Origin of the sequence: Bernardetia sp. Wsw4-3y2, from assembly GCF_037126295.1 — a bacterium.
Lineage (GTDB): Bacteria > Bacteroidota > Bacteroidia > Cytophagales > Bernardetiaceae > Bernardetia.
In genome coordinates, this window is the sequence record NZ_CP147018.1 from 1 (window position 1) to 115343 (window position 115343).

At 31.1% G+C, this 115343-nt stretch carries 100 protein-coding genes and 1 tRNA gene; 57 read left to right on the forward strand and 44 right to left on the reverse strand.

What is annotated here, in order from left to right:
- Window positions 1–54 precede the first annotated feature (54 nt).
- Both V9L05_RS21460 and V9L05_RS21465 read right to left on the reverse strand, forming a co-directional pair.
- Entirely contained in the window at window positions 55–3450 is a 3396-nt protein-coding gene (locus tag V9L05_RS21460; RefSeq protein ID WP_338815619.1) for a SpoIIE family protein phosphatase, read from the reverse strand.
- Between the two features lie 204 nt (window positions 3451–3654).
- Window positions 3655–7032, reverse strand: a complete 3378-nt coding sequence (locus V9L05_RS21465) for a SpoIIE family protein phosphatase (protein WP_338815620.1) — start codon at window positions 7030–7032, stop codon at window positions 3655–3657.
- 397 nt (window positions 7033–7429) lie between these two features.
- Between V9L05_RS21465 and V9L05_RS21470 the strand changes: the two genes are divergently transcribed.
- From V9L05_RS21470 to V9L05_RS21500, 7 genes are all read left to right on the forward strand, one after another.
- Window positions 7430–9901 (forward strand): TonB-dependent receptor, encoded by a 2472-nt coding sequence (locus V9L05_RS21470; RefSeq protein ID WP_338815621.1) that lies wholly within the window; start codon window positions 7430–7432, stop codon window positions 9899–9901.
- A 22-nt stretch (window positions 9902–9923) separates the two neighbouring features.
- Window positions 9924–10799 (forward strand): DUF4249 domain-containing protein, encoded by an 876-nt coding sequence (locus tag V9L05_RS21475; RefSeq protein ID WP_338815622.1) that lies wholly within the window; start codon window positions 9924–9926, stop codon window positions 10797–10799.
- Window positions 10800–10999: 200 nt separating this feature from the next.
- Window positions 11000–11443: a hypothetical protein gene (locus V9L05_RS21480; protein ID WP_338815623.1), complete on the forward strand. Its 444-nt coding sequence runs from the start codon at window positions 11000–11002 to the stop codon at window positions 11441–11443.
- A 50-nt stretch (window positions 11444–11493) separates the two neighbouring features.
- Window positions 11494–11694: a helix-turn-helix transcriptional regulator gene (locus tag V9L05_RS21485; RefSeq protein WP_338794208.1), complete on the forward strand. Its 201-nt coding sequence runs from the start codon at window positions 11494–11496 to the stop codon at window positions 11692–11694.
- Window positions 11695–11815: 121 nt separating this feature from the next.
- Window positions 11816–12205 carry a hypothetical protein gene (locus V9L05_RS21490; protein WP_338815624.1) on the forward strand — a complete coding sequence of 130 codons (390 nt, stop codon included), beginning with the start codon at window positions 11816–11818 and terminating at the stop codon, window positions 12203–12205.
- A gap of 17 nt (window positions 12206–12222) precedes the next feature.
- Window positions 12223–13119, forward strand: coding sequence for a TIGR01777 family oxidoreductase (locus tag V9L05_RS21495; RefSeq protein WP_338815625.1), 897 nt, complete (start codon window positions 12223–12225; stop codon window positions 13117–13119).
- A 99-nt stretch (window positions 13120–13218) separates the two neighbouring features.
- Window positions 13219–13671, forward strand: coding sequence for a pyridoxamine 5'-phosphate oxidase family protein (locus V9L05_RS21500; RefSeq protein WP_338790713.1), 453 nt, complete (start codon window positions 13219–13221; stop codon window positions 13669–13671).
- A 169-nt stretch (window positions 13672–13840) separates the two neighbouring features.
- On the opposite strand, the gene V9L05_RS21505 is transcribed toward V9L05_RS21500, so the two are convergent.
- Window positions 13841–14674: an IS5 family transposase gene (locus tag V9L05_RS21505; protein WP_338812035.1), complete on the reverse strand. Its 834-nt coding sequence runs from the start codon at window positions 14672–14674 to the stop codon at window positions 13841–13843.
- 165 nt (window positions 14675–14839) lie between these two features.
- Between V9L05_RS21505 and V9L05_RS21510 the strand changes: the two genes are divergently transcribed.
- The 6 genes from V9L05_RS21510 (at window position 14840) to V9L05_RS21535 (ending at window position 20431) form a co-directional block, all read left to right on the forward strand.
- Entirely contained in the window at window positions 14840–15463 is a 624-nt protein-coding gene (locus tag V9L05_RS21510) for an alpha/beta fold hydrolase (RefSeq protein WP_338815626.1), read from the forward strand.
- Between the two features lie 309 nt (window positions 15464–15772).
- Complete coding sequence (gene cutA, locus V9L05_RS21515; protein ID WP_338815627.1) at window positions 15773–16081, forward strand: divalent-cation tolerance protein CutA; 309 nt, start codon at window positions 15773–15775, stop codon at window positions 16079–16081.
- Between the two features lie 212 nt (window positions 16082–16293).
- Entirely contained in the window at window positions 16294–17382 is a 1089-nt protein-coding gene (gene porQ / locus V9L05_RS21520) for a type IX secretion system protein PorQ (RefSeq protein WP_338790716.1), read from the forward strand.
- Between the two features lie 144 nt (window positions 17383–17526).
- Entirely contained in the window at window positions 17527–18402 is an 876-nt protein-coding gene (locus V9L05_RS21525) for a DUF58 domain-containing protein (RefSeq protein ID WP_338790717.1), read from the forward strand.
- 323 nt (window positions 18403–18725) lie between these two features.
- A tRNA-Thr gene (locus V9L05_RS21530) sits at window positions 18726–18798 on the forward strand.
- Between the two features lie 220 nt (window positions 18799–19018).
- Window positions 19019–20431 carry a choice-of-anchor Q domain-containing protein gene (locus tag V9L05_RS21535; protein ID WP_338815628.1) on the forward strand — a complete coding sequence of 471 codons (1413 nt, stop codon included), beginning with the start codon at window positions 19019–19021 and terminating at the stop codon, window positions 20429–20431.
- 92 nt (window positions 20432–20523) lie between these two features.
- Here V9L05_RS21535 and def read toward each other — a convergent pair whose 3' ends face one another.
- The 3 genes from def to V9L05_RS21550 form a co-directional block, all read right to left on the reverse strand.
- Window positions 20524–21075, reverse strand: coding sequence for a peptide deformylase (def, locus tag V9L05_RS21540; RefSeq protein ID WP_338815629.1), 552 nt, complete (start codon window positions 21073–21075; stop codon window positions 20524–20526).
- Window positions 21076–21163: 88 nt separating this feature from the next.
- Complete coding sequence (locus V9L05_RS21545) at window positions 21164–22027, reverse strand: hypothetical protein (protein ID WP_338815630.1); 864 nt, start codon at window positions 22025–22027, stop codon at window positions 21164–21166.
- Between the two features lie 34 nt (window positions 22028–22061).
- A complete protein-coding gene (locus tag V9L05_RS21550; RefSeq protein ID WP_338815631.1) occupies window positions 22062–22187 on the reverse strand; it encodes a hypothetical protein in 126 nt (41 codons plus the stop codon).
- A gap of 73 nt (window positions 22188–22260) precedes the next feature.
- On the opposite strand from V9L05_RS21550, the gene V9L05_RS21555 reads away from it, so the two are divergent.
- The 8 genes from V9L05_RS21555 (at window position 22261) to V9L05_RS21590 (ending at window position 32362) form a co-directional block, all read left to right on the forward strand.
- Window positions 22261–22830 carry a Uma2 family endonuclease gene (locus tag V9L05_RS21555; RefSeq protein ID WP_338815632.1) on the forward strand — a complete coding sequence of 190 codons (570 nt, stop codon included), beginning with the start codon at window positions 22261–22263 and terminating at the stop codon, window positions 22828–22830.
- A 70-nt stretch (window positions 22831–22900) separates the two neighbouring features.
- Window positions 22901–24166 (forward strand): WG repeat-containing protein, encoded by a 1266-nt coding sequence (locus tag V9L05_RS21560; protein ID WP_338815633.1) that lies wholly within the window; start codon window positions 22901–22903, stop codon window positions 24164–24166.
- Window positions 24167–24275: 109 nt separating this feature from the next.
- The gene (gene uvrA, locus V9L05_RS21565) at window positions 24276–27215 is read left to right on the forward strand and encodes an excinuclease ABC subunit UvrA (protein ID WP_338815634.1); all 2940 of its coding nucleotides are present in this window, start codon (window positions 24276–24278) and stop codon (window positions 27213–27215) included.
- Between the two features lie 39 nt (window positions 27216–27254).
- A complete protein-coding gene (locus V9L05_RS21570; RefSeq protein WP_338815635.1) occupies window positions 27255–27821 on the forward strand; it encodes a hypothetical protein in 567 nt (188 codons plus the stop codon).
- A 187-nt stretch (window positions 27822–28008) separates the two neighbouring features.
- On the forward strand, window positions 28009–29016 hold the full coding sequence (locus V9L05_RS21575; RefSeq protein WP_338815636.1) for a Smr/MutS family protein: 1008 nt from the start codon (window positions 28009–28011) through the stop codon (window positions 29014–29016).
- A gap of 271 nt (window positions 29017–29287) precedes the next feature.
- Window positions 29288–29710 carry a 30S ribosome-binding factor RbfA gene (gene rbfA, locus V9L05_RS21580; protein ID WP_338790731.1) on the forward strand — a complete coding sequence of 141 codons (423 nt, stop codon included), beginning with the start codon at window positions 29288–29290 and terminating at the stop codon, window positions 29708–29710.
- Between the two features lie 292 nt (window positions 29711–30002).
- Window positions 30003–31832, forward strand: a complete 1830-nt coding sequence (locus V9L05_RS21585) for a GNAT family N-acyltransferase (protein WP_338790732.1) — start codon at window positions 30003–30005, stop codon at window positions 31830–31832.
- Between the two features lie 71 nt (window positions 31833–31903).
- Window positions 31904–32362 carry a hypothetical protein gene (locus V9L05_RS21590; RefSeq protein WP_338815637.1) on the forward strand — a complete coding sequence of 153 codons (459 nt, stop codon included), beginning with the start codon at window positions 31904–31906 and terminating at the stop codon, window positions 32360–32362.
- A 45-nt stretch (window positions 32363–32407) separates the two neighbouring features.
- On the opposite strand, the gene V9L05_RS21595 is transcribed toward V9L05_RS21590, so the two are convergent.
- The 5 genes from V9L05_RS21595 to V9L05_RS21615 all read right to left on the reverse strand — a co-directional run bounded on the left by V9L05_RS21595 (window position 32408) and on the right by V9L05_RS21615 (window position 37002).
- Window positions 32408–33403, reverse strand: a complete 996-nt coding sequence (locus tag V9L05_RS21595; RefSeq protein WP_338815638.1) for a DUF302 domain-containing protein — start codon at window positions 33401–33403, stop codon at window positions 32408–32410.
- A gap of 110 nt (window positions 33404–33513) precedes the next feature.
- On the reverse strand, window positions 33514–34239 hold the full coding sequence (gene fabG / locus V9L05_RS21600) for a 3-oxoacyl-[acyl-carrier-protein] reductase (protein WP_338815640.1): 726 nt from the start codon (window positions 34237–34239) through the stop codon (window positions 33514–33516).
- Window positions 34240–34677: 438 nt separating this feature from the next.
- On the reverse strand, window positions 34678–35817 hold the full coding sequence (gene bshA / locus V9L05_RS21605; RefSeq protein ID WP_338790739.1) for an N-acetyl-alpha-D-glucosaminyl L-malate synthase BshA: 1140 nt from the start codon (window positions 35815–35817) through the stop codon (window positions 34678–34680).
- Between the two features lie 91 nt (window positions 35818–35908).
- A complete protein-coding gene (gene ytxJ, locus V9L05_RS21610; RefSeq protein ID WP_338815641.1) occupies window positions 35909–36298 on the reverse strand; it encodes a bacillithiol system redox-active protein YtxJ in 390 nt (129 codons plus the stop codon).
- Between the two features lie 203 nt (window positions 36299–36501).
- Complete coding sequence (locus V9L05_RS21615) at window positions 36502–37002, reverse strand: hypothetical protein (RefSeq protein ID WP_338815642.1); 501 nt, start codon at window positions 37000–37002, stop codon at window positions 36502–36504.
- Between the two features lie 213 nt (window positions 37003–37215).
- Between V9L05_RS21615 and V9L05_RS21620 the strand changes: the two genes are divergently transcribed.
- Window positions 37216–38655, forward strand: coding sequence for a hypothetical protein (locus V9L05_RS21620; RefSeq protein WP_338815643.1), 1440 nt, complete (start codon window positions 37216–37218; stop codon window positions 38653–38655).
- Window positions 38656–38723: 68 nt separating this feature from the next.
- Here V9L05_RS21620 and V9L05_RS21625 read toward each other — a convergent pair whose 3' ends face one another.
- Window positions 38724–39686 carry an MBL fold metallo-hydrolase gene (locus tag V9L05_RS21625; protein ID WP_338815644.1) on the reverse strand — a complete coding sequence of 321 codons (963 nt, stop codon included), beginning with the start codon at window positions 39684–39686 and terminating at the stop codon, window positions 38724–38726.
- Between the two features lie 122 nt (window positions 39687–39808).
- Between V9L05_RS21625 and V9L05_RS21630 the strand changes: the two genes are divergently transcribed.
- The gene (locus V9L05_RS21630; RefSeq protein ID WP_338790744.1) at window positions 39809–40135 is read left to right on the forward strand and encodes a hypothetical protein; all 327 of its coding nucleotides are present in this window, start codon (window positions 39809–39811) and stop codon (window positions 40133–40135) included.
- Window positions 40136–40226: 91 nt separating this feature from the next.
- Window positions 40227–41006 carry a hypothetical protein gene (locus V9L05_RS21635; protein ID WP_338815645.1) on the forward strand — a complete coding sequence of 260 codons (780 nt, stop codon included), beginning with the start codon at window positions 40227–40229 and terminating at the stop codon, window positions 41004–41006.
- 184 nt (window positions 41007–41190) lie between these two features.
- Here the strand turns inward: V9L05_RS21635 and V9L05_RS21640 are convergent, their stop codons facing one another.
- The 3 genes from V9L05_RS21640 to V9L05_RS21650 all read right to left on the reverse strand — a co-directional run bounded on the left by V9L05_RS21640 (window position 41191) and on the right by V9L05_RS21650 (window position 45768).
- Window positions 41191–43287: an OmpA family protein gene (locus V9L05_RS21640; RefSeq protein ID WP_338815646.1), complete on the reverse strand. Its 2097-nt coding sequence runs from the start codon at window positions 43285–43287 to the stop codon at window positions 41191–41193.
- 119 nt (window positions 43288–43406) lie between these two features.
- A complete protein-coding gene (dapF, locus tag V9L05_RS21645; RefSeq protein WP_338815647.1) occupies window positions 43407–44291 on the reverse strand; it encodes a diaminopimelate epimerase in 885 nt (294 codons plus the stop codon).
- Window positions 44292–44502: 211 nt separating this feature from the next.
- Window positions 44503–45768 (reverse strand): pitrilysin family protein, encoded by a 1266-nt coding sequence (locus tag V9L05_RS21650; RefSeq protein ID WP_338815648.1) that lies wholly within the window; start codon window positions 45766–45768, stop codon window positions 44503–44505.
- Window positions 45769–46135: 367 nt separating this feature from the next.
- On the opposite strand from V9L05_RS21650, the gene V9L05_RS21655 reads away from it, so the two are divergent.
- Entirely contained in the window at window positions 46136–47650 is a 1515-nt protein-coding gene (locus V9L05_RS21655; protein WP_338815649.1) for a toxin-antitoxin system YwqK family antitoxin, read from the forward strand.
- A gap of 76 nt (window positions 47651–47726) precedes the next feature.
- Here the strand turns inward: V9L05_RS21655 and msrB are convergent, their stop codons facing one another.
- The gene (msrB, locus tag V9L05_RS21660) at window positions 47727–48122 is read right to left on the reverse strand and encodes a peptide-methionine (R)-S-oxide reductase MsrB (RefSeq protein ID WP_338815815.1); all 396 of its coding nucleotides are present in this window, start codon (window positions 48120–48122) and stop codon (window positions 47727–47729) included.
- 333 nt (window positions 48123–48455) lie between these two features.
- On the opposite strand from msrB, the gene V9L05_RS21665 reads away from it, so the two are divergent.
- Window positions 48456–49172 carry a DUF4349 domain-containing protein gene (locus tag V9L05_RS21665; RefSeq protein WP_338815650.1) on the forward strand — a complete coding sequence of 239 codons (717 nt, stop codon included), beginning with the start codon at window positions 48456–48458 and terminating at the stop codon, window positions 49170–49172.
- Window positions 49173–49324: 152 nt separating this feature from the next.
- Here V9L05_RS21665 and V9L05_RS21670 read toward each other — a convergent pair whose 3' ends face one another.
- Both V9L05_RS21670 and V9L05_RS21675 read right to left on the reverse strand, forming a co-directional pair.
- Complete coding sequence (locus V9L05_RS21670) at window positions 49325–50101, reverse strand: MBL fold metallo-hydrolase (RefSeq protein WP_338815651.1); 777 nt, start codon at window positions 50099–50101, stop codon at window positions 49325–49327.
- Between the two features lie 55 nt (window positions 50102–50156).
- On the reverse strand, window positions 50157–52700 hold the full coding sequence (locus V9L05_RS21675) for a prolyl oligopeptidase family serine peptidase (protein ID WP_338815652.1): 2544 nt from the start codon (window positions 52698–52700) through the stop codon (window positions 50157–50159).
- Between the two features lie 116 nt (window positions 52701–52816).
- Between V9L05_RS21675 and V9L05_RS21680 the strand changes: the two genes are divergently transcribed.
- The 3 genes from V9L05_RS21680 to V9L05_RS21690 all read left to right on the forward strand — a co-directional run bounded on the left by V9L05_RS21680 (window position 52817) and on the right by V9L05_RS21690 (window position 55947).
- Window positions 52817–53659: a hypothetical protein gene (locus tag V9L05_RS21680; protein WP_338790754.1), complete on the forward strand. Its 843-nt coding sequence runs from the start codon at window positions 52817–52819 to the stop codon at window positions 53657–53659.
- Window positions 53660–53959: 300 nt separating this feature from the next.
- Window positions 53960–54430: an IS200/IS605 family transposase gene (tnpA, locus tag V9L05_RS21685; RefSeq protein WP_338815653.1), complete on the forward strand. Its 471-nt coding sequence runs from the start codon at window positions 53960–53962 to the stop codon at window positions 54428–54430.
- A gap of 92 nt (window positions 54431–54522) precedes the next feature.
- Entirely contained in the window at window positions 54523–55947 is a 1425-nt protein-coding gene (locus V9L05_RS21690; RefSeq protein ID WP_338815654.1) for a serine hydrolase, read from the forward strand.
- A 184-nt stretch (window positions 55948–56131) separates the two neighbouring features.
- Here the strand turns inward: V9L05_RS21690 and V9L05_RS21695 are convergent, their stop codons facing one another.
- On the reverse strand, window positions 56132–56638 hold the full coding sequence (locus V9L05_RS21695; protein WP_338815655.1) for a hypothetical protein: 507 nt from the start codon (window positions 56636–56638) through the stop codon (window positions 56132–56134).
- Window positions 56639–56713: 75 nt separating this feature from the next.
- Window positions 56714–58036, reverse strand: coding sequence for a DEAD/DEAH box helicase (locus V9L05_RS21700; protein ID WP_338815656.1), 1323 nt, complete (start codon window positions 58034–58036; stop codon window positions 56714–56716).
- A 93-nt stretch (window positions 58037–58129) separates the two neighbouring features.
- Between V9L05_RS21700 and V9L05_RS21705 the strand changes: the two genes are divergently transcribed.
- On the forward strand, window positions 58130–58711 hold the full coding sequence (locus tag V9L05_RS21705) for a pyridoxal 5'-phosphate synthase (protein WP_338815657.1): 582 nt from the start codon (window positions 58130–58132) through the stop codon (window positions 58709–58711).
- A gap of 11 nt (window positions 58712–58722) precedes the next feature.
- The gene (locus V9L05_RS21710; RefSeq protein WP_338815658.1) at window positions 58723–60114 is read left to right on the forward strand and encodes a tetratricopeptide repeat protein; all 1392 of its coding nucleotides are present in this window, start codon (window positions 58723–58725) and stop codon (window positions 60112–60114) included.
- 36 nt (window positions 60115–60150) lie between these two features.
- On the opposite strand, the gene V9L05_RS21715 is transcribed toward V9L05_RS21710, so the two are convergent.
- The 8 genes from V9L05_RS21715 to V9L05_RS21750 form a co-directional block, all read right to left on the reverse strand.
- On the reverse strand, window positions 60151–61110 hold the full coding sequence (locus tag V9L05_RS21715) for a hypothetical protein (protein ID WP_338815659.1): 960 nt from the start codon (window positions 61108–61110) through the stop codon (window positions 60151–60153).
- A gap of 95 nt (window positions 61111–61205) precedes the next feature.
- Window positions 61206–64490, reverse strand: a complete 3285-nt coding sequence (locus tag V9L05_RS21720; protein ID WP_338815660.1) for a DEAD/DEAH box helicase family protein — start codon at window positions 64488–64490, stop codon at window positions 61206–61208.
- Between the two features lie 67 nt (window positions 64491–64557).
- Complete coding sequence (radA, locus tag V9L05_RS21725) at window positions 64558–65943, reverse strand: DNA repair protein RadA (RefSeq protein ID WP_338790764.1); 1386 nt, start codon at window positions 65941–65943, stop codon at window positions 64558–64560.
- A 238-nt stretch (window positions 65944–66181) separates the two neighbouring features.
- Window positions 66182–67075 carry a geranylgeranylglycerol-phosphate geranylgeranyltransferase gene (locus tag V9L05_RS21730; RefSeq protein ID WP_338815661.1) on the reverse strand — a complete coding sequence of 298 codons (894 nt, stop codon included), beginning with the start codon at window positions 67073–67075 and terminating at the stop codon, window positions 66182–66184.
- Between the two features lie 297 nt (window positions 67076–67372).
- Window positions 67373–67648 (reverse strand): NifU family protein, encoded by a 276-nt coding sequence (locus V9L05_RS21735; RefSeq protein WP_338815662.1) that lies wholly within the window; start codon window positions 67646–67648, stop codon window positions 67373–67375.
- 127 nt (window positions 67649–67775) lie between these two features.
- The gene (locus V9L05_RS21740; protein WP_338815816.1) at window positions 67776–68894 is read right to left on the reverse strand and encodes an Mrp/NBP35 family ATP-binding protein; all 1119 of its coding nucleotides are present in this window, start codon (window positions 68892–68894) and stop codon (window positions 67776–67778) included.
- 114 nt (window positions 68895–69008) lie between these two features.
- Window positions 69009–69689 (reverse strand): hypothetical protein, encoded by a 681-nt coding sequence (locus V9L05_RS21745; protein WP_338790767.1) that lies wholly within the window; start codon window positions 69687–69689, stop codon window positions 69009–69011.
- Window positions 69690–69764: 75 nt separating this feature from the next.
- A complete protein-coding gene (locus tag V9L05_RS21750) occupies window positions 69765–70325 on the reverse strand; it encodes a sigma-70 family RNA polymerase sigma factor (RefSeq protein ID WP_338815663.1) in 561 nt (186 codons plus the stop codon).
- Between the two features lie 295 nt (window positions 70326–70620).
- Between V9L05_RS21750 and V9L05_RS21755 the strand changes: the two genes are divergently transcribed.
- Window positions 70621–73035, forward strand: a complete 2415-nt coding sequence (locus V9L05_RS21755) for a TonB-dependent receptor (RefSeq protein ID WP_338815664.1) — start codon at window positions 70621–70623, stop codon at window positions 73033–73035.
- A gap of 41 nt (window positions 73036–73076) precedes the next feature.
- Window positions 73077–73526, forward strand: a complete 450-nt coding sequence (locus V9L05_RS21760; RefSeq protein WP_338790770.1) for a hypothetical protein — start codon at window positions 73077–73079, stop codon at window positions 73524–73526.
- Here V9L05_RS21760 and V9L05_RS21765 read toward each other — a convergent pair whose 3' ends face one another.
- Window positions 73527–74471, reverse strand: a complete 945-nt coding sequence (locus V9L05_RS21765) for a hydrogen peroxide-inducible genes activator (protein WP_338815666.1) — start codon at window positions 74469–74471, stop codon at window positions 73527–73529. It abuts the gene before it with no gap.
- Between the two features lie 38 nt (window positions 74472–74509).
- Complete coding sequence (gene pbpC, locus V9L05_RS21770) at window positions 74510–76978, reverse strand: penicillin-binding protein 1C (RefSeq protein WP_338815667.1); 2469 nt, start codon at window positions 76976–76978, stop codon at window positions 74510–74512.
- A gap of 131 nt (window positions 76979–77109) precedes the next feature.
- Here pbpC and V9L05_RS21775 point away from each other — a divergent pair, with 131 nt between their 5' ends.
- The 5 genes from V9L05_RS21775 to V9L05_RS21795 all read left to right on the forward strand — a co-directional run bounded on the left by V9L05_RS21775 (window position 77110) and on the right by V9L05_RS21795 (window position 82731).
- Window positions 77110–78246, forward strand: coding sequence for a methylated-DNA--[protein]-cysteine S-methyltransferase (locus V9L05_RS21775; protein ID WP_338815668.1), 1137 nt, complete (start codon window positions 77110–77112; stop codon window positions 78244–78246).
- A gap of 105 nt (window positions 78247–78351) precedes the next feature.
- On the forward strand, window positions 78352–79500 hold the full coding sequence (locus tag V9L05_RS21780) for a serine hydrolase domain-containing protein (protein WP_338815669.1): 1149 nt from the start codon (window positions 78352–78354) through the stop codon (window positions 79498–79500).
- 102 nt (window positions 79501–79602) lie between these two features.
- Window positions 79603–80217, forward strand: a complete 615-nt coding sequence (locus tag V9L05_RS21785; protein WP_338815670.1) for a 3'-5' exonuclease — start codon at window positions 79603–79605, stop codon at window positions 80215–80217.
- 238 nt (window positions 80218–80455) lie between these two features.
- Window positions 80456–81319, forward strand: coding sequence for a hydroxymethylglutaryl-CoA lyase (locus tag V9L05_RS21790; RefSeq protein ID WP_338815671.1), 864 nt, complete (start codon window positions 80456–80458; stop codon window positions 81317–81319).
- A 155-nt stretch (window positions 81320–81474) separates the two neighbouring features.
- Window positions 81475–82731 (forward strand): NAD(P)/FAD-dependent oxidoreductase, encoded by a 1257-nt coding sequence (locus V9L05_RS21795; RefSeq protein ID WP_338815672.1) that lies wholly within the window; start codon window positions 81475–81477, stop codon window positions 82729–82731.
- Window positions 82732–82782: 51 nt separating this feature from the next.
- Here V9L05_RS21795 and V9L05_RS21800 read toward each other — a convergent pair whose 3' ends face one another.
- Together V9L05_RS21800 and V9L05_RS21805 are read right to left on the reverse strand one after the other, a co-directional pair.
- On the reverse strand, window positions 82783–84654 hold the full coding sequence (locus V9L05_RS21800) for a D-alanine--D-alanine ligase (protein WP_338815673.1): 1872 nt from the start codon (window positions 84652–84654) through the stop codon (window positions 82783–82785).
- Between the two features lie 293 nt (window positions 84655–84947).
- Window positions 84948–86651, reverse strand: coding sequence for a GAF domain-containing protein (locus V9L05_RS21805; protein WP_338815674.1), 1704 nt, complete (start codon window positions 86649–86651; stop codon window positions 84948–84950).
- A gap of 162 nt (window positions 86652–86813) precedes the next feature.
- Between V9L05_RS21805 and V9L05_RS21810 the strand changes: the two genes are divergently transcribed.
- The 4 genes from V9L05_RS21810 (at window position 86814) to V9L05_RS21825 (ending at window position 89186) form a co-directional block, all read left to right on the forward strand.
- Entirely contained in the window at window positions 86814–87734 is a 921-nt protein-coding gene (locus tag V9L05_RS21810) for a PAS domain S-box protein (RefSeq protein WP_338815675.1), read from the forward strand.
- On the forward strand, window positions 87719–88324 hold the full coding sequence (locus V9L05_RS21815) for an ATP-binding protein (RefSeq protein ID WP_338815676.1): 606 nt from the start codon (window positions 87719–87721) through the stop codon (window positions 88322–88324). The genes V9L05_RS21810 and V9L05_RS21815 overlap by 16 nt, the downstream gene beginning before the upstream one ends.
- Window positions 88311–88706 carry a response regulator gene (locus tag V9L05_RS21820; RefSeq protein WP_338815677.1) on the forward strand — a complete coding sequence of 132 codons (396 nt, stop codon included), beginning with the start codon at window positions 88311–88313 and terminating at the stop codon, window positions 88704–88706. The genes V9L05_RS21815 and V9L05_RS21820 overlap by 14 nt, the downstream gene beginning before the upstream one ends.
- Window positions 88707–88796: 90 nt before the next feature.
- The gene (locus V9L05_RS21825; RefSeq protein WP_338815678.1) at window positions 88797–89186 is read left to right on the forward strand and encodes a response regulator; all 390 of its coding nucleotides are present in this window, start codon (window positions 88797–88799) and stop codon (window positions 89184–89186) included.
- A gap of 17 nt (window positions 89187–89203) precedes the next feature.
- Here V9L05_RS21825 and V9L05_RS21830 read toward each other — a convergent pair whose 3' ends face one another.
- The 4 genes from V9L05_RS21830 to V9L05_RS21845 form a co-directional block, all read right to left on the reverse strand.
- Entirely contained in the window at window positions 89204–90181 is a 978-nt protein-coding gene (locus V9L05_RS21830; RefSeq protein ID WP_338815679.1) for a radical SAM protein, read from the reverse strand.
- A gap of 282 nt (window positions 90182–90463) precedes the next feature.
- A complete protein-coding gene (locus V9L05_RS21835; RefSeq protein WP_338815680.1) occupies window positions 90464–90811 on the reverse strand; it encodes a hypothetical protein in 348 nt (115 codons plus the stop codon).
- Window positions 90812–90915: 104 nt separating this feature from the next.
- Window positions 90916–92127, reverse strand: a complete 1212-nt coding sequence (recF, locus tag V9L05_RS21840) for a DNA replication and repair protein RecF (RefSeq protein ID WP_338815681.1) — start codon at window positions 92125–92127, stop codon at window positions 90916–90918.
- A 48-nt stretch (window positions 92128–92175) separates the two neighbouring features.
- Window positions 92176–92532 carry a four helix bundle protein gene (locus V9L05_RS21845; protein ID WP_338790786.1) on the reverse strand — a complete coding sequence of 119 codons (357 nt, stop codon included), beginning with the start codon at window positions 92530–92532 and terminating at the stop codon, window positions 92176–92178.
- A gap of 165 nt (window positions 92533–92697) precedes the next feature.
- Between V9L05_RS21845 and V9L05_RS21850 the strand changes: the two genes are divergently transcribed.
- The 3 genes from V9L05_RS21850 to V9L05_RS21860 all read left to right on the forward strand — a co-directional run bounded on the left by V9L05_RS21850 (window position 92698) and on the right by V9L05_RS21860 (window position 96725).
- Window positions 92698–93369 (forward strand): O-methyltransferase, encoded by a 672-nt coding sequence (locus V9L05_RS21850; protein ID WP_338815682.1) that lies wholly within the window; start codon window positions 92698–92700, stop codon window positions 93367–93369.
- 126 nt (window positions 93370–93495) lie between these two features.
- Window positions 93496–95406, forward strand: coding sequence for a hypothetical protein (locus V9L05_RS21855; RefSeq protein WP_338815683.1), 1911 nt, complete (start codon window positions 93496–93498; stop codon window positions 95404–95406).
- Between the two features lie 308 nt (window positions 95407–95714).
- Window positions 95715–96725, forward strand: a complete 1011-nt coding sequence (locus V9L05_RS21860; protein WP_338789949.1) for an IS110 family transposase — start codon at window positions 95715–95717, stop codon at window positions 96723–96725.
- Between the two features lie 69 nt (window positions 96726–96794).
- On the opposite strand, the gene V9L05_RS21865 is transcribed toward V9L05_RS21860, so the two are convergent.
- The 5 genes from V9L05_RS21865 to V9L05_RS21885 form a co-directional block, all read right to left on the reverse strand.
- On the reverse strand, window positions 96795–97319 hold the full coding sequence (locus tag V9L05_RS21865; RefSeq protein ID WP_338815684.1) for a hypothetical protein: 525 nt from the start codon (window positions 97317–97319) through the stop codon (window positions 96795–96797).
- Between the two features lie 19 nt (window positions 97320–97338).
- The gene (locus V9L05_RS21870; RefSeq protein ID WP_338815685.1) at window positions 97339–98484 is read right to left on the reverse strand and encodes a methionine aminotransferase; all 1146 of its coding nucleotides are present in this window, start codon (window positions 98482–98484) and stop codon (window positions 97339–97341) included.
- A gap of 188 nt (window positions 98485–98672) precedes the next feature.
- Complete coding sequence (locus V9L05_RS21875) at window positions 98673–99020, reverse strand: hypothetical protein (protein WP_338815686.1); 348 nt, start codon at window positions 99018–99020, stop codon at window positions 98673–98675.
- A gap of 133 nt (window positions 99021–99153) precedes the next feature.
- The gene (locus tag V9L05_RS21880) at window positions 99154–99405 is read right to left on the reverse strand and encodes a hypothetical protein (protein WP_338815687.1); all 252 of its coding nucleotides are present in this window, start codon (window positions 99403–99405) and stop codon (window positions 99154–99156) included.
- 53 nt (window positions 99406–99458) lie between these two features.
- A complete protein-coding gene (locus V9L05_RS21885; protein ID WP_338815688.1) occupies window positions 99459–100007 on the reverse strand; it encodes a M28 family peptidase in 549 nt (182 codons plus the stop codon).
- A 94-nt stretch (window positions 100008–100101) separates the two neighbouring features.
- Between V9L05_RS21885 and V9L05_RS21890 the strand changes: the two genes are divergently transcribed.
- The 11 genes from V9L05_RS21890 to V9L05_RS21940 all read left to right on the forward strand — a co-directional run bounded on the left by V9L05_RS21890 (window position 100102) and on the right by V9L05_RS21940 (window position 110253).
- Entirely contained in the window at window positions 100102–100779 is a 678-nt protein-coding gene (locus V9L05_RS21890; RefSeq protein ID WP_338815689.1) for a hypothetical protein, read from the forward strand.
- A gap of 169 nt (window positions 100780–100948) precedes the next feature.
- Complete coding sequence (locus V9L05_RS21895; protein WP_338815690.1) at window positions 100949–101218, forward strand: hypothetical protein; 270 nt, start codon at window positions 100949–100951, stop codon at window positions 101216–101218.
- 319 nt (window positions 101219–101537) lie between these two features.
- On the forward strand, window positions 101538–101717 hold the full coding sequence (gene ccoS / locus V9L05_RS21900; RefSeq protein WP_338815691.1) for a cbb3-type cytochrome oxidase assembly protein CcoS: 180 nt from the start codon (window positions 101538–101540) through the stop codon (window positions 101715–101717).
- Window positions 101718–101834: 117 nt separating this feature from the next.
- Window positions 101835–104030, forward strand: coding sequence for a cytochrome-c oxidase, cbb3-type subunit I (gene ccoN, locus V9L05_RS21905; protein ID WP_338815692.1), 2196 nt, complete (start codon window positions 101835–101837; stop codon window positions 104028–104030).
- Between the two features lie 110 nt (window positions 104031–104140).
- Window positions 104141–104365, forward strand: a complete 225-nt coding sequence (locus tag V9L05_RS21910; RefSeq protein ID WP_338790798.1) for a cbb3-type cytochrome c oxidase subunit 3 — start codon at window positions 104141–104143, stop codon at window positions 104363–104365.
- Window positions 104346–105248, forward strand: coding sequence for a cbb3-type cytochrome c oxidase N-terminal domain-containing protein (locus V9L05_RS21915; protein WP_338815693.1), 903 nt, complete (start codon window positions 104346–104348; stop codon window positions 105246–105248). The genes V9L05_RS21910 and V9L05_RS21915 overlap by 20 nt, the downstream gene beginning before the upstream one ends.
- Window positions 105249–105448: 200 nt before the next feature.
- On the forward strand, window positions 105449–106906 hold the full coding sequence (gene ccoG, locus V9L05_RS21920) for a cytochrome c oxidase accessory protein CcoG (RefSeq protein WP_338815694.1): 1458 nt from the start codon (window positions 105449–105451) through the stop codon (window positions 106904–106906).
- 13 nt (window positions 106907–106919) lie between these two features.
- Complete coding sequence (locus V9L05_RS21925; protein WP_338815695.1) at window positions 106920–107408, forward strand: FixH family protein; 489 nt, start codon at window positions 106920–106922, stop codon at window positions 107406–107408.
- A gap of 41 nt (window positions 107409–107449) precedes the next feature.
- Window positions 107450–108715: a glutamyl-tRNA reductase gene (gene hemA, locus V9L05_RS21930; RefSeq protein WP_338815696.1), complete on the forward strand. Its 1266-nt coding sequence runs from the start codon at window positions 107450–107452 to the stop codon at window positions 108713–108715.
- A 74-nt stretch (window positions 108716–108789) separates the two neighbouring features.
- Entirely contained in the window at window positions 108790–109461 is a 672-nt protein-coding gene (locus tag V9L05_RS21935) for a sulfite exporter TauE/SafE family protein (RefSeq protein ID WP_338790803.1), read from the forward strand.
- Window positions 109462–109536: 75 nt separating this feature from the next.
- Entirely contained in the window at window positions 109537–110253 is a 717-nt protein-coding gene (locus V9L05_RS21940) for a Crp/Fnr family transcriptional regulator (RefSeq protein ID WP_338790804.1), read from the forward strand.
- Between the two features lie 18 nt (window positions 110254–110271).
- Here V9L05_RS21940 and V9L05_RS21945 read toward each other — a convergent pair whose 3' ends face one another.
- Window positions 110272–111762 (reverse strand): redoxin domain-containing protein, encoded by a 1491-nt coding sequence (locus tag V9L05_RS21945; protein WP_338815697.1) that lies wholly within the window; start codon window positions 111760–111762, stop codon window positions 110272–110274.
- A gap of 166 nt (window positions 111763–111928) precedes the next feature.
- On the opposite strand from V9L05_RS21945, the gene V9L05_RS21950 reads away from it, so the two are divergent.
- Window positions 111929–112888 (forward strand): cation diffusion facilitator family transporter, encoded by a 960-nt coding sequence (locus V9L05_RS21950; protein WP_338815698.1) that lies wholly within the window; start codon window positions 111929–111931, stop codon window positions 112886–112888.
- Window positions 112889–113245: 357 nt separating this feature from the next.
- Here the strand turns inward: V9L05_RS21950 and V9L05_RS21955 are convergent, their stop codons facing one another.
- Together V9L05_RS21955 and V9L05_RS21960 are read right to left on the reverse strand one after the other, a co-directional pair.
- Complete coding sequence (locus V9L05_RS21955; RefSeq protein ID WP_338790807.1) at window positions 113246–113440, reverse strand: histone H1; 195 nt, start codon at window positions 113438–113440, stop codon at window positions 113246–113248.
- A gap of 327 nt (window positions 113441–113767) precedes the next feature.
- Window positions 113768–115012 (reverse strand): pyridoxal phosphate-dependent aminotransferase family protein, encoded by a 1245-nt coding sequence (locus V9L05_RS21960; RefSeq protein ID WP_338790808.1) that lies wholly within the window; start codon window positions 115010–115012, stop codon window positions 113768–113770.
- Window positions 115013–115343: the final 331 nt, after the last annotated feature.

Consider the following 115343-nt stretch of genomic DNA (forward strand, 5'->3'; position numbering starts at 1 on the left):
TTAGACAAACGTTTTTGATAGGAATAAGTTTGATTTTATTATGTCTTAAAGATATTATAACTTAAAACCAATCACAAGTATATCATCTATTTGTTTTTCGTGTCCGTCAAATTGCCATTCTCTAAGTTCTTTTTTCAATTCTCTTTTTTGTTGTTTTGCAGGCAAGGTAGAAATATCTTTGAGGAAGTTTTGAAATCGTTTAGACATATATTTTGTTCCTTGTGGACCTCCAAATTGGTCTTGGAAACCATCAGAATACATATAAAAAATACTATCTTCTTTTATTTCAATAATGTGTTCTTTGAAAGGCTCTTGTTTTATATTGAATCCTCCAATGGGGTAACGATCACCTCTGATTCGAACTATTTGATTATCGTAGATATGTAAAAGTGGATTTTTTGCTCCTGCAAAAGTTAATGTTTTAGTGTTTTTGTCTATCGAACAAATAGACATATCCATTCCATCTCTATTTCTATTTCTGTTTTGATTGAGATAGCGACGTACACTTTCATTGAGAGTATCTAATATTTTGGCAGGCGATGTAATGCCTTGAATTTTGACAGTTTCATAGAGTAAATTATTTCCAATCACTGACATAAATGCTCCTGGAACTCCGTGTCCTGTACAATCTACAGCAGCAATTATTATCTTATTTTCTCTTTCTGTTACCCAATAAAAATCTCCAGAAACAATATCACGAGGTTTGTAGAAGACAAAACAATCTGAAAAATACTTACAAACATCTTCTTCAGAAGGCATCATTGCATCTTGAATACGCTTTGCATACGTAATACTTGCTGTAATATTATTATTTTTTTCTTGAATGTTAGTATAAGCTTCTTCTAATTTTTGTTGTTGTGTTTCTAGTTCATTATTTTTTTCTAAAATCTCATCTTTTTGTTTCACTACTTCAATAGTTCTTTTATTTACTATATTTTCCAATTCTGTTTTACTTCTTTTTAAGGAAGCTGTATAAAAACGAACTGTCCAAAAACTCAGTCCAAAAATAAGGAAAACAACGCCTATTTTTACTCCCAATGTTTGCCACCAATGAGGATGAATCTGAAAAGCAAAACTAGAAATTTCTCCCCATTGTTCATCTTTTCCTACTCTTGAACGTACTTCAAAAATATATTTACCAGCAGATAGATTTGAATAATTAGCCTCTGTTTTTTGTGTTGGAGCAAGCCATTCTTTATCACTACCTACTAATTGCCATTGATATTCAATATCTTGAGGACTAGACAAATTTGCTGTATAAAAACTAAAATTGACTTTGTTTTGCTCTGCCTCTAATTCTAAATTTTGAGGTAAGTGATTCCACGCAGAAAGTGATTTATACTGTTTTATGTAGGTAGAGTCTTTCCAATTAGTTTGTTCTAAAAACAAATTGAGTTCAGTTATAAAAGTATGAGGAGCAATATATTTTTTTTCATCGCTAAAGTTACAACGACTAATTCCCTTTATATGTCCAAGCCAAATATTTCCTTTTAGGTCTTCATGAATAGCCTTTCCATTAGTTTCTTCAGCAAAAAGTCCATCTTCTTTTGTATATTTTTCTATGTTTATAATTTCTCCGTTTGGCTTCAAATAAAGTTTATTTAGTCCTCGCTGTGTTCCAATCCAAAACTCATTGAGTTTGTCTTTTACAGGCAAAATAGAATAAACTAAATTGGAAGAAAGCCCTTGAGCAGTCTGATAGATTTGAAATTTTTCGCCATCAAAACGATTTAAGCCACCTGTATAAGCCACTATCCAAACTACGTCTCTAGCATCTATATGAAGCTGTAAAAGAAGATTATCTCCTAGTCCTTCCTTTTTTGAATAACGTTTGAAATGTGTTTCTGAAGTTCCCTTTCCGTCCCATTTTATGAGTCCGTTGAAAGTGGCAAGCCAATAATTTCCTTTTGAATCTTTGGCAATATCCATAACTGAATTGGCATCTGTTATTTCTTTTGTAAAGCGATATTTCACTTTTTTAGTAACTAAATCATAACCTACCAAACCAGTTGTCTGCATACAAATCCAAAGAATATTATCAATCTTGACAAGATTTCTGATATAAGTCTCTTCATCTAAGCCAAAACGTCTATTTACATTTTGAACTGCAAATGTTTTTGTATATTTATTTTCTGTAATTTTTAAAATTCCTACTGCACTAGCAGCATACATAGTATCTTGGTAATTCCAAAATGCAGATATTCTACCGTATTTACTATTTGCTTCCAAGACTGTCGAAACTTTATCTATTTTGTCTTCTTCTATAAGTGTAATCCCAGAGCGATAACTTCCTACCCAAACTCTATTTTGTTTGTCACTCAGAACAGAAAAAATAACATTTCCTTCTAATCCTTCTTGAGGTGTGAAATTAGTAAATCTATCTTTGGGAAGCCGAATAAGTCCTTCTCCATGTGCAGCTACCCAAACTGTTCCGTAAAAGTCTTCAAATAAAACACCACTTTCTGCCAAAATTCCTTCTAAGCCATTGTCTTTACTATATGATTTGAGAAATTTTATTTTATTGAGATTATTTTTTTCAAAAACAAATACTTTATTTATTAAATGAGCAGAAATATATAGTTTATTATCAGTTGCTAGTAAAACTTGCCATTCAGAAACAGGTGAAAAACCATCAGGAATTAGATGTTTAGGAAACCTTACTTCTTGAGCATTTTTTGTTTTATTATTGTAGAAAAATAATTTGCTTTCTTCATTAGATTTGTCAGAAGACCAAATCCAATGATTATCCTGATAATCTTGATGAGCTATAATAAGTATTCTTGTATTTAAACTATCAGAAATAGATTTTGGGTATTCTTTTTTTTCAAATTCTTGCCCATTAAAAACAAAAATATCTTTTCCATAAGTAATATAAGTCTGAAATTTCTTACTATTTTTTAGAGAAATGAGGGATAAATCTGTTCGTTGAAACCCTATTTGATTATACTTTCTAAATGTTTTTTGGTTGTTGGGTTTCCAATAAAGTATATTTTTAATGTCTTCTCCTCCTCCAAAAGCTAATACCCAAACATTATTCCATTCATCTATCGCAACCCTTCCACCTACAGAGAGTTTGTCTTCTAATTCAGGATAGGAAGTAAAGGCTTTTCCATCATAATTTGAAATGCTTCTATTTTGAGAAAGAATCCATATACTAGAATCAGGAGCAGCAGCAATGGCACTAATCAAATTACTATTTAATCCATCTTTTTCATCAAAAACTCTGTATTTATCTTGTTCTAAAAGCCCAATTCCTCCTCCGTTTGTTCCTACCCAAATTCTACCTTTCAAATCTTCTACAACTGCCTGAGAAGTAGGTATTTCAGATTGAGGTAAACCATGTTTTATCCCATAATTTCTGAAAAAATACTGTTGTGCATATACAGAAGAGCAGCATAGCAATACACTATGTACTAGCACAACAAAAAGTAGAGAATGAAAATATTTCATAAAAGTTAAGGGGAGCTATAAATAATAAATTATAGCAAAACTAGATTTTATATAAATTGGATGTAAGAAAATAAATTTCCAATAAATGAGTTTCTCAAGATGTTTATAATAGAATGATTTATCTAGCATATTGTTTGAGATATAGTTAAACAAAATTAACCATTTTTAATCGCTTGCGAAATTTCATTCCATTATTTATATTTTCTATATTTTAAATCCAATAACTAGAACGTCATCTATCTGATGCTCATTTCCAGAGTCTTTCCATTCCTTAAACTCTGTGGCAATTGCTATGTTTTGTTTTTTGATAGGTAATGAGGAAATACTTTTGAGATACTCTTGAAAACGCCTAGACATGTATTTTCGCTTTTCCAAGCCTCCAAACTGGTCTTGAAAGCCATCTGAATAGATATAAAAAACACTATCTTCTCGTGGAATAATTGTATGTTCTTTAAAAGGTTTTTGTCCGTGCTTATCAAAACCACCAACTGGAAAACGGTCTCCTTTTATGATTTCAGCCTGATTATCATGAACATGAAGAAGGGGATTTTTTGCGCCTGCAAAAGTCAGGATATTCGTTTCTTTATCTATGACACAAATTGACATATCCATTCCATCACGATTGTTGGTTTTAGCTTGATTGAGATGGCGACGAACATTTTCATTGAGTGCATCCAAAATTTTGGCAGGAGAAAGAATACGTTTACTTTCAACAATTTCATACAAAAGATTACTTCCAATGACCGACATAAATGCCCCAGGAACGCCATGTCCTGTGCAATCTACAGCAGCAATAACAATCTTATTTTCTACTTCTGCGAGCCAATAAAAATCTCCAGAAACAATATCACGAGGTTGATAAAAGACAAAAGAGTCTTCTAAAATTGTTTTTACTCGCTCATCGGATGGTAGCATAGCATCTTGAATTCGCTTTGCATAATTGATACTTGCTGTAATATTTTTGTTTTTTTCTTGAATATTGTCATACGCATCAGCTAGTTTGAGCTGTTGTGCTTCTAACTCTTGATTTTTATCTAAAATCTCATTGTTTCTGTTGACTACTTCTACCGTTCTTTCTTCTACTAAACGAGAAAGACGTTTTCTGCTTGCTTCCAAACTGCTTGTACGCCAATTTATTAAGCCAAATACAATTCCTACTACCAGCAATAAGCCTAAAATTCGTGCTGTCCAAGTTTGATACCAGTAGGGTTCTATTTTAAATTCAAAAGTAGCTTCTTCTCCCCATTCTCCGTCCTCTCCAAGTCTAGAACGAACATGAAAAATATATTTTTTGGCAGGAAGATTCGAATAAGTAGCTTCTGTTTTATCAGTTGGAATGAGCCAATCTTTATTCAGTCCTTCTAACCACCATTGATATTGAATAGCTTTAGGATTAGAAAAATCAGTAGAATAAAAATCAAAATTGAGTGTGTTTTGTTCTGCGCTCAATGTTAAGTTTTGAGGTAGATTATTCCATGCTGAGATTGAATCAAAATAGTCTATGTAAGCAGAGTCACTCCAAGAAGTTTGATTTAAAGATAAATTGACTTCACTAATAAATGTTTTTGGAAGAACTACTTTTTTGTCTTGTGAAAAATCACATTTTGTAACTCCGTTGAGATGTCCAACCCAAATATTTCCTTTACTGTCTTCAAAAATGGCTTTCGAATTGGATTCATCTCCAAAAAAGCCTTCTTCTTTTCCATACTTTTCTACTCGCATTAGCTTTCCATCACTTCTGAAATAGGCTTTATTTAGTCCTAATTGTGTTCCTATCCAAAACTGATCTAATTTGTTTTTTATAGGAAGAATGGAATAAATAATATCTGATGAAAGTCCTTGAGGAGTTTGATAGATTTGAAATGTTTTTCCATCAAAGCGATTTAGTCCACCTGAATAAGCAATAATCCAAATAATATCTTTTTTATCGATGTAGAGTTGTAGAAGTAAATTATCTCCTAATCCATCTTGTGTTGTAAAACGTTGAAAGTTTGATTTTTGTGTCCCTTTTCCATCCCATTTTACTAATCCTGCAAAGGTAGCAAACCAATAATTTCCTTTTGAATCTTGCTTAGTATCCATTACACTAGTTCCTCCTAGCTCATTTTGACCAAATGTATATTTTAGACTGTCGTCTTTCAAATCATATCCGACCACTCCAGAACCTTGCGTTCCGACCCAAATAATACTGTCTATTTCCACAATACTTCTAGCAAAAGTACCTGCTGGAAAGCCAAATTTCTGATTAATAAGATTAGCTATAAACGTATTTTTTTTAGTATCTTCTTTAATTTCCAAAACACCTGCACCAGTAGCAGCATAAGTAGTAGAATCCATTTGTAAAAAACCAGACATTCTAGCAAAACCACTCAAAACAGGAATAATGGTTTTTAAATTGTTATTTTCATATAGTGTAACTCCTCCTGCCGAACTTCCCAACCAAATTCTATTTTTAGTATCTTCATGCACTGAAAAAATAATTTCTCCTTGTAATCCATCTTTTGCTGTATAGTTGGTAAATTTTTCTCTAGGCAATTGTACAATTCCTTTTCCACGAGTACCAACCCAAACAACTCCATATTTGTCTTCGAAAATAGTACCACTACCACCCATAATTCCTGTAAAACCATTGACTGCCCCATAGCTATTGAGAAAATTATGATTTTTATCAAAAACAAAAATTGTATTAATAGGGTGTGCCACTACATAAACCTTATCATCAGAAGCCACAAAAACTTGCCACGCTATATTGGGAGCTAGACCTGCTTGGATTCTGTTTTGAGGAAATTTTATTTTATCATATTCTCTTTTTTTTGTATCAAAAAATAATAAATCATTTAGTCCAGTTGTAATATCAGTTGTCCAAATCCAATGATTTTTATTATGGTCTTTGTGTGTTAAAAATAAATTTTTATTTCGAAAAAGTGAATCACTAGCTACTGTTTTGGGATATATTACTTCTTCAAATTTTTTTCCATTAAAGACATAACATTTTCCTTGATGTGTCAAGTAGGTTTCAAAATCAAATGTATGAGTTAGAAATAAAGTAGGTGCTGGGAGGTTTCCCAAATTAGGTTGTCTGTATTCTCTAAATGTTTTTTCATCTTTTGGTTTCCAATAAAGAGTATTATTTATTCCTACACCTCCTCCATTAGCCATTACCCATACATTTTGCCATTTATCTATAGATAAAGTTCCACCTAAAGACATTGTCCCATTTAGTTCTGGAAAGGATGTAAAATTTATGCCATCATATTTTGAGATATTTTTATTTTGAGACAGAATCCAGATATTTCCTTTAGTATCTTCTACTATACTACTAATTAAGTTGCTATTTAAACCATCTTTTATTCCAAAAACTCTATACTTGTTTTGTTCTAAGAGTGCAAGCCCTCCTCCATTTGTGCCTATCCAAATTCTATCTCTTGAATCTGTTATTCCTGCTTGAGGAGTTGGAAGTTCGGATTGTGGAAGACCGTGTTCTAAGCCATAAGTCCTAAATAAATATTGTTGAGCGAACAAATTAGAAGAGAGCCAAAAGCAACAACTAATTAGAAGAAGAAATATATACAAATTTTTCATAGAATCATTTTTTAGCATCAAGACTGTTTTCCTATATTTTATGATGTTGCTTTTCTTTAGGATTATTTTTAAGAATATAAATGAAGTCATAAGCAAATTACTATTTTCAAGGCAGATATACAATATAAATGATTAGGATTTGCTTTTTTTTAAGATTGACAGATTTTTCTTGATATATCTCCAAATTTATCTTAAAAAAACAATCAGTAATTTTACATTTGTTGCTGCAATAAAACAATTTCTTACGTCTCGCAAAAGTAAGTTTATAAATAGGAGATAAATTATACCAAAATGTCTCAATTTTTCTCTTTTACAGTATGATTAACCTTAATACATAAGCTAAAAGCTCATTTGGTTGCTTCTAATCCATTTTAGAAATTATTTTCAATTCAATTTTATGTCATCAAAATCAATCTTGAAAGAATTTTTTCTTTCATTGTGCCTTTCTTTTCAAACAGTAAAAAAAACGTCTTTTCTAATTCTTTTACTAGTAGCTTGCTTTTTTAGTATTCCTGTTTTTTCTCAAACTCCAACTACCAATTCTACCACAAAAAAGCATACAATTAGTGGTTTTGTTAGAGAAGTTGAAAGCTCTGAAACACTTATCGGAGTAAGTATTTATAACCCAAAAACAAAACAAGGAACAGTTACAAATAGCTATGGTTTTTATTCACTTACATTACAAGAAGATACTGTTTCTTTGATTTATTCCTACATTGGTTATGAAGCACAAGCGCATCAAATTATTTTAGATAAAGATATTAATCTTGATATTTCTTTAGATTTTGACGAAGCTCTTGAAGCTGTTGTTATTGTTGCTGATAAAGATTCTGAACCAATTAGCGAGCAAGTACAGATGAGCCAAGTTAGTATTCCTGTCGAACAAATCAAAGATATTCCTGCACTTTTAGGAGAAAAAGATGTCATCAAAGCTCTCCAACTTTTACCTGGAGTTCAAGGTGGTACAGAAGGAAGTTCAGGACTTTATGTGCGAGGAGGAAATAATGACCAAAATTTAATTCTTTTAGATGAAGCTCCTGTTTATAACGCTTCACATTTATTTGGATTCTTTTCTGTTTTTAATGGGGACGCAATTAAGCAAGTCGAACTTACAAAAGGTGGTTTTCCTGCTCGTTATGGTGGACGTTTGTCGTCTGTTTTGGATATGCGTTTGAAGGAAGGAAACAAAAATAAAGTTTCTGGAGAAGGTGGAATTGGTCTTATTTCTTCAAGGTTACTTTTGGAAGTTCCTGTGGTAAAAGACAAATCTTCTTTTATTATTTCTGGAAGAAGAACTTATATTGATATTTTGACACGCCCACTTATGCCCAAAGACTTTACAGTAGGTTATTACTTTTATGATTTGAATGCTAAATTTAATTACGATTTTAGTAGAAAAGACAAGCTATTTGTTTCAGGCTATTTTGGTAGAGATAAATTCTATGCAAGAGATAATTATAGTTCCAATAATCAAAATGAGAGCTTTGAGTCAGGTATAAATTGGGGAAATGCAACGACAACAGTTCGTTGGAATCACTTATACAACAACAAATTATTTAGTAATATTTCTTTGATTTTCAGTGATTATAAGTTTCAAATATTTAGTGAAGACAATTACGACAATGAGAATTATTATTTAAAATATACTTCAAATATTCGTGATTATAGCCTAAAATACGATTGGACATATTATCCTTCTCCAAGTCATACAGTTCGTTTTGGAATGCAGAGTACACTTCATCGTTTTACACCTAGTGCATTTGTGATTAAAGAAGCTGATTTCGAATATGATCCTTCTAGAAATACGAAATATGATGTTATCGAATCGGCTATTTATGTAGAAGATGATTGGCAAATAACTGATAAGTTTAGAGTAAATGCTGGTTTAAGATTGAGTAATTTGTTAGATGTCAGTACCAAAAATAAAGACGAAGAAAACAAAAGTTATTATGGAATTGAACCACGAATAGCAGCAGCTTATCGACTTACATCTACACTTGCCTTAAAAGGTTCTTATGCACTAATGAATCAGTATATTCATCAACTTTCAAATACAGGAATCGGACTTCCGACTGATTTGTGGGTGCCTTCAACAGCAAGAGTACAACCTCAACAATCTCAACAAGTTGCAGCAGGAATAGCCAAAGATTTTAAAGAAACAGGGCTTACTTTTTCAGTAGAATCGTATTATAAAATTTCCAAAGATGTAATTGGATACAAAGAGGGTGCAAATTTTCTCCTTATAGACGATCCTTATAGTTCTGAATCTTTTGATTGGCAAGATGCTATCACTCGTGGAAAAGGTCGTGCGTATGGATTAGAAATATTGTTACAAAAAAAGAAAGGCAAATTTACAGGTTGGGTAGGATATACACTTGCCAAAACAGAACAGCAATTTGATGATTTGAATAATTCTAAGTGGTTTTCTCCTCGTTTTGATATTCGTCATGATTTTTCTATTACAGGAAGTTATAAAATCAATGATAAAATTAATCTTTCTGCTAACTGGGTTTTTCGTACTGGTGCGCCTGTTACGATGCCTAAAAATTCGTTTAATCCTTTTACTCACTCTCCTAATGTTGAAGGTGTAAATAATTATAATTTTATTAGTTCAGTAGCTAATTATGGAGAAAAGAATAGTTTCAGAATGCAAAATTATAATCGTTTGGATATAGCTGCACAATTCAAAAAAGAAAAAAAATGGGGTGTCAGAACGTGGGAAGTCGGTGTTTATAATGCGTATAGTCGTATGAATCCATTTTTCTATATACTCAATAGTCAAAATGAGGCTGGAGAAAATGTAGAAACTGTGCAAAAAGTTGCTCTCTTTCCTATTATTCCTTCTATTACTTATAATTTTAAATTCTAAAAATCTTAATTCTAAATTTATTGTGAAAAATATCATAAAATCAATTTTATTTATCTTAATCAGCCTTTTTTTACTTCCAAGTTGTGGTGATTTTTTGGAAGATGTCGATGTGAAAGGTGATAATGAAATTGCCGTCGTAGGATTTATTTCTCCAGATGATTCGCTTGTTCAGGTTGCCCTTTATAGAGCTATTGGAATTGGACAAGAAAGAGATGAAGAGGAAGGAGAAGACTATATTCAAAATGCCGTAGTTCGTATTTCAGATGGGCAAAATAGCTATGTAATGAATTATGGGAAAAATCCTTATAGCTTTGAGGATTTGGGAAATGGTTATTTTAACTATTCTTTTGAGAAACCTCAATTTACTTATCAAATCGAAAATTCTATATTGAATGTAAGTGAAGGAAAAACATACACTTTAGAAATAGAAACTGATAAAGGCGAAAAATTGAGTGCAAAGTGTACTGTTCCTATTGGAAAAGTAACTCCTATTGTGAATCTAACAAAATTCAATGAGCAAGAATATAATTATGAAGCTCAATGGGAAGATAATTTCAGTACAACAAATTATTACAGACTGGAAGCCTATCAACCTTCTGGTGGAACTGGACAAACTAGAACTTTGTATTTTGAGAACAATTATTTTAAAAGCCAAGAAGGACGCAACACTATAACCTATAAACCAGAAGATAAAATTTATTTTTATGACTATCCTTATGTTACAACTTACTTGATGAAAACAGATGAAAATTATTATCGTTATCACAAATCAGTAGAAGATGCTTATAATAATGAAGGAAACCCATTTGGTGAACCAATTATTATTCATTCAAATATCAAAAATGGAATTGGTTGTTTTGGAGCTTATATTACTGCTAAAGTAATTACAAGAAACTAATAATTTCTTTTTTCATCTTATAAAAACCGTTTAAAAATCTTTGAATGAAGAGTTTTGAACGGTTTTTTTATGATTTACTCAATAGAAACAATTCTAAAATGTAAAATAAACTTTACAAAAAGACAACTAAAATTTACTTTTTGACGTTATAACTTTACAATTCAGATTTTAATTATTTCTAAACTCAAACTACCTTAATTATGAACATCACTCAAATTTGTGAAAACGAACAAAAATCAGCGAACAATTTTAAACTTTTGCCTCATTCTTTCAAAAATATTGGCTTTGCTGGTCTTATTCTTTCTGTTTTAGCCGTATTGTTTTTTCGTTTTGTAATGATTGATGCTACTACTTTACTTTCTGTTTCATCAAAATTAGTTCTTGTCTCTATGTTACTAATTTCTATTTCTAAAGAAAAAATAGAAGATGAAATGATAAGTGAATTGAGAGTAAAATCGTATTCTTTTGCTTTTGTGATGGGCGTGGGTTATGCTTTAGCTATGCCTCTAGTAGATTTTTTAGTGGATTCTGTTATTCAAATGAAACAAAGTGATTATACAGATATGAGTTCTGGAATCGTGCTTTGGTTTATGTTATTTGTTCAAATAGCTTACTTTCAATTGCTCAAAAAACTTCAATCTTAAATCACTTATTCTAAATTTCTAAGAAAATGGAATTACAAATAGATGCAGCCATGAAAAACACACTAAAAGTAGAACGGGCAATTTTGAATATTACACAGGAAGAACTCGCTCAAAAAATAGGAGTTTCTAGACAAACAATAAGTTCGATAGAAAAAAATAAATATGTTCCTTCTACTGTTTTAGCTTTAAAATTGTCTCAATTATTCGAAAAATCAGTCAATGAAATCTTTGTATTAGATGAAGATGATTAAACTAAAAAAATCCGTCAAAAACAAACTTTCAAAACTTTCAATTTTATTTGAAAGTTTGTTTTTTTTGTGTATATTTGTTTCAATTAGATTATAAAATCAGCAAATAATTGAATCAACTTTTATGAAAACTAAAAATATATTTTGGCTACTAGCAGGAATTCTGAATTTATTTACAGCATTACTTCACACATTTGGAGGGCAAGTAGGATTAATAAATCCTTTACTCTCAAGTAATTTGGATAATCAAGTTCAGACTGAATTTCTTGGTGTTTGGCATATGATAACTTTGTTTTTATTTTTTACTTCTGCTGTTTTTATAAAGAATTATTTTGCACCCAAAGAAGAATGTAGAGCAATAATTCAGTTTATTAGTTATGTCTATTTTTTGTTTTCTATTTCTTTTATTGCAGTAAGTTTTATGAATCAACTACTTGCTCCTCAATGGACTTTATTATTACCTATCGGGATTTTGGGATTAATTGGAGTCAAAAAATATAAGTTAGCTCACTAAAAATCAATTTAAAAAAAATGGGAAACGAATCATTATATAAAAAAATAGTTTTGGCAGGAGGGACTGGTTTTGTAGGTAAATATTTACAAAAGAAGTTTTCAGAATTAGGCTATGAAGTGATAATTATTGCAAGAAATACATCTGTAAATTGGAAAAATCCAGATGAAATAACAGAAGCATTAGAACATGCTGAAATGCTAGTAAATCTAGCAGGAAAATCTGTCGATTGTCGCTACAATGAAAAAAATAAAAATGAGATTCTGCTTTCAAGAACAGAAACGACCAAAATTTTAGGAGAAGCTATCAAGAATTGTAAATTTCCACCTAAAATATGGTTTAATTCTAGCACAGCTACTATTTACAGGCACGCAGAAGATAGAGCCATGACAGAAAAAGAAGGAGAAATAGGAACAGGTTTTTCGGTCGGAATTGCAACAGCTTGGGAAAAAGAATTTTTTTCTTTTGGATTAGAAAGAACAAGAAAAATTGCGCTCCGAATGGCAATTATCTTGGGTAAAGATGGAGGTGTAATTCCTGCTTATAAAAATATAGTCCGTTTTGGTTTGGGAGGAAAACAAGGAAATGGAAATCAGATGTTTAGTTGGCTACATATTCACGATTTATATAGAATAATTTTATTTTTACAAGAAAATGAAAATTTAGAAGGTGTTTTTAATTGCTCTTCTCCGAATCCTGTAAAAAATACAGAGTTAATGAGAATTGTTAGAGAAAAAATGAAAATACCTTTCGGAATGCCGACACCAAAACTTTTGTTAGAAATTGGAGCTTTTTTCATTCGAACAGAAACCGAATTACTTTTGAAAAGCCGTTGGGTAATTCCTCAAAGATTACAAGATGAAGGTTTTAAGTTTGATTATCCAAATTTAGGAAAGGCTATTGAGCAAACTGTTTGATGATTTGTACCATTATTTTTTTAATAAAAAGAACATAAATAAAATGTTTTCAGTATAATGAATGACTAATTATGACTTACAATAAAATCAACTTTCATTATGCTTACTTCAGAAATAAAAAACTATATAGACAAAAGTGTTCTTTGTTGGCTTGCAACGGCTGATAAAGATAACATGCCTAATGTTTCTCCCAAAGAGATATTTACTTTCTATAAAGACAATTATATCATCATTGCAAATATTGCCTCTCCTCAGAGTGTCGTTAATATTGTGCAAAATCCAAATGTATGTGTTAGTTTTATTGATGTTTTCGTTCAGAAAGGATTTCAAATAAAAGGAAAGGCAAGTATTATCAAAAAATCAGATGTAGAATTTGAAGAATTAGAAAGACCTTTAATTGAAATGACAAAAGGAAAGTATCCTTTTTCTACAGTTATAAAAATCAAACTAGAGAAGATAAAGAAAATAATTGCTCCTAGTTATATAGTTTTTCCTGAAACTACCGAAAAAGAACAGATAGAAAATGCAAAGAAACTCTACAATTCAAAATAAAAGTATGCAAAAACTCAAAAAAATATTCCTCTGGTTAGTCGGAATCTTGGCTAGTTTGTATCTACTGCTTTGCATTTCAGTTTATTTTTTTCAAGAAAAGCTATTGTTTTTCCCTAGCAAATTAGAAAAAAACTATGTCTTTGATTTTAAAAATAAACATGGAAGTTGTTTAAGAATTAGTTTTTCTTTTGTGTCTATCTCTGATAAATATCAAAGTAAAAGCTAAATAATGTAGGCTTTGCCAAGTATGAATTTTAGTTTCATATCGTATCAATATTGCCTTAAAAGCATCTAACCAAGCATTAGTTCTTTCTATTGCAAAACGTAAATCATACATTTTTTCATCTTTAAATGGTTGATTATCAATATCTTTTCGGTTTCTTTTATTAAAATCTATGTTATCCACAATGTCCATATGCGAGCAAAAAGAACGAAATGAATTTGTATCAAAAGCAGCATCTGCATTAAGAAAAATTCCTTCTTGTCTGATATTTGCCTTGTTCAAATCTACTATCATAGTTTGCATATTTTTTTCAAGTTCAAAAGCATCGTGATGATTTCCACCTTGAGGCACAGACATCGCTACTGGAATTCCATTTTTATCGGTCAGAAATAGCGAGTTTGTTGTCTTACATCTTTTTCTGCTTGAATAAGCTACTCCTTCTCCTCCTTGTTTAGCTGGCGAATGACTACCATCCAAATGACAAATAGAAAGGTCTATATCAGAACGATTCTTAGATAAATAATGTGTCCATAAATTCTTCCAGCTTTCCAACTTTGACCATTTATTATAGTGGTAATAGACTGTATTCCAGCTAATTGAGGTTCTGCCAAAAAATTGTTTGATAGGTAATTCTCTCCATTGAGTACCTGTTTTAAGACGATAAATAATAGCTTTAACAATGCGCCAAAGAGCTACTTTAGGCTTACGACCTTTTTTAAATTGAGTTAAATAGGGTAAAATATTTTCTGTTATAGTTTTTTTTGATAAGTTTACGTACATAGAGGTAAAGAGTTAGAAATTGCAAATGTGAAGATTTACAATGATAACTATTTCACCTCTTTTTTGAAAAAATAATTACCTATTCTTAAACAGCTTCATGAAGAGATAACAATTCCCACAAACGATAATATTCATCTTCATGGAGTTTTATTTCATTCCAAAAATGTGGAAAATTCTATATCTGAAACGAAAAAACTTGTTTTTTATCTTCATGGAAATGTAGGTGCTGTTAGTTCTTGGAAAAGTGTTGCTGATGTTTATACAGGCTTAGGCTATGATTTATTTATCTTAGATTATAGAGGATATGGAAAAAGTGAAGGCGAGATACACAGTCAAGAACAGTTTTTTAGTGATGTACAGACAGCTTACAACTTTGTCAGAAAAGAAAAAAAGTATGATGAAAAAAATATAGTTGTTGTTGGTTATTCTGTCGGAACGGCTTCGGCTGCCCTGCTTGCTAGTCAGAATAATCCAAAAGCTCTTATTCTACAAGCTCCTTATTTTAGTATAACTGATATGACACAACGAACTTATCCTTTTTTGCCGACTTTTTTATTAAAATATGAATTCAGAACGGCTGAGTTTCTCTCAAAAACGAATGTTCCTACCACTATTTTTCATGGCACAAACGACAGAGTAATTCCGTATGAGTCTTTAGAAATGATAAAAGAATATTTAGTTAAAAATAATAAATTAGATAATTTCAATTTTATTACTTTACAGAATCAAGGACATGGAGCAATTCATCGTAATCCTGTTTTTTTAAGAAAAATAAAGGAAATTTTATAAAAATATGAATTTATTAGACCTAAAACAATCTTGATTATTTATGCTTTATAGCTTATCAAATAAAGATTATCACGGTTATTTTGTATAACAGTCTTCTAGACTGTTGAATAGATAAAATGCTGCTTTTTGTGTTGAGATTTACAACTATAGTGTCCTCACCAACGATTTACCACCCATGTCTAGTACTGTACTGAAGCACATAACTGATGTTACGCAAAAGGCTGCTCTGTGGCACACAGAACACTAAACTGCGTAACATCAGTACATAAAATATATATTTTTAAATAAAAACATAATTCTGATACTATTTTGCCAAAACTCTTATTTTTTTATGTTCCTTGTAAAGATGAAAACGAAACTTTACATTTATCCAAACTACTTTTAGATAACAAATTAGTAGCCTGTACGAATTCAATGCCTATAAAAAGTTGTTATTTTTGGCAGGGAAATATGAAAAATGACAACGAACAAGTTTTGATTGCTAAAACATTGCCTGAAAAAATAAAACAGGTAAGTAATTTTTTAGAGCAACATCATTCTTATGACGTGGCATGTATTGCTTGTTGGGAAATGGAAGTAAATGAGAATTATTTTGAATGGGCAAAGAATCAACTTTAAAATTGATTTTTAAAATTATATATTTTTAGGGTATGTTTTTTTATAAAAACAAGTAAATTTGTAAAGATTATAAATTTGCAATTAAAAATAATCTCTTATTCAAGCATTCTGCTTGGAAACTCTTTTTGCATGCAAAATGCACACAAAAAGATAAAGCCTGAGATAAAATCTTGTGCTAGAATTCTTCTTTTTATCAAGCCATTCCCTAAGAAATGTATAAATTCTTTTCTAATAAATCATTATTTCTAAATTCTTTCCTCGTTTTATTCTTTCTTCTATTTATTCAGAACTTGGCTTTTGCACAAATTGGAGGAAAAACATCTTTAGAATTTATTAATCTTCCTACACATGCACGAGTAATTGGCTTGGGAGGAGCAAATATCACATCTCAAGATACTGGAGACCAGCAAGATATAAATATGCACATCGAAAATCCTGCACTTCTTACTGAGCAAACACATGACCGTTTATCATTAGCTTATTATGGATATTCAGCAGGAATTAGTAATGTAAATCTAGCTTATGGACATGATTTTAAAAAATTAGGACGTTTTTCAAATCTCGCTTTTTCATTTCAATATCTTGATTATGGAAACATTGAAAGCTATGATGCTTTGGGAAACTCTTTGGGAGAAATAAATGCTAGTGAATATAGTTTTGGAGTGAGTCATTCTCAAAAATTTGATGCCTTTCGGGTTGGTGGAACTTTGAAAATTGCAGGTTCGCAGCTTGCTGGATTCAATGCAACAGGCGTTTATGTGGATTTGGGAGGAACACTAACACACCCAGACAAAGATTTGCGTTTTGGATTAGTTATGAATAACTTAGGTTTTCTGATTAGTAATTATTCACCTACTTCAGAATACGAAATGCCTATGAATATTCTTTTGGGGGCTTCTTTAAAGCCTGAAAAAATGCCTGTTCGTTTCTCATTGACATTACAACAGCTTTTTAGAAAAAATATTGTTTATAATGACCCTGCAAGAAGTACAACTTTAGATGCAAATGGACAAGTAGTGGTAGAAGAAACGAGTGTTATTGATAAAACACTTCGAAGAGTTGTTTTGGGAGCAGAAGTTATTTTTAGTAAGAATTTTAATGTTCGTGCAGGATATAATTTTTTGCGTCGTCGTGAGTTAGTCGTAACAGCTAGACCTGCTTTTGTAGGTTTTTCATTTGGTGGAGTTTTGCGTGTTCGTTCATTTGAATTTGCATATTCCCGTTCTTTGGCACATATTGCAGGAGGAACAAATAACTTTACCCTTACATTGGATACGAAAAAGTTATTTCGAAAAAATTAGAATTTATTTGAAATTAAAATCATATTTTATTTACTCCTTTAGGAGTTTCATATTGGTAGAAAAAGAAAGTGTACAAAATGCATTTTACTCCGTAGGAGTTTAATATCGGTAGCGTTTGTATTTTTATCAATTCAAAAAAATAATATGTTAAAAGATATAATTAGTAAACTTCGCAAATACGAGGTTTTGATTCGCAAAGCAGTCAATACAAGTATGCAGGGTGAAAGTCATTCTGTTTTTAAAGGTTCAGGATTAGAATTTGATGATGTTCGTCAGTACAATTATGGCGACGATGTTCGTACTATCAATTGGAATATCTCGGCAAAAGGACATGGCGCATATATCAATACTTACAAAGAGGAAAAAGAACAAAACGTTTTTTTTGTGCTTGATGTTAGTGCTTCTCAGCGTGTAGGAGCGCAAGGACTGCAAAAACTGGATATTGGAAAAGAAATTTGTGGCGTTTTAACCATTTCTGCTTTGCGTGAACAAAGTTCGGTAGGACTTCTTTGTTTTAGTGATAAAAGAGAACGTTATGTACGTCCAGATAAAGGAAACCGACAAGCAGCCCAGATTTTGAAGGTGATTTTTGATTTGAATCCTACTTCTGACCAAACCAACCTCACTAAAGCCATTACGATGGCAATGAATATCATTAAACGAAAAAGTGTAATGATTTTGGTTTCAGATTTTATTGATGAAAATTATGAAGCTGCACTAAAAGGAGTTGCCAAACAGCACGATTTGATTTGTATTCATTTGGGCGACCCAAGAGAACAAGATTTGCCACAACTCGGTATCGTTCAAATTTATGATAAAGAATCTGGAAAATCAGTTTGGGTAAATACTTCATCAAAAGAATATCGTCAGCATTTTGAGAAACAGTTTACACAAAAAAGAGAAGAGTTAGAAAACCTTTGTAAACGCTATGGAGCAGATTATTTGTATTTGAGTACACACGATGATTATGTTCCTAAGTTGATAAAGCTTTTCAAACTGAGAAAGACGAGAAGAAAATAAATTAATTAGAGTCTATTAAATCAGTTTTTTTATCACTATAAATTTTTTTTTGAATAAAAAAAGCAAGGTAAATTTCTGAAAATCAATAAATTATTAAGTTATATTAAAAAAAGATGAAATTTTTTGTAAAGTTTATTTGCAGAATTAAAAAAGTAGTCTTACCTTTGCATTGCATTAAGGGAAACAAAGCAACAAAATAATCAAAAAAAGATAAAAGTTGTTGCAAAAGAGTTTTAAAAAATAATATTTAACAATAAAATAAATTCTAATTTTATTTGTAAATTAAAAAATAAAAAACTACCTTTGTGTTATCAAAAACAAAAGCCTTCTTAGCTCAGCTGGTAGAGCAATTGATTTGTAATCAATAGGTCAACGGTTCGATCCCGTTAGAAGGCTCAATATAGTATTTCAAATGAAAGTTAGAAATATTGAAGTGCTAAAAAAGTGTAAGAGTGATAAATTGCACAAAATATTAAATCCCAATTCAGACTAAATTTATTTAGATTGAATTGGGATTTTTTTTGCCTTTTAACATTTTAGCTAAACTATTCTAGTTCTTATATTTTGTACCTTTATCGCTCAACAGAAACAATCCAAATAAGCTATTAAAGAAAGAATGAATCATAAAGTAAAATCATTTCCAAAAAAAAATATTCTCTATTTTATATTTTTCAGTATTTTATCTATTTCTCTTTTTTCATGTGAGCCAAAAGATGAAATGATTAGTACAGATAAAAGCAATAGAATCAGTTTTTCGCCTGACACTGTGTTTTTTGATACACTTTATACAGGTTTCGAATCGCCTGTACAGCGTGCTAGTATCAAAAATTTTAATAAAGAAGCTCTGAATATTTCACGTCTGTATCTTCAAACTGGAGAAAACTCACCTTTTCGTCTGACTATAAATGGAATAAAAAAACAAGAAGCAACAGATATTTTTTTGAGAGGAAATGATAGTTTACGTATCTTTTTAGATATTATTCCTCCTACATTGAATACTGATGGAATTACCAAATTAGAAGATTTTTTGGTGGTAGAAAGTAATGGAAATATTGAAAAACTGCCTTTGATTGTGTGGTTACAAGATGGGATTTTATTAGAAGATTCTGTTTTGGATTGTCAGACTGTTTGGAGTGGAAAAAAGCCATATATTGTTAAAGGCAATGTGTTGGTAGACGAGAATTGTAAACTAACCATAGAAGCAGGTGTAAAAGTGGTTTTTCTGACAGATGCTGCTCTTTTGGTAGCTGGTTCTTTGGAAATAAATGGAAATTCAACTGAAAATGTAAAGCTAGGAAGTTTTAGAAATGATGGAGCATTTGAAAATGCGTTAGGACAATGGTTTGGAATCTTGTTTGGAGAAAATAGTAAAAATAATAGAATTTCTTATGCCATGATAGAAAATGCCAAAACAGGAATACGTTTTGGAACGCCTGATAATGATACAATTCCAGATTTGGTTATTGAAAATACGATTATCAGAAATATGGCTGACGCTGGTGTTTTTTGTTTGAATTCTGATGTATTGATTCAAAATACACTTATTCATAATTGTTTGAATCGAACTTTTTCAGCAGGAGCAGGAGGAAATTATTATTTTTATAATAATACGTTTGCCAATTTTGGATTTAATTTTTTTAGAGAAGAACCTTCTTTTGAGCTTTCAAATACCTTAGCATTTGTAGATACAACAGGAAATGAACAAATTATCAGAGAAGATTTAAAAGCCTATTTTATAAATAACATTATTTGGGGAAGTATAGACGAGGAATTGATTTTATTTGCTTCTCCTCAAGCAGGCTTTCAAACATTTTGGAATGCTAATCTTCTGAAAACTAAACTTGTAGATGCATCATTACCAAATATTTTAAATCAAGATCCAAAATTTGAAGATGCTTTTAATGGAAAGTATGGGTTAGATTCGCTCAGTCCTGCCATAAATGCTGGTCTTGATATTGGCTTAGAGATAGATTTGGAAGGCAAAGCCAGAGATTCTAATCCTGATATTGGGGCTTTTGAGAAAGAATAGTTTTAGAATTACGAATTTTATTTTTTAAAAGACTTTTTCATTATCGAACGGTTCGTTTTGAGCGAACCGTTCGGTAAAAAATTGCAAAGAAACTACTTTTTAGGCAATGTAACTCTATAATCAGCAGCTATTTTTCCTTTACTAATTTTATCTAATTTTCCTTTCAAAAGTTGTTTTCGAAGTGGAGAAAGATAATCAGTAAACAACACACCTTCAATGTGGTCGTATTCGTGCTGAATAATTCGGGCAGCAATTCCATCAAAAGATTCCTCATGAAGCTCCCAATTTTCATCATAATAACGAATTTTGATATTTGGTTTACGAGAAACTTCACCTCTAATCTGTGGAATAGATAAACAACCTTCTTCAAAAGTCCATTCTTCGCCTTCTTCTTCCAAAATTTCAGCATTGATAAATACTTTTTTGAAGCCGTCTAGTTCTTCATCCATTGCACCACCATCGACAACAAAAATACGTTTTCCAAGACCAATTTGAGGACCTGCTAAGCCGACACCACTTGCCGAATACATCGTTTCGAACATATCATTTGCGAGTTCTTTTACATCAATAGAACCATCTTTCTTTATATCAGTTGCTTTCTTACGAAGCACAGTATGACCATATACGTATATTGGACGAATCATAATTTCAGATTTTGTTTTTTGAGAATGAAAATAATGACAAAGGTACAGAAAATAAGATTTTTTTTGTAGAGAATTATAAAAATGAAAATCAACCTAAATAAACTTGTTTGTTATAGTACTTTCCATAAAAATATCGTAATCCTTCTAAATCTTTTCTTATGGTTGCTTTAGGAACTTTTTCTTCAAATTCTTTTGCTAATTCATTGTCATCTGTTGATAAATTGACATACAAAACATTACTAATTTTGCTAAAAAACTCAATAAATTTTTCTCTATTTTTATTAAAATCATATTCACTAAGAGCCAAATATACTGGAAACCATCCACTTGCTAGGCGAATGGTAGGAGGAGTAGAAATAGTAACTTCATTTACCATTGTGTTAATTTTACGATTAAGATTTATTTCATGGTCAAAACCGTTATAGAACGTAAAGTCTATTTTTGCCAATTTTGAAATTGGGTGTCTTTTCTTTAATCCGAATCCTTTTTTGATATAAATAGCTGTTTCTTTTACTTCAATTCCTTTTGTTTGGAAAGCATTAAAAATAAAAGGAATACTAGTAAGTCCTGCCACAACTCCCCAAAGCCATACTAAATCAGTAACATTAAGAATCAATAAAATAGAAATAATAAAACTAATAATTCCTGTCGGAACGGCTGTAATTAAAGCTGTATTTCCTCCATAACTTTCAGCTGAAAAAATAACCTGTTCTAGTTGCTTTAACTTCTTTACAAACTTAAAATTTTGTTTTGCAGGAACTTGGCTTAACGTTTCAGTTTGATTACAATGCTTTTCTCCTAAATACTTCCAACTTCCTTCTAAAAAAGCAGACTTACAACTTGCACAAATAACAACTTTATCGCCTTCTTTTATCAAATCCCCAGTAATTGGGTCTTGACGACTTTCTTGTAAAATAGGACTGTTTGAAAGAATTGTAATTGAATTTGTCATATTTTTATTAAAAAGTAATTTATGAAAGTTATATTTATGTGATTAACTCTATCAATATATTCAATGAAAATGTATTTAGAAGAATTATCGTTTTTTTTCGTTCAAAATTGGTAGCTATATTTTTCTCATTTCCAGTAAAATTTTCTTCAAGTAATTTCATAATTTTTATTTTATCAATACAAACTAAAACGCTCTAAATTTAGTATTTTTGATAAACAACTAAAAATAAAATTATGTCTATTCCACAAGGAAAAATAACTGTAGAAGAATATCATCGTTATCAAGATATTTCAGATGACCGTTTGGAGTATCTCAATGGAATTATAAAAGCAATAGCAGGAACAACCATTGAACACGAAATGATTGTTATGCGTTTGGTGCGAAAACTGAGCGAATGCTTAGAGAAAAAAGGCTGTACACTTGTTACAGGAAGTATGAGAATGCACTCTCTAGAATGCGATAAAGCATTTTTATATCCAGATATTCATATTTATTATGGAGAGGTAAAAACCGAAAAACTAAAACATGGAGCTTATGCACTTGTAGAACCAACAATTATTATAGAAGTTCTTTCAAATGCTACTAAAAATTATGATAAAGGAGATAAATTTGAGTGTTATCGTAGAATAAAAACTCTCAAAAAATACATCATGATTGAAAGTAACTTGGAAGATAACAAACCAACTGTTCATGTTCGTAATTTGGAAAACGAAAAGCGTTTTATTGAAGATGTTTTAGAACTAGAAAATATTTTGGAGGTTTTGGGTTGTGAGTTGCCTGTGAAAGACATTTATGGGGTTTAGATTTGTTACTTTATCCTTAAAAAAGCATTCTATGTTATAAAATATCTCAGTTCAATCTTATATTTTTGCCATGAAACTACTATTTTTTATTTCTGTTCTCTTACTAACCTTTTCTACTTCATTTGCTCAAGACAGCCTGTTATATCCAGCCATAAAAAATAAAAAATATGGTTTTATCGATAAAACAGGAACATTTATCATTGAACCTCAATATGATAAAACATTTTATTTCAAAGAAAATGGATTAGCTACTGTTCAAAAAGATGATAAATATGGATTTATAAATAAAAATAATGAAGTAATCATTCCTATAATATATGATGATTTTCAAAGTTCTAATGAAGCATATTATTTGCCTGTTATCAACGATTCCTGCTATTACCTTTTTGATAAAAAGGGTGAAATTATTGACAGTTACTGTTTAGTAAACAAACCAAAACAGTGTTGTACTGGAGGATATTATATATATGATAAATGGGTAGCAAAAAAGTTAGAAAACGAGTTCTATGAAATTTTCAATCTTGATTCTACTGATAAAGTAAAAAAGACAACGATAAAAGGTCATGTTATTCCATTAAAGAACAGCTATTTTATTCATACAGGTAGTAGGATTTATATTTTTAACTATAAAGGAAATTATATATTAGATCTTGAAACTGATGCAATTAGTTCTCTTAATAGAGATTATGATTCTCTTCTTATTTATAAGACAGATGATGCATTATACAATTTAAATGAAATTGATAGTCCTTCTTATAGTATAAGACCTAGTAAATACATTTATATAGACGAAAAAGGAAATATTAAGGAAGAAACTTCTGATAGTATACTATCATATTATCAAGAGTTTCAACAGATTGGTACAGAAAGATATGCTCTCTGTACATACAAACTTATGTCAGAGTTCTTTGGGTTAGTTATGCCATCTATAGCTTTAATAAATGATAAAAACGAAATTATACTCAAATCTACTACTGCTAACAATTATATTCTTAATTCCTACGAAGTTCTTATTATTCCTAATCAAAAGTTAATTGCTTTAAAAGATTCAGATTTCAAAATCTATTCTATCATTAATTTCGAAGGAGAAATAATTTTAAAAGGAAGTTTTAAACAGGTTGAGAGTATTATACCCGAAAAATATATTGCTGTATCAGAAAATGGTAAATGGAAAGTTTTTGATGTTATTAATAGAAAATTCCTTGATAAAGAGTATGATTACATTTATCCGTTTTATGGAGAGTTAGCACGTATCTATCAAAAAGATAAAACCACAAATAAAAATAAGGTCGGATATATTAATCGTGATTTTGAAGTTGTGTATATGGAAGAATAGCTCCTAATCTACTCAAATCTTGCTAAAACTCTAACCAAAAGGCTATAAATTTGTTACCTTTGTTTAGCGTAAAAAATAATATAGAAATTTACTTCCCTAGAATATAATTATGGCATCAGCTACTCCCAAAAAAAACAAAAGTAAGACGACAAAACAATCAAAAAGCAAAACAGAACAAACTAAAACAGTTGTAGATTCTATTCATTCGAATGGAAATCATCCCAATACAACCGATTTTATAGAAATTTTTGGAGCGAGAGAGCATAATTTGAAAGATATAGATATTTCTTTTCCTCGTCAGCAACTCATTGTCATTACTGGGATTAGTGGAAGTGGAAAATCGTCGCTTGCCTTTGATACCATTTATGCAGAGGGGCAGCGTCGTTATATGGAGAGTTTTTCGGCGTATGCACGTTCTTTTTTGGGAAACTTGGAGCGTCCAGATGTGGATAAAATTAATGGCTTGAGTCCAGTAATTAGCATCGAACAAAAAACGACTTCCAAAAATCCACGCTCAACGGTAGGAACGACAACAGAAATTTACGATTTTATGCGCTTGCTTTATGCTCGTGCAGGTATTGCCTATTCGTACAATACAGGTGAACGAATGATTCGCCAAACAGAAGAACAGATTTTAGAGATAATTTTTGAAGATTATAAAGATAAAAAATTGGTGCTTCTTGCGCCAGTTGTAAAAGGACGTAAAGGACATTATAGAGAGCTTTTTGTACAGCTTCGAAAAAGTGGTTATACAAAAGTCAGAATTGATGGCGAAATAATGGAACTCGTTCCAAAAATGCAGACTGACCGTTATAAAACACACGATATTGAAGTTGTTGTTGATAGAATTATCGTTACTAAAGATGATGAAAAGCGAATCATGGCATCACTCAAAACGGCTATGAAAGTAGGTAATGGAATTGTGATGGTGCAAGAACATGCCAACGATAATGAAAAGACGGAAGCTCGTTTTTTCTCTCGTTTTTTGATGTGTCCCACTACAGGAATTGCGTATGACGAACCAGCACCAAATATTTTTTCGTTCAATTCGCCTTATGGAATGTGTCAGACCTGTAATGGTTTGGGGAAAATTGAACAGCTTACCGAAGAATCTATTATTCCAGATGAAACATTAAGTATTAGTAGAGGAGCGATTGCGCCTTTGGGAGAATACCGTGACACGTATTTTTTTAAGAAACTGGCTGCCTTTATGAAAAGTCAAAAGGTAAATATTACGACCATTTGGAAAGAAATTGATAAAAAAATCCAACAAAAAATACTTTATGGTTCGAAAGAAATTGTAAAAGTAAAAGCCAAGTCTTCTGACAGAACATGGAACAGTGAATTTGAAGGAGTCATCGACTATTTAGAAAAATATCAATTAGAAAGTGGAAGTTCGAAACAACAATCAAGTTTACAAGATTATTTGACTGTTACAGTTTGTCCAGATTGTGATGGCGCAAGGCTCAAAAAAGAATCTTTATATTTCAAAATTGCAGATAAAAATATATCTGAATTAGCTCAAAAAGACATCAATCAGTTAGGAGAATTTTTTGAAGATATTGAAAGCCGTTTGGAAGCAAGACAAAATATTATTGCTGCCGAAATCTTGAAAGAAATTAGAAAACGAATTGGCTTTTTATTGGATGTGGGTTTGGATTATCTAACCCTTGACCGACCTGTAAGAACGCTTTCAGGTGGAGAAGCACAGCGTATTCGTTTGGCTACACAGATAGGAACTCAACTTGTCGGAGTTTTGTATATTTTGGATGAGCCAAGTATAGGACTTCATTCAAGAGATAATGTAAAACTGATAAAGGCGTTGCAGGATTTGCGTGATTTGGGAAATACAGTAATTGTTGTCGAACATGACAAAGATATGATGTTGGCAGCCGATTATTTGATAGACATAGGACCAGGTGCAGGAAGACATGGAGGACGAGTGGTAGAAGCAGGAACGCCAACCGAATTTTTGAAGGGAAATAGCACAACAGCGCAATATCTAAATAATCAAAAACGCATAGAAGTTCCGACAGAACGCAGAAAAGGAAACGACAAAGAGCTTGTTTTGAAAGGTGCGACAGGAAATAATTTGAGAAATGTTACAGCACATTTTCCATTGGGCAAACTGATTTGTATTACAGGCGTTTCAGGTTCTGGAAAGTCTACATTGATTCATGACACGCTTTATCCAATTCTGAACAAACATATTTACAGAGGAGTCAAAACGCCTTTAGAGTATAAAGAAATTGAAGGTTTAAAGAATATTGATAAGGTTATTGAAGTCGATCAGTCGCCTATTGGTCGTACTCCTCGCTCAAATCCTGCAACTTATACAGGCGTTTTTACAGATATTCGTGCTTTGTTTACACAGCTTCCAGAAGCAAAAGTTAGAGGTTACAAACCAGGGAGATTTTCGTTTAATGTAAAAGGTGGACGTTGTGAAGAGTGCGAAGGAGCAGGACGTAAACTTATAGAAATGGACTTTTTGCCTGATGTTCATGTAGAGTGTCCGATGTGTAAAGGAAAACGCTACAACAGAGAAACTTTAGAAATTCGTTTTAAAGGAAAATCTATTGCCGATGTTTTGGATATGAGTGTAGAAGAAGCATCAGAGTTTTTTGCTAATCAGCCTAATATTTTGCGTAGAATCAAAACACTCAACGATGTGGGTTTGGGTTATATCACTCTAGGACAACACGCCACAACACTTTCAGGTGGAGAAGCACAGCGAGTAAAACTTTCAAGCGAACTATCAAAAAAAGACACAGGAAAAACATTTTATATTCTTGATGAGCCTACAACAGGTCTGCATTTTAAAGACGTTCAGTTTTTACTAGATGTTTTGGACAAATTAGTAGGAAAAGGAAATACTGTTTTGGTCATCGAACACAATTTGGATGTAATTAAAGTATCCGATTGGATTATCGATTTAGGTTTAGAAGGAGGCGCAGCAGGTGGACAAATTTTGGTAGAAGGAACTCCTGAAAAAGTAGCTAAAAATAAGAAAAGTTATACTGCTAAGTTTTTGAGAGAAGAGTTGAAGTAGATTTTTAAGTGTCAGACAATTCTCAATGTTTTTAAATTTATGACTAAAAAAATAATAGATTGCTTTTTGGGAATAGTAATAAGCAGTATCACAACTGCTGTTACCTTGTTGGTTACTTTCTTCTTTACTTCTACTTTTCCTGAAGCTCAAGAATGGAAAATGAGTGGAGTAAAACAAATAATTCCTATGCTTATTGCCAGTCTAGTTTTTATGTTTTCTCTAACATTAGGATTGAAACATTGGAGAAGAAATAAAAAACATTTAGCTGTTTCACTCAATATTCTTCCTTTTATAGTGCTTTGTGTTTTTACCTACAAATCAATAGAAAAACTCAATTATCATACTCCTTTTGATAGTAAAGAATGGAATAAATCAGCATATAAAAATGATAACATGGCAATTACCTTATTAAAAAATGAAGAATTAATAGGATTGACCAAAAAAGAAATAATAGCAAAACTAGGAGATTCAGATGAAAAATACACATCTCAAGACACCAATACAATAGATATTTTATCGTACTCAACATTAAATAACTACGAATTGATAATCTATTTAGAAAAAGGAATAGTAACTAAAGTAATGTATAAAAAATCTTATTTTTAGTTTCTAAACAAGCTAATCTCATTCTAGGTTATAAATTCAAAAACAAGTTTTTAAAAGCCGATAGGAAAGTAATTTGAATTGTATAAACCAATATTTCATCAAAAAACTCTCTTCTTGCTTACCAAACTCAAAAGCTGTATTTTTACAGAAAAAATAATACGATAATTCAAAACAGAATCAATCAAAAATGAAAATAGGCGATAAAGTGCGTATGCTTTCGGGAACAGAAGAAGGCGTTATCACAAAAATCTTACAACACGGACAAGTAGAAGTAGAAATTGAAGAGGGTTTTCGTCTGCCTGTTATGGCTGCCGAAGTAGTCTTAATCCACAAACAAGAAGAAAAATATTTTGGTAAAAAATCGCCTGTTTCAGTCGTGGAAGAAGAGAAAAAGCCACTTTTCAAACCCACCAAAAAAGTAAAAAAGTCTACTGTCGGAGAAGGAATTTATCTTGCCTTTACTGATTTTAATGATAAATTATTGAATGTTTATTTGGTAAATAATATGGCTTATTCTATGCTTGTTACGGTAAGTGAACAGCTAGAAAATGGTCATGAAAAACATCTTTTTTCAGAACAAATAGACAAAAAAGATGCGCCAAGAGTTCATAGATTGAGCAGAGAAGAATTTAATAATTGGAAACCTCTCATTATTAGAGCGATTTTTTTTAAAGAAGGAAATTTTGAGCCTAAACAAACGCTGTTTTTTCAAATGGGTTTTAATAATTCTTTTTTCAGAATCAAACGAACTGCGCCAGTTTTGGAAAGAGAATCGTATCTTTTTAGAGTAGAAGGAAGAGAAATTCAGCCTGATTTGCCAGTTGAAAAGCCACAAGTTATTGATGTAAATAGTCTTAGAGAACGAATTATAGAAAATAGCTCAAAAGTTTCTCCTTACAAAACAGAAGCTCCACCCTCTGAAATTGACTTGCACATCGAAGTTTTGTCGCCAGACCATTATGACGTAATGACAAATGAGGCAATAATTACCATGCAATTAGAACATTTTGAGATTTATTTGGATAAAGCATTGGCTGCCAATATGGAATCAATTATTTTTATTCACGGAATAGGAGTTGGAAAACTAAGACAAGAAATTCATAGAAGGCTTAGCCAGCATCCACATGTGAAATACTATCAAGATGCTTATAAAGATAAATTTGGCTATGGAGCTACAAAGGCAGTTTTTAGATAAAATGTAAAAACAGGATTAAAATCCTGTTCAATTTATAAGTCAAAATAGTTTTTTTGAAAATAAAGTAGGCTAACAACTAAAATAAAGGAAAATGCTCTTAATAAAAGATTTAATGCTACTATTTAACATTTATTTAACTCTATTTTACGACACTTGGAACGGCTTTAGCCCTCAACGAAGTTAAAGTGTCAGTTACTTTAGCGAACTTTTTGATACGTTAATCAGTTACTTTTAAGTAAAACAAAAAAAATTATAACGAAAAAATAGTAATATGCACAACGAAACCCAACGACAAAAACAAGTTTCAAAAATTATACAAAAAGATTTAGGCGAAATTTTTCAACTTCAAAATATAGGTAAAGATTCTTTAGTTACAATTACGGCTGTAAAATCTGCTCCTGATTTAGGGCTTTGCAGAATTTATGTCAGCGTTTTTCCTCCTGTAAAACAATATGCAGTAATGGAAGAAATTGAGAAAAAAAGTGGCTTAATTCGTAGCGAAATAGGAAAACGTGTTAGACATCAATTTAGACAAGTTCCTAATTTAGAATTTTTTGTTGATAAAACAGAAGAAGAAGCTGCTGAAATAGAACAACTTATCGATAGCTTGGATATTCCACCAGCTCCAGATGAAGATGACGAAAACTATGGTGACTACAAAGATGAAGGAAGACTAAGCGCAGACGATTTTTAAATGTAAAATTTTGTAGCTTACTTTTTAGAGTGAGTAAAATATACCGAATGCTTTAGCTTTCGGAAGAAAATATCCATTTCAAAAAACTAAAATTTAGTTGAGGAATGGATATTTTTTAGCTTTATGCTACATTAACATTACTTTTTAGATTTTTTAGTCTTGATTTTAGACTATTCTAAATTGACTTTCTTATATTGTGGACACTATTAAAAACCACCAAATTATGCTTACTTATTTTGATTAAACTAAGGTAATTCTTTGAAATCAAAAATAACTTAACAACTATTCAACTATGGAAAATATAGAAAAATCAGAAAACATCAATTCTAACTTAGACGTAGATTTGCATAATGAAATAAAAGATTTAATTGGTAAAGAAGACTTTATCGAAGCTACAAAACTCAATAAATACCACATCGAACTGTTTGCAGGTTTGCTAATGCGTACCTTGAAGTTACAGCAAGCAAATGACCTTTATAAAGCTATTGCCAACAACGAAGGACTAGATTTCTTGAAGTCCTTTTTTGAGTTTTTGAATATAAAAACGATTGTTAACGAACAAGAATTAGAGCGTTTTCCAAAAGAAGGTGCATTTATTACAGTTTCTAATCATCCTTTTGGAGTGATTGACGGACTTTTATTGATGCGTTATTTGGTAGAACAAAATAAAGATTTTAAGGTAATGGGAAATTTTCTATTAATGAAAATTGAACGTCTAGCTCCTTACGTAATTCCTGTAAACCCTTTAGAAAATCATCAAGATGCTTACTCTAGTATGGCTGGAATGAAGGCTGCCCTTACTCAACTTCGTGAAGGAAAACCTTTGGGTATTTTTCCTGCTGGTGAGGTTTCTAGTTATCAACCAGAATTAAAAACAATTTCTGACCGTCAGTGGCAAACTCCTGCTATCAAGCTCATCAAAAAAGCAAAAGTTCCTATTGTTCCCATTTATTTTCAAGGAAGTAATAGTCGTATTTTTCATTTGATAGGAAAACTACATCCACTTTTAAGAACAGCTTCTATTCCTCGTGAAATGTTTAATAAAAAAGGCGAAGAAGTAAGAATAAGAATTGGACATCCTATTTCTGTAAAAAGCCAAGAAGATTTTGATGATATAGAACGTTTTGGACGTTTTTTAAGAGCCAAAACTTATGCTTTGGGTTCGACAATGGAAGTGAAAAAATTCTATTATCCTTCCTTTACTTTTCCTTCCAAACCTCAAGAAATAGTAAAAGAAAATTCAAAAGATAAAATAATAAAGGAAGTAGAGAAGCTCAAAGAAGCTGACAAGTTACTTTTTGTGCAGCAAAACTATGAAGGTTATGTAGCCAATTCAAATCAAATTCCGACTATTTTGAGTGAAATTGGAAGACTTCGTGAAATTACTTTTAGAGAAGTAGGGGAAGGAACAAATAAAAAAACGGATTTAGATGAATTTGATTTGTACTATCATCATTTATTTATTTGGGATAAAGATGAGCAAAAAATTGTAGGTGCATATCGTGTAGGCAGAGGCGACAAAATTATGCGTCGTTTTGGTAAAAAGGGTTTTTATTTGGAAAGTCTCTTCAAAATGGATGATGAGTTTACGCCTTATTTAGAGAAATCGTTAGAACTTGGTCGCTCATTTATTACAAAAGAATATCAACAAAAACGATTGCCTTTATTCTTACTTTGGAAAGGAATTTTGTTTTTCTTGCTCCAAAATCCTCAATATCGTTATTTAGTAGGGCCTGTAAGTATTAGCAGCAATTATACAGAAGCATCAAGAACCCTAATTGTAGAGTTTATTCAGCGTTATTTTTATGATGAAAAATTATCAAAATTAGTAGCTCCACGAAAAGAATTCAAGCCAAAATTAGATTTATTAGATACAGATGCACTCTTTGAAGGTGCACATGATTTGGCTCAATTAGACAAACTCTTGTGGGATTTAGAACCAAATCGTCATTCTGTGCCTGTTTTACTCAAAAAATATATTCAACTTAATGCAAAGATTATTTCTTTCAATCTTGATCCAAAATTTAATAATGCGCTTGATGGTCTGATGGTTTTGGATATTAATGAAGTTCCAGAAGAAACGATTAAGAATTTGAATAAAGAAATGGAATTGCCTTCTTAATATTATAATTAGCAACTTAGTTCAAGTTTCAATGCTTGAACTAAGAGCATTTAAAAGATAATAGAAATAATATGAGTTTTATAGAGTGGGTTATTTTAAAAAAAATAGAACTTGATGAGTTCAGGAAAGCATTTTCTAATATATTAAAGCCACAAAAAATAGATTTTATTTCAAAAAATGAATTTTATGATTTGTTATACGAAAAGAATCCTAATCTATCATCTGATAATATAGAGTTAATAATTTTTGGTATAGAAGTTTTCCAAAATGATAATCAAACTCATATCAATCTTGATACAATGATTGATTATGAAAATAGTCAAATACTTAGGTATGCTATAAAATTAGCTAGATATATAAATTCAGATATAGTTATGGGAGACTATATATATGTGGGACATTCTTTGTTGATAAAACCTACTGGTGAAGTATTTGGTGTTATAGAAGACCAAAGCATTGAACAAGATAGGATAACATTTTATCCTAATTCTATACATAAAGCAGACTTAAATAAATATTTTTTCCACTAACTTAGTTCAAGTATCGGCACTTGAACTAAGTTAGTAAAAAATTTATTACTTCAAAATTTCATTACTAAGCATTTCCAAAACCTCATCAATTTTATTTGTCAGTTCTTGATTATCAATACCATGACGATTTGCTAAAAATGAACCTTTAAAATAACTTACCTGTGTTTTTCCATTTTCATCTTCCCATAAAAGAATTTTCATAGGTAAATCCAAACCCATAGTAGAATTCAATGCCATTAACTGACTTCCTACTTGTGGCTTCCCAAAGATAAACAAACGAGTAGAACGAAGCTGCAAATCTGCATTTTTGGCTGCTTTGTCGTGTTCTACTTTTGCAATGAGTTTAAATTCTTTTTCTTTGAGTAGTTTTTCTAATTTTTCGCTTGATTTATCTACGGACAAAGAACTTTCTTTTGTTTGTAAATCAGCTAAACTACTTTCTAATTGTAATTTGTGTAATTGTGGTTCTTCTATATCTGAGACAGTAATTTTATCTAAAATTGCATTCATTTTTTCTTCTAATTCTGGAAGCGTAATTTCATAGCGATTCATCAAAATTGAAGCATTATTGTAAATTACTTTTGTTGTTCCATTATTATCATAAACAAGTATTTTCATAGGTAAATCTATTGCAACGGCTTGATTTTGTTGCATTAGCTGTGTTCCTGCTTTTGGGTTACCAAAAATAATCAAACGATTTTCAGAAAGTTCCATTTCTACACCTTTTGCAGCTTCCGAATGGTTTACTTCTGCAATAATTTTGAGGTTTTCATTTGCTTCAATCGCTGACTTGATAGAATTATAAACTTCATCTACACTTTTAGAATATTTCTTTTGAACAAAAGGCATTTGCATAGTAGCCGTTTCTGATTCATCAACTTCAATGTTAATTGATGTGGTATCAATGTTTTCAAGAGAATCTAAAGCCGAAATTTCAGAATCTGTTTTTTTACTTTGGTTGTCATTACAGGACGAAAAAAGTAAAATAGAAGAAGCACAAATAGGAATAAAATAACTGAAAATAGGTTTCATGATTTTCATTTTTTTAGTTGGAAGGTTTTGAAAATACAACTGAATATAGAATAGAACTACATGCAACCTTCAACGAGGCTTTGCCGTCGTTGAGGTATTTGAAATTAACTGGTAACTGTTTAAAGAATTCCTCCTCCATCTACATGCAAGACAGAACCATTAACAAAACTAGCTTCTTCTGAGGCTAAATACAAATACGCATTTGCGACATCTTCAGGCTTTCCTGCACGACGAACAGGAATAGAAGCAATAATTTTTTCTTGAAATTCTTGTGGAATAGAAGCTGTCATTTCAGTTTGAATATAACCTGGGGCAATGGCATTGACTGTAATTCCATCTTTTCCTACTTCTCTAGCAAGGCTTTTTGTAAAACCAATTACGCCAGCTTTTGCAGCCGAATAATTTGTTTGTCCAAAATTCCCATAGACACCAGCAATAGAAGAAGCATTGATTATTCTTCCCTGTTTTTGGGCTTTCATGTGTGGAACGACTGCTTTTGCACAGTTATAAACACCTGTAAGATTGACATTAATAACATCATCCCAAAGATTGTCTGTCATTTTCAAAAATGAAGAATCTCTAAGTATCCCTGCATTATTTACCAAAATATCTATTCTACCAAAATCAGAAATCACTTGCTGAGTTGCTTTTTCTAATCCTTCTCTATCAGCCGTATTGACTTTATAGAATTTTCCGTTTAAAGAATCAGCCGTTTTTTGTCCTTCCTCGTCCAAATCCCAAATTACGATTTTTGCACCTGCTTTGTGGAACGTTTCGGCAACAGCTTTTCCAATTCCTTTTGCGCCGCCTGTGATGAGAGCGACTTTATCTTTTAATGAAAACATGTTTTTTATTTAGTTTGTGTGTGAATTGTTATGATTTAACAAAAAGTTCTTCTATAAAAAATCAATTATAAAAAGTAGTTTATAATAATATATGCATTAACTATTAAACCTAACAAAATAACGAGATAGAGAATACTCATAATAAACCATTTTTTCCAAAAAAAAGAGCGATAAACTAGAAATGTTATTAAAGTAATGATAGAATTTATAATTATCAAAAGTAGTATTTCTCCTAGCATAAAAAAGAAGCTATCTTTTACTTGTGTTTGTAACTCATAAGCAAAAAGACAAACTATAATAAGAAAGCTATTGATCAATAAAACTCCTAACCAACTACTTTCCTTTTTTATTAATGTTTCTCTATCTAAGATTTCTTCCATACAAAGGCTATGTTACGAAATGCAAACACTCTAAAGAGTGTTCTACAGAATTTTATATTTATACAGCTACTCCCTTCACTTTCTCAACAGCCTTATGATACACTTCTTCATACAAAGGTAAAATATTTGAAAGTTCAAATTCTTTTGCTCTTTTGAGTGCATTTTCTTTAAAGGTAGGTAAATTAGCGTCATCTAAGATAACTAAAGCATTTTTTGCCATATCTTCTACATCGCCAACATTACTCATAAAACCACTCACACCTTGTACATTCAGCTCTACAAGTCCACCTGCATTACTTGAAATGACAGGCACTTCACACGCCATTGCTTCTAAAGCAGCCAAACCAAAACTTTCTGTTTCTGAAGGCATTACAAATAAATCAGCTACCGATAAAACTTCTTCAATGGCTTCAATTTCTCCCAAAAAACGAACATCATCAGAGAGTCCTAACTGTTTTACAAGCTCTTCCATTGGACTTCTTTCAGGACCTTCTCCAACAAGCAATAATTTTGCTTCAATCTGTTTTCTGATTTTAGCAAAAACTTTTATAACATCATCAATACGTTTTACTTTTCTAAAATTAGAAGTATGAACCACTAACTTTTCTCCATTCGGACAAATAGCTGTTTTGAAATGGTCTTTTTTCTGTCTTTTAAAACGTTCTAAATCAATAAAATTGGGAATAACATCAATATCTTTTGTAACCTTAAATGTATCATACGTTTGCTGACGAAGACTATCCGAAACTGCTGTAACGCCATCCGATTCATTGATGCTAAATGTCACAACAGGCGCATAACTAGGGTCTTTTCCAACAAGGGTAATATCTGTTCCATGCAAAGTTGTAACAACTGGAATTTGGATTCCTTCTGTTTTCAAAATTTGCTTTGCCATATAGGCAGACGAGGCATGAGGAATGGCATAATGAACATGCAAAAGGTCAAGTTTTTCACACTTAACTACATTTACCATCTTACTGGCAAGTGCAAGCTCATAGGGAGGATATTTGAAAAGTGGATATGTTCTGATATCGACTTTATGATAAAAAATGTTGCCACTCAAAAGGGCAAGGCGTGAAGGTTGGTCGTAAGTGATAAAATGAACTTGATGCCCTGCTTCTGCAAGTGCTTTTCCTAGTTCTGTAGCTACTACACCACTTCCACCATAAGTAGGATAACAGACGATTCCTATTTTCATGAATTTTAATGAGTTTGTAAAAAGTAAGAATGAGTTTGATTAAAATTTGTATTATCTTTTCCCTAAATTATTAAATATCTAAATTACCTTTCTAAATCTGTGCTTTTCCCACCAAATCATCAAAATAAATAGCTGAATGAGAAGCATTGTAAGTACATTTTCCATTTTCTACTAATAGAACTTGAGGTGATTCGTGATTGATATTCAATTCTTCTGCAATCATATTTGAAATATTTCTATGCTGAATTAAATCTAAATAATAAGGCTGTACATTTCCCATTTTTTCTTGATTCCATTGACGTTCGAAGCGAGAAAGAGCCATGGAACTAATAGAGCAGCGTGTACTGTGTTTGAAAATAAGAACAGGAGTTGTACTTGAATCTTTAATGATTTCTTGCAGTTTTTCAGGAGTTTCTAATTTATTCCAGTTCATGATAGGTTCGTTGAATAGTTTGGAAATGAATTTTGTGACTAAATTCATTGTTTTTTGATTAAAAGTTTAGTTAAAATTTGTATTCAAAACGTGTCTTTGCTTATAAAGTTTAGAGTTTTTTTTTGAAAAATCGTAATTCTAGTCATTCTTTGTGTTTTTTTAAATGTTCTATAGCTCAGAAATTATTTTTTGACATAAAAAAAGGCAAACCAAAATTTTGGTTTGCCTTTTTGCAGTTATTTACGTGTAAGTTACTCTTCAATTTTTTTGAAGTCATGAATAGAAGTCAGCCCATCTGCTGTAACTTTAAATATTATTTCATTGAGTAATTGATCTTTTTCATCTTGATAAAAGAAATATCCTTGTCTTCCTCGTACATCTGAATCGTTTATGGCAATTCCTGCTACTTGTATCGAATTTACAGTTTGCTCAGGAATTCTTAGCGCAACACCTTCATAAGAATTTATATCTACTAATTGTAGTTTGAGGGTAATAGAACTATCAGGTGGAGAAAGTTTATAAGTAAAGATTATCTCGTCAGCAACACTACCTGCTGAAACAGTTGCAGTATCTTTAAATACTAAATCACTACCAAAATCAATCTCTCCTGCATATTTTCCGATTATCAAAGATTTGTAATCTGGTTTTGGTGTTTCTGTTTCACTGTCTCCACAAGCACTAAAAATAAATAATGAAGTAGTGATGAATAAAATAAATTGATACGTGATACTATATTTTGATTGAGTATTCATATAATGACGTTATTGATGATTTTTGAGTTTGATTTTTATAAGATGCAAAATTAAGCATTAAATACTTTTAAACAAGACCCTTTTTTTTAAGAAAATGCTGCATTGACTGAAATTTATTTTATTTTTTTCCATAACTCTTCCAAAAAATAGCAAAATAATTAGTAATTTGTTTTTACCAAAATTTACCAAATTATCATTAATCAATTTTTACTTATGGCTACTCATTCAGAAAAAAATAGAAGAGAGAAAGAAGAACTAGAAAAACGAATATTAGAACAGCTCAAAAAACAAGTTTTTGATAAAGATGAACAACTCAAAAGCCATCAAGACGATACATCTGTCAGAGAAGCTACCAAAGAAGCCTTAGCAGAAATGACTTCTCTAGAAAAAGAAGATGTAGAAAAAATCTATCAAAAAATAAAAAGAGATGAGCTAGAAAAAATTGCAAGAGAACAACTTTCAAAGAAAACAAAAAGAAATACATTTTATTTAATCGTTTTTGCGCTTGGATTAATTAGTATTTCGGTAGCCTATTATTTATTTCGTCCTAAGCCTGTTGAGCCTGTTTTGTTTTCGTATACAGAAGACTTTGAAACAGAATCAAGTATTTTTGTAAATGAAGAAAGTTATAATTATAAAAAAAATATCGAAAATGGAGAGTTTATTTATGAAAGCAATATTGATGAATGGTGTTATTGGAATAGCAGTCCAGTCATAAAATTTCCAGAAAACTACACTATTACAACCAAGAGTAATTGGAAAAGTGGGTCGTATGCAATGTATGGAATTAACCTAATCAATAATAATGAAAACTACATGATTTTTTCTCTTAGTAAAGAAGGAAAAGCAAATGTATCAGTGCGCTATTATGATAAATTCACAGATAATGATTGGAATTACAAAGTCTTTACAGATAAATCAAATGCTCATATACAACGTATTGAAGTAAAGGCAGGCAATTACGAATATTATATTGATGATAAATTTATCCGAAAAGGAAAATTAGCACCTTTTCAATTTAATTATATTGGATTTAGACTTTGCGACCACCAAACTATTGGTTTTGAAGAAATTAGTATCAAAAATGATGATACAGGAGAATATATTTTAATTGAATCATTTGAAAATCCGACGACGACTACTTTTTCAGATTGGGATGTGGATAGCAAATTTAGTTATACCTTTGAAAATAAAGAAGGCAAATTTATTATGAATCATAATGAAGAGGAGTTTTGTCATCGTACAGAAGCCTTTTTACCAACTGTTAGGCAAGATAAAAAATGGGAACTAAGTACAGATGTAACTTGGAAAGAGGGTCAGCCAAAAGATTTTGGTGTTTTATTTATTTCTGGAAATGGAGAAATAGGCGAGTTTATGATAACAAATGCAGGAAAAGCTGTTTTTAAACTCGTCGGACAAGATAATAAAGTAACTTATGCGACAAAGTATGTTCCAACAGGATTTGTCAGTAAAGGAAAAGAAACTTATCGTTTATCTATAAAATCATTAGGAAATAAACAGTTAGAATTTTTTGTCAATGATAAAAAAGTATTGAAGGAAGAAATGCTTTTTTCTAAAATTGAAAAAATAGGACTGATAACTTGTGGAACTCAAATAGTTGAGTTTGATAATGTAAAATATGAAGAAAAATAAATAGTTTTTAATCAGAAAAATCAAAATAGCTAAACCTCATACGATTGAAGTTTAGCTATTTTATTGTTTCAACTTTTTTGATGTTGTGCTGGAAGTAAAGAGCTTTCAGAAACCCAAATTTTGACATTTGAAATTTCATTTTGTTTTAATTCTTGATTAAAAAACTCAATAATTTCAGCATCTGAATAACGCAAACTAAAGTGAATCAATACAAAAATTATATTTGAATTAGCTTTAATAATTGATTTTAAATTTTGCCAATGGCTATGTCCTCTTTCTGCTGCATACTCAAAATGCTCATCTGTAAGAAAAGTGCATTCTGTAAAAATGACAGGATAGTTCAATAAAAAAGAATTTTCCTCAAAGACTTTTTCAGTTGTATCTCCCAAAAAAGCAAATTTGGGTTCATACATCCATTCTTCTACTTCTTCTGTTTTTTTCTTTTCTGCTAAAAACTTTCCAAACTTTCGCATTTCATTTTTTGCTAAATATTCCCGCTTTATTATTTCATATTCAGCTTTTAAGCGACGGTTTTTTTCAGAAAAAGCATAACCAACACAATCAATACGATGAAAACATTCTGCGATTTCTACTTTATAATTGTCATGTTTTCCAAAGAAAATAGTATCATTTTTTTCTATTCCTTTAATAGAACAGTTTCCTCTCAGTTCTGGATTATAGGGCGCAGAATGATTTAGTTCTCGTCTTACCAAAATATATTTTTCTAAATAAGAAACTGATGATTTTGGTAAATAAATTTCAACGTCTCTTTTGCTAGACAAATATTCAATATCTGCAATATGATCGTTGTGTGTATGCGTAACAAAAACGTGTTTTGCTTGGTTTCCTTCTGCTAAAGCTGCATCCAAACAAATATCAAGTTGAGGAATATAAAAAAAAGTTTTGTCACCACTTCTTGAGTAGCCTTTTATTTTCCAATGTGTATTTGGAATTTGCCATTCTAGCCATTGCCGAAAAGGATGCTTATTTTTTAGTTTCTCAATTGTAAAATTAGTAGTTGTAGTATCCATTGTTTCCATTATTTATCTTGGTAAGTATTGTTCAATCTAACAGAATTTTATTTATTTTTAGTTCAGAGAAAATTAATTTATCAAAAAATATTCTTAAACAACTTCTTATAAAAAATACTATTATGAAAAATTCAACTAAAGTGATAATCGGTGTTATTGTGCTTTTTATGCTTATTTTCGGAATTATGGTTTCGAAGTTAAATAAAAGCAACACAGAAAGTATTCTAAATCAAGAAGGAAATGGAACAATAAAATTGATTAGAGAAGCAAGAGAAGGACGAAAAGTGAGCTATCAGATAATAGAACTAGAAAATGGAGATACTTTCAAGATAAATAGTTCTTTGATAGAGAAGATACACATTGGAGATTCTGTCTACAAAAAGAAAGGCGAACTATTTTATACTGTTGTTGATGCCAAAACAAAAAACACACTTAAAATAAATCTTTAGAAAATAGCAATTATTTAAATAATAGTTTGAAATTGATTTTGAAGTAAGAATGATATTTGCTATTTTAGATAGAGAACCAAATAATTATCTAATGAAATTGTCAAATTCTTCGAATAAAAAAACCAACTATCTATCTCCAGATTGGATTACGCAAGGTCTTATAGATTTTGAGTATAAAAAATATATGCTTTTAGCATACTTGCAATACACAAAAAAACAATTTGATGAAGTAAAATTATATCCTACTTTTTCAGAACTGCTTTTTCATTATAATAATCTACTTCAAATAAAAGAAAACAAACAGCTCTTATCAGACAAATTTCCTAAAAAACTTTCCAAAGCAGATTTTGAGAAATTGAAACTGACTTATACTTCTATTTTGAAAGATGATGACATGATGCAAGAAATAGAAAGTGTAGTTGAGTTTGCTTTACCAAAAATCAATGCTAGTGTAAATGAAGGAAAACAGATTTATGATTGGATAAATCAGCATTTAGAGATTGTTCCTGTCGGAATTACGCCTATTTATTTTAGAGAAGGATATTTATTTTTAGGAGTAAATGAAAATCAGAATAAAGAAAAGCTAAATAATATAGTTCAGATTTATAAATATAAAATTACACTTTTCGAAAAAACAGACACCAAGGAAATTTTGAGAGGATTGAACTTGCAACATATAGATACACTTCTAAAAAGTAAGTTTGAAACTTATGAAAACCTGAAAATAAATCTTATTAGAAACAATAGAAACTTACCAAATCCCGCTACTTTTTTGATGCAGAGTTCTGTTGTTTGCTCATTTGAAAATTCTATCTTTCCAATTGCAAAGCGTCGTTTGGTGGAGTATTTGGCTGTTTTGGAGAAAAGATAATATTTTAATTTTATTAAATAACTCAAGTTGTGAATTATGAGTATTTCAGACTTCCTAGTCTGAATAAGTAGCATTTTCTTAAAAAGCTATTTTTACCTTTACACAGACTGGGAAGTCTGTGATACGCAAATTGAGTTAAATAAAAAATGGTTCAAATGTTTGTGTTTGAACCATTTTTCTTTTCTTACTTAACCACTTCCACCGTAGTACGACGGTTTAGTTGATGTTCTTCTTCATTTTTAGCATTTGGTATTTTCAAACGATTTTCGCCATACCCTACTGCTTTTATTTTATTTTTAGAAATTCCTTTTGCAATAATATAGTTTACAGCAGAATTTGCACGACGTTGAGAAAGATTCTGATTATATCTATTAGACCCCCTTGAATCGGTATGAGAACCCATTGTAAGTTTAGCATCTGGATACATAGCCAAGTATTCTTTCAAGAAAACTACAAAGTTATCTAGTTTTTCTTTTGCTTCTGGCGTAAGTCTATCTTTATCCAATTCATACAAAATCTCAATCTCTGGTGGCAACATATCTTTTCCTTCCCCTCCACCTGTTACGAAAAAGTCTTTTGTCAAGACAAAAGCAGTATCAAAATAAACAAGTGTGTACATTTGAGTTAGTTTAGTCTCATCCAAACCACGACCAACAGTAGAAAAAGCGTTATCATTTTTTGGTAAATATCCTGCTGCATTTACATCTATATCATATACTTTTCCAATAACAAGGGAAGTATCAAATAAGAATTTTCCTTTATCATCTGTTGAAACTTTTACGATATTATTATTTCCTAAGTTTAAATCCATTTCTACACCTGAAAGAAATTCACGAGTATTTTCTACTTTATCAATTCCTTCTACTGTTCCACGAAGCACATAACGTACTTCACGAATATCCAAAGAATCTAAATGAAAGCGATAAATGTCATCATTCGTTTCTGTTATTGTGCTGTCCATTCCATTTTTATTATCACGTTTTGAGGTAAAATAACCTCCTTTATCTTCTTTTTCTGTAAAAGTAAGTCCAAAATCATCGCCTGCACTATTTATTGGCGCACCTACATTACGAACTTTCTTAATCATTGAAGTAGTATCTGTATCTGAAGGATTTTTCATTTCTTCTTGCACAAAAATATCCAAACCACCTAAACCACCTTGCCCATCAGAAGCAAAAAAGAAACGACCTGTTTCATCAATATAAGGGAACATTTCATTTCCTTCTGTATTAATATCGTCTCCCAAACGCTGAACATTTGACCATGTCTTGTCTCTGTCGTTATAACTTGCTGTATAAATATCTAAGCCTCCTTTGCTAGAAGCACGATTAGAAGAAAAATAAAGTGTCTGTCCATCTTTAGAAATATGTGGTGTTCCGTCCCAATAGCTACTATTTACATAGGTTAATGCTTTTGGTTCTGACCAAACTCCATTGCTCAAAGAAGATGTATAAAGACTTACTTCTTTGTCAGATTCTCCTCTTTTATCACCATTTCCACTACGAGCAAAAATAACAGTATTTCCATCAGGCGAAAAAGTGGCTGATGCATCATGAGTTCCTGCTTTATTAAAAACATCTCCTCCCCAAATTTTTACTGTTCCCACACAAGCATTGGTTGTGTCAGAAATATCGTTTTCAGTTTCGAAACTGTACAAATCATAAAAACCTTGTCCTGTTCCTTCATAAGTAGCTTCTTTTCTTCTATCTGATGAAAAAACAAGTTTGTTCATCCATTTTGTAGGTGCAAAATCAGAGCTTTCTGTGTTTATTCCATCACAAGGAACAACTGTTACATATTTGTTACCTTCTATAATCTGATTGATATTTTTTAGGTTTTCAATCTCTGTTTGAGCTAAAGTTTTGAGCTTTTGATTGATGCCTAACTTTACATAATCTTCAAACTGTACTTTTGCAGCATCATACATTTTATTGACTTTCAATGCTTCGGCTGTGTAATAACGAAGTGTATCACGGTCACCTGCTGTAAGTTTTTCTGTTCCTGCTTCTTTGGTTTTGTTATAATAAGGAAGAGCCATTTGCAAACGGTTCGAACGGCGATAGGCTTCTGCAATCTTATAATTTACCTCGGCAGCTTTGGCTGGATTTTTAGACAAATAAGACTGATAAAGCGTAATTGCTTTATTGTATGCTGCTCTATCAAATTCGGATTCTGCTTTTTGATAAACAGATGAGCAACCTGTAAAAAATGCAAAAAGTAAACCCAAAGCTAGAAATAGCTTAATAGAATTACCTTTTTGATATTGGTTTTTGAGATTCATAGTAGAATAATTACGAATTAAAAATTACGAATGTAATACGTTGAAATGGTATTAATTTAATTTTATATTCTTTATTTAATTTTTGTTTATTGTTATTATGATAGCTTGGAAGCTATCAGCTATAGATTTCCTTCAAAAACTGCTGTTGCAGCTCCTATCAGAAAAATATTTGTAAAATGATGTTCGGAATTTATAGTAGAATAATCAAAACGCACTTTCAGATTTCCTCCTAAAGTTTTGATATTGACTAAATTGGTATTCAAGTTTTTTTCATATAAAGAGTAGGCAATGGCACAAGCTGTTACACCTGTTCCACAAGAGAGCGTTTCGTCTTCTACGCCACGTTCATAAGTTCTTACAAAAATGCTATTTTTTTCTGAATTATCTGCATTCCTTGCAACAAAATTAACATTTGTACCTTCTTTTTTGAATCTTTCATTATACCGAACCTTTTTTCCTTCTTTTACAACAGCGTAATTTTCTAAGCCATTTTGTGTTTTTTCGTTATCTATTTTTGGTAAAAAACTCACATAATGAGGCGAACCTGTATTTAAAAAGTAGGTATTTTCAGCAGAATCAGCATTTATTTCTATTTGTGAAACATCGCCCATTTGGAGTTCTACTTGTGTAACAATTTCGTGTTCTTGATTTTCTACACTTGCTATTTTTGCAAAATGAAGTCCATCAAAAGCCATAAAAGTAGTTTCTTTTCCTTCAAAAACACCCAAACGGTACGCAAAAGCAACAGCACAACGTCCACCATTTCCACACATAGAGCTTGTGTTTCCATCAGAATTGAAATAAACCATTATGAAATCGCCTTCAACGGATTTATCTTTTGGGTTTTCTATTAGGATAAGTCCGTCAGCACCAATTCCAAAACGACGATGACAGAGCTTTTCGATAAAATGATTGTCTTTTTTTTGCTCTTCAGAAAAAGAATTATCACGATTATCAATCATAATAAAATCGTTTCCTGTTCCTTGATATTTATAAAATTTCATTTTTTTTATATTTATGTCGTTGGTGGGGACACCAACAACGGCAGGTAGTGCATTCAGTTCCTCAGAACTGAATGTTTCGCTTCCTCAGAAGCGTGATTTATTTGTTTGAATCACGCTTCTGAGGAAGCGTTTCGTTCAACTCTAGGGAGTTGAACACACAAAAAACATTAAACTGGTCAGAACTTCAGTACAGACTTTTACTTAATCGAATTTAACCAATGCAAACTTCTGTCAAATCTACTAAATATTTCTGTGCTACTTTCTGTACATCTTCTATTGTTACTTTTCTTAGTTTGGTAACATAGTCATTGTAATAATTTTCATCCAAATTATACAAATGAATATCTTGCATTTTGTCCATAACTGCAAAAGCTGTTGAGAGCGAACCTAGAAAATTTCCACTCATATAATTTTTAACATTTTCTAGTTCTTCTTCTGTAACAGGTTCATTTTTCAATTTTTCAATTTCCTTATAGATTTCAGAAACTGCATCTTGATAAATTTCTTTTTTTACATCGGTTCCGATAACGAAATACGAACCATTTTTCATAGCTGCATTTCTTGATGAAATTCCATACGTATAACCTTTATCTTCTCTAATATTTTGCATCAATCTTGAGCCAAAATAACCTCCCAAAATCATATTCATAACTTTGAAAGCAGCATAATCTGGATGTTTTTGATTAAAAAGAAGTCTTCCTATTCGAATAGAAGTTTGTACACTTCCTTCTATTTCTTTATAGATTTTTGTAACCGAATTGGCTGGATTTTGTAATAATTCTTTCTCTTTTTTATTAGCATCAACGTTGAAACTTTCAATAAAATCAGTTATCAATTTTTCCGAATCTGTATCAATATCTCCTACTAAATAGGCTTCAAAAGGATTTGATTTTATATTGTTTTCATAAAAATCAATTATATCTTGTCTTTGAATAGCTCTGATACTTTCCTCACTTGAAGAAGCTGAATAGGGATGGTTTTCTTTAAAAAGAACCTCTTTAATTTTGACTGTTGCTAAGTAGGCTGTTCTTTCCTCTTGAATTTTGAGATTTTGAACCGAACGGTTTTTCAAGTTATCTAATTCTGACTGAGGAAAATTAGGTTCTTGTAAAATTTCTTTTAATAAAGGTAAAAGCTGCTCTAAATGCTTCTCTAATGTATAAAAAGAGACAATTGTAAAATCATTTCCAGAATCTATATTTATTGAAGCTCCATAAAATGAAATTTTGTCAGCAATTTGTTTTCCTGTATGATGATGTGTTCCTTCTAAAAGCATTTTTGCCATAAAAGAAGCAATGCCCACTTTATTTTCCTGACATCTTCCTGCTTCAAAAGCAATCTGAAAACCCAAAACAGGTTGATTTTTGGTAATTAATTGATGAAATGAAATACCATTTTTTAATTTTTGAGTATTAATTTCTGGAAGTTTATGAGCTTTAATAAGCTGAAAATCAGGAGCTATTTTACGGTCAAGCATAGATAGAGTTTAGTAAAATGATGTTGTTGGTGTCTCACCAACAACAGCGTGTAATTTCGTTCAAAAAAATTGTCTGAGACTTCTAAAAGAATCTAACAAACCATATTTATATTTTTAATCTTTGTATTTGAATAAGCGAAAATAGCCATTTTTTATTCAATCTTCTATAAGAATCTCAAAATCATTTTTTTGTTTGTCTTATATTGGTATATTTTTGGAATATATAGTAAATGAAAATCTGTTTTAAGAAAAAATAATGCTTTTGACAGAATTTTGACTGCAATAAGACTTCTAATCAAGCGTTTTGATTGTGACTGAGAGTTTTCAACTCCTAATTTCTTTAAAAGCAGAATATTTTTATAAAAAAATGAAAAATAAAATAATGACGAATAAAACAATCTATTTTTTAGCCTTTTTGATTCTATACAATCTTCCTTTTTGTGTTTTTGGTCAGCTTTCAGCTTCTACTCAAACGGCTGAAAACGAACGCTTGAAATCTGCTAATCAGAGTGGACGAAGAGTAGCTCGCACATATTACGATATGGATAATACTATCTTAAAAGCAGAATATTATTTTATTGGAAGTGACAGTACAAATGTAGATGGAGAATACAAACTTTTTCATGTTACAGGAGAATTAAAGTCTCTTGCAAATTTTAAAGCAGGCGAAATACAAGGAAGAGCTATTGAATATTATCCAAATGGAAAAGAAAAATTAGTTGGTTCGTATAAAGAAGGAAAAAAAGAGGGAATCTTTAAAGAATATTATTTTGAAGGTGGTTTGATGGCAGAATATGAATGTAAAGATGATAAGAGAAATGGAAATGCAAAGGTCTTTAATGAAAAACAAATTATTGTACAAGAAGCAAACTATAAAAATGACCACTTAAATGGAATTGTAAAAACATTTTACCCTGATGGTAAACTGAAAGCAGAAACGCCTTTTGAATTGGATAAAATAAATGGTTTTGTAGAGGAGTTTTATCCTGATGGACAAGTTAAAAGAACAATTACTTTCAAAGACAACAAACCCAACGGAGAAGAAAAAACATTTTATCAAAACGGAGTTTTACGTACAATTACAACCTATTTGGATGGAGAAATGAGTGGCGATTTTAAAAGCTATTACGACAATGGAATTTTGGAATTAGAAACTATAAATATTCATGGTAAAAAGAATGGCTATTTTAGAAGATATACAAGAGATAGCATTTTGGTACAGGATGCAATTTATAAAAATGGTCAGCTAAATGGTGATAATATTCTGTATTATGATAACGGAAAGCTAAAACAAGAAGTAAAATATCGTTCTGGACAACAGCTTTCTTCCAAAATTTACAGAGAAAATGGAAATCTTGCAAAAGAAATTGATTTTGGAAAAACATTAAAGGATAGAAAAGAAACTCATTATTATGCCAATGGAAATAAAGAAAAACAAGTTGAGTTTAATGATGATAAAAAGACTGGAGAATGGAAATATTTTTATCCAAATGGTGATAAAAAAGTAGAAGAAAATTATAATAATGATAAACTACATGGCAAACGTGAAACTTACTTTTCAAATGGTAAAACACATCTCAAAGAAGAGTATGCTTTTGGACACAAAAACGGAATTACAAAAGAATATAACTCAAAAGGAGATTTAGTTTCTGAAACTGAATACAAATTAAGTAAAAAATGGGGTGTTGCTACTTATTACCACTCAAATGGAAAGGTTTCAGCAGAAGGGAATTTTTATAAAGACATTAAAAATGGAAAATGGTATTACTACGATGAAGACGAAAGATTGAATAGAAGAGAAATTCATAGAAAAGGAAAAGTTTCTTCTGCAAAGACTTATAAAAAAGGAAAACCTCGTAAAAAATCGCCTTTCAAAAGATAGATAAATCTATAAAACAAAAAAGCATTTTGAAATCAATCAAAATGCTTTTTTGTTTTTATAGGAATTAGTATAAAAATTATTCTTTTTCAAAGTCTAACGAAATTGAATTAATACAATAACGCATTCCTGTTGGTTTAGGACCATCGTTAAAAACATGTCCGAGGTGTGAACCACAGTTGTTACAAACTACTTCTGTACGAACCATTCCATGAGAACGGTCTGCAATTTCTTTTACATTTCCTTGAATAGTAGTATAAAAACTTGGCCAGCCACTTCCTGATTCAAATTTGGTTTTCGAATCAAATAGTTTTTCGTGACAAGCTGCACAGGTATAAACTCCTTTTTCGTGATGGTCATAAAACTCTCCTGTAAATGCTCGTTCTGTTCCTTTTTGACGCAAAACTCGGTATTCATTGTCTGTTAGTTCTTCTTTCCATTCGTTTTCGCTTTTCTTTACTTTGTAATCTGACATAGAGGTATCTTTTTGGTTTAATTTATTTATGTTTAAATTTTCAAGATTTTCATTATTCTCTACTTTTTTGTTAGCAGTATTGTTTTGAGAACTATCTGCAATACTCAAAAATGCGACTAATCCTAAGCCACAAACAACAGCTAATATTGGCAATATTATAGTTTTTGTATTCATAACCAGTAAACGAAATAGCTTAACACTTTGTTTATTAAGGAATTATAAAAAAATGACTGAATAAATAGAAATCTTGAATACTTTTTATGCAAAAACAGAGTTTTGGGCATCATGGAATAAAATTATTTAATCAACTTATTCCATTAAAATTTTTGTTTTATGACTAACTTAATCTTCAAGAAAATTGTATTGATTTTACTAGTATTCTCAAGTTTTATTTTATTTAGTTCTTGTCGTCCTGCTAAAAAATATGCTGCAATAACTCAAGACAAAGGAAATTATTCCAATTCTTCGGCTAGTTTAGAGAAAATTAATCTTGATAAAATTCAGAAAAATCCTAAAACACCAAAGGAAAAAAGAAAAATACTTTACTCAGCAAATTTGAATCTCATTTCTGCTCTTCCTGATAGCATAAATCCACAATTAGAACGCATTACGGAAAAATATGATGGTTATGTAGGGCGATTGAGTACAACCGAAACAACTATCCGAATAAAGAGTGAATATTTTGAAACTGTTGTGAAAGAAATTGAAAAATTAGGAAAAGTGACACGTAAAAATATTTATGGTAATGATGTAACAGAACAGTACTGGGATGCTCAAATTCGTTTGGATAATGCTTTAGAAACTAGAAAACGCTATTTAGAACTCTTAAAAATGGCTCAAAATGTAGAAGAAGCTATTTTAGTAGAACGAGAACTGGCAAGAATTACACAAGACATAGACCTTTTGAAAGGAAAAATTAATAAATTAGATAATTTGGAAGAGTTTGCTACCATTACTATTTCTATTAAAGAAAAGAAAAAACTAGGTCTTTTGGGATATGTAGGTGTGGGTTTGTATAAAGGTGTAAAATGGTTTTTTGTGAGGAATTAAATGATGAAAACTAAATTGAAAGCCTTATTTAGCACAGCGTAACATAAGTTTGTTTGTGTTTTACTATCGTCGGTGGGGACGACAATGGCAGAATTATAAATTGAACAGGGTTTTAACCCTGTTTTACTAAATCATAAATAAGGTTTTATACATCACAATTTTATCTGCAAACCATCATGTGCCAATTCAATATTTGGAGGTAATTCTCCAGAAACTTCTTTATGAAGTCCCATTTTATGGCTAATGTGTGTCAAATATGCTTTTTCAGGATTTATTTTTTGGATAACTTCTACAGCTTCATCTAGGGTATAATGAGAAATGTGCTTTTCTTTTTGTAATGCTCCCAAGACTAAAATCTTTGTTCCTTTTACCTTCTCTAATTCTTTATCTGAAATAAAATTTACATCAGTGATGTAGGTAAAATCTTTAATTCTGAATCCAAAAACAGGCAGTTTGTAATGCAAAACTTCAATAGGAGTTATTTTTATTCCTTCTACTTCAAAAGGTTTATTTTCAATGATATGAGTTTCTACTTGTGGAATACCTGGATATTTGAAGTCTGCAAAAATATAAGCAAACTCTCTTTTTAACTGTTCTAAAACAGCTTCTCTTGCATAAATCGGCATATCTTTTTGTTGAGCAAAATTGAAAGAGCGTATATCATCCATTCCTGCTGTATGGTCTTTGTGTTGGTGAGTAAAAAGAACTGCATCTAGCTTTGTAATTCGCTCTCTCAAACATTGCTGTCTAAAATCTGCACCTGTATCAACAATAAAACTCTTTTCTTCGCCATTTTGGTTTTCTACTTCAATATGAATAGAAACACGCAAACGTTTATCTCTAAAATCTAAAGATTTACAAACCCTGCAATCACACGCAATAACAGGAACACCTTGCGATGTTCCTGTTCCTAAAAATGTTACTTTCATTTTATTTTATATTTTTTCTAATTAAATTTTTTATAGAAATCTTAGAAGATGACTTCTACTCTTTAGGCTGTCCTATTGTTCTATCAAAGAGTTGATAAATGCGTTTGTATTCGTCTGCCCAACTCGTTGGATATACAAAGCCATGTCCTTCAATCGGATAAACAGCAAGTTCCCAATTTTCTTTTTTAAGTTCGATAAGTCGTTGTGCTAAACGAACCACATCTTGAAACTGAACATTTGTATCTATCATTCCATGACAAATCAATAAATCACCTTCCAAACCATCAGCAAAATAAATAGGTGAAGAACGAACATAAGCCAAACTATCTTCTAAAGGAGTATTCAAAATATTTGCTGTATATCCATGATTATAGTGCGCCCAATCTGTAACCGAACGAAGTGCAGCACCCGAACGGAAAACTTTCGGTTCTTTAAACATTGCCATCATCGTCATAAAACCACCATACGAACCACCATAAATTCCGATTCTGTCTTTATCGATACCATGATTTTTGACTAAATAATCTGCGCCAGCTACATAATCTACCAGTTCTTTATCTCCCATGTGGCGATAAATTGCTGTTCTCCAATCTCTTCCATAGCCTTGACTTCCTCTGTAATCAATATCAATAACAGTGTAACCTTGTTCTCTCAAAAGATTATGAAACATATATTCTCTATAATACGAACTCCAACCATAATGAACGTTTTGCAAATAACCTGCGCCATGAACAAACATTACGGCAGCTTTATTTTTCACGTTTGATTCTGGTTCATAAATTCGTGCAGGAACTTCTGCGCCATCTGGTGTTTTGAAAGTGATAATTTTGGGTTCGTACCAAACATATGGCTTTCTTCCTTCAGTCATAGAATCAGGTAAATCTACTAGCTTTGTCTGTATTTTTTTTCCACTACTATCTATTGTAACAGTTATATCTTTAGGATACCAAGAATAATTCTTAAATTCTTCTGTTAGAGAGTTTGTAATTTGTCTTTGTGTAGTTGAATTAGTTTTATTCTCAAAAACGACTAATTCCCAAGGCTTATTTGAATAGGAATAACGAGCAATCCAATAATTTTCATCAGGTGATAAAACCAATTCTTCATACACTCCTTTTTGAGAAGTAATTTTTTCTAAATTATTCTTTTTACCTAGTTTGTATAGATGATATTCGTGGAAATTTTCTTTGTTTGCACGAACATAAAATGTTTTATTATCTCCTTTGCTTTTTTGTGAGAGCCAAACATCAGTTACTTCAAAGTTTCCATTTGTGAGCTGATTTTGTTCTTTTGTTTTGAAATTATAGGTATAAAGATGTGAAAAGCCTGTTTTTTCAGATTGAAAATAAACTGTTTCATCATCTTGCCAGCCTAGTGTTCCTGTTGCAGCATGCCAGTTACTAATTCCTTCTCCACCTATCCACGCATCATCATGTTGATGGTCAATGAGTTTTAATTTTTCGTTTTCACTTGTCAAATCCATTCCTACAACCCAACGGTCTTTTGAATCATCTGCACGAACTACAAAAACTCCTTTTTTTCCATTTGGCGACCATTTTGTTTCCAAAATCCATACTTTTCTTGCTGTATTTCTTTTTATATCTCTTCCATATTCTGTATAATAAGCAGGATTTTCCATTATTTTTGGCAACATAGATAAATCAATTTTATCATTTGCTATTGCATATCTATCATATACATGAAGTGAAAAATCAGCATCTTCATTTCCTACTTTTGAGCGAGCAGAAAGATTTTCAGTATAACCGAGTTCATTTATATAATTTGGAACTTCAGTAGTTTTTGAAGAATATTCTCCCAAGACGTAAATCACAAAACGTCCGTCATTACTAATCTGAACCGAAGAAACATATTTTCCATTGAGTGGAATGGCAGTCAAGCGATACGGTTTGGGTTGTGTTTTTTTGATAGAATCTTCTAAATTATTTATTCTTACAATTTCTAATAAATCTTTTTGCTGTTGATTGAGCCATTTATCGGCTTCTGAAAGCGATTTCTCAGCTTTTTTATCTGAATCTACAAAAGAAGTAAGTTGTTGTGTTTGTCCAATTTGCTGTCCTTGTAGCCAAAAATAGAACAAATCATTTCCTTTTTGATAAACAATAGCACTATCATTTCTTGTAAAAGTTGGATTAGTTTCATTTTCTAATGTGTTGGTCAGTCTTTTTGAGCTTCCATTCTGAACGTCTTGCAAATACAAATCGCCATCAACAGAAACTATTTTTGAAGTTCTGATTTTATTATAATTTCCAAAGTCATTATTTTGTCCAAAAACATAACTTTGAGGATTTAGATTAAAGTCATTTTCAGCAATTTTTAATGGTGTTCCAATTGGATTTCCATTCGAAATGCTTTGTTTGTACCACGTTGGCAAAGATTCTAAAGATGATTTTTTAGAAAAATAAATTTCTTTTCCATCGTATGACCAACGACCATTTTGAGGCAAAACACCAACAAAGTTATCACCTTGCATAATTTGGTTTATTCTGTCTAAGGCTTGTTCTTGGCTTTTGACTTCTTGAGAAAAAGAAAGTGTAGTTATTGAAAATAATAAAATTGAGAATAGAAGTTTTAGTTTCATGTGATGCTGTATAATTTTGTGTTTGATTTTTTTGGAATGGGAAATTAGTGAAAATTTTGTTTGTTCTAAGAAATAGATGTTGTAAATTGAAGACTTTATACAAAAAAAGAAATTAAATGGCAGATAGAGATTTAGATATAACAAAATTTTCTTACTTTTCTTATAGAAAATTAAAAAAAACTCTTGGAGAGTTTGATGCAGTAGTTGAATGCAATGAACTTGCTATTAGAGAATTTATTGAACAAGCTAGAAAAGAAGATTCAAAAGATTATATCAAACAGCTTTCTCTAAAACATTCTGTTGTAGTAGATAGAGTGGATTTAGATAAATTTAGCTCAAGAATAAGACAATATTATGTTACATCTGTTTTTCAACAATCAGAACAATTTTTACAAGATTTTAAAAAGGAGTGGAAACAATATTTTCCAAATCAACAATGGCAAACAGCTAATACAGGAGAAACCAAATTAGATAATGTTTTAATGAATCTCTCTTATATTGATATTTCTATCGAATTAATAGAAATATATGACTATTACAGACTCGTAAGAAATTACATGGCACATACAGACAGAGATTTACAAGAAGTAGTAAGTAAACACAGTAAAGTAAAAAATAATAATAATAAATTTTTAGAAGGTTTAAGTTTATTTCAAGAACCTAACAGTTTAGACAAAATTAATTACTCAGACTTTTTAATTCTTACAGGAATAGTAAAACATATTGCTTATTTAATTTCAACAGAATCTAAGCCTAATAACGAAGAAATAGCACTAATTTTGTTTCAAAAAATGAAAAATGAGGATAAAGGAAGGGCTTACAAGGGAATAAAAAAACTAAAGAATAATAGTGATAGGTTTGAGAAGGCTATCAAAAATTATATTAAAACAAATTTTGGAAGATTTAGTAGTAAAGATTTAGAACTTATATGTGAACAGTTAAAAAGTCTACTAGCATAAAGGTAGTGCGTCCCCTCCACGAATTTTTCTACTTATCAAAATTAGTGAAGGTGAAGTTGTTGGTTCGATTCCAACAGTAGATACTAAAATTCAAAGTTGCAGCGCAACACAATATTTGTAGAACATAAAACAGGTAGTTTATTAAAGTTGCAGAGCAACGTAATATTAATATTCTGTGTTCAAAATAATACAATTATATTACGTTGCTCTGCAACTTTTTAAATACAAAATCGATAACTTTTCTACAAATATTGCGTTGCTCTGCAACTATTTTTTCAAAATGTAAATGCTAAAAGCAATATGGCAAACGTATATTCCCAATTATATATTCAAATTGTATTTGCTGTGAAAGGTAGAAATAGTTTGATAAAAGAAAGTTTTAGAGATGAGTTACAAAAATATATGACAGGGGTTGTAAGAGAAAAAGGACATAAATTATTAGCTATTTATTGTATGCCTGACCACACTCATTTGTTAATCGGATTGAAACCAGATTTATCAATTTCAGAATTAGTCCAACAAGTAAAAACGAGTTCGAACAAATTTATAAAAGAAAAGAAGTTTCTAAAAACAAAATTTGAATGGCAAAAAGGATATGGTGCATTTTCTTACTCTAAATCTGCATTAGATACTGTTATAAAATATGTATTAAATCAACCAGAACATCATAAAAAAAGAACTTTTAAGGAAGAATATTTATTGCTATTGAAAAAGTTTGAAATTGAATACAATGAAAAATATCTGTTTGAATGGATAGAAGATGTTGATTAAAACAACACCAGTTCTAATGCAACCCATCGAATTTTATACTTGTCTTTGTATAATAATTCCTACTTCATTTAAAGCTCCCACAAAATAAAACTATGTATAAATCAATTCTTCTATTAGTTATTTTTGCCTTTTTTCAAACTGCTTGCAATAAGAACACAGATTCAAAAAATAACGATACCACTATTCTAAAAAAAGAAGATATTTATCATTCTCAGATAGATTCATTAATGAAAGTATCTTATGAGCGTGGTATTTTTAATGGTAATATTTTGGTAGTTAAAAACAATGAAATTCTTTATCAGAATGAATTTGGATATATAGATGCTTCTAAAACAACCAAACTCAACCAAAACTCTGTATTTAATATTGGTTCTATTGCAAAGGAATTTAATGCTGTTGCTATAATGATGTTAAAGGAACAAGGAAAGCTAAGTTTGGATGATAAAGTCTCAAAATTTGACTTAGGCTTACCAAAATGGGCAGAAACGGTTACTATTCGTCATTTGCTACAATATACAAGTGGTCTACCAAGAATAAATTGGAAGACTATCAAAAATGACCAAGATATTCTTAATGATTTGAAAAACCTTGAAAAATTGAATTTTGAAGCAGGAACAGATTATTTTTATAACAATAATAATGTCTTTCTTCAAAGAAGAATTGTTGAAAAAGTATCAGGGATGAGTTTTAATGACTTTGTAAAGAAAAATATACTTGTTCCAACTGAGATGAATAATTCTATTATCGACCCTAACTCTCAAAATCCTCAATTTGTGAATGCTTTTAGTAATGAGCAGGTAGATGATGCGCCTATGGACATTGAATTTACAGGCTGGGTTTGTCCTACAATAAATGACATGCAAAAATGGATAGTTAATTTACACTCAGAAAAATTAATTAGTAAAGAATCTCTAGTTACATTGTCAGAAGCATATTCAGAAAATAGTCAGTCAGCTTTAGGAAATGCAATGGTTGAGAATAATGATGTAGTAATTCATAGACATCACGGTTCATCTTCCAACTATGAAGCATTTACTCATTACAACAAAAAAGAGAGTTTAATTGTCATTTTGATGACAAATAATAAGAATTCTAGATTACAAGAAATTACTCAAGCAGTCGAAAATATTTCAAAAGGAGAAAATTTTGAAATTCCTAAAAAATCAATTTATTTGGCTATACGTCAGAAAAGTTATGAAAATGTAGAAGAAGGAATTAAATTATACAATGATTTAAAAAAGAAAGATTTTGAAACTTATAATTTCTCTGATGAAAGTGAGCTGAATCAACTAGGCTATAAATTGATTGAGAAAGAACAAATAGAAGATGCTATAAAAATATTTCAACTACTTATTTCTGAATTTCCAAACTCATCGAATCCGTATGATAGTATGGGAGAAGCCTATTATCTCAATGGAAATACTGATTTGGCTCTTCTCAACTACAAAAAATCGTTAGAATTAAATCCTAAGAATTCGAATGCAGAAAAAATGATTGAGAAGATTGAAAGTAAATAGAAAAAAATAAAACTTGATTTTCATTAATTGGATAACTTTAAAGTTTCCTCAGTTGTCGCTAATTAACTCAAATTGTGAAGTAAATGTATTTCAGACTTCCTAGTCTGAATAAAAATGTTTTTTTTTTTAAAAAGTCTATTTTTACTATTCAACAGACTAGGAAGTCTGTTATACACAACTTGAATTAATTATTACTGAGCAAAACAAAGTAGTCGTTTGAATGAATTATTTCATAAGCTTTAGGAAATTTACTAATCAATATTAATCTAAACTGATGCATTATTTGTAATATCACCGACTTAATTTTTTGCAAAGTAATTCTATCACTCGTAACTACAAACTTGTTTTCGTTAGAATCTTTAACTTTTAAAAAAAGGAATTCATCATCATCTATATAAAAAAACACACTTCTATTTAATTCAAAGAAAGATAATTCGAATTGACCTTTTTTTCTATTGTCTATAAATTCAAATAAGTCTTTTAATTCATAAAATATAGAGGTAAAATCATATTTAAAATCTGAAAATTCAAATATTTTATCATATTCTTCGAAACATACTTGAAAAACAGCTAATTTATTTTCATCTATTTTTTCACAAACATCATCTAGAACACATGAGATATGGTCATCTTCATAAGATTCATTTGTTTCAAATTTCAGAAGATTTGAGGGGTTTAAAATAATTTTCATGAAAAATAATTATCAATTTAGTATTTTTGATTTTTGACCAGTTTTTCTAACAAGAAATAAAATGGCTCTAAAAAACTAAACCACCGAAACTCTAACCTTTTTCTTCTTCAATTTCACATTATTTACTTTTGGTAAAAGCTCTTTTAGAGTTTCTTTTTTTACAGAAACAAAAGCACAATCATTTTTGAGTTCGATGATTCCTAATTGGTCTTTTTCAATATTTCCTTGTTTGAAAAATAATCCTGCTATGTCACCTTTCGAAATTTTATCTTTTCTTCCTCCAGAAATATATAAAGTAAGCCATTCAGAAGGATTTGGAAACTGTTTTTCTGTAAGATTTTGATTTGGTAAATTCAATTCTTCAATAAAATCAGGAACATCTTCATACTCGTAATGCAAAACATACGCTGTTCCTTTGCTGTTCATACGAGCTGTACGTCCGTTTCGGTGTGTAAACTCTTCATTTCTTTGAGGTAAATGATAATGAATAATAAAATTGAGTTCTGGAACATCGATTCCTCGTGCTGCCAAATCGGTTGCTAATAAAATTTTATATGTTCCGTTTCTAAATTTTATCAACGCTCGTTCTCTGTCTACTTGCTCCATTCCACCAAAGAAAGCACCGTGAGAAATATTATTTTCTGTCAAAAAATTACTTATTCTTTCAATCGAATCTTTATAATTACAAAAAATAATTCCGTTTTCATTTCCAATATGAGAAAGCAATTCTAAAAGAGTTTCTAGTTTGTCTTTTGAGGGAGAAGTAACTAATTTAATTTTTAAATCACTACTCTTTCTATTTCCCTCTAAATAATCAATCGTCAGAGGTTTCTTCATGTTTACAAAACTTGGAATTTCTACTCCTTGGGTGGCAGAAGTAAGTATTTTTTTATTTATCTGTGGCAAAAGGCTCAAAATTTCTTTCATTTCGCCCTCAAATCCAATTTCTAACGATTTATCAAACTCATCTAAAACTAATGTTTTGATAAATTTTGTTTCGAAGGCTTCTCTTCTCAAATGGTCGGCTACTCTCCCCATTGTTCCTATCAAAACGGCTGGTCGGTGTTTTATTTCTAGTCTATCTTTCGACCCTGCACGTCCTCCATAAACAGCATTTACTTTAAAGCCTGTTCCCATTTCACGCATTACTTGTTCTATCTGAATGGCAAGTTCTCTTGATGGAACAACAATAAGAGCCTGTATTTCTTCTATTCTTTCATCTAATCCATTAATAATAGGCAATAAAAAAGCAATTGTTTTTCCTGTTCCTGTTGGAGAAAGTAAAATAATTTCGTCAGAAGAATGAATAGCAAGTTTTGCTTCTTCTTGCATTTCATTGAGTTTCTCTATTCCTAATTTTGATAAAATAGCTTTTTGATTTTTGATAGAATTTGACATAAAATTAGATAAAGATGAATACTATTTTGAGATTTGTATTACTTTTATAAGTAATCACACAAAGTTACGAATAAGTATCTAATATATTTCTCTATGAAAAACTCTCCTACACCTATAAAATTATTTGAAAAATGGTTTAGTGAAGAAGAAAAACTCTCAAAATTAAGTGTGCCTACGGCAGTTTGTTTGTCTACAATCGGTTTAGATGGCTTTCCAAATTCACGATTTGTTTCTCTTAAAGAAGTAATAGAAGAGAGTTTTATTATAACCACTTCATTTGATTCTAGGAAAGGAGCAGAAATAGAAGTTAATAACAAAGTTGCTCTGACTTTTTGGTGGACAGAAACTCAAAGACAAGTCAGAATACAAGGAATTGCTACCAAAATAGATAAAGAATTAGCTCAAAAATATTTTTATGAAAGAGATTTAGATTCTCAAATTGTATCTTTAATTTGCCAACAGGGAAAAGAAACAGATGATATTAAGGCTCTTGAAAAAGAAGTTCTTGAAATGAGTTTAACAAATCCCAAAATTGAAATCCCAAAAAACTGGGGTGGTTATTCCATTAAACCAATCAGAATAGAATTTATGGAATTTAGAAAGACACGTTTTCATGATAGAAAACTTTACGAAATGAGAAATAATGAATGGACTTTAAAACAACTTCAACCTTAAAAAAAGAAAAAATGAAACTATTCGGATTCGAATTTGGCAATACATCAAAAAAAGAAAAATCTATCAAAGAAGAGAATCAAGAAGTCCCTTTTGAGCAAAAAGTAGGGAAGTTTCCAGTCATTACAGAAGCAGATAAAGAATGGGTAGAAATGAGTTTCAAATCATTTATTGAGGCTTACGGACTTCCTAAAAAAGAAAATGCCCAAGTTTTGTTTAATAAAAATTTCTTTCCAAAATCATTTAGTGCTGACAAACTAACTGTTCCAAATCTTATAGAAGACTTATCAAGTTTATTAGAATTGGATGCTAATAAGATTGATTTTGTTTTGGAAAAAGATATTTCAGATGCTTATGGAATCCCTTATTCAGCAGAAAATATCAATAGTTCTGAAACGATGATTACAGAAGATGGCTATATTATTTGTATTCCGAATGAGCTTACTAAGCGACCAAATGGTCTTTTACTTAGCCTTATCAAAGAGTTTATCAGAATACGTTTGATAGAAGGTAATTCGGGAATTGAGCAAGAAGATGATTTATATTCAGAGTTATTTATCTATTTAACAGGGATTTACTTTGGTTTTGGAGTTATTTTCTGTCAGAGTATTATTAGTGGAGGCTACTCAACAGATGGTATGTGGGAGACAAAATGGAGCTATGTTTCGCCGATGCCAAAGGAAGTAATGACATACTCATTAGCTCTTTACTGTGGCTTGATAGAAGAAGAAAATTTTGATTGGAAGGAAACGGTACATCCAACTATAAAACTTCAATTTGAAAAGGCAATGCAGTTTTTAGAAAAATATTCTTCTTCTTTGCTCAATCCAACAGAGCTAAAAGCAATACGTTTGATTGAAAAATCTTATCAAGAATACGAAAAGAATAAATTTGAATTTTCTATTTCTCTTTTACAAGAATCTCTAACACTAACTAATGATTCGATTACACAAATAGACATTTATAATAATATTGGTTATTTTCAGATGAGAAATGGAGACTTTGAAAAAAGTATAATCAATTTTGAGAAAGCTATCGAATTAGAACCTAGATTTGGAAATGCAAACGATAATTTGGCGTATGTTTATGTTAAGTTGGGGCACTTGGAAAAAGCAAAGCATTACCTTGAAGAAGCGATTGCAACTGAAAATAATGAATTGCCTTATCATTATAGAAATGTAGCTTTATATTATGCTGCAAAAGCAGAAACTGAGAAAGCAGAAGAATATTTTGATATGGCTTTTAGAGAAGCAGAATTACCAGTAGATTTGTTAGAATTCGATTATGCTCTTTTTCTATTTAATCAAAATAAAGAAGAAGAAGCAATGAAATATCTGAAATTAGCTGTTGATAAAAACGAACCAGAAGCTATAGCAAAAATGAAAGAATTAGATAGCCTTTTATAAAAGAGAGTTTTAAAAGTGGAATGCAAACTCAACAAACTACCACCCAGTGTGAAACAAATTTGTAGCACCTTTTAGTCCACATTTATGAATTTTATGATACATAGCTCCTATTTTCGAACGAATTGTTTTTCCATCTTCTAACATTGCCCAAGAATCAATAACTGCTTCCATTCCATAAGCTTCAGGAGCAAGAAGGTTTGTAGTAGTGAGAAGTGGATAGGCTCTAGCTACATTCAAATGCCTTTTGAAATAAGTGTGAGAAGTACAAGCAATCGAAACAGCATCACGCATTCGGTTATCTTCATTTATAAAAAGAGCTGCATAAGAATCCATAAGTCCATTGTGTCCATTAAAAGCAATCAAATCAGCTTCTCCAAAGGCTTTTATTTTTGTTGAATCATTGTCCACTCCTAAAATTTCTTTCTTTTTTCCTGCTAAAGAAGCAAAATAATCTGTCAAACATTCGTGCATTTTGTCGCCATGATAAGCTTCAGCAACTAGAAAAACAGTCGCTCCATTTGGATATTTTTTCTTAAAAATAAGACGTTCCAAAACTATCGAATCTACATCTAATTGACTACTCAAAAGTGTCCATTTTTTCAATCTTTTGAAATGCGTTTTGATGCCATAACCTGCTCCCCAATACAAATTTGTCCTCAAATTTTGTCCATCTCCTAGCGATTTATTGACAGGAACAATTCCTTGATTTTCATTATCACAAAGAGGAACAAAAATATGTACAAATAAAGGCTGATTATTCTTTACTTTTTCAGCAAGTACATTTTTGATGCTATCTCTACTTAATTCTACATAAGGAGGAATTTTTCTTGTATCTACTTTTGGAAAATCATCAGCAGACAAATTAGTAGAATCAATCTCACTTTGGACAACCTTCAAAGAATCATTTGAATCGTCTTTGCTCTCACTATTTTGTGCATTGCAGGAAGTGAATGTTAGTAGGAATGCTATGAGATAGAGAGAAATATGTTTTGACATAATTTTAGATGGTTGGTTTACATTTTAGGCTTTTCTAATTTAGAAGGTATTTTCTTTCTTTTGTAATTTTTGTACTATACTAAAACAGTAGTTATTTATTCATTTACTATTACTTTTAAATCAATATCTCCAACTTCTTTAAGATAATTTTCAGTAACTCCAAGTAATGTCATAATGTTTATAGATACATTTTCTTTAGATAGACTTGGTTGAACAATGAAAACTTCAAAGTTCATTGGTTTTTTATTTTTAGCTATTGTTAAAAGTCTTTCTAAATCTTCTACAGTTCCTTTTTCAATTCTACTTCTTTCGTTGCCAGTTCTCACTTTTGTTTTTCTTTTCAGTAAATGCTCAAAAAACTCTGTACCTTTTTTATGTTTCCAATGAATCGATTTTTGTGCTTGTCCACAAACCTCATAAAAGTTATCAATTCTTGTATTTACATTACCATCTTTTGCAAATTTTAAATGATAGAACTGGATATTTATTTTTTTATCAAATTCTTTAATAGTAATTACATCAGCAATCTCTCCAGAATAATCATCATCATAAATAATATCATAATCTTCAGTCAGTAACTTTTGAATAGTTGCATATTGGATAGAGTCAGTTCTGATAGGTTCAACACCCTGTGCTTCTTTACTCAAATCTACTCCAGACCAATTCCAAGTGATAAGTTCTTCTGTTGGATAAGGCACAATGACTTGTTTTAACTCAATAAATTCATTTCCTTCAAGACGAGAGCCATCTGCAAACCAAATTATTGGAGGGTTTGAATTCAAATACTCAATTAGTTCAAACTTTTTACTGCCAATTAATATTTCAGCGTTATTTGTTGAAATCATAATAATGCTAAAATTAGCAACTAGATTTTCGCCATTTTTTTCTTCAAAGAGGTTTTTTCTAAAACTTATAGAATTTATAGGCGTTTTAATTTCAAAATTTATCTCTCCTTCTTCTGCATTTGTTAAAGAGATTGAGCATTGAGATAAGTTAAATTCTTTATTATCAATAATAAATGAAACTCTAGACTCAGAGTTATTATAGAAACTGTCATTCCAATCAATATGAGTTTGATAAATTTTTGGTACTATACTTATAATTTGTGGAATTAAAGTTTCTTTTAAAACTTGATTAGGGTCAATACTTGGGTCTATTAACTTAAGACCAAGTTTATTACACCATTTTATAAATCCTCTTAAGTCATTTCTCAAATAACTCCAAATACGCCCCTTGTAAGAACACCCTAAAGTGATTTTATTACCTTCATCATAACCAGAACCAAAGACAAATGCTTTTTGTCCTCTTTGCTGTTCTGCAATTGAAAGTGCTTCTTCTATATCTGTTCCAACTCGCATTGTAAATCTAATTTTTCTATTAAGAAATTCTTTTAGACCAACATTCTGTAGTGAAACTCTTTTTATATCATAAAAGCTTTTAAAAACATTTAACTGATTAATTATTTCTGCTTTATCATTTAAAACAGCATTTGCCAAATCTTTATAAAGACTTGATTTATCAGAGCTATGAATAAATAAAAGATTAGTGTTTGTATCATAATAGAGAACAGTTAATTGCCAGTTTAGACCAAATACCTCTTTATAATTTACCCATTCTATTTCGCTTTTTCGTGCTGTAATGAGAACTAATGTTTTAGCAGGTTCATTATAGTCAAAAAACTTATACTCCAAATCGTCATACCCTTTTATTCCTTTTTTAAATTTCTTTAAATCATATATTTCATTATTATTGATACCTATAATATCCTTATCAAAAATATTGTTTTTATAGACAACTGTGCTTAACGAAAAGCGAATGTTTTGAAAAGGAACTTTTGACCCCTCTAAATATTGAAAACCATTAATAAATTCATTAAAATCTATTTGCTCTTCAATTTCATCAGTACTTAAGGTCGATAATAATGAGTTCCAATCTGAATCTTGAGCATAAAGTTCACTTAACTCATTTTCTACGTTAGAATCTGCTAAATTAGCGATAAAGGTAGCATTACCAAGTTCATCATCTTGAGAGGTTCTTGTGAACCTTCCAGCAAATTGAAGTGTAACAGGCAAACTTTTTCTAATATCATGAAACGCTGCTATTTTGAGTTGTGGCAAATCAAAACCTTCTCCTAACATATTTACTGCTACAATAATCTTATGTTCACAATTAATAATAGCTTCTAAAATATTTTTTTTAGTGGGAATGGAAGAGTGAACCATTATGGGGTTTAAATCTTTAAATTCTTTATAAATCTCAAATATCTCTTTTGCTCTTGTTTTATTTTCACAGCGAGCCATTAGAATGTGATTATATCCTAAATCAATATCTTTACGTAATATTTCTACTGCTTTCTCAGCAATTATTTTATCCCCTTTTTTAAAATCATATTCCCGAATTGGTAGAAAATTAATTGGCTTAAAGTATCCTTGTTCTTGAGCTTTTTTTAGAGAAAAATTGAAAATTATTTTACCGTCAACTCTCTTTCTATCATTCCTAAATGGTGTAGCTGTAAATTGTAAAATTTTTGAATTCATAAAAAATTGCCTTACTCTGTTCCAAGATTGAGCTTCAGAATGATGTGCTTCATCAATAAATACATGAGTGAAGTTGTTCGACATCAATGTAAGTTGTTCATTTGAAGTATTTGCCAAGATATTCATTGTAGTAATTACTACATTACTTGCTCCTACAAATTCTAAAAGCTCTTCTAACTCTGTGAAATTTTGTTTTAAAATACCAACTCTTGGAGTTAAAACCTTCTCATTTACTATTCCAAATCGTTTAAGTAAACCAAGAGTGTAAAACTTATTAAATATTTGAGTTCTCAAAGCATCCGAAGGAACAGTAATAATTACCTTTTTACATTTATTAGCTATCAAAGTTGTTAGCATTGTTTCAGTTTTTCCTGTACCAGTAGGCATAACTACTGTACCAATTTCATCTGAAATTTTTAGATGACTTAATATTGAATATAAAGCTGCAATTTGTGGCTCTCTCAAACCACTTATATTGTCTTCAACACTTTCCTCAACAAATGAAAAGTTACCTTTCCAAGATTCAGTTATTTCATCAGTTGTAAATTCAGCCATTTTAGGATGCTTAATCCATTTTTTTAATTTTATTTCATCATTTTCTAGTTTATCTTCCGTAGCTTTTTGATTAGTTAATAAAATATAATCAAATCCTTTTGGAGCAGTATTCGAATTGACACATAGGCAATATTGAATATTGTTACTTTCGATTATAGAATAACTTCTATGTAAAGAGATGAAAGTAAATGCTTTTTTTATCTTTGGCATAAGAAGTTGTTTGGAAATATTTCTTATTCCAGCTTTTTCCCAATATACTTTTTCTAATTCAGGAAGTACAATATTCATAATAGAGTTAGTTTATATGTAATAATCAATTACAGATATTATTTTCTGTAATAAATAGCATTTTTAATTAAAAAACCAATTTAATCACATCTTCCAAAGTCTTAGCGATTTTTACTTCTATATCAAATTTCTTCAAATCTAATCCTTTGATATTGTATTTTGAAACGACAATCTGACGAAAACCTAGTTTTGCAGCTTCCGAAATACGTTGTTCTATGCGTTGAACGGCTCTAATTTCTCCTCCCAAACCTACTTCGGCAGCAAAACAAATATCTGAACTAACAGGCGAGTTTTCCAACGAAGAAATAAGCGACGTACAGACAGCCAAATCAATAGAAGGGTCTTCAATCTTAAAACCACCAGCAATATTCAAGAAAACATCTTGCGTTCCTAGTCTAAAACCTCCACGTTTTTCCAAAACAGCCAAAAGCATATTCAAACGTTTGGCATCAAAACCTGTACTGCTTCGTTGTGGCGTTCCATAAGCTGCAATACTGACGAGCGACTGCACCTCAATCAAAAGTGGGCGATTTCCTTCCATTGTCGTACCGATAGTAATTCCTCCAATAACTTCATCTCGCTGCGACATCAAAATTTCTGATGGATTGCTTACTTCACGAAGTCCTGTTGAGCGCATTTCATAAATCCCAAGCTCGGAAGTAGAACCAAAACGATTTTTGATAGTACGCAAAATACGATAAGACATGTGTCTGTCGCCTTCAAATTGCAAAACGGTATCGACCATGTGTTCCAAAACTTTTGGGCCTGCAAGTGAACCCTCTTTTGTAATATGTCCGATAAGAAATACGGGTGTGCCTGTTTCTTTAGCAAAACGCAATAGTTCGGCAGCACATTCACGCACCTGTGAAACACTACCTGCTGACGACTCAATATGTGCAGTATGAAGCGTTTGAATAGAATCGATAATCAAAACATCGGGTTTTGATTGTTCTATCTGAATAAAAATATTTTGTGTATTCGTTTCGTTCAATATCAAGCAGTTTTCTGAATAAGCATCCAAACGTTCAGCACGAAGTTTTATTTGCTGTTCGCTTTCCTCTCCCGAAACATATAAAACAGTATGGTCTTTCAAAGCCAAAGCAACCTGTAACATTAAAGTAGATTTTCCAATCCCCGGTTCTCCACCAATCAAAACTAAAGAACCTTGTACTAATCCACTTCCCAAAACTCGGTTGAGTTCGCCATCGTGGGTTGATATTCTAGCAAAATCTGTTTTTTCTATTTCTGATAATTTCTTTGGTTTGTTAGATGCTCGTCTTCCGTTATCGCTTTGCCATAGTTTTTTTACATCTGTTTTGTCTGCTCCTTTATCGATTACTTCTTCTACATAGGTATTCCATTCTTCACAGGCAGAACATTTCCCCATCCATTTGGCAGACTCGTGTCCACATTCTTGACAAAAATAAGCTGTTTTTACTTTTTTCTTAGCCATACAAGTATAGTTTTGATTAGCTGATTTGCTAATAAATTTAGAATTTGGTTTTTTTAATAGTGTAAATTTAGCTAAAATAATTAGTTTTTGCTATACTTTTAATGAGAAATACTGGAACTGATGGGTTAAGGATTTATAGGATTAACTTCGCTGAACTGTCGGTTGATAGGATTTTTAATACAGATAAAATACGAATACGGCAACTTCTCGCCATTGTCGGTGTCTCACCGATGATTCTTTAATAAACCATCATTCCCAAAATTCCGATGAGCATCATAATTTTACAAAAAAGACTAAGTTTTTTGTAGTTTTTAGTAGAGGAATTGAATTTCTTATTGTTCAGTAAAAAAATAAAATTTCCTACCAAAACAATCATTGTCAATTGATGCAAAAAGCGAAAAGAAGTATTAAGCGTAAAAAAAGGAACTACTAATAAGGAAAGAATCAGAAGAGAGGAAAGAAGGATAAGCAAATCTTTACTTTTTCTTTTACCTAAATGAATCACAGAAGTAAGACTGTTTTGAGAAATATCTCCTTCAAAATCTTCAAAATCTTTGATGACTTCTCTAAGCATAGAAAGCAAGAATGCCCAAATTGAAAAAAGCCAAATTGTGATAGGAATAGAATCAAAAGAATAAAGCAAACCTACCAAAACAATCGAAAAAGCTGTCAGAAATGAAACTAAAACAGGTTTCAAAACTCCTAGCTGTTTGCTGTACTTAGCATAAAAAATAAGTAAAAGACAACTAAAAAGAACTGAAAAACCAATTTGGAAGGAGATTATAAAACTTGAAAATAAGGCTACTCCAAAAAATAAACTGCTTAAAAAATAGAATAGATAAAGGTTTTTTTCTGTAAATGAACTTCGAAGAGGAGAGTTAACTAAATCTATTTTTCTATCAAATATATCATTCAAAATATAGCCTGCTGCTGCACTCAAAACGGTAGCCAAAACAAGCAAATAAAAATTAGAACAGAAAGTAAAATCTATTTTTTTAAATAAATTTGAAATACAAAGTGAAGTGTCTAATAAAAAAACACTTGTTAGTGTTTGGGTAAGAGCAAGAAGAAATAAATTGAGAGGACGTAAAGAGGAATAGAGTTGAAATACAAAACTGCAAAAAGATTTCATAAGTTATAAAGATTTGAAACTTGTGAGGGAAGCAAAACTTCCCCCTCAAGGCTTTCAACCAGCTATGAAAAAGCTTAGAAATTTTCTTATACCAAGTACAAGTGTATTTCTATTACCAAATGTATGATTTGATAGGCATAATTGCAAGCTATTTCTTAAAATTTGGTTAAAAAACTGAAATTATTTTTTATTTCGCTGTCTATTTCTTAAAAAAAAGACTTTTTAAATGATTTTTTAAGAATTGATACTAAACCTTTTTTGAGTAAGTTCTATTCTAATTTACTTATCTTTTTAAGTTTAGACGGCTACGTTTTTTTCTTTTGTATCAGTCAAATTGATTGCAACAACACTTTTTATTTCTTCCACATGACTCAAAATGGCTTGTTCGATGCCTGTTTTGAGTGTAATAGGAGAAATAGAACATGACCCACAAGCACCAATCATTTCTACTTTAACTATTCCGTCTTCTGTAATTTCTATTACTTTTACATCTCCTCCATCTGCTTTTAAATAAGGACGAATGGTATCTAAGGCTATTTCTACTCTTTTTTCTAAATTATTTTCTAGGCTCATAACTGCTTTATTTTATAATGATTTGATGAATAATTTGCATTCAAATATAATCAATTTTTAGGGATTTTCTTATCATAATTCCTAACTGTCAATAATTAAACTTTTATTGACAGTTAGGAATTATATCTTAGTTTGTAGAAACAGCTTCTGTTGGATTTTGTTGTGCATTTCTTACAGCTACACTTTGCGCTAGTTTTTGAGCAATATCCTTAAATGTTTCTGTAACAAGTTGAGATTGATTATCAAGGTTATCTTGAGCTGCTAAAGGAATTCCTTCATCACCAGCTTCACGAATAGATTGTACCAAAGGAACTTCTCCCAAAAATGGAACATCATTTCGTTTGGCTAATACTTTTCCCCCATTTTCTCCAAAAAGATAATATTTGTTTTCAGGAAGTTCGGCAGGTGTGAAATACGCCATGTTCTCAACAATTCCCAAAATAGGAACATTGATTTTTGGTTGTGTAAACATCGCCACTCCTTTTTGAGCATCTGCTAAAGCCACTCGTTGAGGTGTCGTCACGATTACTGCGCCTGTTACTGGAACAGTCTGAACCAAAGTAAGGTGAATATCACTCGTCCCTGGAGGAAGGTCAATAAACAAATAATCTAGTTCGCCCCAATCAGTGTCAGACAAAAATTGTTTAAATGCAGAACTTGCCATAGGACCACGCCACACGATAGCATCATCAGGAGGAGCAAGAAAACCGATAGATAGTAACTTTACGCCATGTTTTTCGAAAGGTAAAATAATATAACGCTCACCTTCTTGACGAACCCCAGGGCGTGCTGTTTCACAATCAAACATGGTAGGGATAGAAGGACCAAAAATATCAGCATCTATTAAACCTACTTTTGCGCCTGTTTGGGCAAGAGCAACAGCCAAATTTGAAGCAACAGTAGACTTACCAACGCCACCTTTTCCAGAAGCAACAGCAATTATATTTTTTACTTCAGGAAGTATTTTTCCTTTTCTAATTGTAGTAACATTTGAAGTCATTTCTATCTGACAACGAATGCTTTCATCGTATTTTTGATGAATTGCTTTTTCACAGTTGTTACGAATGAGTTCTTTGAGAGGACAAGCAGGAGTAGTCAAAACGACTGTAAAATGTACTGTTGTTTTGTTTACTTCTTGTTCTATTGATATATTTTTTATCATTCCTAAGGTAACCAAATCTTTTTTCAAATCTGGGTCATCTACCGTAGAAAGAGCTTCTAAAATTCCTTCTTTTGTAATTTGTATAGACATTATATATTTTTTGTAAATCTTTTTTTTAGCTGTTAAATAATGAATTACAAAAGTACGAAATTATCTAAATACATCTTACTCTGTTTGAGTTCAATAAAAGTTAAGTTCTTAAATAGCCACCACAATACGCTGTGAAAGGTGCTGACCTTGCAGTGTTCCAGATTTCCATTTTGGGAATGAAGCCAATACTTTTCTAGCTTCTTGTTCACAACCTTGTGCTTCTATATCAGTGATTTGTCCTTCACTACTGACTACAAAAGCAATATATTTTGTGTGTTTTTCAGAAGAAGTAGTTAGTTTACACGAATTTTCTTTATTCATCTCACTTTTCAAGACTTGAGCCACTTGTTCTAAAGACGCATTTTCAGGACTTGCATTTTCTTCTAAAATAGTTGTTGTAACAGCAGTTCCATTTTTGGGAGTTGGTAAATCTATTTTTTGAGAAAGAGAAGCTGTCAGGCGTTCGGCAGTTTCTAAATCTTTATTTGTGATAGAATAGGCTAAATCTGTTTTGTTTTCTGTTTGATTGCTAATTTCGGCTAGTTCTGTATTTGATTCATTTTGAGCTAAAAATAAACCCATTCCAATTACAAAAAGCAAACAAATAGAAGCTGCAATAGAGAAATAAGGATTAGAAAAAGACATAAAAACTGTTTTTGTCTTTTCACTAGATGTACTGCTAGAATTATTATTTTCTACTGCATTCAAAAGAGCATCAAAATCTTGATAGGATTTTATTTTCTCTGATGAAATAGGTTTTTGATTGAAATTTATATCTTGATTTTTCATAATTTTTATTTTTATAACCGTCGTTGAGGTTCAAATGCAACCGTCAACGAGGATTTATCATTAACTGATAACTGTTTACTGATAACTGGAAACTGATTCTTTTATTTTTTCTAATATTCTATATGTTCTCATTTTGGCTGCACTTTCTGTTGTTTCTAAGATAAAGGCAATTTCTTTGAATGATTTGTCTTCAAAAAAGCGAAGCTCTATCATCTGCATATCTTTTGTTTTGAGTTTTTCTAATACTTTTTTTAGTTGGTCTATTCGTTCTTGTTGTCTTTCATCAGCTAATTCTTCTGAAAAGTTAGTTAGTTTTTTTGCTGTTTCTTCTTCTAATGAATAGACAGGCATTTTTTTCTGTTTTCTATAATATTTCAAAAATTCATTGGAAGCAATTCTATACAACCATGCTGAAAATGGAACTCCTTTATATTCAAATTTCTGAATATTTTGGAGTGCTTTTATAAAAGTCTGAGAAGTCAAATCAGCAGCTAGAGCTTCATCATTAGCTTTTCGATATAAAAAACGAAAAATAGCTTCATAGTTTGCCTCATAAAGGAATCTAAAATTTTTAGAGTCTTTTTGGGCTGCTAAAATTTGTTCTTCTTCGCTTTTATCCGTTTTAGAATCTTGCAATGAAATATGTAGTTGAGATTGTGTCAAATGAAAATTTTGTGAATAGAATTTTACTTTAAAACAAAATTGAAAAGTTAAAAATAGCTGTTTCGAAAACTCTATGTGCTACTTTATTTACTCTTTACAAATAAAACCGTATTTTAGTCAAAAAGTAACATTTTTATATTGATTTTTTATAAATTTCTCTCAAAATTACAAAATAAACTCAAATTTAGGAGGTGGATTACTAGTTTGCTTTATAGTATATTCGTTTTACTTCACTGTTTTATTTATTTGCTTAACCTTTTTCAATCTTATGAAAAATAATAGTTTTACTTCTTTATTTGTTTTGCTTCTTTACGTGTTGTGTGCTTCAAACATTTTTGCTCAAACTACAGATAGTTTAGACAATCAAGAAAATATATCTACTCCACTTCATCTAGCCAAAGAAAAATTAACAGAAGCAGATCTGAATAAAACTACTTTTACAGAAGAGACACGCTTAGTTTCAGTAAGTCGTTCGGCAAAGGAACTCAAAGATATTCCCTCAACAGTATATGTAGTTACAAAAGAGGAAATTATGGAAAATGGATATATTACCCTTGTAGATGTATTGAAAACAGTTCCTTGGATAAAAGTTTCTCAACCTGGTTCTGGAGTTTTGGGTGAAATGTTTTTTATGCGTGGACAAATAGGAAATGAGTATACCAAAGTATTGATAAATAATGTTCCCATTCAGCCTGCTGTAAATGGTGCGCTTGCTATTGGAGCGCAACTTCCAATAGCTCAAGCCGAACGCATAGAGATTGTTTATGGACCTGCTTCAGCTGTGTATGGTGGTGATGCTGTGGCTGGTGTTATTAATATTATTACTCAAACTTCTGAAAAGTCTGCTTATGCACAAGCCAATGCTTATTTTGGAACAGATAATTATAGACATGTTGATTTTTTGGCAGGAGGAAAGGCTGGAAGAGATAGAAATGTTTTGCAATACAGTATTTATGGAAACCTTACTAAAAGAGATGATTTGGCTTTAGATGAAGATTCAGATGCTTTTAATCCGTTTAATACTTTTCTAAATGCTTTTACTAGCCCAAGTGATTTACAGACAAGACGGTTACTTAGAGATTTGGCGACCAACCAGCCAGATTCTTTTTTGACACTCTTAGAAGAAAAAGCTGGGCTTACTTCTTATGTCGGAACTCCTACTAAAGCAACAGTTAATCAATTGCCAGAACAAAGCTATTTGATAGGAGTAAAGTTTAATTATAGAAAACTGCAAGTTACGATAGATGAAATGTACAGTCGAAGGCATAGCGTTTTGGGACGTACTCCTGCTTTTTTCTCGTATGCCAATCCAGAAACCTATATGGCAGAAACTCTTCGTAGAACACACGTTTCTTATCAAACAAGCAATAAAAAGTCATCTTTTTTAATAAATGCTTCTTATTTGTATTATAGATTGGACGCAAATAGTTCTTTTGGTACAAATTATAATATTGGTCGTTCGGTAGGTCGCTCATATAGGTATGAAGGTTCGGATGATGTTTTTTTGGAAAGTATTTATACTAGAAAAATAAATCCACATTTTGAGTTAACAGGAGGTTTTTCTGTTACTACTTCTTTCAATCTGCCTGTGACAAATGATTTGGAGAAACCTTTTGATATAAATCTTTATGATAAGGCTGTAAATGGAAATCTTGAACCTGATCCTATATTAGGAAATTTTGGGTATAATGGAAATACCTTTTTTAATGGAGGTGTATTTCTTCAAGCCTATTATACAAAAAATAAATGGGTAGGTGTTTTTGGGTTAAGAGCAGATACTCGTAGTGGAGTAGATGCTGATACTACAGCTAACTCTTCTTTAAATCCTAGAATAGCTTTGTTGTATAAGGCAACTCCAAAATTATCATTCAGGGTTTCTGGAGCAACAGCTTTTCGTGCGCCACCTCCTTCTACTCAGTTTACTTCACTTGCTTTAGTAGATATTGAGACAGATTCAATTATTTATCAACAAGTTCCAAATCCTAATTTGAATCCAGAAACCTCTGTTACAATAGAAACAGGAATTCGGTATTTTCCAAGTAAAAATATTACTTTAGATATAGTAGGTTATTTTACAGGAACAAGAAGTCCAATTGTTGGGCGTTTTCGTCCAATAGATAAACAAATATATCCATTAGCTTCTTCCTTATCAGGAAACTCTAATGGAACAGCACGAGAATTTATAAATAGTGAAGATAGTCGTTCAGCTATTTATGGAATACAAGGAATTTTGAAGATAAAGAATATCATTGAACGTATTCATTTAGATACTGATTTGTTTTTTAGTTATACGCAAGGAAGTGAAGTTTTGCCAGATGACGGAGGTACAATAAATGATTATCGAATGCAGCCTGATTTTATGGGGCAGTTACGTGTCTCTTTTCGTCCCTCTCCAAAATGGTATATTAACTTTCAAAACGTACTGATGAGTAGTTGGTACAGACGAAATACTTTTAATATAGAACAGTATGAAGAAGAAAGAGCTAAAACAGATGGATATTATACACTTGATATGCTAGTTCGTCATTACTTCAACAAGAATGTAAGTGCCTACTTTAGAGTAAATAATGTCTTTGATACTGAGTATGGAGGTATAGATGCCACAGGTTTGGACATAGATGCTAATTTTAACCCTCAACTGTTAACAAATATACAAGCAGGTGTGAGTTTTAGAATTAATTAATATTTCATTTCTTAATTTATCAAATCGTATTATAAAATACAATGAAAAAAATAATTTATATAGATATGGACGGCGTTCTCTGTGATTATCAGAGTGCATTTGATAAAGCACTCCAACAGAATCCAAAAAATGCTTTTCCTCAAAGTCAATTTGATTTTTATAGAAAACTTCAGCCCATTGAAAATGCCATTGAGACAGTACACTTGTTATTGCAAAAAGAAGATTTTGATATTTATATTCTGACTGCACCTTCTATTTATAACCCTTTGTCTTATACCGAAAAGCGAATGTGGATAGAAGATTATTTTGGGATAGAAATGGTAGAAAGGTTAATTATTTCTCCTAATAAAGCACTTTTGAAAGGAGATTATTTGATAGATGATATAAAAGAAGGAAGAGGACAAGAAAATTTTGAAGGAAAACTAATTCATTTTGGTTCAGAAGAATTTTCTAATTGGAAAGCCGTTTTAGATTATTTTAATGAAATTTAATTATTTCCAATTAACATGCAATACTTCTTTTTTTAAAGATGTTTTCATTTCGTCTGGAATAAATTTCAAAATCTCATTTTCTAAAGAAAGCAATAATTTTTCTTTGATAAAATGGCGATAAGTTACCAAACCAATTTCACGAACAGGTGCAGGGCTTTTAAAATGACGAATATTTTGCATTTGTTTTTCTGTCATATCAGCTAAGGCAAGACTGGGAATAATTGTAATTCCGTTATTGATTTCTACAATTTTTTTGAGTGTTTCGATACTTGCTGCTGCAAAATCTAATTGATGTACTTCTTTTTCTTTGTTTTTAAGTTCACACAAATTAATTACTTGTGAGCGCAAACAATGTCCTTCCTCCAAAAGCCACAACCGATTTACATCAATATCTTCTGCCAAAAGATATTTTTTATCCATAAATTGTTCATTTTTAGAAGCATAAACCACAAACTGCTCATAAAAAAGAGGTTTTTCTATCAACATTTTGTTTTCTAATGGCGTTGCCAAAATTCCTGCATCAATTTCATTTCCTTCTAATCGTTGTACAATTTCCTCAGTTGTTAGTTCGCTAATCTGAACTTTTACCAAAGGATAGTTTTTGAGAAAAGAAGGTAAAAACAAAGGCAGAAGATAAGGCGCAAGTGTCGGAATAATACCAATTCGGAGTTCTCCACTTACTTTATCTTGCTCTTCGTTCACAAGTTCTTTTATCTTTTGAGCTTCTTGTAGTGTTATTTTGGCTTGTAAAATAATTTTCTCCCCTATATCTGTCGGAACAACAGGTTGTTTGCTTCTATCAAAAATCTTGACTTCTAGTTCTTCTTCTAGCTTTTTTATCATCATACTGAGCGTTGCTTGTGTTACAAAACAGGCTTCAGCAGCTTTCACAAAATGACGGTATTTGTCAATGGCAATGATATATTCTAGCTGTTGTAGATTCATAAATTAAATTCTTTTATAAAATTATCTAATTCTAATTATTAAAAACTCCTTTTCAAAACAACATAAATATCTGTATTTCTGCCTTTGTTATCAGTACAAGAAATCTTTGTTTTATTATGAGTTTTTCCTTTTTTGTTATTTTTATTTTGTGTTGCTTCAAACTCAAAAGGACTAAAAAAAACTCTTTCGTTAGGTTTACTTTCCTTAAAAAATTTATCATTGATATACCAAAAAACACTACTAATATCTGATGCTGTTCTGCATTCTAATAAAAGCTGTGTCGAATCATCATCTAAAATATATTCTCTGTTTTCAAAAAGTGAAATAATTTGAGGTGAGTTTTTGTCTTTAAAAATATGCGTACAATTCGGATTGTGAGGTGGAACACTACGAATTGGTAAATTTCTGTTTAAATAATAAGAAGTAAGCTCTGGTTTTATGTTGGGGAAATATTCTGTTTTATATTGAGAATTATCCTTAGGAAGACAAAAAGAACAATAGGTTATTTTAGTATTTTCTTGATTCTTTCCTTCCTCTTTACTCACAAAAACCTTTTTCAAATGCTTGCATTCATCGCTTTGCGAAATCGTTGGAATATAAAAGTCATTCAATAAACTCTCACAAAAATCAGCAGGAACTTTTCCAGTTTCACTGCAAACCATTCTTTGTTTTAATGTTTTTGGTGGTTTTATAGATTCATTGGTTGCTGCATAATCTACACTTCCAAAAAGCTGAAATAAAAGTGGCGTTGCTACCTGCGCTCCTGTCAGATATTCAGAACTCTGTCCATTAAAATTTCCAATCCAAACGCCTATTGTATAATGTGCATTGTAGCCAATACTCCACGCATCTCTACGACCATACGAAGTACCTGTTTTCCAAGAAATTTTTGGGACATTTTTACTGTTTTGATAATCAGAAGGAAAATCTGGACGTTCTACTTTTGTAAGAATATCCGAAACCATATAAGCAGATTCTTCTGAAATAAGTTGAAATGAAAAATTATCTTCTGCAATAGAATGACTTTTTTTATTTGTTTTTTTGTCTTTTTTATCACTATTTTTCTTTAAATAATGAGGTTTTTCAAAAACTCCTTTTGTAGAATAAGCTGAAAAAAGTCCGACCATTTCCTCCAAAGAAACTCCACACCCCCCTAAAGCCAAGGAAAGACCAAGTTTGTGTCTATCGGCTTCAATCTGAGAAAAACCTGCATCAGAAAGTTTCTGAACCATTTTAAAAACACTTAATTCTTTTAGTGTATTTACAGCAGGAACATTCAACGAATACGCCAGCGCAACTTCTACACTCACTTCTCCATTAAAATTCTTATCAAAATTTTCAGGCGTGTAACCGTCATAATCAATTGGAACATCTAGGAGTTTTCGTTTTGGAGTCAAAAAACCTTCATCGAATGCCATTCCGTAAATAAGAGGTTTTAATGTACTCCCAGGTGAACGATATGCCTGTACGCCATCCACTTGCCCATTGTGCAAAGAATCTGAAAAATCTTGTGAACCGATATAAGCACGAATTTCTTTTGTCTGATTATCGACAACCAAAATAGCCGAATTATAAATACCTAATTTTCCTAATCTACGAGTGTAATTTTGAGTAATCTGTTCTACTTTTTGCTGAATGGTTCGGTCTAAAGTAGTTTCTAAAATATTCTGATTTGGATATTTTGAATGTAGAAAGAACGAAAAATGAGGAGCTTCTCGGCTCATTTTTCTAAAATTAATATCTAAAGGTTCTTCTAAAGCATCATTTATATTTTCAGTTTTAAATAAATTATCGTTCTTAAAACGTTTTAACCATTTGTTTCGCTCTTTAATGATTTTTTGAACTGTAATCCAATAATCTTTATCCGAATTGGTAGAAAATCCTAACGTTGTCGGACGATTTGGAACAATAGTAAGAGCTGTAATTTGTGCCAAACTTAACTTTTCAGGTTCTTGTCCAAAATAGAGAAGAGAAGCCGATTTTACGCCTTCAATATTTCCACCATACGGAATTAGATTGAGATAAAGTTGTAAGATTTCGTCTTTTGAGTAATTTAATTCTAGCTGAAAAGCTCTAAATGTTTCGATGATTTTATTAAAATACGTTCTTGATTTTGGATTTAGTAATCGCACAACTTGCATTGTAATTGTAGAAGCTCCAGAAGTTCGTCTTCCAGTCCAAATATTTCTAGCTGCTGCACGCCCAACAGAAAACGGATTTACACCAAAATGATAATAAAACCAACGGTCTTCTTTATATAAAATCGTTTCTTTCAACGTTGGACTGATTTCATCTAATTCAGTTTGAAAACGCCATTTGTCATCTTTGCTCAAAAAGCCATATACAATTTCTCCTTTCCTGTCCAAAATAAGTTGAGAATAGGAAATATCTAATTTAAAAGGAAAGAAATAATTGCATGTGAAAAATAGAATTACGGTTGAGAGTAATCCGATTATACCTATTTTTAAAGTTAATTTGAAGAGTTTTTTGAGGAATTGTTTTATCATATTTTTGAGAGAGAAACGAATAAAATAAAATACTCGTCCATTTTTCGGTTGCTATACCATTTTGATTTTCAGAACTTTGAATAAAATCAAATTAAAATTACAAAACTTTTTCATCTTCTATCTTTAAAAAAATGGAAATTACAGATTCAAACCAAATCGCAACCTATTACAAAGCCTTAGTAGAGAAAAATGAGAATTTTGTAGGAATTTTCTATGTTGGTGTAAAGACGACTTCTATTTTTTGTATTGCCAATTGCCGAGCCAGAAAACCAAAGTTAGAAAATGTAATTTTTTATACCACTTTTAAAGAGGCTTTGAGCGAAGGTTTTCGTCCTTGCAAAATCTGTAAACCTACTCAAAATGCAAATCAAGCTCCTAAAGAAGTAGAAAAAGCTATTCAATTGGTTAAAGAAAATCCAAAAGAGAAAATATCAGATTATCGTTTGCAAGAAAATGATATTAGTGCAAAAGTAGTTCGTAATTGGTTTAAAAAAAATTATGGAATGACTTTTCACGCCTATCAACGTATGTACAGAATAAATACAGCTTTTCAAGAATTACAAAATGGAAAACAAACCACCGAAACAGCTTTCGAAATTGGTTACGAATCGTTAAGTGGTTTTGGTTATACTTTTAAAAAAATTATGGGAACATCACCAAAGAACAGTCAAAAAAATACTCAAATAATGAGTAAAAAGAAAGAAGACAAAACAGAATCAAAATCAACTGTTTTGATAAGCAGATTGACAACTCCTTTGGGAGCAATGTTTGTTTGTGCAACGGAAAATGGAATTTGTTTACTAGAATTTGCAGACCGAAAAATGTTAGAAACAGAATTTGCAGATATTCAAAAACGATTAAATGCTGTTATCTTGACAGGAGAAAACAAACATATTACTCAAGCAAAAAAAGAATTAGAAGAATATTTTGAAGGAAAACGAACCATTTTTGAAGTAAATTTAGAACCCATCGGAACAGATTTTCAAAAAACAGTTTGGGAAGGTTTGCATCAGATTGAATACGGGAAAACTCGTTCTTATCAAGAACAATCCGAACATTTAGGAAATCCGAAAGCTATTCGTGCTGTTGCTTCAGCAAATGGAATGAACAAAATATCGATTATTATTCCTTGTCATAGAGTTATCGGAAAAGATGGAAAACTGACAGGCTATGGAGGAGGGTTAGAGCGAAAAAAATGGCTTTTAATGCATGAAAACAAACACAATCCGAACAAGGAAGGAAATAAAAAAGAACTGCGTTTGTTTTGACAGGTTTTTTATAAAAATAATTAAAGAACTTTTCTTAGATTGCTTTCCATCTTATAAAATTTTAATTTAGAGATATTAAATCTAATAAAATAATTTTTTTTTAAAATGCTCAAATATATTTATATTCTATTAATTGCTCCATTGATTTTTACAGGTTGTGTCAAATCAAATCAACCTACTCAAGTTAAAGATAATACTAATTTATCAAAAATAGTTGATAGTGGTGCAAAAGAAATGCTTACGCAGCCACTAATTAACTCTGCATCTATTGCTATTTTTTATAAAGAAAAAGAATATATTGGACATTACGGAGAGCTAGAAAAAGGCAAAAATAACAAACCTAGCAATTCAACAATATATGAGATTGGTTCTCTAAGTAAAGTCCTCACAGGTACGCTTGTAGCCAATGCTGTGTTAGAAGAAAAAATTGATATTGAAGATAATATTACTAAATATTTAGATGGAGAATACCCTAATCTAAGTTATTCAAATCAGCCTATAAAAGTAAAAAACCTACTGACTCATACAAGTAGACTTCCTAATATGCTTCCTTTAGAGTTAAATCCCATATTAGATAATTTTTTAGATTATGACACTCCATTAAAAATCAATGAAGTATTGAAAGAGTATAATAAAACTAAATTTTTAAAAGATTTACATACCATCAAAATAGATGCTCAATTGGGAAAGAAATATTCATATTCAAGTGCAGGAACAGAGCTTACAGCGCATATTTTAGAACAGATTTATAAGACAGATTATGAAAATATATTAACTAATTTCCTCTCCAAAGAAATAGGGATGACTAATACAAAAGTTAATCTTAATGAAGAAGACTCAAAAGAATTGGCAGTAGGTTATCATGTAGATAACCCAAAAGCCACCCTTCCTATGGGAAAACTACCTTGGGGAGCTGGTGGAGGTATAAAATCTACGATTCCTGATATGATGAGTTTCATAAAGTACCAACTCAAAAATAATATGGTTGTAGAAGAATCACATAAGACATTATATAAAGCTGATTCAACTACTGAAATAGCTTATTTTTGGAGAGCAGATTTAGCAGATACTAAACTAGGAAAATATTATTTTCATCATGGAGGCGTACCAAGGTCTCAATGCTACATTTTTATTATTCCAAAGCATAATTTAGGTGCTTTTATAATTACGAATCAAAGTGGTACACAAACAGCAAAAATAATGGCAACAACGTTAGATAAAATATTTGAGGAGTTATTAGAAATAAAAAATTAAAAGATATTTTTAGTTTAAATTCATTCCTATCATATTAGCAATTTGTTAAAAAATAAAGCTATTTTTGTAATTATCTTCTTAAAAACAATATCAGAAATTAGCATGGATTTTATAACAATAGACTTCGAAACTGCCAATTCGTATAGAAATAGTGCGTGTGAAATAGGACTTACCTTTGTTAAAGAGAGCCAAATTATAGAAACAAAATCTTGGTTAATTCGTCCAAAAATCAATCAATTTGATCCAATGAATGTTTCTATTCACGGAATTACGGCTGCTGACGTTTGGGAACAACCTCGTTTTGACCAGCTTTGGAAATCGGATTTGAAAGATTTATTAGAAAATCAGTTTTTGATAGCACATAATGCTAGTTTTGACTTTTCGGTTCTTCGAAAAACATTAGACCATTACAACTTGCCTTATCCTGATTTGTCGTATTCGTGTAGTTATCTGTTTGCCAAAAAGATTTGGACAGAGATGCCTCGTTATGATTTGAAGACCCTTTGTAACCAAAATGAAATTTATTTTCGTCATCACAGAGCAGGTTCTGATGCCGATGCAACAGCACAATTAGCTATAAAAGGTTTTGAGAAAATGAATGTTACTTGTCAAAAAACATTTTCCGAAAAACTAGAAATTACGGTTGGAAAACTTTTTAAAGGTGGATATATTCCTTCTACCAACCACAAAAAAACGAAGAGAAAAAGAACATACTAGTTGGACAAAATTAAATACAAATGAACTAGAGGAAAATTTGTGGAAGTCGTCGGTGAGGCACTGACAATGGCAAAAAAGGAGGCTTATAAAATTAAATAACAAGAAAAAATAATTAGACAGACTTTATAGATTATTCAAAATTATAATATCATCTGATTTTTTTGTATTTTTGGGTATAAAACGGCTATTAAAAAGTCGTCTAAACGATACACACATACCACCAATAAATACACTAAAAATGCTCAAAATTATTGAATGTCCTCGTGATGCGATGCAAGGCTTATCGCATTTTATAGATACAGATATTAAAATAAATTATCTCAATTCGCTTCTCAAAGTGGGCTTTGATACACTTGATTTTGGAAGTTTTGTTTCTGAAAAAGCAATTCCTCAAATGAGAGATACAGCAGAGGTTTTAGAAAATCTTGATTTATCAACTACAAATACAAAACTGCTTGCTGTCATTGCAGGCTATGGAGGATTGAAGCGTGCTATTGAGTTTGAAAAAATAGATTATTTAGGCTTTCCTCTGTCTATTTCTGAAACTTTCCAAATTAGAAATACCAAAAAAACGATTGAAGAAGCTCTCGGTGTAGTAAGTGAAGCACAAAATTTGTGTCTAAAAAATGACAAAAAATTAGTGGTTTATTTGTCAATGGCTTTTGGAAACCCTTATAAAGAAGCATACAATCCAGAAATTGTGGGCGAGTTTATGAAAAAACTAGATGAGATGGAAATCAAAATTATTCAGCTCTCAGATACAATTGGCTCTTCTACTAGAGAAAATATTATTCCTTTATTCGAATCACTGACTAAAGAATTTCCTCATATCGAAATTGGTTCTCATTTTCACTCTCCTCTTCGAACTGCTAGTGAAAAAATTGAAGCTGCGTATCAAGCAGGTTGTAGACGTTTTGATGGTGCAATGCTTGGTTTTGGAGGTTGTCCAATGGCAAAAGATGAACTAACAGGAAATATTCCTACTGAATCTATTTTGGCGTTTGCAAATATGAACGAACTAGAAACAGGTTTGGATATGGTCAAATTTAGTGAATCATTAAATCAAGCTAAACAAGTCTTTGATGAAAAAGTAATTGTTTGAACAACGAAATGACATTATTTTTCAAGTAATTCTAAACAAGAAACTGTATTTTTGATTCATTAAAACATATCACAGACTTACTAATCTGTGAAAAAAATAAACTGATTAAAAAGGCTATTTAACAGACAGGGATGTCTGTTTTACATTAATACATTATGACCGACGTACTTATCATTGGAGGAGGAATTGCAGGACTTACGGCTGCTAGAAAATTACATAGAAGAGGACTTTCTGTCAAAATCATCGAAGCAACAGATAGAGTAGGTGGCAGAGTAAAAACTGATATCGTAAATGGCTTTCGTTTGGATAGAGGTTTTCAAGTTCTTCTGACAGCTTATCCAGAAGCACAAAAAGCATTAAGTTACTCAAAACTTCAACTCAGAACTATTGATGCAGGTGCGCTTTTGCATACTGATAAAGGAGTTTTTGAGTTTGCAGACCCATTTAGAAATCCATCAAAAACGCTTTCTACACTAGCTAATCCGATAGGAACGTGGGCAGACAAATTGCGTATGCTTTTGGTGAAAACGGAAATCAATGGAAAGGATTTGCATGAGATTTTTACGCAACCCGAAACTACAACCTATCAAGCTCTTAGAGAAAATTATCATTTTAAAAGCTCGTTGATAGAACAGTTTTTAAATCCATTTTTGGCAGGAATATTTTTAGAAAAAGACTTAGAAACTTCTAACCGAATGTTTGATTTTGTCTTTCAAATGTTTTCGAATGGAAAAGGAGCAGTTCCAGCTTTGGGAATGGAAGAAATTCCTCGTCAGTTGGCTAGTGTTTTGCCAAATGATGCTATTGTTACTAATGAAAGAGTAGTTTCAATTCATAAAAATGTAGCCACTACAGAAAGTGGAAATGAGTTTGAAGCAAAAACTATCTTGATAGCAACGGATAATAATGAGTTTGCACAATCGTACCGAGCAAATACTACAGAAAATGAAAACACAAGAGGAACAACAAATCTATATTTCTCAATGGACAAATCAATTGTAAAACGTCCTATTTTGTGTCTAAATTCGTTAGAAAGCCGATTGGTAAATAATTTTGTAGTAATGAGTGATATTTCTTCGGATTATGCGCCGATTGATAAATCACTACTTTCAGTTTCGATTGTTACAGATGATGAAAATAAAGACTTCACAGAAGAAGAGTTGGTAGAAAAGGCAAGAAGAGAACTAAGTTTGTGGTACGGAACGCACGCCTACGAGTGGGATTTTTTAAGGTCGTATTCTATCTCTGATGCTCTTCCAAATCAAAACTCTGTAAAACACACGCCTTCTATGGAAGATTTGAAAATACATGATGGTTTGTACCGTTGTGGTGATTATCTTTTGAATGGTTCTTTGAATGCTGCAATGCGTTCTGGGCGTTTGGTGGCGAATTTGATTGGAGATGAGATTTAGATTGATTTAAACCTATAAGGTTTTTGGAAACCTTATAGGTTTTTTGTTTATCTAATCCACCACAGCCATTCCAATTTCATAAAGTTGTCTTTTGATTTTACTTTTGGGAGCATTTTCATTATTCTCACTTTTAGGAAGCCAAATTGCATCATTTGTTGTGTCATTGATGTCTTCTAAATTAATTTTTTGAGAAGTAGAAACAAAATCTTTTACAAAGAAATCAGTTAGTTCTTTTGCCTTTTCGATGGTGTGAGAAATGGCAGGATGAAGCTCAGCATCTAGGTTTTGAATTACTTCTTCTACATTCGGTTTCAAAAGAAAAGAAACAGGCAATTTATAAATACTTACATTTTCGTTTTCTTCTTTTATGAATACACAAAAAGGATTTTGTTTTCCTTCTGATGCTACGATATTGTATTCTTTTCGTGCTTCTTCAAAAGTAGTTGCATCAAAAAATATAGCTACTTTTTCTTTTTTATGGTAATCAGAATCTAAAAGTTCGCTTTCTAGTTTTTTGAATAAAGTTCTGAAAAAATAAGGTCTTTTGGCTGTATGAACTCTACAATTAAGAGATTGATAGACCAAATAAGTCATAAAATCCGTAGGTGAAAAACCAATTTCGGCAGCTTGACGGAAAATAAGCGAAGTAGGCGACATTCCTGGAAGTGTATTTATGTCGATGAGTTCAATGGTATTTTCATCTGTATAGAAGCCATCAATTCTTGCACAAGCGTCAAACTTAAAGGTTTGAAAAATCTCTTTACATTTTTCTTGAATTTCTATAATTTTGTCTGTCGGAATATCTATCGGAATGCGTTTTTGACTTGCATTAGGTAAATATTTTGCTTCAAAATCATAGACTTTTGTTAATGTTATTATTTCTGTTGGAGGAAGTGCAATAGCTTCTAAATTTTCATTCTGAATAATTCCACAAGAAAATTCTTTCCCTGATAAATGCTGTTCAAACAAAACCATATCTTCGCTTTCAAAAGAAAAAAGCAAAGCATCTTCTTCAGAATAAGAAAAGAAATCATTCAGTTTTGCAATCAGTTTTATTGGAGAATAAATAATTTGTTCACCCAAATTTCCACCTAAAAGAGATTTTTCTTCAAAAATAACAGGCAAACCAATTCCTTTTTCTAGACTCATTAGTCCATTTACATATTCTTTTCGCTGTGGTTCTGTTAATTCTGTCCATTCCTCTTTTGAAATCTGACGAGCAAAAAGAGAAGTATTGACGGCTTTTGTGAAGGCTTCCAAATTATCAACTTTCAGAATAGAAACTCCAATCGAAGAACCTTGATAAGGAGCTTTTATGACGAGAGGTAAGCCCAATTTTGATTTTAACTCTTCAAAAAGCGTACTTCTATCACATTTTGACCATGCGTCTTTTCTCATCATGTGATACTTTCTATTACTTCCTAAACTCAATTTTTCATTTACAACTTGTTGCAAATGCTTGTCAATAGAAAAAGAAGAAGAAAAAATTCCACAACCCGAATACGGAATCTGTAACCATTCAAAAAGTCCTTGCAACATGCCATCTTCGGCAAATGTTCCGTGCAACATCAAAAGAGCAAAATCTATATGTTCAGACAAACTTTCAGTAGGAATTGGTGTTCCCACTTCTTCCATTATTTTTCTATGCTTTTCCTTGGTCAAATCTTCAAGCGTTTCGATATAGACAGGTGAAAACTCATCGTACTCTTCTGGAATAGATTCTTGAGTAGGATAAAAATGAGAAATGGCTTTGTGTTCGAACTGAACAGGATTTATTTTGATAAACTTTCCTAAGCTATCTACCAAAATATAAACAGGCTCAAAAAGTGAACGATTGAGGGTTTGGGAAACCGTTTTTGCTCCTGAAAATGAAATTTCACGTTCACGAGAAACCCCACCAAAAAAAACACCTATCTTTATCATAAGTAGTGAGTTGTTGTATTAAAAAAAGTATATTCTTTTGTATGTAGAAACTAGTACGACAAACATAATGAATGCTAAAAAATAAACTTAAATTTTTAGTAATTTATAAAAACAGGGTTAAAACCCTGTCCAATTGAAAAAATACCTTGTGAATTATAAATTGAACAGGGTTTTAACCCTGTTTAGTAATGCAATGAATTTTTAAAAAATGTAAAATAAATTTACAATTTCTAAATTATAAAGCAAAGGTAGATTAATCGTTACTTTATTTTATGAAATTTTGAAAATCAATTTTACTCTTCCAAATTATCAGTCTGTTTGAGTTCTTTTTCAGCCTGTAATTCTTGTATTACCTTTCGTAATTCTCGTTCTTTTTCTTCTGCTTCTTGAAGCATTGTATTGATTATTCTTTCTTTGCGTTCCATCTCTTCTTGTGTGGCTTGTAGTTCTTCTACATTTTGGCGCATTTCTTCTTCTTGTGCTGAAACAGCCTCTCGTTGCATTTGAGACTCCTCCAAAAGTTTGCGAGTGCGAGTTGTATTTTGCACAGAAATTATAGACGAAGTAATATTTTCACATACTTTTTCTACAAAATCTATTTCATATTTTTTGAGTGTTTTGAAAGCTGCTAATTCCAAAATACCAATATTTTCTTCTGAAATGGTAAGAGGAACAAATAATAAAGAGACAGGTTTTGCACTTCCTAATGCTGAGCCAATATATAAATAGTCATTTGGTAGATTTTCTAAATAAAGTGTTCTGTTTTCTTGATAGGTTTCTCCTACTAATCCTTCTCCTATTTGTATGGTGTTTTTACGATTTTTATGTGAGTCATAAGCAAACCAAGCTTTTAATTCTAATTCGTTTTTTGAATGAATATCTTGATTTAATAAATACAAACTAGCTTGTGAAATATTCAGATATTTTACGAGTTCACTTACAAAAATCTGTGTTAGCTCATCAATATCTTCATTAAAATCTCTCAAGATTTTTGCAAAATGTGCTTCTCCAGTAACTGCCCAATTTAATTGTTCATCTTTTTCAGCAATCATTTTAAGACTATCACGCATGTTGATAAATGCTTGTCCGACTTCTCCATTTTCATTAAAAGGAATGACTTTAGTGTCAAATTTTTCACTTCCAACATCTTTAGCAAATATTTTTAAACGTTCCATATCTTGTGCTAAATGATTGAGAGCTGCTTCTATAGGCGTAACTTCATCGTTTTCATGTGTTTTGATTTGATTAGACAAATTTCCTTTTGCAATCTGACGAAGAGAATGTTTAATGATATGAAGACGAAGTAATAATTTATGATTGATAGAGTAAGCCAACCAAACACAAACTAAAGTCAAGACAATCATCCAAGCTGGCAAAACAATAACCCAAAGATTTTGAGTGTGAAAACTAATAGCTGCTTTTGCTCTGTCTATTTCTTCATTTTGAATATTTATAATGAGTTCTAAAACGGCACGTACATCATCAGTCAGAAGCTCTAATTGATCAACTTGACGCACTCTTTCTGTCTTAGAATCTTCTTTCAAATCTGCATTTCTAGCAAAATATTTTTGTTCTACATTATTTTGTTCTTTTCTCAAGCGATTTGCTTTTGTACGTACATCATAAACAAGTGAAATAACTGCCTCATTACGCCATTGGTCAGTATAATTGCTTAAAGCTGCTAGTGCAACTTCACAATCTTTCCAAACTGTTTCTCTCTCAGTTCGGTATTCTTCTTCGCTGGTGGCTAAATAAATAGCTGTTAGGCTAGTGCTACTGCTAATACAGTCTTCAATTACCTTTGAATAATATTGAGTAGGCGCAGTATTGTCTATAATATGATTATATTGAGAAATAACTTGATTGTCTATGTACCACCACGTTCCGATAAGTGTAATTGTTGCCAAGACACCCATCAAAGTTATGCCCATTGTGATTTTGCCACGAAAATTTTGTGGAGATAAATAAAGCCAAATAATATTTTGTTTCTTTGCCATCAAAAAAATCTTTGAGTTTTATCCTAATTTCTTATTGCCTTTCTGTTTTTAAAAATATAGGGTAAGATAGTTTTTTTTATTGAGTTTTAAAGGGATTTTTTTAAAATTTTGTTAGATTTAGATAATTAGAGTAAAAATTCAAAACTAGAGGAACATAAATATATGAAAACTAAGAAACTAACTATTAACGAACTACTTGCTGAAATAGCTGATCATAGAAAAGAAGTGAGAAATTATAAAGACGTTTTGCATCGAATCAAATTAGTGGCTAAAATGGGAATGTGGGAAATAGATGTAGAAAAAAAAGAAGTAATTTGGAGTGATGTTACACGAGAAATTCATGAGGCTGAACACGAATATAATCCAAGTATAGAAGAAGGAATTAATTTTTTTACAAAAGGAAAAAGTCGACAAGCCATTACACAAGCATTTAATAAAGCGATTGAGCAAAATACAGACTATGACCTAGAAGTTCAAATAAAAACAGCGAAAGGAAACATAAAATGGACACGAGTTATCGGTATAAGTGAGTTTAAAGATGGTAAATGTATAAGGGTATATGGGCTTTTTCAGGATATTGACCAAAATGTAAAATATAGAATGGAGTTAGAAAGACAAAAAGAACTTTTCAGGCAAACCTTTGAATTTGCACCAAATGGAATGGCACTGATTAGTTTGGAAGGAAAGTGGGTACAAGTCAATCAACAGGTTTGTAATATGTTAAATTATACAAAAGAAGAATTATCTAAACTTACTTTTCAAGACATCACACATCCCGAAGACTTAGATTTGGATTTGAAACTTTTAGAAGAACTTTTAGCTGGAAAAAGAGAAAGTTATCAGATGGAAAAACGCTATTTTGATAAGTCAAGTAACTTGGTATGGGCTTTACTAAGTGTATCTATGATGAAAGATGAGACAGGCAAACCTCTGTATTTTGTTTCTCAGTTGACAAACATTACAGAAAAAAAAAATTATCAGAAACAACACTTGCTCAAAACAAAAGATTGCTTAACTTCGCCCATATTGTATCACACAATCTTCGCTCGCATACTAGCAATTTTTCTATGCTTCTTTCTATGATGAAAATGGAAAATCCAAAGTTAGTAGATAATGATTTTTTTCCTCTTTTGATGCAATCATCAGATAATTTGCAAGAAACTCTATCTTATCTTACTGATATTGTAGTTATGCAAAATGAAGTAAAAGAGAATACACAACCTTTGAATCTATATAAATATATAGAAAAAGCATATTCTTCAATAAAAAGTCAGTTTACTTCTACAAATGCAAAAATACATAACCGAGTAAATAAAAAACTATTTGTAAAAGCTATTCCAGCTTATTTAGAAAGTATTATTTTAAATTTTCTGACCAATTCAATAAAATATCGTTCTGATGATAGAAATCCTGTTATATTTATTGAATCAGAAGAAAATCCTTATTATATTGTTTTTTGTATAAAGGATAATGGATTAGGAATAGATTTGGAAAAACATGGCAACAAGCTTTTTGGCATGTACAAAACATTTCATAATAAAGATGATGCTCGTGGGATAGGTCTTTTTATTACTAAAAATCAAATTGAAGCTCTTGGAGGGAAAGTAGAAGTAGAAAGCGAAGTTAATAAAGGAACTACATTTAAAATTTATTTAAAAAATGCCACAGTTTAATCATGTATGTATCATAGACGATGATCCTATTTATATTTTTACTACTCGTAAGATAATGGAAATGGGTAATTTTTCTAGTTATATTGAAGTTTTCAAAAATGGAAAAGAAGCCTTAGAAGCTCTCAAGCCTAGAGTAGAAGCAAATGAAAATATTCCTGAAGTAATATTTTTGGATTTGAATATGCCCATTATGGATGGTTGGCAATTTTTGGAGGAGTTTATGACACCAAATACTCAAAAAATTATTATCTATATTGTTTCTTCTTCTATTGATCCTGCTGATCTAAATAAAGCAAAACAGTATTCACTAGTAACAAACTATATTGTAAAACCTATTACACCTGATAAACTTAAAGGATTATTTGATAAAATAGAAAAATAAAGCCAAATTTGTTTTTAAGTTATTTGCTAACTAATATTGCAATATAAGTTGATAAACTAATAATTTATTAAAAGAAAATTTTGTTAAAAAATGCCTAAATTTAATCACGTTTGTGTCATAGATGATGACCCAATTTATACTTACCTTACTGATAGAGTGATGAAAATGGTAGATTTTTCTAATTACATTGAGTTTTTCAAAGATGGAGAAGCTGCACTAAATTCACTAAAGCCAAGATTACGTTCAGGAAGAAATATTCCTGATGTGATATTCTTAGATTTAGCTATGCCTGTTATAGATGGCTGGCAGTTTTTAGAAGAATTCATTATTCCTACTAAAAAAAAGGTAATTATTTACGTTGTAACTTCTTCTATAGATCCAAAAGACATGCAAAGAGCTGAAGGGTATAATATAATAGATAAGTATGTTGTAAAACCAATCACACCAGAATTATTGACAGGTCTTTTTGACGAAATGTAGCACAAGGATATAACACTTTATATCAAATTCTTCCACGTTCCTTTCATAAAATTATATTTGAGTGTGCTAGGTAAAGCCTTCCAAAAAAAACGGTTTATTTCTACTGCAAAAGAAGGTTGCATATAACAATTAATAGTACAACCTTCACACTCAGATAGTTTTCCTTCTTCTGAAATAAGACTTTTTATTTTATCAGAATGATATAATTCATACAAACTATCATTGATTTCAAACTCTTCTTTTCCCAAATGATAACAAGGCAAAACCAATTTATTTTCTGGCGAAATAACGAGCGTAGAACTAGCAGCTTTACAAATCGGTTTTTCAATATGATTTCCTCCTTCCAAACGTAAATCTATAAAAGCCTCATTGAGATAGACTAATTTCTTTTTAGAAAACGCTAACAAATCCTGTAAATAATTTTTATTCAAATTTCCTAATGTATCCACCGAATTATATTCAAAAACTGGATTAAGAATCAAAACCAATTTATTTTTCAAAGTGATAGTTTCATAGATTTTTTCTATTTCTCCGAAATTTCCTTCAAAGACAGTACACAAAATATCTGGTCGTTCGCCCAAACTTTTCGCTATTTCTATCGATTCCATTATTTTATCAAAACACTTTACACCACGCATTTTGTCGTGAGTTTCAGCATCGGCTGCATCTAATGAAAAGTGCAACATATCTATTTTTCCTTTTAATTTTTCGGCTAGTTTTGGATAACGAATTCCGTTTGTGGTAACTGTCGTTATAAACTTCTTTTTCTTAGCAATCTCTAAAAAAGTATCTAATTGTGGGTGTAATAGGGGTTCTCCCCCTGTAAAATCGATTACTTTTACGCCTAGTTTTTTTAAGTCGTATAGATTTTTTTCTACATTTTCTATTTTTACAAAAGGCGATGGTTTTTCCCAAATATCACAAAAACTACACGTTGCATTGCAACGATAAGTCAAGTAATAATTGCATAAAATAGGGTGGGAAATAAGGCGCATAAAGCTAATTACGAATGAAAAATTAGGTAATAAACCATACTACTAGGTATTTTTGATAAATAGGTCAGTCCCAAAGGGCAGACCGTTTAATGCTGTTGCGATAACCAACAACAGACATAACGCACAGAATGAATGCAAAAGGTTTATTTGTTGTTTTGAATGGGTATTGGTTTTGGAGGTGAGTTTTTAGATTTATAGGTGTGTTTTTTGTTGGTCATCACAATGGTAAGCTGAAGTTAAAGACCAACAAAGGCGAGAATTTATTTTGACAACTATGTTGCTTTATTTGATTTTATTTAAAAAAATGTATATTTCCATTATCCATTTTTTTTCCTTTCCAAAGAGAGTACAATCATTCATATTTAAACCTTTTGTAGGTTCATCAATATCTCTTTTTATCTGATGTATATCAATATGGTCGACAGTATATGCTATAACTTCTGTTTTTCCATCATCGTTTTCCCAGTAGATATCAACTTCGTCTCCAGATGAAAAGCTAGTAATATCGTAGGTTCTGTCTCTTTTTTTGACAAATTTAAAGAAATCAAGGTCACCTGTAGAAAAATATTTTCCATCATTACAACTAAAAATAAATCTAGGGTAGTAAGGAAGCGAATTAGCGTTCGTCATTTTTTTTAATAGTTTAGTAATGATTAATATTAAACATTCAATTTTAGCTCATTAAAAATACAAGATACCAACTTCCAATCAAATCTCAAAACATCAAACATTCATCACTCATCGTTCAAAACACTACCATCTTTCACTTCAAAAAAAGCAATTGGTCTACCAAAAGAATCTAATAATTTGCGTGTTCTTTCAGGTCTTGCATCGGTTACAAATACTTGTCCGAAGTTGGATTTTGAGAGTAGTTTTAATAGGTTTTCAATTCTGCTTTCATCTAATTTATCAAAAATATCATCTAATAATAAAATTGGTTTTATCTGCGTTTGATTATATATAATGGAAAAAGTAGCCAACTTTAGGGCAATGACAAATGATTTTTGCTGACCTTGCGAACCGTAATGTTTTAATGTTTTTTTTCTTAGTAAAAATTTATAATCGTCTCTGTGCGTTCCTTTTTCGGTGCGCTGCAAAATCAAATCCTTTAACATGTTTCCTTTAAAAATACTTTCAAAACTAGGTGTTTCTTTTTTAGTTCGTTTAGATTTTGTAGGTTCTGTTTCATCCGTTTCTTGATTGTCGTTTTCTATTTCTTCCTCTTGTTCTTTTATAACTCCTTCTTTCTCATTGCCTTCTAAGTGCGAACGATAATTTATTTTCATTTCTTCATCTGCTAAAGCTGCATAAATTTCTGAAAAAATAGGCATAAAGTCAGTCATAAATTCAGTTCTAAAACGATGAATTTCTTTAAAAACAGGCAAAAGTTGTTCATCGTAAATTTCCAAAACATCTTTCTTTAAAAACTTCTCTTGCTGGTCTGCATCTTTCAAAAGTTGATTTCGTTGTCTTAAAATCTGTTTTTGTTTTATAAGAAGTCCAATATAATTTTTATGAATCTGTGAAATAATGGTATCAAAAAAATTGCGTCTTAGTTCGCTACTTTCTCGTATCAAATCGGTATCATTGGGAGCTAACAAAACACAAGGAAAATTCCCTACATGTTCGCTTATTTTTGGATAAGGCTTGTTATTTAATTTTATAACCTTTGCTTTTCCCTTTTCTACAATACACTGAACCGTATTTTTTCTACCTTCTTTTTCAAATGTTCCTTTCAATGAAAAAAAAGTCTTTCCATGTTGTAAATGCTGAGTATCTGTATAACTAAACGCACCACGACCAATACAGAGATAATAAATTCCATCTAAAAGGTTTGTTTTTCCACTTCCATTTTTGCCAACAAGACAATTTATATTTTCTTCAAAATTAGATTTTGTATCTTCGTGATTTCGGAAATGAGTGAGGCTTAGTTGTTTTATCCACATGGAATAGTGATTAGTTATTAATGTTTAGTGATTAATGAAAGCCAATATTTATTTAATTTTTCCTTTCATTGTTTTAATACTACTTGTAATGATTTTTAAAATTTCTATTGCGTCATTATTTAGACTTTTAAATTGTTCTTCTTTTATGTAATTTGTTTCTTTTAAAAGCTCTAACCAGTAAATTGTTTCATTAATTTCTTTTTGTGAAATAGATAGTTTATGTATAAAATCTAAATTACTTTGAGCAAATTCAGCTTCTCGTATATTTGCTCCTACTGATGTTCCACTTCTTAAAATTTGTTTGGATAAAACATACTCTTTGTGTTGGTCAGCTAAATATTTGTATAAATTTACGATACGAACTGCAAAATGAAAACTTTTTTGTTTTAAAATACCCTTATTCATAACTTTAATTTTTATTACAAAAATAGTAAAACAATTAATACCAAAAGGCAATTTCTCACTAATCACTAATCACTAATCACTAATCACTAATCACTAATCACTAATCACTAATCACTAATCACTAATCACTAATCACTAATCACTAATCACTAATCACTAATAAAAATGGATTTTTTACCACCAGAACTACTACAAGATTTAGAAAACTATGCTTTGGCACATTCTCAAGATGAACTGCCAGTTTTAAAAGAATTAGACCGTCAAACACATTTGAGAGCTAACAAACCTCGTATGCTTTCTGGACACTTACAAGGAAATTTCCTTCAAATGATTTCACGATTAATGCAACCCAAACGCATTCTTGAAATTGGAACATATACAGGTTATTCAGCCATTTGTTTGGCGCAAGGACTTTCAGAAAATGGTGTTTTGCATACCATTGATAATAATGTAGAACAAGAAAGTATTACAAGAGAATTTGTAAAAAAAGCTGGTTTGGAAGGTAAAATTAAACTTCACTTGGGAAATGCTGCTGATATTATTCCGACTATTTTGACAGAAAAAGAGGAATGGGATATGGTTTTTATTGATGCAGACAAATCAAATTATGGTCTTTATTATGATTTAGTTTTTGATAAAGTCAGAAAGGGAGGAATTATAATTGCTGATAATGTGCTTTGGAGTGGAAAAGTTTTGATAGACCCCAAAGAACTCAAGAAAAACGATAAAGATACACCAGCTTTGATAGAATACAATCAAAAAAACAAAGAAGATAATCGTACTTTTAGCATGCTGTTGCCTTTGCGTGATGGACTTATGATGGCAATTAAAGAATAGATTCTTAATTGTGGTGTTTATGTCTTTTTTATAAGGTTTTGCGTATATTTCCGTTATAAAACTATAAAATTCTGAAAAGTTAAAGCAGAAGGAAAGTAAAATTATCTATAACACCTATCAAAATATATGAACTATTTTTTTTATACTAAAAGCCATTTTGTTAGTTCAAAATTGTTTCTTACAGCATTTTTAGTAATTTTTTATACACTTATTTCAGCAGTTTTTGCTCAATCAGAAGAACAAAATAATATAGGTGAAAATGAAATAAGTGTAATGGAGTTTGTTTTTGAAAAGCAAAAATCACCTACACTTGAAGATGATAATTTTCCAAAAGAAGCTCTAAAAATATTATCTAAACACGAAAAAACAACTGTTTATAAGCTAAAGTATGATGTAGAAATTGCCCTCAATTCTGAAAAAGAAGATAATTATACAATTACGTTTATTTCTAAAGAAGTAACTGGAGGAATGTATCGTAATTTTTCGATAGCTGATTATTTACTTCCCGAACAAATAAGTTTTGATGTCACTTGGGGGCATAAAGTCAAAAATGGAAAAATAGATGATAAAACAATAAAAAAGGAGTTTTCTAAAGTAGAATTCGATATTAATCACAAAGTAAGTGTTGATGTTGCTTTTCCTACAACAGAAGAATTTACTCCAATTTTAATAGAAAGTATAATTTTTCATTATGGAGAATTGCAGCAAAGAGGACTTCGTTCTCGTGTGAAACTGATAGATGAATATTATAACGAATCACAGAAAATAGAAGGTTTTTTAAAAGATTTGACGACTATTCAGAAAGAAAGAGAAAACAATCAAGGAATTGAATCAAACTCAAAAAAAGAACTAGAAGCAAAAGAAAAGTTAGTTCCTATCGAAAATGCGATTGTTAAACTAGATGCTTATGCAAGCGAACTTATTACTGAAGAAGAAGACCCTGTAAAACTTCGTCAGCAACTGAGTAACCTCAAGACTTCTTACACACAAACTCGCTCTCTGCTTTTTGCTACAACAGCTCAATCTGAAAAAGCCTGTCAAGATGATTATGAACAAGCAAAGCAGTATTTGGAAAATGGAAAAGCAAATTCGGCACAACTAACCTTTACTGCTGTTTTGGCAAAATGTCCTACTCATGTTCCTTCTTTAATTCGTAGAGCGCAATTATTTTATCAAGAAGGAAATTTTGACAATGCTCGTCAAGACCTTTCACATCTTCCAAAAGGGAATGAACTCACCTTGGCATTAGAAACTGAAAGCGATTTGCAAACAGCTATAGAAAGTGTTTATTTTGATTTATTTGCATTTTTTATACGAAAAGGAGATTATGCTTCCAAAAATCTAGAATTTGATGAAGCCTTTAGTTTTTTCTCTCAAGCAGAAGAAATTTGTAAGCAAAATCCATTTTTACCAAATTGTACAGACCAGCTCGCTCCACGATTAGACAACGCAAAAAAAGACCAATTAGAATATTTAGATGCACAGATTAGAAATGCTTTGTACGAAAATAATTTGTCAGAAGCTGTTAGTTTTGTTGTCAAATCAAAAAGCATAATAGGAAAACAAGAGCCACAAGGTGAATTAAAAAAACATACAGAGCTGCTCACACAAAAATTAGAAAAGAGAACAAATGATGCCATAACTATCCAAAATTGGGAAGAAGCCTTAGAAGCTCTTGAACTGAATGTAGGATTGAAAACAGGACTTACTTATGCCGATTCTAGTTTGTTTTGGAAGGAAGTAGGACAAAAAATTCAGACACAAGAAGAAAAAGATGTGTTGATTTATGCTACAGCTCGCTATTCTCAACTCAATTTATCACTCACTAACTTACTCTTAAAACGTCTTACCCAAACTGATATTTCCAAAAATGAATGGCAACAGCTTGGTCAGGACATTGGAAAAAAAGACTATTATCTTCAACCAACTGCAAACCCAGAAGAAATCATTACAAGATATGTTTTGTTAGACCCAGCACTCAATAAAAATTTTCAAAAGGGATACTTTCAAGTTTGGAAGGAATTGGCGAAAGAGTAATTTTATGTTGTTGGTGTCGCTACGCTAAAACACCAACCTTTAGGTTTGCACTAGATAAATAGAATGAAATACTTATCTTGTATTTAAGTATTCATCAAGTAGGTAGAGAACCTGTAACACCAACAAGAACATAGATTCTATCCGTTGAATTAGCCTCTACCTACATTTATTCAATCGCATACTTATATAGAATTCGGAGAACTTTTATTACTCTAAATAATAAAAATTACCTCATTAGATAAGGTTTTAAGTTTGATTGACTAATTGATGAACTACTCTATTAAATAATCACTTAAAATTAACTTTTTATGCAAACTTATCAAACTTTTTTAGGAATCGATGTAAGTCGCAATCATTTAGATTGTACTTTATTGAAAGATGGTGTTATAGTAAGCCAAAAGCAAATTAAAAATAACTTAGCTTCAATAGAGAGTTACTTAGCAAAATTAGAAACTCAAATAGATATTTCTTTTTTATTAGTTTGTTTAGAGCCTACAGGCGTATATATAAATTTTTTATTGACTGCACTACTAGACAAAAAAATGAATGTTTGGGTAGAGAATGCCCTTCAAATAAAACAATCTATGGGCTTTACTAGAGAAAAAAATGACAAAGAAGATGCCTATAGAATAGCTTTGTATGCTTTTCGTTTTCAAGACCGTTGCAAACTGTATACCCCTGTAAGTCAGTCTATTAAGACCTTAAAAACATTGCAATTAGTTCGTAAAAATTTAATCAAATGCAAAAAACAACTGGAAACATTTTGGAAAGAATCTCAAAAATTTGAAACAGAACAACAAAATGAATACTTAACAGAACATCTACAAAAGCCAGTAGAGCAGATAAAAGAACAAATTATAGCAGTAGAAAAAAGCATGAAAAATGTAATTAGAAATGATGAGAAATTAAAAGAACTCTATCGACTCACTACTTCTGTTGTTGGAGTAGGAGATGTAACAGCTATAAAATTACTTGTTGTTACACAAGGTTTTACAAAGTTTAAATCTGCTAAACAACTAGCTTGTTATGCTGGTGTTGTTCCCTTTGAAAAATCATCAGGTAACCACAAAGGAAAGCCAAGGGTATCAAAAATAGCTGATAAATCACTTAAAACATTGTTACATATGTGTGCTTTAGCTGCTATAAAAGTAAAAGGGGGAGAATTAAGTGAATTTTATGAACGTAAAATAAAAGAAGGCAAAAATAAAATGAGTGTTTTGAATGCTTTACGAAATAAAATACTTCAACGTGTAGTAGCTTGTGTACAAAATAACAAAATCTATGAAAGACAAGGAGTAGGATTTCAAAATGCAGCATAAATTTATCCTAAATTTCTAAAGATTAGGCTTGACTTTGTCATAGAATTCAACGGCTACTAAACTGTTTTATTATTCAGCAACTTGATTTAGATTGCCTTTATTATTTTCTAGTATTAAAGGCATTCCTTCCTTTATACCATAAGGAGAAGCTAAATACATTTCTAAATTAGTTCCTCTATTGAAAAAATTATCAGTTATTTTTACTTTTCCATCAAAATAAACATCAAAAAAATCACAGTATCCATTAAACACACAATTATCAATCTTGAATTCATTTGGGGCAATATTATGTCCTCCACAATCAAATGTAGAGTGTTTGGAAATTATGGTGTTTTTCATATTAAATCCTCCACAAAAATAAGTTGCATGACAGTATAGCTCGTCTATTCTACAGTTTATAAAAGTTATAGATTTTTCTAAACATATACAGACAGCATTAAATAATTTTATTTCACAATTTTCAAATACTAATTCTGTATTAAAATCAAAAAAAATATTATCAATAGAGTCTAACAAGCTCAAATCAATATTTCCTAACTTTTGATCTTTAAACTCTAACTTTTTATATTTTGTCCACTCCTTAATTTCTATCATGATTTATAATTTTTAAATGCTAAAGCTTACTCAATTTTTCCACAGCTTTTTCCAATGTTTCATTATTCTTAGCAAAACAAAGACGTAGAATTTTAGCTGAATTATTGTTTTCATTTTGATAGAAAGGAGAAATTGGAATACTTGCAACGCCTATATTTTTAGTTAGCCAAATTGCAAAATCAGTATCTTTTTGGTCAGAAATTTTAGAATAATCAACGAGTTGAAAATAAGTTCCTTGTGTGGGTGTGAAACCAAAATTAGTTTGAGCTAAAAGTTTACATAAATAATCTCTTTTTTCTTGGTAGAAATCAGCTAAATGAATATAATTTTCTTCATTTTTCAAAAATTCAGCTAATGCCACTTGAATCGGTGTAACAGTGCTAAAAGTAATATATTGATGAATTTTGCGAAGCTCGGCAGTTAGTTTTTGTGGTGCAATTACATAGCCCACTTTCCAACCTGTTGCATGAAAAGTTTTGCCAAACGAAAAGACAGCAAACGAACGCTCTTTCAAATTTGGATAAGAAAGAACACTTTGATGTTTCTGATTATCAAAAATAAGATGTTCATAAACCTCATCACTAATTACTAAAATCCGACTTCCTTCTAAAAGTGAATCTAAAGTTTCTAAATCTTCTGTTGTCCACGTTGTTCCTGTTGGATTGTGTGGCGTATTGAAAATAATCAAACGAGTTTTTGGCGAAATAAGGCGTTTGAGTTGTTCAAAATCAGGTCTAAAACTAGGTGCAGATAAAGAAATATGCCTTACAATTCCTCCTTGAAGCTCAATAGCTGGGACATATAAATCATAAGCAGGTTCAAAAATAATCACTTCATCATTTTCTCTTACTGTGGCAGCAATGGCAGCAAAAATCCCTTCTGATGCACCCGAAACAACTGTAATTTCTGTATCAGGATTAGAAGAAATACCATACATTTTCTCTATTTTTTGAGCAATTTGTTCACGTAGAGGCATAAAACCAGCCATTGGAGCATACTGATTGAAATTATTATTCATAGCTTTTGTGACTTCCTTGACTAAGTTTTCATTGACTCTAAAATCTGGAAAACCTTGTGAAAGATTAATTGCATTATGCTTTTGAGCAAGCGCAGACATAACTGTAAAAATAGTTGTGCCTACCTTTGGAAGTTTGGTTGTAATCAATTAGTAATAAGTATTTTTAAGTGGTTTAAAATAAGAATATTGTAAGGAAAAATAGTAATGAATCTTGTTGAACACAAATTAAACAAGCCATATTCAAGGGCAAATATACTGTAAAAAATAAAACTGTCAAGACATTTTTGACATATTAGGTGATTTGATTGTACATAAACAATTATTTGATAAAATAACTAGTGCCAATCATGAAAGCAGAATCTACATTGTTTTGCTGTATCAGTTCTAGCAACTTCATTACATTTTGGACAACGATTTAAGTCTGAGTTATGATTTTTTACTATTCTTTCTACCATTTCTTTGTAAAACTGTTCTTTGGTTTTAGTTTCAAAAATAGCATCAATAGCTTCTTCTATTTTTGGAGTAAGTCCATGTTCTTCTTTTATAAATTGTGTTTTGGGATGATTTTGAGTGTATCCATCTTTGAATAAAAAATAATCACAAGTTAATCGCTCTTCATCTGTCATAAAATTCCTACAATACCTAAGAACATATTTAGTTAGATATTTATTTTGGTCGTGCATTTTTATTGAAGTTTGTATTTTTGGTAAAGTTGTATAACAGACTTCCTAGTCTGTTTTTAAAAATGTGTATTTCCAACAGACTAGGAAGTCTGTTATACATTATGAAAAATTACTTCTCATTCTAAAGAGTGAGCTACATTTTGAGTAATGTTTCCCAAATCAAATCCGAAACTCTTTTCATACTTTCTTCATTCAAATGTTCACTCAAATCACTTGGTTTGTGATAATGTTGAAAAATAGGAGCTTGATTTATAATTTCCATTAGCGTCATAATACTTGCGCCAGTATCTTGTGCTTCATAATACTGACAAGAAATTTCCATATCTTTTTGAGAAATACACGTAATGGTAAAAGCATCTTGAAGTTTTGCATGTCTAAAACTCACATGGTCAGCCGTATTGGTAACAATTTTATCAAAACGTTTTGTAAAAACTCCTTCTATTTTGCCGTTTTTTCTAATGTTTCCAAAACTTTTCCTACTTGCTTATTATCATCTACATCATCCAAATTCCAAAGTGCAAGTTTATCTCCCTGTCCAAGCATTTCAAGGTTTATAAGTCCGATGATTTTGCCTTTTCGTATTTCTTGCCGTCCAAATTCCATTATGTATGCTCTTGAACCCAAAAGTTGTCTTTCCTCTTCATCAAAAATAAAAACTCGTATATCAAAAGCTAGATTTTCTAAAAAAGAAGAGTTTTGTTTTAGCTCGTTTTTTATTCTCATCAAAATATCCAAACAAACGGCTATTGAAGTTGCATTATCATTTGCACCACCCGAATTAGGAACGACATCAAAATGCGAACTTATTCCGATATAAGGTTTGTCTGAATTATCATCTTCATTTGTTTTGATAATTATATTTTTTCCTGTCTTGTAGTGATGAATTTGATACTTGATTTCATTTTCTTCTAAAAAATTGATGATCAAATCATAACGCTGCTCATCAGTTTTGTTTTCTAGGTTTTGGACGGTTTGTAGTAGATTCATTTTTTGTTTTTTCAATACAGTATGCTTCTTTTGCAATATACTCTTATATAAATCATTTTTATATAAATTAGAGCTCCAATAAATTAATTTAGTTATGAAAAATTTAGTATTCATTTTCTTTCTGTTATTTGTTTATTCTTTGAGTTTTGCTCAAACGAAAAATTCACTTTATATAAACGTTAAAGATTGTAGAACAAAAAAACAGAGTTATGTTTCCCCCAATTTTAGTTTGTATAAAGATAATGTATTGATTAGAAAAGTAAATCTAAAGAATCAAAATAGCCGAATTTTTACAGATTTAGAGTATGGAGAGTACAAATTAGAATACTATACACTATTTGGTTCTGAGACTCTAACCATAAATATTTCTAAAAATAATAATAATCAAGTAATTGATTTGTGTATAGATTATTTGGATTATGCAGCTCAAAATCACAAACCAATTATAGACAAACTAAAAAATGAAGAATCTTATTCTATTTTAGTAGAATCTAGTGGTTGTTTTTATAATAATGAAGAGAAAATTATTATTACCAAAAAAGGTAATGCCTACTACCTTAAATATAAAAAAAGAAAGAAGAAGCTAAAAGAGAAAGAACTTATTGCGATCAGGCATTTTGAAATTGAGATGATAATAATCTCTCAAATCTATTTTTGTACAACAGTCGACACATATATACTTACATATAATAATGAAGAAACTGTATTTATAGATAGAGGATGTGAATGGAAAGGTTTTTATTATTTAAAACAAGAGCTAAATTTAGAATAATCTTAAAACCTGCCAAAAATCATCTTTTCTATTGAAGCCTGTTCTATTTCTAGGCGTTTGAGTGCCGTAAATTTGTAGTATAGAAAATCAAAAAAGAGTATTCAAAATTAATTTACTCTTATGATTTTCAATTATTCAATTCAAAATTACACTTAAAATTATATACAAGATGAAAAATACAATCGTTTCTTTATTCGCAAAATCTTCTAAACAAGTAACTAAAAAAATAAGCAAAATTGTTAGTGTCTTTTTCTTTATGCTAACAATGCTATTTTCTAATTCTACTTTCGCCCAATCTGCAAGTGGTAAGGCAACTATTACATTAGAGGAAATCGGACTTCTTTCACTTGGTGCAATAACTGTTTTTATAGGTGTATTGCTTGTTATGGCTGCTTTCACGATTTATAGCAATAGCCGTACAATGTTCAACAAAAAATAAAAACTAACACACACTCACTAACTTTTATCAAAACACCTTTCAGAATAAAAGGAAGGTGTTTTTTTATGTTTTTTATTCTTCCTTAGTAATACTGGCGCAAGGTTTTACCTTGTGTCTATCATTTCAGCAACCATGGGCTTACAAAAATACAAGCACAGGATAGAATCTTGCGCTAGAGTATAAAAAATCAAAACCTGTCAAAAGTCATATTTACTACTGAACACTCTCCTATTTCTAGGTACTTAGGTAGTCTAAATTTGTAGTATAGAAAATCAGAAAGAAAGCATTTATCAGTTTCTATTCTCAAAAAATAAAAAATATGCAGGTTTTAATTGTTCTAGTTGTATGTAGTTTAATTGTCGCTCTTAGTTTTTTGGCTGCCTTTTTTTGGTCGGTCAAAGACAATCAATATGACGATACTTATACACCAAGTATGCGAATTTTATTTGATGACAATGAAATTGCTCAAAAGGCAGATTCAAAAGAAATTCAAAAATAGAATCTTTAACAAAAATATATCAATTGTACAGGTTTTAACCCTGTCTGATAGATAAAAATAGAAATTCAATCAGGAACAAAATCTAAAATTCTATACATCAATTCATATAAATAATCTATGGAAAATCAAACCTCCAATCCAATTACACCCGAAAGCCCTCCTCAAAAAAAAGGAAAATGGGAAGGCTTACAACTAGAGCATTTTTCTTATGATAATACTATCGTAAGAAATTTCGCTTATGCAACCACTTTTTGGGGACTTGTCGGAATGCTGGTCGGCTTACTGGCAGCACTTCAAATGTCGCATCCAATGTTCAATTTTACTGAATATTTTACCTTTGGGCGTGTTCGTTCTGTTCATACTAATGCTGTTATTTTTGCTTTTGTAGGAAATGGAATTTTTACAGGAGTGTATTACTCGCTTCAACGACTTTGTAAAGCTCGTATGTTTAGTGATTTTTTGAGTAAACTTCACTTTTGGGCGTGGCAACTTATTATCGTTTTTGCTGCTCTTAGTTTGTTTATGGGATATACAACCACTAAAGAATATGCAGAATTAGAATGGCCTTTAGATATTGCGATTGCAGTAGTTTGGGTTATTTTTGGTATTAATATGATGGGAACAATCATCAAGCGTAGAGAACAACATTTGTACGTAGCGATTTGGTTTTACATTGCTACTTTCGTTACCGTTGCTGTTTTACACATTGTAAATTCAATGGCTCTTCCTGTTTCATTTACTAAAAGTTATTCATTGTATGCAGGCGTACAGGATGCGCTTGTTCAGTGGTGGTATGGTCATAATGCTGTTGCATTTTTCTTGACAACTCCGTATTTAGGCTTGATGTATTATTTTGTTCCAAAGGCTGCTAATCGTCCTGTTTATTCGTATCGTCTTTCAATTATTCACTATTGGGCATTGATTTTTATTTATATCTGGGCGGGTCCTCACCACTTGCTTTATACAGCTTTACCAGATTGGGCGCAATGGTTAGGAACTGTTTTTTCATTGATGCTGATTGCTCCATCTTGGGGTGGAATGCTCAACGGACTTCTTACTTTGCGTGGTGCTTGGGATAAAGTTCGTGAAAATCCTGTATTGAAGTTTATGGTTGTTGCCTTGACATCTTACGGTATGGCTACATTTGAAGGTCCAATGCTTTCTTTCAAAAATGTAAATGCAATTAGTCATTATACAGACTGGACAATCGCTCACGTACACGTAGGTGCATTAGGTTGGAATGGATTCTTGACTTTTGGAATGCTGTATTGGCTTATGCCTCGTCTTTTCAGTACAAAGTTATTCTCTACCAAATTGGCAAATGTTCATTTTTGGATAGGTACTTTAGGAATTTTATTCTATGTAATTCCGATTTACTGGGCAGGCTGGACACAAAGTTTAATGTGGAAAGAATTTACTCCTGCTGGCTTCTTGAAATATGAGTTTTTAGAAACAGTTACACAGATTTTGCCAATGTATTATATGCGTGCATTTGGTGGTACTTTATATATTATTGGTGCATTGATTATGGTTTATAATATCTTCAAAACTATCCAACAAGGAAGATTTGTACCAGAAGAAAAAGCATCTGCACCAGCTATCAAAGTTCAGGAAAAAGAAAAAGGTGGACACTGGCACTCTTGGATTGAAAAACGTCCATTACAACTTTTATTTTGGAGTACAATCGCTATTCTTATTGGTGGAGTTATCGAATTTGTGCCTACATTCTTGATTCGTTCAAATGTTCCTACCATTGCAGCCGTCAAACCTTATACACCTTTAGAGCTTGAAGGACGTGATTTGTATATCCGTGAGAACTGTGCCGTTTGTCACTCTCAAATGATACGACCTTTTAGAGATGAAACCGAACGCTACGGAGATTATTCTAAAGCAGGAGAGTTTGTCTATGACCGTCCGTTCTTATGGGGTTCGAAACGAACAGGACCAGATTTGCAGCGTGAAGGTGGAAAAATGCCTGATTCGTGGCATTTCAATCACATGTACGACCCACAATCTACTTCACCAGGTTCGATTATGCCTCCTTATTATTGGCTGATCGAAAATCAATTAAATACTTCTTTGACAGAACGAAAAATTGAAGCGATGCAAAGTTTGGGTGTTCCTTATCCAAAAGGATTTGAGAAACAAGTACATGAAGATATGGCAACACAAGCTAAAGGCATTCAAGAGAATTTAGCCAAAGATAATATTGAAGTCAAAGCAGACCGAGAAATTATTGCACTCATTGCCTATCTACAACGATTAGGTACAGATGTGAAAAAGGTCGACCCTCAATATTTGCCTAAAAAATAATTTAAAAACCCTCGTTGACGGCTGCATTTTGAGCCTCAACGACGGTTAATTTCATCTATTTTAAATAACTGTCAACGAGCTTAAAAGCGTCGTTGAGGATAAAAAAAACTATGTATAAAGACGTAGCTAGAGCCATCGAAGGCATTGATATTTATCCAATGATAGGAGTAATTATTTTCTTTTCTGTCTTTGTGATAATGATTGTCAATGTGTATTCAGCCAAAAAATCAAATGTAGCACATTGGGAAAAATTGCCCTTAGAAGATGCTACTGAAAATACTTATTCTAATTCATTTACTCAAAATACAATCAAAAATGAAACAGAAATTATATAATATTTTAAATCTAAGAGAAAAGAAAAAAGCAGTTCTTCTACTGATTTTTACTCTTTTTCTCTCTCAAAGTAGTTTTGCTTTATCTATTGCAGAACCTACAAAATTATCTACTGATTTTACTCCTTTAGAATTAGGTGTTTTGATACTTGTAGCACTTACTTTTTTTGTAGTGATTTTGGTACTTATTGCCAGTCTTTCTATTTATAATCATAGTATTTCTGTTTTGAAACAAGATAGAATTGCTAGAGGAGAAGAAGAAAGTATTCCAGAAAATAGTTCTTTCCAAGAGTGGTTTTGGAAGAAGTTTAATGCTGCCAAACCTGAAAGAGCTGTTTTGATGCACCACGATTACGATGGTATCGAAGAATTAGATAATGACCTTCCACCTTGGTGGAAATATGGTTTTTATCTATGTATCATAGCAGGAATTATTTATTTGTATGTATATGCCAACGGAATTGCTCCCGATTCGACACAAGAATATCAAGTAGCTGTAGCAGAAGGAAATATTCTGAAAGCACAATATTTAGCCGACATGGCAAATTCTATTAATGAAGAAAATGTAACTCTAGCCGATGTAGCAGGAGTAACAAAAGGAAAAACCCTTTTTGCAAAGAAATGTAAAACCTGTCATGGCGCAAATGCAGAAGGACTTTCAGGACCTAACTTAACAGATGAATATTGGCTTCATGGAGGCGATATAAAATCAGTTTTCAAAACTGTAAAATATGGAGTTCCTGCAAAAGGAATGATTTCTTGGAAAGACCAATTATCTCCTCAAGAAATGCAAGAAGTGGCTAGTTTTATTTTGTCTTTGAAAGGAACGAATCCTCCAAATGCAAAAGACCCACAAGGAGAAAAATATGAGCCGATAAAAGAATAAGCCTAAGAGAAATAAAGGAATTTTAGATTCGCTGCTTTTGTTTCACTTCAGGTGTTCCGTAGGAACTATATATTGGTAAAACTTATATAACTCCTACGGAGTAAATCATTTCGTTTTGCTTTTTACTACCAATATTCAACTCCTACGGAGTAAAATTCAAATATAACTGTTGTTATTATAATTATAACACAAAAAAAGCTATGAAACCAGAAAAACCAACCAAAAAGAAGAGGTATAAAGTTAGCGATTACGATAAAGACGAATTTAGGGATAGTATTTCTACCATAGATTCTTCTGGTAAGCGTGCTTGGATTTACCCAAAATCTCCAAGTGGGAGGTATCATTTTTATCGAAAAATTGTCGCTGCTTTTTTATTAGTATTTTTATTTGGTGCGCCTTTTATCAAAATAAATGGAAATCCATTATTACTTTTTGATGTGCTTTCAAGACGTTTTGTGATTTTGGGACAGCTTTTTACACCCCAAGACTTTCACTTGTTCGTTTTGGGAATGTTATTGTTTGTTGTTTTTGTAGTGATTTTTACAGTAGTTTTTGGTAGAGTTTTTTGTGGTTGGGTGTGTCCTCAAACAATTTTTATGGAAATGGTTTTTCGTAAAATTGAATATTTCATTGAAGGAGATGCAGCAGCACAAAAGAAACTCAACAAACAAGAATGGGACACCGAAAAAATTGGAAAAAAGACTGCCAAACATCTGATTTTCTTAGGAATTTCATTTTTGATAAGTCATACTTTTTTGGCGTATATCGTTGGTGTAGATAGGCTTTGGGTTTTGTTTGAAGATACACCTACTACTCACATGTCTTTATTTATTGCTTTGATTGTCTTTACATTTTTGTTTTATGGTGTTTTTGCTTTTTTGAGAGAACAGGTTTGTACTACAATTTGTCCGTATGGTCGTTTGCAAGGTGTTTTATTAGATAATGATTCGATTGTTGTGGCGTATGATGATGTGCGTGGCGAACCAAGAGGAAAAGGAAAGCGAGAAAGTGACCCAATAGAACGAGCAGCAGACCCAAGGGGAGATTGTGTAGATTGTCATTTGTGCGTAGATGTATGTCCGACAGGAATTGACATCCGAAATGGAACACAGCTAGAATGTATAAATTGTACGGCGTGCATTGATGCGTGTGATTCGATTATGACAAAATTTGATTTGCCTACTGGGCTTGTTCGTTATGCTTCAAGAAATGAAATTGAGAAAAAACAAAAATTTAAGTTTACAACTCGCATGACAGCTTATTCGGTTGTCTTGATGTTGCTAATGATTGCAATGGTCGGACTTTTGGCAGTTCGAACACAAGTAGAAACGATTGTTTTGAGAGCGCAAGGAACAACGTATCAAACCACTGAAAAAGGAGATATTCGAAATATGTTTACGCTTCTTTTAATCAATAAAACAAGTGATACACTAAATATTAATGTAAAATTAGAAGAGGAAAACGGAACTATCCAAATGATTGGAACAGACAAATATATTTTGCTTCCAGAACAAACTGTCAAAGAAGTAATCTTGATAGATTTTCCAAAAGATAAATTACCTCCAAAGCGTTCAGATATTCATTTACAAATATTTTCTAATGGAGAACAAATAGAAACTGTAAATACTAAATTCTTATCGCCTTTTGTTGCTAATTAAAACCTAAAAAACTATGAATACTTTAACATCACTTTGGTCAAAGTTTAATTGGGGAACAGGTATTTTTCTGTTCTACTCTGCTTTTGTAATTTTTATGTTGTCGCTTGTTGTTATGTCAATGCAGCAAAAAATTGAGTTGGTAACAGAAAATTATTATACAAAAGGAGTAGATTTTCAAAGTCAAATAAACGAGCAATCCAATGTGGCTGCACTCGTAGAAAAACCAACCATAAAACAATTAGAAAATGGAAATGTAGAAATAAAATTTCCTGCTTCTGAAAATTTGGAATCAAAAATAAATGGTGAAATTTCTTTTTTTCGTCCTTCTGATAAAGATTTGGATTTTACTGTTCCTATTCAATTAGAAAAAACAAAAAAACAAATCATTACTCAAAAAATAGAACACGGACTTTGGAAAGTAAAATTATCATGGACACAACAAGACAAAACAGGAAATGATAAAAAATTCTTTCAAGAAACGACTTTGGTAGCTTCGAATTAAAGTATAACAGACTTCCTAGTCTGTTCAAAAAAGATACAATTATGAAAAACTCATTTCACACTTTTTATATTACTCACAGAGAGGCAAATGTGCCAATTAGAGAACGTTTTTCTTTATCCGAACGAGAAACCGAAACGCTTCTACTTGCCCTACAAAGTTCAGAATCTATAAAAGAAGTTTTTGTACTTTCTACTTGTAATCGTACCGAAATTTATTGTTATGGAAAAGAAGATTCTCTATCTATCATAAAGGAAAAATTTGCTCAATTAAAATCTGTTTCTAGTGAAGAATTGATGGAAATGGGTTTCAAATCAAATAGTAATTCGAAGGAAATAATAAAGCGTTTTTTTGAAATTAGTGTGGGAGCAGATTCTCAAATTGTAGGTGATTGGCAAATTACACATCAAGTCAAACAAGCCTATCAGCTTGCTTACGAGTTAGGAACAATTGGAACATATTTTCACAAACTGATAAATCATGTTTTGCAAACAAGTAAAAAAATTACTACACAGACTGTTTTTCGAAGTGGTGCTGCATCGGTTTCTTTTGCTACGGCTGATTTAGTGAGAAAACTTTTGAAGGATAAACACAACATTCAAAGAAATGAAGCGATACAAATTTTGGTAGTTGGAGTCGGAAAAATTGGTGCTGATACGGTTCGTCATTTGCGAAAAATGGGAATTAAAAATGTCAAGATTACAAATCGAACTATTGGAAAATCAGCTATGCTTGCTACTGAAAATGCGTATGAAATAGTAGAATTTTCAACTGTTTTTCAAGAAGCTCAAAAGGCAGATATTGTTATAAGTTCAGTTTCTCAACCCAATTTTTTCAATATTTCAAATATTGATGTAAAAAAAATACGTCCTAATCAGTGTTTTATAGATTTATCTATGCCGAGAAGTATTGAAAGCAAACTCAATAATTTTATTAAAATTTATACGATTGATGATTTGAAAGAACAAACAAAAGCTGTAAAAAAAGAAAGAGTAGCAGCTTTACCTTTGGTTTATGAAATTTTAGAAAAAGGAGTGGAAGATTTTGAAAAATGGAATGAACAACATAAATATATTCTTCTCTTACAACCTTACAAAATGGCTTTAGAAGAAGTCAAAAATAATATTTCAAATAAATATAGTGCTGAATTAGATGATAAAAACAAACATTTAATGATGCAAATGCTAACCGATTTTGAAGAGAAAGCAATGCGTATTCCTGTGGTGAATCTAAAAACACAACTCAATAATTCATCAAATATTGACAATCAAAAACCATTTTTAGATATACTTCAACAATTATTTTCATAAAGTATCACAGACTTCCAATCTGTGTAAAAATATCTTTTCCTACAGACTAGTAAGTCTGTCATACATAAACAAATATGTTTTTTCCAGCTTTACTTCTCGGTCTTACAGGTAGTTTGCATTGTGTGGGAATGTGCGCTCCTCTCACATTTGCATTTATGCAGGGCAAAAATTTTGTTCAAAAACTTTTCTTTTATCAGTTAGGCAGAATTCTGATGTACGCCATTTTAGGAATGGGAGTTGGTTTTGTCGGACAGGCTTTGTTTTTTTCAAATTGGCAAAGTTATGCTGCTTTTCTGTTGGGTGGTACACTGATTTTGGCAGGTCTTTTTAGTTTTAATTTGGATAGAATAACCAATAAAATTTCTGTTTTGAAATGGATTTCTTTAAAAATAACGCCTTTGATAGGAAATTATCTGTTTGATGAAAAACCCTATAAATTATTTTTTGCAGGACTTTTAAATGGTCTGTTGCCTTGTGGTTTGGTTTATTTTGCACTTTTGGGAGCAGTTGCAGCAGGAACAAGCCTTGAAGGTGGAATTTTTATGACAGGTTTTGGGCTTGGAACACTTCCTTTACTTCTTACTTCTTTATTTTTTTCAAAATATTTCTCTCAAAAAATAAATACAAAAAACATTATTTTTCAAAAATTAAAAATTATTTATCCCTATGCTTTTATACTTATGGGTATTTGGTTTTTGGGAATGGGAATAATTTCTTGGCAAAATGGTGTGGCTGATTGTCATTAGCTTGATTTTGATTAGATTGTTGTTTAATTTTATAAAAAATACAATCAGTAAAGAAAAAGTATTATACTATCCACCATGAAAAAGAAAAAAGTTGAATTTCCAAAATGTGAAACTTGCCCAAAACGAGCTGCTTCGGTTTTTTGTGATTTATCAGAAGAAGAAGTTGCAAATATGTCAGCTACAAAAGGGTGTAATTTTTATAAACGAGGTCAAAATTTATTTTATGAAGGTTCTCGTGCTATTGGTGTACATTGTATTTATGAAGGAAAAGTAAAACTGACCAAATTAGGAATTGATGGAAAAGAACAGATTGTCAAAATAGCTTCAGATGGAGAGGTATTGGGATATAATTCTTTACTTAGTCAAATGCCTTATAATGTTTCAGCAGAGGCACTAGATGATGCTGTAGTATGTTTTTTACCTACTTCGACTTTTTCAGAACTCATCGACGATAATAAGAATTTTCCTCGTAAGATGATGCAACTGATGGCAAAAGATACGCAAGATATGGAGCAACGTCTTACAAATTGGATGCAAAAATCAGTTAGAGAACGTCTTGCAGAGGTTCTTTTATTGCTTCATAATCGCTACCCAGATAAAGATAAAAATCAAACCATTGATGTTCGTTTGAGCCGAGAAGAAATTGCAAATCTCGTCGGAACTGCCACAGAAAGTGCCATTCGTTATCTTTCTGAACTCAACACTGATAAAATTATAGAATTAAAAGGAAAGGAAATAATTATTTTAGATAGAGAAAAACTTGTCAAGATAGCCAATATTGATATAGTTTAACTCTTAATCAAAATTGTTTTAATCATTCAAAAAATAGCTAATATCTTCTAAGAGTCCAATGTCAGAAGGTAATTTTGTGTCAGAATATACCAATTTGCCTTTTTTATCGATTAGAAAAGCTGATGGCAAGCCATTCAAGTTATACCCTAATGTATCAGAAAAATAACAAGTGAGAGAAGTTATATTTAGTTCTTTAAACCTAGTCTCTAAATTTTTATTGTTTGAAGAAATAGTAGAACTTAATTTTGCTGTCTGAATCCAAAGGAATACAATTTGATTTGATTTATTTTCAGTTTGATTTTTTATTTGATTATTTAAGTATTCAAAACCTTTTAAATAATTTTCTATAAACTCACTTTCTAAAGAGCCAAAAAACAAATAAACAATTTTGCCTCTAAAATCAGATAATTTTACAGTTGCACCAGTTGCATCTGGCAAAGAAAAGTTGGGTGCAAGTTTTCCTATTTTCATCTTCTGACTATTTTCAATAAACTCTTTTAGAACTGAAGCTGATTTGTCGTCTTTATGAATGGAAAGATATTTCTTATAATATTTTTTATAGAGTTTTTCGTTGCCTTGTTTGGCTAATTCTATAATCAAAATGGACTGTGCGTGTGCTTGTACGCTTCCAAGGAGTTCTTTTTCTGTAATCTCAAATAAAAGAGGGTAATACAAATCCGAATAGGCTTTTAGAGAAGTTTCTTGGTGAGACTTGATATAACGAAATTCTAAATAATTTCTCAAAAAACGTAAATAAGCAGGCTGATTTAGAGCTGATGGACTTTGAATAATTGTTTCTTCAAAAAAAGAGTAATATTCGTCAGACAGAATTTTTGGTGTTTGTTCATTCAAAAAAGCGTGTAAAACAGAATATTCAGCTAAATGATTTGCATTTTCATACGCAATTCGCTGTTCCATTGCCAAAATAAAATCGTCAGAAAGAGGTTTTTTTCCTATGGTTTCTTCTAAAAGCTTGAATTGATTTTTACGTAACTTCTCTACTTCGCTTTTAAAATTTTTTTCATTCGAATTTTTATATTTCTTTGGATACAGCGTATTTTTAGAACTATTGCCAAATTCTGTTTCCCATTTTTGTAGAAAGTTATTTTCGGCTGCACCCAAGCCAGAAAATTTTGTTCCATAAGGCAAAGCACCTAATTCTACTTGCATATTTAAACTATCACCTACATGAAGATAAATTTGTCCTTGTTTGTCTTTACATTTCCATAAAAGCCAAGTTGATTTTTTGAGAGGAATTGTAAAATTAAATTCTCCTTTTTCGTTTGTAGTAATTAGTTGTCTTTTGGGTTGAAAAGTCAAATATTGATATTGATATTCTATAACTATTTCATACGAAGACGCAGGAAGCATTTTTCCTTCTAAAATGGTAGAAAATTGAGCAAAACTTTCAAAAGAAAAACTAAATGAAAATAAAAAGCACAAGATTAGAATAAATATTTTTGCAATATGGCTTTTAAAAATAGAAGTTAAACGTAAAAAAATAGTCATTAATAAAGAATTATGAGAAATAGTGTACTATCAAAACTAAAATTAAATAATTGACAAAATTAAGCCAAATTCTATTGATATAATACACATGCAACAAAATTGCGCTCCTTATTTTTTAATTTTGAAAGTCTAGTTTATATTTATTGCATTTTTTAAACTTCAATTTATGTCACACTCACACGACCATAATCATACAGGACATAGCCACGAACACGCTCCCAAAAGTCTAGAAAATATCAACTCAGCTTTTTACATTGGTATTGCTCTCAATATTGCTTTTACAGCTATCGAATTTGTTTATGGTTATTCTACTGATTCTTTAGCTCTTTTGTCTGATGCCACTCATAATTTAAGCGATGTAGGAAGTCTTATTTTAGCTCTTATCGGGATGAAACTCGCCAAAAAAACAGCTACTCTAAGTTATACCTATGGTTTTAAAAAGGCTTCTTTATTAGCTTCTCTTATCAATTCTGTTTTGCTTGTGGCTGTTGCTGGAGGAATTATTTATGAAGCAATTCATCGTTTTACTAATCCTTCTCCTTTGACAGGAACTACTATTATTGTTGTCTCTGCAATTGGAGTTTTGATAAACACAGTTTCTGCCTTTTTATTTTTTAAAGGACAAAAAGATGATATTAATGTAAAAGGAGCTTTTTTACATTTGCTTGTCGATGCGCTTGTTTCAGTAGGTGTAGTGATTGCAGGAACGATTATTTATTTTACAGATTGGACAATTATTGACCCTATTATTAGCTGCGTTATTGCAATTGTTGTTTTAGTTTCGACATGGAATTTGTTTAATGAAAGTGTGCGTTTGGTTTTAGATGGCGTTCCGAGCAGCATAAAAATAGAAGATATAAAGGAGTCTCTTTTAGAAATAGAAGAAATAGATAAAGTTCATCACATGCATGTTTGGGCATTGAGCAGTACCGAAAATGCAATGACTGTGCATGTTGTTTTAAAAAAATATGCCTTAGATGCTGCAAATAGCAATGCCGAAACTCCTCTTCAACGTTGGGAACGTCTTAAATTGATTATTCGTCATAAACTTCTGCATCATTCTGTTCATCATGCGACTTTAGAACTTGATGCTGATGATAGTTTGGCAGATGAGAAAGTGCATTAAGGAATGATGATCTGCCAAAGCAGCCAAGCTAATTATTGATAAATAAATAATTGGGCAGAATTAATAACAAAACCCACGATTTTAATCGTGGGAAAAGAGGAGCAGAAAGGTAGAAAATATCCTCCAACTATCCCATAACTAAAGTTATGGGTTTCATTCTTTCTGCCATTGTCGGTGTCCCCACTGACGATAGTAAAACACAAATAAATTTATGTTACAAGGTACTTACAAATTTAAAAGCAGTAGTTTATTTAATTCTTATTCTTAATAAGGTTTGGAAAAGTAAAAAACCATTTCTATAAAAATAGAAATGGTTTTTATTATAACAGTTGTAAAGAATTATCTTTAAAGTAAAAATTACTTCTTAGCAGCTTCAGTACGTTTGTTTTTAGTTTCCTGTACTTCTGTACGGATTTCTTGTGCTATTTTTTTGAGGTCTTGCATTCCTTTACGGATACGAGTTCCTGCTGCTTGATTTTCTTTATCGTAAAATTTAGAAAAATCTTCTTTAAGTTGTGTGATTAAGTCTTCGACTTCTTGATAACGACCCATAGTGAAAAGTAAATTGAAGGTTATAAATTAAATTTAAAAAAATGCTTTTAAAAGCAAAAAAGGTATAAGACAAAATGCCTGTATAGCTCTATTATGCCCTATTTGAATGACAATATACTAACAAAACTATCAAAAACAGCGTTTTGAGCCGTTTTTTTTAGACTTTCTTATATATTTTTTTCAATAGTGAAATTATATTTTTTCTTTTATTGATAGAAAAACTTCTTAACAATCTGAAAAACAATTAGTTAGTGTTATTTGTCAAGTAAGTATTTAATTTTTAAAAAACACCAACAAATAGAAAATAACATAGCTATACGGATTTAATTAGATAGCAGCACTAATTTCATTGTTTGCATAAACTCCATTTTTGAGCTTATCCGAAACTGCTTTAAATGCTTCAATGGTTTGTTTTACATCTTCTAATGTATGCGCTGCTGTTGGAATAAGACGCAACATAATTACATCTTTAGGAACAACTGGATAAATTACAACCGAACAGAAAATAAAATAATTTTCACGAAGGTCAATGATAAGATTTCCTGCTTCATTATTGCCACCACTCAAAAATACAGGTGTAACAGGTGAATCTGTCTCGCCAATATTAAAGCCGTTTTCACGCAAACCATCTTGAAGCGCACGCACTACTTTCCAAAGATTAGCTTTTAGTTCTGGCATAGTACGAAGCATTTCCAAACGTTTCATGTTGCCAACAACAAGAGGCATTGGTAATGTCTTTGCATAAATCTGTGAACGCATGTTGTAACGTAAATAATTAATTACGTCTTCAGGACCAGAAACGAAAGCTCCAATACTTGCCATAGATTTGGCAAATGTAGAAAAATAAATATCAATTTCGTCTTGAACGCCTTGCGCTTCTCCTGTTCCGATTCCTGTTTCTCCCATTGTTCCGAAGCCATGAGCATCGTCAACAAGCATACGGAAATTATATTTTTTTCTAAGCTCAACAATTTCTTTTAGTTTTCCTTGGTCGCCAAGCATTCCAAATACTCCTTCTGTAATTACTAAAATAGCTCCTCCTGTATTCTCTACATATTTAGTAGCTCTTTCTAATTGTTTTTCACAGTTTTCAATATTATTATGAGGAAAAACATAACGTTTTGCAAGGCTCATTCTGAGTCCATCAAGAATACAAGCATGTGATTCAGAATCATAAACTACAACATCTTTACGATCAAGAAGTGCATCTACAACAGACATAATCCCTTGATAGCCATAATTCAATATAAAAGTATCTTCTTTTTGTACAAAATCCGAAAGCTGAGATTCAAATTCTTCTATTGTATTTGAGTTTCCAGACATCATACGTGAACCCATCGGATAGGCAAGTCCCCAATCTTTAGTAGCTTCTGTATCTGCCTTACGAACCTCTGGGTGGTTAGCAAGTCCTAAGTAATTATTCAAACTCCATGTCAATACTTCTTTTCCTCTAAATCTCATGCGAGGCTTCAATTCGCCTTCCAATTTTGGAAACGCAAAATAGCCATGTGCAATAGAAGAAAATTGACCTAAAGGGCCACGATTTGTTTTTAATTTTTCGAATAAATCCACGTTATATCTTTTAGTTAATGGTTGATGTAGCGGCTTTTTAATCAATATTTAATTACTGATTTATAAATCAATATATTCTTTCAAATTGATTTTTTTATAATTTTTTTAATCATAAAACTATTTTTTACTTATATATGAAGATACGAATAAAAGCAGGAAGTAAAAAAGCAAGATTACCTATTTTTTATTAAAAGCCGAAAAAATAATACGCAAATATAGTGCGAAAAGGGCAATTTTGGAAATACAGAGCTATTCTAAGCCATTTTTGTTTGAAATTTCTCTTAAATTAACGCAGAATTTAAAAAAAATAAAAACTTGATAGGTCGTAGTC

Bases quoted from the DNA above. Each gene is read 5' to 3' on its own strand.
- V9L05_RS21460 (WP_338815619.1), bottom strand. From the start codon at position 3,450: ATGAAATATTTTCATTCTCTACTTTTTGTTGTGCTAGTACATAGTGTA.
- V9L05_RS21465 (WP_338815620.1), bottom strand. From the start codon at position 7,032: ATGAAAAATTTGTATATATTTCTTCTTCTAATTAGTTGTTGCTTTTGG.
- V9L05_RS21470 (WP_338815621.1), top strand. From the start codon at position 7,430: ATGTCATCAAAATCAATCTTGAAAGAATTTTTTCTTTCATTGTGCCTT.
- V9L05_RS21480 (WP_338815623.1), top strand. From the start codon at position 11,000: ATGAACATCACTCAAATTTGTGAAAACGAACAAAAATCAGCGAACAAT.
- V9L05_RS21485 (WP_338794208.1), top strand. From the start codon at position 11,494: ATGAAAAACACACTAAAAGTAGAACGGGCAATTTTGAATATTACACAG.
- V9L05_RS21490 (WP_338815624.1), top strand. From the start codon at position 11,816: ATGAAAACTAAAAATATATTTTGGCTACTAGCAGGAATTCTGAATTTA.
- V9L05_RS21495 (WP_338815625.1), top strand. From the start codon at position 12,223: ATGGGAAACGAATCATTATATAAAAAAATAGTTTTGGCAGGAGGGACT.
- V9L05_RS21500 (WP_338790713.1), top strand. From the start codon at position 13,219: ATGCTTACTTCAGAAATAAAAAACTATATAGACAAAAGTGTTCTTTGT.
- V9L05_RS21505 (WP_338812035.1), bottom strand. From the start codon at position 14,674: ATGTACGTAAACTTATCAAAAAAAACTATAACAGAAAATATTTTACCC.
- porQ (WP_338790716.1), top strand. From the start codon at position 16,294: ATGTATAAATTCTTTTCTAATAAATCATTATTTCTAAATTCTTTCCTC.
- V9L05_RS21525 (WP_338790717.1), top strand. From the start codon at position 17,527: ATGTTAAAAGATATAATTAGTAAACTTCGCAAATACGAGGTTTTGATT.
- V9L05_RS21535 (WP_338815628.1), top strand. From the start codon at position 19,019: ATGAATCATAAAGTAAAATCATTTCCAAAAAAAAATATTCTCTATTTT.
- def (WP_338815629.1), bottom strand. From the start codon at position 21,075: ATGATTCGTCCAATATACGTATATGGTCATACTGTGCTTCGTAAGAAA.
- V9L05_RS21545 (WP_338815630.1), bottom strand. From the start codon at position 22,027: ATGACAAATTCAATTACAATTCTTTCAAACAGTCCTATTTTACAAGAA.
- V9L05_RS21550 (WP_338815631.1), bottom strand. From the start codon at position 22,187: ATGAAATTACTTGAAGAAAATTTTACTGGAAATGAGAAAAATATAGCT.
- V9L05_RS21555 (WP_338815632.1), top strand. From the start codon at position 22,261: ATGTCTATTCCACAAGGAAAAATAACTGTAGAAGAATATCATCGTTAT.
- V9L05_RS21560 (WP_338815633.1), top strand. From the start codon at position 22,901: ATGAAACTACTATTTTTTATTTCTGTTCTCTTACTAACCTTTTCTACT.
- uvrA (WP_338815634.1), top strand. From the start codon at position 24,276: ATGGCATCAGCTACTCCCAAAAAAAACAAAAGTAAGACGACAAAACAA.
- V9L05_RS21570 (WP_338815635.1), top strand. From the start codon at position 27,255: ATGACTAAAAAAATAATAGATTGCTTTTTGGGAATAGTAATAAGCAGT.
- V9L05_RS21575 (WP_338815636.1), top strand. From the start codon at position 28,009: ATGAAAATAGGCGATAAAGTGCGTATGCTTTCGGGAACAGAAGAAGGC.
- rbfA (WP_338790731.1), top strand. From the start codon at position 29,288: ATGCACAACGAAACCCAACGACAAAAACAAGTTTCAAAAATTATACAA.
- V9L05_RS21585 (WP_338790732.1), top strand. From the start codon at position 30,003: ATGGAAAATATAGAAAAATCAGAAAACATCAATTCTAACTTAGACGTA.
- V9L05_RS21590 (WP_338815637.1), top strand. From the start codon at position 31,904: ATGAGTTTTATAGAGTGGGTTATTTTAAAAAAAATAGAACTTGATGAG.
- V9L05_RS21595 (WP_338815638.1), bottom strand. From the start codon at position 33,403: ATGAAAATCATGAAACCTATTTTCAGTTATTTTATTCCTATTTGTGCT.
- fabG (WP_338815640.1), bottom strand. From the start codon at position 34,239: ATGTTTTCATTAAAAGATAAAGTCGCTCTCATCACAGGCGGCGCAAAA.
- bshA (WP_338790739.1), bottom strand. From the start codon at position 35,817: ATGAAAATAGGAATCGTCTGTTATCCTACTTATGGTGGAAGTGGTGTA.
- ytxJ (WP_338815641.1), bottom strand. From the start codon at position 36,298: ATGAATTTAGTCACAAAATTCATTTCCAAACTATTCAACGAACCTATC.
- V9L05_RS21615 (WP_338815642.1), bottom strand. From the start codon at position 37,002: ATGAATACTCAATCAAAATATAGTATCACGTATCAATTTATTTTATTC.
- V9L05_RS21620 (WP_338815643.1), top strand. From the start codon at position 37,216: ATGGCTACTCATTCAGAAAAAAATAGAAGAGAGAAAGAAGAACTAGAA.
- V9L05_RS21625 (WP_338815644.1), bottom strand. From the start codon at position 39,686: ATGGATACTACAACTACTAATTTTACAATTGAGAAACTAAAAAATAAG.
- V9L05_RS21630 (WP_338790744.1), top strand. From the start codon at position 39,809: ATGAAAAATTCAACTAAAGTGATAATCGGTGTTATTGTGCTTTTTATG.
- V9L05_RS21635 (WP_338815645.1), top strand. From the start codon at position 40,227: ATGAAATTGTCAAATTCTTCGAATAAAAAAACCAACTATCTATCTCCA.
- V9L05_RS21640 (WP_338815646.1), bottom strand. From the start codon at position 43,287: ATGAATCTCAAAAACCAATATCAAAAAGGTAATTCTATTAAGCTATTT.
- dapF (WP_338815647.1), bottom strand. From the start codon at position 44,291: ATGAAATTTTATAAATATCAAGGAACAGGAAACGATTTTATTATGATT.
- V9L05_RS21650 (WP_338815648.1), bottom strand. From the start codon at position 45,768: ATGCTTGACCGTAAAATAGCTCCTGATTTTCAGCTTATTAAAGCTCAT.
- V9L05_RS21655 (WP_338815649.1), top strand. From the start codon at position 46,136: ATGAAAAATAAAATAATGACGAATAAAACAATCTATTTTTTAGCCTTT.
- msrB (WP_338815815.1), bottom strand. From the start codon at position 48,122: ATGTCAGATTACAAAGTAAAGAAAAGCGAAAACGAATGGAAAGAAGAA.
- V9L05_RS21665 (WP_338815650.1), top strand. From the start codon at position 48,456: ATGACTAACTTAATCTTCAAGAAAATTGTATTGATTTTACTAGTATTC.
- V9L05_RS21670 (WP_338815651.1), bottom strand. From the start codon at position 50,101: ATGAAAGTAACATTTTTAGGAACAGGAACATCGCAAGGTGTTCCTGTT.
- V9L05_RS21675 (WP_338815652.1), bottom strand. From the start codon at position 52,700: ATGAAACTAAAACTTCTATTCTCAATTTTATTATTTTCAATAACTACA.
- V9L05_RS21680 (WP_338790754.1), top strand. From the start codon at position 52,817: ATGGCAGATAGAGATTTAGATATAACAAAATTTTCTTACTTTTCTTAT.
- tnpA (WP_338815653.1), top strand. From the start codon at position 53,960: ATGGCAAACGTATATTCCCAATTATATATTCAAATTGTATTTGCTGTG.
- V9L05_RS21690 (WP_338815654.1), top strand. From the start codon at position 54,523: ATGTATAAATCAATTCTTCTATTAGTTATTTTTGCCTTTTTTCAAACT.
- V9L05_RS21695 (WP_338815655.1), bottom strand. From the start codon at position 56,638: ATGAAAATTATTTTAAACCCCTCAAATCTTCTGAAATTTGAAACAAAT.
- V9L05_RS21700 (WP_338815656.1), bottom strand. From the start codon at position 58,036: ATGTCAAATTCTATCAAAAATCAAAAAGCTATTTTATCAAAATTAGGA.
- V9L05_RS21705 (WP_338815657.1), top strand. From the start codon at position 58,130: ATGAAAAACTCTCCTACACCTATAAAATTATTTGAAAAATGGTTTAGT.
- V9L05_RS21710 (WP_338815658.1), top strand. From the start codon at position 58,723: ATGAAACTATTCGGATTCGAATTTGGCAATACATCAAAAAAAGAAAAA.
- V9L05_RS21715 (WP_338815659.1), bottom strand. From the start codon at position 61,110: ATGTCAAAACATATTTCTCTCTATCTCATAGCATTCCTACTAACATTC.
- V9L05_RS21720 (WP_338815660.1), bottom strand. From the start codon at position 64,490: ATGAATATTGTACTTCCTGAATTAGAAAAAGTATATTGGGAAAAAGCT.
- radA (WP_338790764.1), bottom strand. From the start codon at position 65,943: ATGGCTAAGAAAAAAGTAAAAACAGCTTATTTTTGTCAAGAATGTGGA.
- V9L05_RS21730 (WP_338815661.1), bottom strand. From the start codon at position 67,075: ATGAAATCTTTTTGCAGTTTTGTATTTCAACTCTATTCCTCTTTACGT.
- V9L05_RS21735 (WP_338815662.1), bottom strand. From the start codon at position 67,648: ATGAGCCTAGAAAATAATTTAGAAAAAAGAGTAGAAATAGCCTTAGAT.
- V9L05_RS21745 (WP_338790767.1), bottom strand. From the start codon at position 69,689: ATGAAAAATCAAGATATAAATTTCAATCAAAAACCTATTTCATCAGAG.
- V9L05_RS21755 (WP_338815664.1), top strand. From the start codon at position 70,621: ATGAAAAATAATAGTTTTACTTCTTTATTTGTTTTGCTTCTTTACGTG.
- V9L05_RS21760 (WP_338790770.1), top strand. From the start codon at position 73,077: ATGAAAAAAATAATTTATATAGATATGGACGGCGTTCTCTGTGATTAT.
- V9L05_RS21765 (WP_338815666.1), bottom strand. From the start codon at position 74,471: ATGAATCTACAACAGCTAGAATATATCATTGCCATTGACAAATACCGT.
- pbpC (WP_338815667.1), bottom strand. From the start codon at position 76,978: ATGATAAAACAATTCCTCAAAAAACTCTTCAAATTAACTTTAAAAATA.
- V9L05_RS21775 (WP_338815668.1), top strand. From the start codon at position 77,110: ATGGAAATTACAGATTCAAACCAAATCGCAACCTATTACAAAGCCTTA.
- V9L05_RS21780 (WP_338815669.1), top strand. From the start codon at position 78,352: ATGCTCAAATATATTTATATTCTATTAATTGCTCCATTGATTTTTACA.
- V9L05_RS21785 (WP_338815670.1), top strand. From the start codon at position 79,603: ATGGATTTTATAACAATAGACTTCGAAACTGCCAATTCGTATAGAAAT.
- V9L05_RS21790 (WP_338815671.1), top strand. From the start codon at position 80,456: ATGCTCAAAATTATTGAATGTCCTCGTGATGCGATGCAAGGCTTATCG.
- V9L05_RS21795 (WP_338815672.1), top strand. From the start codon at position 81,475: ATGACCGACGTACTTATCATTGGAGGAGGAATTGCAGGACTTACGGCT.
- V9L05_RS21800 (WP_338815673.1), bottom strand. From the start codon at position 84,654: ATGATAAAGATAGGTGTTTTTTTTGGTGGGGTTTCTCGTGAACGTGAA.
- V9L05_RS21805 (WP_338815674.1), bottom strand. From the start codon at position 86,651: ATGGCAAAGAAACAAAATATTATTTGGCTTTATTTATCTCCACAAAAT.
- V9L05_RS21810 (WP_338815675.1), top strand. From the start codon at position 86,814: ATGAAAACTAAGAAACTAACTATTAACGAACTACTTGCTGAAATAGCT.
- V9L05_RS21815 (WP_338815676.1), top strand. From the start codon at position 87,719: ATGCTTCTTTCTATGATGAAAATGGAAAATCCAAAGTTAGTAGATAAT.
- V9L05_RS21820 (WP_338815677.1), top strand. From the start codon at position 88,311: ATGCCACAGTTTAATCATGTATGTATCATAGACGATGATCCTATTTAT.
- V9L05_RS21825 (WP_338815678.1), top strand. From the start codon at position 88,797: ATGCCTAAATTTAATCACGTTTGTGTCATAGATGATGACCCAATTTAT.
- V9L05_RS21830 (WP_338815679.1), bottom strand. From the start codon at position 90,181: ATGCGCCTTATTTCCCACCCTATTTTATGCAATTATTACTTGACTTAT.
- V9L05_RS21835 (WP_338815680.1), bottom strand. From the start codon at position 90,811: ATGACGAACGCTAATTCGCTTCCTTACTACCCTAGATTTATTTTTAGT.
- recF (WP_338815681.1), bottom strand. From the start codon at position 92,127: ATGTGGATAAAACAACTAAGCCTCACTCATTTCCGAAATCACGAAGAT.
- V9L05_RS21845 (WP_338790786.1), bottom strand. From the start codon at position 92,532: ATGAATAAGGGTATTTTAAAACAAAAAAGTTTTCATTTTGCAGTTCGT.
- V9L05_RS21850 (WP_338815682.1), top strand. From the start codon at position 92,698: ATGGATTTTTTACCACCAGAACTACTACAAGATTTAGAAAACTATGCT.
- V9L05_RS21855 (WP_338815683.1), top strand. From the start codon at position 93,496: ATGAACTATTTTTTTTATACTAAAAGCCATTTTGTTAGTTCAAAATTG.
- V9L05_RS21860 (WP_338789949.1), top strand. From the start codon at position 95,715: ATGCAAACTTATCAAACTTTTTTAGGAATCGATGTAAGTCGCAATCAT.
- V9L05_RS21865 (WP_338815684.1), bottom strand. From the start codon at position 97,319: ATGATAGAAATTAAGGAGTGGACAAAATATAAAAAGTTAGAGTTTAAA.
- V9L05_RS21875 (WP_338815686.1), bottom strand. From the start codon at position 99,020: ATGCACGACCAAAATAAATATCTAACTAAATATGTTCTTAGGTATTGT.
- V9L05_RS21885 (WP_338815688.1), bottom strand. From the start codon at position 100,007: ATGAATCTACTACAAACCGTCCAAAACCTAGAAAACAAAACTGATGAG.
- V9L05_RS21890 (WP_338815689.1), top strand. From the start codon at position 100,102: ATGAAAAATTTAGTATTCATTTTCTTTCTGTTATTTGTTTATTCTTTG.
- V9L05_RS21895 (WP_338815690.1), top strand. From the start codon at position 100,949: ATGAAAAATACAATCGTTTCTTTATTCGCAAAATCTTCTAAACAAGTA.
- ccoS (WP_338815691.1), top strand. From the start codon at position 101,538: ATGCAGGTTTTAATTGTTCTAGTTGTATGTAGTTTAATTGTCGCTCTT.
- ccoN (WP_338815692.1), top strand. From the start codon at position 101,835: ATGGAAAATCAAACCTCCAATCCAATTACACCCGAAAGCCCTCCTCAA.
- V9L05_RS21910 (WP_338790798.1), top strand. From the start codon at position 104,141: ATGTATAAAGACGTAGCTAGAGCCATCGAAGGCATTGATATTTATCCA.
- V9L05_RS21915 (WP_338815693.1), top strand. From the start codon at position 104,346: ATGAAACAGAAATTATATAATATTTTAAATCTAAGAGAAAAGAAAAAA.
- ccoG (WP_338815694.1), top strand. From the start codon at position 105,449: ATGAAACCAGAAAAACCAACCAAAAAGAAGAGGTATAAAGTTAGCGAT.
- V9L05_RS21925 (WP_338815695.1), top strand. From the start codon at position 106,920: ATGAATACTTTAACATCACTTTGGTCAAAGTTTAATTGGGGAACAGGT.
- hemA (WP_338815696.1), top strand. From the start codon at position 107,450: ATGAAAAACTCATTTCACACTTTTTATATTACTCACAGAGAGGCAAAT.
- V9L05_RS21935 (WP_338790803.1), top strand. From the start codon at position 108,790: ATGTTTTTTCCAGCTTTACTTCTCGGTCTTACAGGTAGTTTGCATTGT.
- V9L05_RS21940 (WP_338790804.1), top strand. From the start codon at position 109,537: ATGAAAAAGAAAAAAGTTGAATTTCCAAAATGTGAAACTTGCCCAAAA.
- V9L05_RS21945 (WP_338815697.1), bottom strand. From the start codon at position 111,762: ATGACTATTTTTTTACGTTTAACTTCTATTTTTAAAAGCCATATTGCA.
- V9L05_RS21950 (WP_338815698.1), top strand. From the start codon at position 111,929: ATGTCACACTCACACGACCATAATCATACAGGACATAGCCACGAACAC.
- V9L05_RS21955 (WP_338790807.1), bottom strand. From the start codon at position 113,440: ATGGGTCGTTATCAAGAAGTCGAAGACTTAATCACACAACTTAAAGAA.